General features: G+C 69.4%; 97 protein-coding genes. 54 read left to right on the forward strand and 43 right to left on the reverse strand.

Features of this window, described 5'->3' with window-relative positions; genetic code table 11:
* The first annotated feature begins 146 nt into the window (after positions 1-146).
* The 8 genes from AC07NS_RS25120 (at position 147) to AC07NS_RS25155 (ending at position 9,219) form a co-directional block, all read left to right on the forward strand.
* Positions 147-605: a MaoC family dehydratase gene (locus AC07NS_RS25120; protein ID WP_494607766.1), complete on the forward strand. Its 459-nt coding sequence runs from the start codon at positions 147-149 to the stop codon at positions 603-605.
* 63 nt (positions 606-668) lie between these two features.
* Positions 669-2,057 carry a serine hydrolase domain-containing protein gene (locus AC07NS_RS25125; protein ID WP_494607768.1) on the forward strand — a complete coding sequence of 463 codons (1,389 nt, stop codon included), beginning with the start codon at positions 669-671 and terminating at the stop codon, positions 2,055-2,057.
* A 17-nt stretch (positions 2,058-2,074) separates the two neighbouring features.
* The gene (locus tag AC07NS_RS25130) at positions 2,075-2,872 is read left to right on the forward strand and encodes a dienelactone hydrolase family protein (protein ID WP_494607770.1); all 798 of its coding nucleotides are present in this window, start codon (positions 2,075-2,077) and stop codon (positions 2,870-2,872) included.
* Positions 2,873-3,121: 249 nt separating this feature from the next.
* Positions 3,122-3,586: a 30S ribosome-binding factor RbfA gene (gene rbfA, locus AC07NS_RS25135; RefSeq protein WP_494607771.1), complete on the forward strand. Its 465-nt coding sequence runs from the start codon at positions 3,122-3,124 to the stop codon at positions 3,584-3,586.
* Between the two features lie 3 nt (positions 3,587-3,589).
* Entirely contained in the window at positions 3,590-4,522 is a 933-nt protein-coding gene (gene truB, locus AC07NS_RS25140) for a tRNA pseudouridine(55) synthase TruB (protein ID WP_494607773.1), read from the forward strand.
* 14 nt (positions 4,523-4,536) lie between these two features.
* A complete protein-coding gene (gene rpsO, locus AC07NS_RS25145; protein WP_058348691.1) occupies positions 4,537-4,806 on the forward strand; it encodes a 30S ribosomal protein S15 in 270 nt (89 codons plus the stop codon).
* Between the two features lie 250 nt (positions 4,807-5,056).
* On the forward strand, positions 5,057-7,207 hold the full coding sequence (pnp, locus tag AC07NS_RS25150; protein WP_494607775.1) for a polyribonucleotide nucleotidyltransferase: 2,151 nt from the start codon (positions 5,057-5,059) through the stop codon (positions 7,205-7,207).
* Positions 7,208-7,359: 152 nt separating this feature from the next.
* Positions 7,360-9,219, forward strand: coding sequence for an alpha/beta fold hydrolase (locus AC07NS_RS25155; RefSeq protein ID WP_494607777.1), 1,860 nt, complete (start codon positions 7,360-7,362; stop codon positions 9,217-9,219).
* On the opposite strand, the gene AC07NS_RS25160 is transcribed toward AC07NS_RS25155, so the two are convergent.
* Complete coding sequence (locus AC07NS_RS25160) at positions 9,159-9,830, reverse strand: TorF family putative porin (protein WP_494607779.1); 672 nt, start codon at positions 9,828-9,830, stop codon at positions 9,159-9,161. The genes AC07NS_RS25155 and AC07NS_RS25160 overlap by 61 nt on opposite strands.
* Positions 9,831-9,966: 136 nt before the next feature.
* Between AC07NS_RS25160 and AC07NS_RS25165 the strand changes: the two genes are divergently transcribed.
* Entirely contained in the window at positions 9,967-11,595 is a 1,629-nt protein-coding gene (locus tag AC07NS_RS25165) for a sensor histidine kinase (RefSeq protein ID WP_494607781.1), read from the forward strand.
* Here the strand turns inward: AC07NS_RS25165 and AC07NS_RS25170 are convergent.
* The gene (locus AC07NS_RS25170) at positions 11,592-12,188 is read right to left on the reverse strand and encodes a YqgE/AlgH family protein (RefSeq protein ID WP_110120152.1); all 597 of its coding nucleotides are present in this window, start codon (positions 12,186-12,188) and stop codon (positions 11,592-11,594) included. The two genes, AC07NS_RS25165 and AC07NS_RS25170, sit on opposite strands and share 4 nt — an antisense overlap.
* A gap of 108 nt (positions 12,189-12,296) precedes the next feature.
* Between AC07NS_RS25170 and AC07NS_RS25175 the strand changes: the two genes are divergently transcribed.
* The gene (locus tag AC07NS_RS25175; protein WP_494607783.1) at positions 12,297-12,779 is read left to right on the forward strand and encodes a peroxiredoxin; all 483 of its coding nucleotides are present in this window, start codon (positions 12,297-12,299) and stop codon (positions 12,777-12,779) included.
* 47 nt (positions 12,780-12,826) lie between these two features.
* Here the strand turns inward: AC07NS_RS25175 and AC07NS_RS25180 are convergent, their stop codons facing one another.
* Positions 12,827-13,564: a YgjP family zinc-dependent metalloprotease gene (locus AC07NS_RS25180; RefSeq protein ID WP_494607785.1), complete on the reverse strand. Its 738-nt coding sequence runs from the start codon at positions 13,562-13,564 to the stop codon at positions 12,827-12,829.
* Positions 13,565-13,676: 112 nt separating this feature from the next.
* On the opposite strand from AC07NS_RS25180, the gene AC07NS_RS25185 reads away from it, so the two are divergent.
* On the forward strand, positions 13,677-14,621 hold the full coding sequence (locus AC07NS_RS25185) for a Tle-like phospholipase domain-containing protein (RefSeq protein ID WP_494607787.1): 945 nt from the start codon (positions 13,677-13,679) through the stop codon (positions 14,619-14,621).
* Between the two features lie 206 nt (positions 14,622-14,827).
* Here the strand turns inward: AC07NS_RS25185 and AC07NS_RS25190 are convergent, their stop codons facing one another.
* Both AC07NS_RS25190 and AC07NS_RS25195 read right to left on the reverse strand, forming a co-directional pair.
* Positions 14,828-16,093 carry a polyhydroxyalkanoate depolymerase gene (locus tag AC07NS_RS25190; RefSeq protein ID WP_494607789.1) on the reverse strand — a complete coding sequence of 422 codons (1,266 nt, stop codon included), beginning with the start codon at positions 16,091-16,093 and terminating at the stop codon, positions 14,828-14,830.
* A gap of 223 nt (positions 16,094-16,316) precedes the next feature.
* Positions 16,317-16,910 carry an SCO family protein gene (locus tag AC07NS_RS25195; protein ID WP_494607791.1) on the reverse strand — a complete coding sequence of 198 codons (594 nt, stop codon included), beginning with the start codon at positions 16,908-16,910 and terminating at the stop codon, positions 16,317-16,319.
* Between the two features lie 57 nt (positions 16,911-16,967).
* Here AC07NS_RS25195 and AC07NS_RS25200 point away from each other — a divergent pair, with 57 nt between their 5' ends.
* Positions 16,968-18,371 (forward strand): ActS/PrrB/RegB family redox-sensitive histidine kinase, encoded by a 1,404-nt coding sequence (locus AC07NS_RS25200; protein WP_494607793.1) that lies wholly within the window; start codon positions 16,968-16,970, stop codon positions 18,369-18,371.
* Between the two features lie 88 nt (positions 18,372-18,459).
* Positions 18,460-19,017: a stationary phase response regulator transcription factor SpdR gene (gene spdR, locus AC07NS_RS25205; RefSeq protein WP_110120159.1), complete on the forward strand. Its 558-nt coding sequence runs from the start codon at positions 18,460-18,462 to the stop codon at positions 19,015-19,017.
* Positions 19,018-19,192: 175 nt separating this feature from the next.
* On the opposite strand, the gene AC07NS_RS25210 is transcribed toward spdR, so the two are convergent.
* The 3 genes from AC07NS_RS25210 to AC07NS_RS25220 form a co-directional block, all read right to left on the reverse strand.
* The gene (locus tag AC07NS_RS25210; RefSeq protein ID WP_494607795.1) at positions 19,193-19,978 is read right to left on the reverse strand and encodes an SDR family oxidoreductase; all 786 of its coding nucleotides are present in this window, start codon (positions 19,976-19,978) and stop codon (positions 19,193-19,195) included.
* A 239-nt stretch (positions 19,979-20,217) separates the two neighbouring features.
* The gene (locus AC07NS_RS25215) at positions 20,218-20,505 is read right to left on the reverse strand and encodes a 4a-hydroxytetrahydrobiopterin dehydratase (RefSeq protein WP_494607797.1); all 288 of its coding nucleotides are present in this window, start codon (positions 20,503-20,505) and stop codon (positions 20,218-20,220) included.
* 29 nt (positions 20,506-20,534) lie between these two features.
* Positions 20,535-21,179 carry an HAD-IA family hydrolase gene (locus tag AC07NS_RS25220; protein ID WP_494607799.1) on the reverse strand — a complete coding sequence of 215 codons (645 nt, stop codon included), beginning with the start codon at positions 21,177-21,179 and terminating at the stop codon, positions 20,535-20,537.
* A 181-nt stretch (positions 21,180-21,360) separates the two neighbouring features.
* Here AC07NS_RS25220 and AC07NS_RS25225 point away from each other — a divergent pair, with 181 nt between their 5' ends.
* Both AC07NS_RS25225 and AC07NS_RS25230 read left to right on the forward strand, forming a co-directional pair.
* A complete protein-coding gene (locus tag AC07NS_RS25225) occupies positions 21,361-21,996 on the forward strand; it encodes a hypothetical protein (RefSeq protein ID WP_494607801.1) in 636 nt (211 codons plus the stop codon).
* Between the two features lie 40 nt (positions 21,997-22,036).
* The gene (locus AC07NS_RS25230; protein WP_494607803.1) at positions 22,037-22,519 is read left to right on the forward strand and encodes a hypothetical protein; all 483 of its coding nucleotides are present in this window, start codon (positions 22,037-22,039) and stop codon (positions 22,517-22,519) included.
* A gap of 4 nt (positions 22,520-22,523) precedes the next feature.
* Here the strand turns inward: AC07NS_RS25230 and rsmD are convergent, their stop codons facing one another.
* Both rsmD and AC07NS_RS25240 read right to left on the reverse strand, forming a co-directional pair.
* Entirely contained in the window at positions 22,524-23,087 is a 564-nt protein-coding gene (gene rsmD, locus AC07NS_RS25235) for a 16S rRNA (guanine(966)-N(2))-methyltransferase RsmD (RefSeq protein WP_494607805.1), read from the reverse strand.
* Complete coding sequence (locus AC07NS_RS25240; RefSeq protein WP_494607807.1) at positions 23,087-23,743, reverse strand: TMEM175 family protein; 657 nt, start codon at positions 23,741-23,743, stop codon at positions 23,087-23,089. Before AC07NS_RS25240 ends, rsmD begins: the two co-directional genes overlap by 1 nt.
* A gap of 155 nt (positions 23,744-23,898) precedes the next feature.
* Between AC07NS_RS25240 and AC07NS_RS25245 the strand changes: the two genes are divergently transcribed.
* A complete protein-coding gene (locus AC07NS_RS25245; RefSeq protein ID WP_494607809.1) occupies positions 23,899-24,843 on the forward strand; it encodes a CPBP family intramembrane glutamic endopeptidase in 945 nt (314 codons plus the stop codon).
* Here AC07NS_RS25245 and AC07NS_RS25250 read toward each other — a convergent pair.
* Together AC07NS_RS25250 and AC07NS_RS25255 are read right to left on the reverse strand one after the other, a co-directional pair.
* Entirely contained in the window at positions 24,840-25,493 is a 654-nt protein-coding gene (locus AC07NS_RS25250) for a lysophospholipid acyltransferase family protein (RefSeq protein WP_494607811.1), read from the reverse strand. The genes AC07NS_RS25245 and AC07NS_RS25250 overlap by 4 nt on opposite strands.
* 7 nt (positions 25,494-25,500) lie before the next feature.
* Positions 25,501-26,484, reverse strand: coding sequence for a phosphatidate cytidylyltransferase (locus AC07NS_RS25255; protein ID WP_494607813.1), 984 nt, complete (start codon positions 26,482-26,484; stop codon positions 25,501-25,503).
* 108 nt (positions 26,485-26,592) lie between these two features.
* On the opposite strand from AC07NS_RS25255, the gene AC07NS_RS25260 reads away from it, so the two are divergent.
* On the forward strand, positions 26,593-27,264 hold the full coding sequence (locus AC07NS_RS25260; RefSeq protein WP_494607815.1) for a CDP-alcohol phosphatidyltransferase family protein: 672 nt from the start codon (positions 26,593-26,595) through the stop codon (positions 27,262-27,264).
* Positions 27,265-27,423: 159 nt separating this feature from the next.
* Here AC07NS_RS25260 and AC07NS_RS25265 read toward each other — a convergent pair whose 3' ends face one another.
* Positions 27,424-28,728: a pseudouridine synthase gene (locus tag AC07NS_RS25265; protein ID WP_494607817.1), complete on the reverse strand. Its 1,305-nt coding sequence runs from the start codon at positions 28,726-28,728 to the stop codon at positions 27,424-27,426.
* A 143-nt stretch (positions 28,729-28,871) separates the two neighbouring features.
* Here AC07NS_RS25265 and AC07NS_RS25270 point away from each other — a divergent pair, with 143 nt between their 5' ends.
* From AC07NS_RS25270 to AC07NS_RS25280, 3 genes are read left to right on the forward strand one after another with little or no spacing between them, the layout of a single operon-like run.
* A complete protein-coding gene (locus AC07NS_RS25270) occupies positions 28,872-29,384 on the forward strand; it encodes a DUF7662 domain-containing protein (RefSeq protein ID WP_494607819.1) in 513 nt (170 codons plus the stop codon).
* Positions 29,374-29,805 carry a type II toxin-antitoxin system VapC family toxin gene (locus AC07NS_RS25275; protein ID WP_494607821.1) on the forward strand — a complete coding sequence of 144 codons (432 nt, stop codon included), beginning with the start codon at positions 29,374-29,376 and terminating at the stop codon, positions 29,803-29,805. Before AC07NS_RS25270 ends, AC07NS_RS25275 begins: the two co-directional genes overlap by 11 nt.
* The gene (locus tag AC07NS_RS25280) at positions 29,802-30,281 is read left to right on the forward strand and encodes a nucleoside deaminase (protein ID WP_494607823.1); all 480 of its coding nucleotides are present in this window, start codon (positions 29,802-29,804) and stop codon (positions 30,279-30,281) included. Before AC07NS_RS25275 ends, AC07NS_RS25280 begins: the two co-directional genes overlap by 4 nt.
* On the opposite strand, the gene AC07NS_RS25285 is transcribed toward AC07NS_RS25280, so the two are convergent.
* Positions 30,278-30,682, reverse strand: a complete 405-nt coding sequence (locus AC07NS_RS25285) for a hypothetical protein (protein WP_110120174.1) — start codon at positions 30,680-30,682, stop codon at positions 30,278-30,280. The two genes, AC07NS_RS25280 and AC07NS_RS25285, sit on opposite strands and share 4 nt — an antisense overlap.
* Positions 30,683-30,800: 118 nt before the next feature.
* Here AC07NS_RS25285 and pseB point away from each other — a divergent pair, with 118 nt between their 5' ends.
* Positions 30,801-31,838 (forward strand): UDP-N-acetylglucosamine 4,6-dehydratase (inverting), encoded by a 1,038-nt coding sequence (pseB, locus tag AC07NS_RS25290; protein WP_487290188.1) that lies wholly within the window; start codon positions 30,801-30,803, stop codon positions 31,836-31,838.
* Entirely contained in the window at positions 31,838-33,001 is a 1,164-nt protein-coding gene (gene pseC, locus AC07NS_RS25295) for a UDP-4-amino-4,6-dideoxy-N-acetyl-beta-L-altrosamine transaminase (RefSeq protein WP_494607826.1), read from the forward strand. Before pseB ends, pseC begins: the two co-directional genes overlap by 1 nt.
* Positions 33,002-33,199: 198 nt before the next feature.
* Here the strand turns inward: pseC and AC07NS_RS25300 are convergent, their stop codons facing one another.
* Both AC07NS_RS25300 and AC07NS_RS25305 read right to left on the reverse strand, forming a co-directional pair.
* Positions 33,200-33,511: an EthD family reductase gene (locus AC07NS_RS25300; RefSeq protein ID WP_494607828.1), complete on the reverse strand. Its 312-nt coding sequence runs from the start codon at positions 33,509-33,511 to the stop codon at positions 33,200-33,202.
* A gap of 230 nt (positions 33,512-33,741) precedes the next feature.
* A complete protein-coding gene (locus AC07NS_RS25305; protein WP_494607830.1) occupies positions 33,742-35,448 on the reverse strand; it encodes a hypothetical protein in 1,707 nt (568 codons plus the stop codon).
* A gap of 265 nt (positions 35,449-35,713) precedes the next feature.
* Here AC07NS_RS25305 and chvI point away from each other — a divergent pair, with 265 nt between their 5' ends.
* The 5 genes from chvI (at position 35,714) to AC07NS_RS25330 (ending at position 39,240) form a co-directional block, all read left to right on the forward strand.
* Positions 35,714-36,424 (forward strand): two-component response regulator ChvI, encoded by a 711-nt coding sequence (gene chvI, locus AC07NS_RS25310; protein ID WP_110119894.1) that lies wholly within the window; start codon positions 35,714-35,716, stop codon positions 36,422-36,424.
* Positions 36,393-38,054 (forward strand): two-component sensor histidine kinase ChvG, encoded by a 1,662-nt coding sequence (gene chvG, locus AC07NS_RS25315; RefSeq protein WP_494607832.1) that lies wholly within the window; start codon positions 36,393-36,395, stop codon positions 38,052-38,054. Before chvI ends, chvG begins: the two co-directional genes overlap by 32 nt.
* Positions 38,051-38,485, forward strand: a complete 435-nt coding sequence (locus AC07NS_RS25320) for an HPr kinase/phosphorylase (protein WP_494607834.1) — start codon at positions 38,051-38,053, stop codon at positions 38,483-38,485. Before chvG ends, AC07NS_RS25320 begins: the two co-directional genes overlap by 4 nt.
* Positions 38,486-38,560: 75 nt before the next feature.
* Positions 38,561-38,965, forward strand: coding sequence for a PTS sugar transporter subunit IIA (locus tag AC07NS_RS25325; RefSeq protein WP_058348726.1), 405 nt, complete (start codon positions 38,561-38,563; stop codon positions 38,963-38,965).
* Positions 38,962-39,240: an HPr family phosphocarrier protein gene (locus AC07NS_RS25330; protein ID WP_058348727.1), complete on the forward strand. Its 279-nt coding sequence runs from the start codon at positions 38,962-38,964 to the stop codon at positions 39,238-39,240. The genes AC07NS_RS25325 and AC07NS_RS25330 overlap by 4 nt, the downstream gene beginning before the upstream one ends.
* Positions 39,241-39,461: 221 nt before the next feature.
* Here the strand turns inward: AC07NS_RS25330 and AC07NS_RS25335 are convergent, their stop codons facing one another.
* On the reverse strand, positions 39,462-42,215 hold the full coding sequence (locus AC07NS_RS25335; RefSeq protein ID WP_494607836.1) for a M16 family metallopeptidase: 2,754 nt from the start codon (positions 42,213-42,215) through the stop codon (positions 39,462-39,464).
* A 309-nt stretch (positions 42,216-42,524) separates the two neighbouring features.
* Positions 42,525-43,553: a biotin synthase BioB gene (gene bioB, locus AC07NS_RS25340; RefSeq protein ID WP_494607838.1), complete on the reverse strand. Its 1,029-nt coding sequence runs from the start codon at positions 43,551-43,553 to the stop codon at positions 42,525-42,527.
* A 108-nt stretch (positions 43,554-43,661) separates the two neighbouring features.
* On the opposite strand from bioB, the gene AC07NS_RS25345 reads away from it, so the two are divergent.
* Positions 43,662-45,155, forward strand: a complete 1,494-nt coding sequence (locus AC07NS_RS25345; protein ID WP_494607839.1) for a CYTH and CHAD domain-containing protein — start codon at positions 43,662-43,664, stop codon at positions 45,153-45,155.
* Positions 45,156-45,168: 13 nt separating this feature from the next.
* On the opposite strand, the gene AC07NS_RS25350 is transcribed toward AC07NS_RS25345, so the two are convergent.
* The gene (locus AC07NS_RS25350) at positions 45,169-47,184 is read right to left on the reverse strand and encodes an AsmA family protein (RefSeq protein WP_494607841.1); all 2,016 of its coding nucleotides are present in this window, start codon (positions 47,182-47,184) and stop codon (positions 45,169-45,171) included.
* A gap of 444 nt (positions 47,185-47,628) precedes the next feature.
* On the opposite strand from AC07NS_RS25350, the gene ahcY reads away from it, so the two are divergent.
* Positions 47,629-49,020 carry an adenosylhomocysteinase gene (gene ahcY / locus AC07NS_RS25355; RefSeq protein ID WP_494607843.1) on the forward strand — a complete coding sequence of 464 codons (1,392 nt, stop codon included), beginning with the start codon at positions 47,629-47,631 and terminating at the stop codon, positions 49,018-49,020.
* 63 nt (positions 49,021-49,083) lie between these two features.
* Here ahcY and AC07NS_RS25360 read toward each other — a convergent pair whose 3' ends face one another.
* Positions 49,084-50,247: a site-2 protease family protein gene (locus tag AC07NS_RS25360; RefSeq protein WP_494607845.1), complete on the reverse strand. Its 1,164-nt coding sequence runs from the start codon at positions 50,245-50,247 to the stop codon at positions 49,084-49,086.
* A 259-nt stretch (positions 50,248-50,506) separates the two neighbouring features.
* Here AC07NS_RS25360 and AC07NS_RS25365 point away from each other — a divergent pair, with 259 nt between their 5' ends.
* Entirely contained in the window at positions 50,507-51,355 is an 849-nt protein-coding gene (locus AC07NS_RS25365; RefSeq protein WP_494607847.1) for a PfkB family carbohydrate kinase, read from the forward strand.
* Between the two features lie 140 nt (positions 51,356-51,495).
* On the opposite strand, the gene AC07NS_RS25370 is transcribed toward AC07NS_RS25365, so the two are convergent.
* A complete protein-coding gene (locus AC07NS_RS25370; protein WP_494607849.1) occupies positions 51,496-52,428 on the reverse strand; it encodes a 2-hydroxyacid dehydrogenase in 933 nt (310 codons plus the stop codon).
* A 72-nt stretch (positions 52,429-52,500) separates the two neighbouring features.
* On the opposite strand from AC07NS_RS25370, the gene AC07NS_RS25375 reads away from it, so the two are divergent.
* Positions 52,501-53,640, forward strand: coding sequence for a serine hydrolase domain-containing protein (locus AC07NS_RS25375; RefSeq protein ID WP_494607851.1), 1,140 nt, complete (start codon positions 52,501-52,503; stop codon positions 53,638-53,640).
* A gap of 176 nt (positions 53,641-53,816) precedes the next feature.
* Here the strand turns inward: AC07NS_RS25375 and AC07NS_RS25380 are convergent, their stop codons facing one another.
* The 3 genes from AC07NS_RS25380 to AC07NS_RS25390 form a co-directional block, all read right to left on the reverse strand.
* The gene (locus AC07NS_RS25380) at positions 53,817-54,146 is read right to left on the reverse strand and encodes a DUF8776 family protein (protein WP_110119882.1); all 330 of its coding nucleotides are present in this window, start codon (positions 54,144-54,146) and stop codon (positions 53,817-53,819) included.
* A gap of 113 nt (positions 54,147-54,259) precedes the next feature.
* Positions 54,260-55,177, reverse strand: coding sequence for an EamA family transporter RarD (gene rarD / locus AC07NS_RS25385; protein ID WP_494607854.1), 918 nt, complete (start codon positions 55,175-55,177; stop codon positions 54,260-54,262).
* Between the two features lie 136 nt (positions 55,178-55,313).
* A complete protein-coding gene (locus tag AC07NS_RS25390; protein WP_494607856.1) occupies positions 55,314-56,342 on the reverse strand; it encodes an aspartate-semialdehyde dehydrogenase in 1,029 nt (342 codons plus the stop codon).
* A gap of 387 nt (positions 56,343-56,729) precedes the next feature.
* Here AC07NS_RS25390 and AC07NS_RS25395 point away from each other — a divergent pair, with 387 nt between their 5' ends.
* Positions 56,730-57,980 carry a UbiH/UbiF/VisC/COQ6 family ubiquinone biosynthesis hydroxylase gene (locus AC07NS_RS25395; RefSeq protein WP_494607858.1) on the forward strand — a complete coding sequence of 417 codons (1,251 nt, stop codon included), beginning with the start codon at positions 56,730-56,732 and terminating at the stop codon, positions 57,978-57,980.
* Positions 57,981-58,093: 113 nt separating this feature from the next.
* Here the strand turns inward: AC07NS_RS25395 and AC07NS_RS25400 are convergent, their stop codons facing one another.
* A complete protein-coding gene (locus AC07NS_RS25400) occupies positions 58,094-58,300 on the reverse strand; it encodes a Trm112 family protein (protein ID WP_110119879.1) in 207 nt (68 codons plus the stop codon).
* A gap of 108 nt (positions 58,301-58,408) precedes the next feature.
* Between AC07NS_RS25400 and AC07NS_RS25405 the strand changes: the two genes are divergently transcribed.
* The gene (locus AC07NS_RS25405; protein ID WP_494607860.1) at positions 58,409-58,801 is read left to right on the forward strand and encodes a hypothetical protein; all 393 of its coding nucleotides are present in this window, start codon (positions 58,409-58,411) and stop codon (positions 58,799-58,801) included.
* A gap of 75 nt (positions 58,802-58,876) precedes the next feature.
* Here AC07NS_RS25405 and AC07NS_RS25410 read toward each other — a convergent pair whose 3' ends face one another.
* The 6 genes from AC07NS_RS25410 to AC07NS_RS25435 form a co-directional block, all read right to left on the reverse strand.
* Positions 58,877-59,533, reverse strand: coding sequence for an LON peptidase substrate-binding domain-containing protein (locus AC07NS_RS25410; protein ID WP_494607862.1), 657 nt, complete (start codon positions 59,531-59,533; stop codon positions 58,877-58,879).
* Between the two features lie 50 nt (positions 59,534-59,583).
* Positions 59,584-60,495 carry a thioredoxin gene (gene trxA / locus AC07NS_RS25415; protein WP_494607864.1) on the reverse strand — a complete coding sequence of 304 codons (912 nt, stop codon included), beginning with the start codon at positions 60,493-60,495 and terminating at the stop codon, positions 59,584-59,586.
* 74 nt (positions 60,496-60,569) lie between these two features.
* Positions 60,570-60,962 carry an MAPEG family protein gene (locus tag AC07NS_RS25420; RefSeq protein ID WP_494607866.1) on the reverse strand — a complete coding sequence of 131 codons (393 nt, stop codon included), beginning with the start codon at positions 60,960-60,962 and terminating at the stop codon, positions 60,570-60,572.
* Between the two features lie 61 nt (positions 60,963-61,023).
* Positions 61,024-62,190: a hypothetical protein gene (locus AC07NS_RS25425; RefSeq protein ID WP_494607868.1), complete on the reverse strand. Its 1,167-nt coding sequence runs from the start codon at positions 62,188-62,190 to the stop codon at positions 61,024-61,026.
* 104 nt (positions 62,191-62,294) lie between these two features.
* Entirely contained in the window at positions 62,295-62,801 is a 507-nt protein-coding gene (locus AC07NS_RS25430; protein ID WP_494607870.1) for a prolyl-tRNA synthetase associated domain-containing protein, read from the reverse strand.
* Between the two features lie 74 nt (positions 62,802-62,875).
* The gene (locus tag AC07NS_RS25435; RefSeq protein ID WP_494607872.1) at positions 62,876-63,565 is read right to left on the reverse strand and encodes a YiaD family glycine zipper/OmpA-like lipoprotein; all 690 of its coding nucleotides are present in this window, start codon (positions 63,563-63,565) and stop codon (positions 62,876-62,878) included.
* 153 nt (positions 63,566-63,718) lie between these two features.
* Between AC07NS_RS25435 and AC07NS_RS25440 the strand changes: the two genes are divergently transcribed.
* Entirely contained in the window at positions 63,719-64,654 is a 936-nt protein-coding gene (locus AC07NS_RS25440) for an isopenicillin N synthase family dioxygenase (RefSeq protein WP_494607874.1), read from the forward strand.
* Positions 64,655-64,744: 90 nt separating this feature from the next.
* On the opposite strand, the gene AC07NS_RS25445 is transcribed toward AC07NS_RS25440, so the two are convergent.
* Positions 64,745-66,619, reverse strand: a complete 1,875-nt coding sequence (locus tag AC07NS_RS25445) for a ubiquitin-activating E1 FCCH domain-containing protein (protein WP_494607876.1) — start codon at positions 66,617-66,619, stop codon at positions 64,745-64,747.
* A 76-nt stretch (positions 66,620-66,695) separates the two neighbouring features.
* A complete protein-coding gene (locus AC07NS_RS25450; protein WP_494607878.1) occupies positions 66,696-67,607 on the reverse strand; it encodes a LysR family transcriptional regulator in 912 nt (303 codons plus the stop codon).
* 133 nt (positions 67,608-67,740) lie between these two features.
* Here AC07NS_RS25450 and AC07NS_RS25455 point away from each other — a divergent pair, with 133 nt between their 5' ends.
* Together AC07NS_RS25455 and AC07NS_RS25460 are read left to right on the forward strand one after the other, a co-directional pair.
* Positions 67,741-68,736, forward strand: a complete 996-nt coding sequence (locus AC07NS_RS25455; protein WP_494607880.1) for an aldo/keto reductase — start codon at positions 67,741-67,743, stop codon at positions 68,734-68,736.
* A gap of 251 nt (positions 68,737-68,987) precedes the next feature.
* Positions 68,988-70,334, forward strand: a complete 1,347-nt coding sequence (locus AC07NS_RS25460) for a metallophosphoesterase (RefSeq protein ID WP_494607882.1) — start codon at positions 68,988-68,990, stop codon at positions 70,332-70,334.
* Between the two features lie 155 nt (positions 70,335-70,489).
* Here AC07NS_RS25460 and glmS read toward each other — a convergent pair whose 3' ends face one another.
* A complete protein-coding gene (gene glmS / locus AC07NS_RS25465; RefSeq protein WP_494607884.1) occupies positions 70,490-72,310 on the reverse strand; it encodes a glutamine--fructose-6-phosphate transaminase (isomerizing) in 1,821 nt (606 codons plus the stop codon).
* A 194-nt stretch (positions 72,311-72,504) separates the two neighbouring features.
* On the opposite strand from glmS, the gene glmM reads away from it, so the two are divergent.
* Positions 72,505-73,851, forward strand: a complete 1,347-nt coding sequence (glmM, locus tag AC07NS_RS25470; protein WP_494607886.1) for a phosphoglucosamine mutase — start codon at positions 72,505-72,507, stop codon at positions 73,849-73,851.
* Between the two features lie 160 nt (positions 73,852-74,011).
* A complete protein-coding gene (locus tag AC07NS_RS25475) occupies positions 74,012-74,164 on the forward strand; it encodes a hypothetical protein (RefSeq protein WP_494607888.1) in 153 nt (50 codons plus the stop codon).
* 4 nt (positions 74,165-74,168) lie between these two features.
* On the opposite strand, the gene AC07NS_RS25480 is transcribed toward AC07NS_RS25475, so the two are convergent.
* Entirely contained in the window at positions 74,169-75,203 is a 1,035-nt protein-coding gene (locus AC07NS_RS25480; protein WP_494607890.1) for a LacI family DNA-binding transcriptional regulator, read from the reverse strand.
* A gap of 90 nt (positions 75,204-75,293) precedes the next feature.
* On the opposite strand from AC07NS_RS25480, the gene AC07NS_RS25485 reads away from it, so the two are divergent.
* A complete protein-coding gene (locus AC07NS_RS25485) occupies positions 75,294-76,430 on the forward strand; it encodes an acyltransferase family protein (RefSeq protein ID WP_494607892.1) in 1,137 nt (378 codons plus the stop codon).
* Between the two features lie 178 nt (positions 76,431-76,608).
* On the opposite strand, the gene AC07NS_RS25490 is transcribed toward AC07NS_RS25485, so the two are convergent.
* From AC07NS_RS25490 to kefF, 3 genes are read right to left on the reverse strand one after another with little or no spacing between them, the layout of a single operon-like run.
* On the reverse strand, positions 76,609-77,355 hold the full coding sequence (locus AC07NS_RS25490) for a DUF6065 family protein (RefSeq protein ID WP_494607894.1): 747 nt from the start codon (positions 77,353-77,355) through the stop codon (positions 76,609-76,611).
* 41 nt (positions 77,356-77,396) lie between these two features.
* Positions 77,397-79,358, reverse strand: coding sequence for a monovalent cation:proton antiporter-2 (CPA2) family protein (locus AC07NS_RS25495; protein ID WP_494607896.1), 1,962 nt, complete (start codon positions 79,356-79,358; stop codon positions 77,397-77,399).
* A gap of 3 nt (positions 79,359-79,361) precedes the next feature.
* Positions 79,362-79,955 carry a glutathione-regulated potassium-efflux system oxidoreductase KefF gene (gene kefF, locus AC07NS_RS25500; RefSeq protein WP_199228449.1) on the reverse strand — a complete coding sequence of 198 codons (594 nt, stop codon included), beginning with the start codon at positions 79,953-79,955 and terminating at the stop codon, positions 79,362-79,364.
* 108 nt (positions 79,956-80,063) lie between these two features.
* On the opposite strand from kefF, the gene AC07NS_RS25505 reads away from it, so the two are divergent.
* From AC07NS_RS25505 to AC07NS_RS25550, 10 genes are all read left to right on the forward strand, one after another.
* Entirely contained in the window at positions 80,064-80,774 is a 711-nt protein-coding gene (locus AC07NS_RS25505; RefSeq protein ID WP_494607898.1) for a CoA transferase subunit A, read from the forward strand.
* Positions 80,774-81,415, forward strand: coding sequence for a 3-oxoacid CoA-transferase subunit B (locus tag AC07NS_RS25510; protein ID WP_494607900.1), 642 nt, complete (start codon positions 80,774-80,776; stop codon positions 81,413-81,415). The genes AC07NS_RS25505 and AC07NS_RS25510 overlap by 1 nt, the downstream gene beginning before the upstream one ends.
* 296 nt (positions 81,416-81,711) lie before the next feature.
* Positions 81,712-82,212, forward strand: a complete 501-nt coding sequence (locus AC07NS_RS25515; protein WP_494607902.1) for a DinB family protein — start codon at positions 81,712-81,714, stop codon at positions 82,210-82,212.
* A 49-nt stretch (positions 82,213-82,261) separates the two neighbouring features.
* A complete protein-coding gene (locus AC07NS_RS25520) occupies positions 82,262-82,861 on the forward strand; it encodes a hypothetical protein (RefSeq protein ID WP_494607904.1) in 600 nt (199 codons plus the stop codon).
* A 158-nt stretch (positions 82,862-83,019) separates the two neighbouring features.
* Entirely contained in the window at positions 83,020-83,490 is a 471-nt protein-coding gene (locus AC07NS_RS25525; protein WP_494607906.1) for an SRPBCC family protein, read from the forward strand.
* The gene (locus tag AC07NS_RS25530) at positions 83,487-83,948 is read left to right on the forward strand and encodes an iron-sulfur cluster assembly scaffold protein (protein WP_494607908.1); all 462 of its coding nucleotides are present in this window, start codon (positions 83,487-83,489) and stop codon (positions 83,946-83,948) included. Before AC07NS_RS25525 ends, AC07NS_RS25530 begins: the two co-directional genes overlap by 4 nt.
* A gap of 55 nt (positions 83,949-84,003) precedes the next feature.
* On the forward strand, positions 84,004-84,258 hold the full coding sequence (gene yidD / locus AC07NS_RS25535) for a membrane protein insertion efficiency factor YidD (RefSeq protein ID WP_110119853.1): 255 nt from the start codon (positions 84,004-84,006) through the stop codon (positions 84,256-84,258).
* The gene (gene thrS, locus AC07NS_RS25540) at positions 84,255-86,231 is read left to right on the forward strand and encodes a threonine--tRNA ligase (protein WP_494607910.1); all 1,977 of its coding nucleotides are present in this window, start codon (positions 84,255-84,257) and stop codon (positions 86,229-86,231) included. Before yidD ends, thrS begins: the two co-directional genes overlap by 4 nt.
* Positions 86,231-87,154: a glycosyltransferase family 2 protein gene (locus tag AC07NS_RS25545; protein WP_494607912.1), complete on the forward strand. Its 924-nt coding sequence runs from the start codon at positions 86,231-86,233 to the stop codon at positions 87,152-87,154. Before thrS ends, AC07NS_RS25545 begins: the two co-directional genes overlap by 1 nt.
* Complete coding sequence (locus AC07NS_RS25550; protein WP_494607914.1) at positions 87,151-87,927, forward strand: class I SAM-dependent methyltransferase; 777 nt, start codon at positions 87,151-87,153, stop codon at positions 87,925-87,927. Before AC07NS_RS25545 ends, AC07NS_RS25550 begins: the two co-directional genes overlap by 4 nt.
* A gap of 106 nt (positions 87,928-88,033) precedes the next feature.
* Here AC07NS_RS25550 and AC07NS_RS25555 read toward each other — a convergent pair whose 3' ends face one another.
* The 4 genes from AC07NS_RS25555 to AC07NS_RS25570 form a co-directional block, all read right to left on the reverse strand.
* Positions 88,034-89,707 carry a DUF4166 domain-containing protein gene (locus tag AC07NS_RS25555; protein WP_494607916.1) on the reverse strand — a complete coding sequence of 558 codons (1,674 nt, stop codon included), beginning with the start codon at positions 89,705-89,707 and terminating at the stop codon, positions 88,034-88,036.
* Entirely contained in the window at positions 89,704-90,147 is a 444-nt protein-coding gene (locus tag AC07NS_RS25560; protein ID WP_494607918.1) for a thiol-disulfide oxidoreductase DCC family protein, read from the reverse strand. The genes AC07NS_RS25555 and AC07NS_RS25560 overlap by 4 nt, the downstream gene beginning before the upstream one ends.
* A complete protein-coding gene (locus AC07NS_RS25565) occupies positions 90,144-90,749 on the reverse strand; it encodes an SRPBCC family protein (protein WP_494607920.1) in 606 nt (201 codons plus the stop codon). The genes AC07NS_RS25560 and AC07NS_RS25565 overlap by 4 nt, the downstream gene beginning before the upstream one ends.
* Before the next feature lie 239 nt (positions 90,750-90,988).
* Positions 90,989-91,867: an isoaspartyl peptidase/L-asparaginase family protein gene (locus AC07NS_RS25570; RefSeq protein ID WP_494607922.1), complete on the reverse strand. Its 879-nt coding sequence runs from the start codon at positions 91,865-91,867 to the stop codon at positions 90,989-90,991.
* Positions 91,868-91,936: 69 nt separating this feature from the next.
* On the opposite strand from AC07NS_RS25570, the gene AC07NS_RS25575 reads away from it, so the two are divergent.
* The 5 genes from AC07NS_RS25575 to AC07NS_RS25595 all read left to right on the forward strand — a co-directional run bounded on the left by AC07NS_RS25575 (position 91,937) and on the right by AC07NS_RS25595 (position 96,019).
* On the forward strand, positions 91,937-92,935 hold the full coding sequence (locus AC07NS_RS25575) for an NADPH:quinone oxidoreductase family protein (protein WP_494607924.1): 999 nt from the start codon (positions 91,937-91,939) through the stop codon (positions 92,933-92,935).
* A gap of 94 nt (positions 92,936-93,029) precedes the next feature.
* Positions 93,030-93,764, forward strand: a complete 735-nt coding sequence (locus AC07NS_RS25580; RefSeq protein WP_494607926.1) for a hypothetical protein — start codon at positions 93,030-93,032, stop codon at positions 93,762-93,764.
* A gap of 133 nt (positions 93,765-93,897) precedes the next feature.
* Entirely contained in the window at positions 93,898-94,797 is a 900-nt protein-coding gene (locus AC07NS_RS25585; protein ID WP_494607928.1) for a WecB/TagA/CpsF family glycosyltransferase, read from the forward strand.
* A 21-nt stretch (positions 94,798-94,818) separates the two neighbouring features.
* The gene (locus tag AC07NS_RS25590) at positions 94,819-95,034 is read left to right on the forward strand and encodes a hypothetical protein (RefSeq protein WP_110119843.1); all 216 of its coding nucleotides are present in this window, start codon (positions 94,819-94,821) and stop codon (positions 95,032-95,034) included.
* Between the two features lie 97 nt (positions 95,035-95,131).
* Positions 95,132-96,019, forward strand: coding sequence for an SDR family NAD(P)-dependent oxidoreductase (locus tag AC07NS_RS25595; protein WP_494607930.1), 888 nt, complete (start codon positions 95,132-95,134; stop codon positions 96,017-96,019).
* A gap of 163 nt (positions 96,020-96,182) precedes the next feature.
* On the opposite strand, the gene AC07NS_RS25600 is transcribed toward AC07NS_RS25595, so the two are convergent.
* Positions 96,183-96,268: hypothetical protein (locus AC07NS_RS25600; RefSeq protein WP_494607932.1), on the reverse strand; the 86-nt coding region annotated here is incomplete at its 5' end.

The following is a 96,268-nucleotide window of genomic DNA, read 5'->3' on the forward strand; positions in this document are numbered from 1 at the left end:
CGGGGTGGAGCAGCCCGGTAGCTCGTCAGGCTCATAACCTGAAGGTCACAGGTTCAAATCCTGTCCCCGCACCCAAATTTTCTACGAAGCCCCCAGCACCTCGCCGGGGGCTTTCGTCGTTTTCGGCGCCGTTTCGGAATTCGCGCATGACCGACCGCTATCTGGACGACCTGACCGTCGGCGAGACCTGGACCGGACAGCCCTTCACGCTCACCGAAGCCGAGATCCTCGACTTCGCCCGCGCCTATGACCCGCAGCCGATGCATGTCGATCCCGAGGCGGCGGCCGGCGGCCGGTTCGGCGGCATCATCGCCAGCGGCTGGCACGTGGCCTCGCGGGTGATGCGCGAATATGTCGACACCGCCCCGTTCGGCGCGACGCCGATGCTGGGCATCCGCATCGACGAGCTGACCTGGCAAAAGCCCGTCCGTCCCGGCGACACGCTGACCGTCCGCCGCGAGGTCGTCGAGGTCGCGCCCTCGCGCTCCAAGCCCGATCGCGGCGTGATCCGCACCTTCACGACGGTGACCAACCAGCACGATGAGACGGTGTTGACCTTCTTCAACCTGATCCAGATGCCGGCCCATGCAGGGGTGACCCTCTAGCCGCTCTTGCCTCCGCAGCCGACGCGGCCCCACTGTGCCGTCTCCAGTGCAAGGGGGCTTTCGATGCGGCGACGGACGGTTCTGGCGGGCGGCTGCGCCCTGGCCCTCATGCTGGCCGCGCCGGTCCTGGCCGCGCCCCTATCACCCGACAAGACCCGGCAGATCGACGCCATCGCCAGCGAGGTGCTGGCCGCCACCGGCGCGCCCTCGGCCTCGGTGGCCATCGTCGAGGACGGCGAGCTGGCCTACGCCCGGGCCTACGGCAAGGCGCGGCTGTCGCCCGTAGTCCCCGCCACCACGACCACGCGCTATGGGATCGCCTCGGTCAGCAAGCAGTTCACCGCCGCGGCCGTGCTGCTGCTGGTGGAGGACGGCAAGGTCTCGCTCGACGATCCGGTCGGCAAGTACATCCCCGGCCTGACCGAGGGCGACAAGATCACTCTGCGCCAGGTGCTGTCGCACACCGCCGGCTATCGCGACTACTGGCCCCAGGACTTCGTGTTCGAGGCCATGCGTTCGCCCACGACCTCGCAGATGATCCTCGACGGCTGGGCGCGCATCCCGCTGGACTATCCGCCCGGAGAGCAGTGGCGCTATTCCAACACCGGTTTCGTCATCGCCGGCCTGGTCGTGGAGAAGGTGTCCGGCCAGCCGCTGGTCGCGTTCCTGAAGCGCCGGATCTTCGATCCGCTGGGCATGACCGGGGTCACCGAGGACGACACGAAGGCTCTGTCGCCGCCCGACGCCGGGCACTACACGCGCTATGGCCTGGGTCCCGTGGTCCTGGCCGACAAGGAGGCGCCGGGCTGGCTGTTCGGCGCGGCCGAGCTGGCGATGTCGCCGTCGGACCTGGCGCGCTGGAACCGGGCGATGATCCGCCGCGAGCTGCTGAAGCCCGCTTCGTGGGAGGCGATGACTGCGTCGGTCGATCTCTCCAGCGGCGTGCCGGCCGGCTATGGCCTGGGGGTCTCGGTCAAGGTGCGCGACGGGGATGTCTCGATCAGCCACGGCGGCATGCTGTCGGGCGTGCTGACCAGCAACACCGTCTGGCCGGCCGAGAAGCGGGCGGTGACCGTGATCGCCAACGCCGATTTCGGCGACCCGCAGACGGCCATCTCGCAGCGCGTCGCCTTCCTGCTGCGGCCCTCGACCGGCGCGACCGCGACGGCGCGGAGCCTGGTCGCCCAGCTGCAGGCCAGGCGGATCGACCCGGCCTTGCTGACCGACAACGGCCGGGCCTGGTTCACGCCCGCGCGGCTGGCCGACTTTGGTCGGAGTCTCGCGCCGCTGGGTCCGCTGCGCATGCTCGAGGGCCAGGGCGTCCAAGTCCGGGGCGGCATGACCTGGTACGGTTTCGACGCGGCGTTCGGGGCGCGGACCCTGGCGGTGTCGATGCGGCTGACGCCCGACGGCAAGGTCGAGCAGTTCCTGATCGGACCCAAGGCGGGCTGAGCACGAAGGGGGAAGCGATGGCGGACGCGTTGGACGAGGCGGCGCTCGAAGGTTTTTCCCGGTTCGATTTCACCCATGAGGGCCACACCCGCCCGGTCTGGCGCATGGGGACGGGGCCGGCGGTGATCGTCATCCACGAGATCCCCGGCCTGCATCCCGGCGTGCTGGACTTCGCCCGCGACGTCGCCGCCGGCGGCATGACCGTCTTCTGCCCCAGCCTGTTCGGCCAGCCGGGCAAGGGCGTGACCAAGCGCTATATCGACGCCACCACCTTTCGTCTGGCCTGCGTGCGGCGCGAGTTCGCGATCTGGCGCGGCGGACGGTCCAGCCCGGTGGTCGACTGGCTGAAGGCCCTGGCTCGTCAGGCTCACGCCGAGTGCGGCGGCAAGGGCGTCGGAGCGGTGGGCATGTGCTTCACCGGCGGCTTCGCCCTGGCGATGATGACCGAGCCGGTCGTGGTCGCGCCGGTGCTGGCCGAGCCGTCGCTGCCGGTGCTCGACAAGGGCGGGCTCGACGCCTCGCCGGCCGAGATCGCCTGCGCGAAGGCGCGGTTCGAGGCCGAGGACCTGTCGCTGATCGCCCTGCGCTACAAGTCCGACCGCCACGTGCGCGACGCCCGGTTCGAGCGGTTGAAGGCCGAGTTCGGCGAGCGGGCTGAGCTGATCGAACTGGAGGACGCCGACGCCAACGACTACCGCGTGATCCCGCCGCACTCGGTGTTGACCCTGCACCTGGATCGTGACCGGCCGGACGGCAAGGGCATGCAGGCGGCGCGGCGGGTGGTCGCGTTCTTTCGGGAGCGGACGGGGGCATGAACCTGATCCTCCCCCCGAAGGGGGAGGTGGCCCGAAGGGCCGGAGGGGGAAGTCTCTGCTGAACTCGTGGCCGCCGCCAAGGTGGGAAACCACATCCCCCTCCGTCGGCTTCGCCGACACCTCCCCCTTCAGGGGGAGGGTCTCGGTACTGGACTTCCGTCCACAAGACGCCTAGACACCGCGCCTTCGATTTTCCCCCGCGTTCCCGGCGTTCGATCCGCCGGCCGGGCTGCAAAGGCTATCCGCGCCATGAAGCGCCATTCCGAAAAATCCAAGAGCGGGCCCGTGGGTCCCTCGCAACGCCAGCTCCGCGCCGGCGAACTGATCCGCCACGCCCTGGTCGACATTCTCCGCGAGGAGGAACTGCAGGACGAGGCCCTGACCGGCGTCTCGGTCACGGTTTCCGAAGTGCGGATGAGCCCCGACCTCAGGCACGCCGTCTGCTTCGTCGAGCCGCTGGGCGCGGGCCTTGCCGATCAGGGCGCGGCCAAGAACGTCGACGAGATCATCAAGGGGCTGAACCGGGTGGCCAAGTTCCTGCGCGGGCGCCTGGGCCGGTCGATCGACATGAAGTTCACGCCCGACCTGAAGTTCATCCACGACGAGAGCTTCGGTACGGCCGCCCATATGGACAAGCTGTTCCTCGATCCGCGCGTGCGCCAGGACACCGAGCGCCGCCTCACCGACGTGCTCGACGACGAAGACGAGGGCTGATCCATGGCGCGCCGCAAGAAGGGCGACGCCGTCTCCGGCTGGGTGTGCCTGGACAAGCCCTACGACCTGACCTCGACCAGCGCGGTGTCCCGCGTGCGCCGGGCGTTCAACGCCCAGAAGGCCGGTCACGCCGGCACGCTGGATCCGCTGGCCACGGGCATCCTGCCGCTGGCCCTGGGCGAGGCGACCAAGACCGTCCCGTTCCTGATGGACGCCGACAAGGCCTATCGCTTCACCATCGAGTGGGGCCGCAACACCACCACCCTCGACCGCGAGGGCGAGACCACGGCCTCGTCCGACGTGCGGCCCTCGGTGGAGGCCGTCGAGGCGGCGCTTCCGGCCTTCGTCGGCGAGGTCGACCAGGTGCCGCCGAACTATTCGGCCATCAAGGTCGACGGCGAGCGCGCCTATGACCTGGCCCGCGACGGGGTGGAGTTCGAGCTCCAGACCCGCAAGGTGACCATCCACGCCCTGCGCCTGCTGTCGGTTCCCGACGCCGACCATGTCGAGCTGGAGATGGAATGCGGCAAGGGCACCTATGTGCGCGCCGTGGTCCGGGATCTGGCGGCCGCGCTCGGCGCCTGTGGACATGTCAGCCAGCTTCGCCGAACGCGGGTGGGCCAGTTCGCCGAGGATTCGGCGATAAGCCTGGAAAGTCTCGAGAATTTGAGCTATGAGGCGCGCCTGTCGGAGGCATTGCTTCCGGTCGAGACCGCGCTGGACGACATCCCGGCGTTGGCCGTGACCGACGAAGACGCCTTCCGGCTTGCGCAAGGACGCGCCATCGTTCTGCTACCCAGGCAGGTGGAACAGCTGAAAGCCGAGCTCACGCCCGGCGATCGCACCGTTTCCGCCATGTCCGGAGAGCGCCTGGTGGCCTTGTGCGAGATGCGCGCCGGAAAGCTCAATCCGGTGCGGGTCTTCCAACTCACCTGAGCGGAGACAACCCGATGTCGATCACTGCCGAGCGCAAGAGCGCTCTCATCGCCGAACACGCTCGCACCGAGGGTGACACCGGCAGCGCTGAAGTCCAGGTCGCGATCCTCTCGGAGCGCATCTCGAACCTGACCGAGCACTTCAAGACCCACAAGAAGGACAACCACAGCCGTCGTGGCCTGCTGAAGCTGGTTTCCCAGCGTCGCCGTCTCCTCGACCACCTGAAGAAGTCCGATGAAGGCCGTTACGCGGCTCTCATCGAGAAGCTGGGTCTGCGCCGCTAAGGCGCATTTCCGCCGCCTTACCCCGGTAAGGCGGCGGAACGCTATTTGGGGTCAGCCATCTCGAGACAGGCCGAGGTGGAGGGTCCGAGGGTTTTGCTCCTCACGGGGCGGCGCCCAGTACGTGCGAGGGTTCACGTCCTCAAACCCCCGCCTGTCGCATTAGGATGAGGATCATCGGGCCGGCTCCATTGGCCGTCCGCCCCTGTCCACGCCCGACGGGAATCCGCCCGCGGGAACCGAAAGAAGATAAATGTTCGATATCAAGCGCAAGACGATCGAGTGGGGCGGCAAGACGCTCGTCCTCGAAACCGGTCGCATCGCCCGTCAAGCCGACGGCGCCGTTCTGGCCACCATGGGCGAAACCGTCGTCCTGGCCACCGCCGTGTTCGCCAAGAAGGCGAAGCCCGGCCAAGATTTCTTCCCGCTGACGGTCAACTACCAAGAAAAGACCTTCGCGGCCGGCAAGATCCCCGGCGGCTTCTTCAAGCGCGAAGGCCGTCCGTCGGAAAAGGAAACCCTGGTTTCCCGCCTGATCGACCGTCCGATCCGTCCGCTGTTCGTCAAGGGCTTCAAGAACGAAGTCCAGGTCGTCGTGACCGTGCTGCAGCACGACCTCGAGAACGATCCCGACATCCTGGGCATGGTCGCCGCCTCGGCCGCCCTGGTCCTGTCGGGCGCCCCGTTCATGGGCCCGATCGGCGCCGCCCGCGTCGGTTACGTTGACGGCGCGTACGTGCTGAACCCGACGCTCGACGAGCTGAAGGAAAGCAAGATGGACCTCGTCGTGGCCGGCACCGCCGAAGCCGTGATGATGGTCGAGTCGGAAATCCAGGAACTCTCGGAAGAGATCGTCCTGGGCGGCGTCAACTTCGCCCACAAGGAAATGCAGACGGTGATCGACGCGATCATCGAGCTGGCCGAACACGCCGCCAAGGAGCCGTTCGACTTCCAACCGGAAGACACCGACGCCCTGAAGGCCGAAGTGAAGAAGGCCGTGGGTCAGGATCTGGCCGACGCCTACAAGATCCAGGCCAAGGGCGACCGCGTCGCCGCCCTGGGCGCGGCCAAGACCAAGGCCATCGAGACCTTCGCCAAGAGCGATACGAACCCGGCCGGCATCGACCCGCTGAAGCTGGTCTCGGTGTTCAAGGAACTGGAAGCGGACATCGTCCGTCGCTCGATCCTCGACACCGGCATCCGCATCGACGGCCGCACCGTCGACAAGGTCCGTCCGATCCTGGGCGAAGTCGGCATCCTGCCGCGCACCCACGGTTCGGCGCTGTTCACCCGCGGCGAAACCCAGGCGATCGTGGTCGCCACCCTGGGCACCGGCGACGACGAGCAGTTCATCGACGCCCTGGAAGGCATCTACAAGGAATCCTTCCTGCTGCACTACAACTTCCCTCCCTACAGCGTCGGTGAAACCGGCCGTATGGGCAGCCCGGGCCGCCGCGAAATCGGCCACGGCAAGCTGGCTTGGCGCGCTCTGCGCCCGATGCTGCCGAGCAAGGAAGACTTCCCCTACACCATCCGCCTGGTCTCCGAGATCACCGAGTCGAACGGCTCGTCCTCGATGGCCACGGTCTGCGGTTCGTCGCTGGCCATGATGGACGCCGGCGTTCCGCTGGTCCGTCCGGTCTCGGGCATCGCCATGGGCCTGATCCTCGAAAAGGACGGCTTCGCCGTTCTGTCCGACATCCTCGGCGACGAAGATCACCTGGGCGACATGGACTTCAAGGTGGCCGGCACCAGCGAGGGCCTGACCTCGCTGCAGATGGACATCAAGATCGCCGGCATCACGCCCGCGATCATGGAGCAGGCCCTGGCGCAAGCTAAGGGCGGCCGCGAGCACATCCTCGGCGAAATGAACAAGGCCATGGACGCGCCGCGCGAGGAAGTCGGCGACTTCGCTCCGAAGATCGAGACCATCACCATCCCGACCGACAAGATCCGCGAAGTGATCGGCACCGGCGGCAAGGTGATCCGCGAGATCGTCGCCACCACCGGCGCCAAGGTCGACATCAACGACGAAGGCACCGTGAAGGTCTCGGCCTCGGACGGCGCCAAGATCAAGGCCGCCATCGACTGGATCAAGTCGATCACGCAGGAAGCTGAAGTCGGCGCGATCTATGACGGCAAGGTCGTCAAGGTCGTCGATTTCGGCGCCTTCGTGAACTTCTTCGGCGCCAAGGACGGCCTCGTCCACGTCAGCCAGATCAGCAACGAACGCGTCGCCAAGCCGTCGGACGTGCTGAAGGAAGGCCAGATCGTGAAGGTGAAGCTCCTGGGCTTCGACGATCGCGGCAAGACCAAGCTGTCGATGAAGGTCGTCGATCAGGTGACGGGTGAAGACCTGTCCAAGAAGGCCGAAGTGACCCCGGAGGAAGCCGTCAACACCTGATGATGGCTTTCAGGGCGACCTGAAAAAGCAGCGGGCGGCTCCGAAAGGGGCCGCCCGTTTTGCGTTTGGGGGCCAGGCGCGGCAAGGGGCGGGGCGCTTGTCGCAGTCCGCGCCATGGCGCAGCCTTGGGCTGATAGTCAGTTGGGTGGGCCTTGTTCTCTCCGTACCTCGCCGCCTGGGCGGTCGCTTTCGCGTTTGCGTTCCTGTTCGTATCGCCGGTCCAGGCCGAGGAACCGCCGCTGCTGTACGCCCGCGCCGGCGCGCCCTTCGAAGAGATCTGTGACGCCAATCACTATCTCGTCTCGCCGAAGGGCGGCCTGGCGGCGGCGTTCGGGGCCGGGATCGTCGGCGTGCGCGGCCCGTTCGCCGGATCGGTCTACGAGGCCGCCTTCGCGCCGAGCGATTGCCTCTCGGGGCCCTGCGCCGGCTGGGTGAAGGTGTCGGCCATGGCGCCGATCACCGGGGTCAGCCTCGACGAGACCTCGATGACCGTCCGCCTTCACGGCGGGGGCGTGTTCCGTGTCGGCCTGGACGGCAAGGTCGCCCAGATCGCCACGGTCGCCGACGATCCGTGCCGGGCGGCCGGCTACTATGTCGGCGGATGCGCGCGGTTGATGGTCAACGACGGGGCGCCGGAGGCGGCGTTGCAGTCGACCTTCGAGGGGCCGTCGCGACGGGTGTTCGGCTATGCCGAGGCGGCGGCAGGACCGGCGGCGCCGCGTCGGATCCATTGTGACGCGCCAGAACTCTGCGGCCTCTGGCCCACGCCGATCGAGGTGGCGCTGATCGCTTCGGCCGGAACGACCCTGCCGCTCGCCAAGGGCCGTCTGCTGCTCACGCGGGCCGAGCGCGAGCAGGCCTGCCGCGACCAGGGGCCTGACTACACGACCGGCGAGTTCATCCCGCTGCTGGACGGCCGGACGTCGGCCTATATCGCGCCGATGTCCGCCGAGATGCTGAAGACCGGCCGTCACGCCGATGTCGCCAGCTTCGCCTTCCGGGTTCCTGGCGGCGTGCTGCTGGGCGTGGGCGACAGCGTGGATACCCGACGGGTGGTGCTGACCTCGGCCGCTGGCCAGGTCTCGCGCGCCTGCCCGCTCCGGCTGGGGGCGCTGCCGCCCGGCTGGAACGTCAAGGCCTTCACGCCGCCGTCCGCGCGCGCCGAGCGGCGGCGGGTCATGGCCGGTTCGGCCGACCGTCCCCTAAGCCTGTTCATCGATCGGCCGCAGGTCCCGCCCCGGGGGACCCTGGTCTATTTCGACGGCGGCCCGGGCGGGGCGCCCGAGTTCGGCCATGGCGCCGTCGACGTCACGGCGGTCAACCTGGGCGCCGTCGTGGTGCGGGCGGGCGTGGCGGGGCAGGACGGCCTGAGCGACGGCGCCTGGCGACGCCTGGCCGTCGATGGACGGAACGCGCTCGACGTCGACCTGGCCGCGCTGGAAGACGAACTGGCCGATCAGGCCCGGTATCCCCGCCCCTTGATCCTGGCGGGCGACAGTTTCGGCGCCCTGCCCATCCGCGTGGCGCTCGAACGCGGGCGTCTCAAGCCCGATCACGTGATCCTCAGCGTGCCGATGACCGCCTATCGCTCGCCCGCCGACATGGTGAAGGCGGACGAGGCGCGGATGGGCCGGCCCTATCCCGACGGCCTGCGCCCCCGCATCGAGGCTTCGGTCGCGCGCAGTCAGCTGACGCACGAGCGGGTCTTTGGCCCAGGCTTCGCGGCGGGCCGGCCGTTCCGGACATGGATGGACGCCTTCGACGCCTGCCTGCTTCCGCCGGGGTCACGCGTCTACCTCGCGCAGGCGGACGACAGGGTCGCCTGGACGCCGCCGACGGCCTGCGCCGGCCCGACCGTCGTCACCCTGCCCGGTTCGCACGACATGGCCCTGGGTGGCTCGGCCTATTGGGCGGAGATCGAAAAGGTCCTGTCGGCGATGTTTCAGGAGCCTCAGAACCCTGCCGTCACCGAGGCCACCACGGTGTCGGGCGCGCGGTCGCTGCCGATGTAGGCCAGGCCCAGGTCCACGGCCTTGATCTTGTGGTTCACGCCCAGCGACCAGTCCCACTTGCCGTCGGGGGCGAAGGCGCCGTCCTCGTAGCCGAGCTGGGCGGCGATGGTCACGGGGACCTTGGGCGAGGTCCAGGCGGCGCGGACATAGCCATAGCGATTGTCCATCCCGCCCAGGGCGTCCTGCTCGGGCGACCAGGCGAAGCCGAGGCCATAAGTCCAGTCGCCGAAGGCGCGGCTGGCCGAGACCGGCAGCTCCCAGTAGTCGACGTCCTGGCCGCCGGGATAGCCGTAGCGGGCGGCCGATACGTCGAAGGTCGTGCCGGCGGCGGTGAAGGTGTAGCCCAGGGCGACGTCCAGCTCGGTGGTCGCGCCGCCGTAGTCGTCGATGGTCGAGCCCCAGACCCAGCCGTAGAGGCCGTTGGCGGCCGTGGCGGTCAGGCCGCCCTGCAGGGCCGGCTGCTCGTCGGAGAAGGTCGCGCCCCGGAACCGGTAGTCCGACACCACGCCGATCTTGCCAGTGATCGTCACCGCGGGCTCGGCCGCGGTCTGGGCGAGAACGGGCGAGACGAGGGCGGCGGCCAGGGCGGCCCCGGCGAGGAAGGTGCGCATCAAGAACTCCGGATCTTGCCGATCCAGTGGACCGCCATTCGTGACCAGGGTCCTTACGGCTTTGGGAAAACGGCGTCTTGCGGCCATCGGTCGCAGTTAACGAAGCGCTAGCGACGCGGCCTTTAGGCGAAGAGGCGTGTTGCACGCTCCGACCTCTTTCGAAGCCCGCCGATTGCAGGCGATCCACTGGATCGTTGGGTCGGCCGTCGTGCTGGTGGCGGCCTCGATCCTCGGCGGTCTGGCCCTGATGCTGCTCGCCGCGCGGTCGCTCGATCATATGGAGACCCTGGACGAACGGGCGCTGGTCGAGCGCACTGTCCGCCGCACCCTCGACCGCATGACGCGGGAAGTAACCTCGGCCACCGTCTGGGACGAGGCCTATGAGCGCATGACCGGTGAGGTCGACGCCGCCTGGGCCGACGTCAATTACGGCGACTACTATCATCGCTACTTCAGCCACGACCTGAGTTTCGCCGTCCGCGACGGCGGAGTTGTCTACGCCTCCATCGCCGGCAAACGCGTCTCGCCCGACCGGGTCGAAGCGCTGCGGACCGACGCCGACGACATCGTCGAGACGGTGACCGCGAGCGCCCTCTCCGCCCGCAGGGCGGGGCGCGCCGACCTGGAGGGCGTCTCGACCGCGTCCGGTCTCGTGCGGTCGGGCGACCAGCTCTATCTGGTGGTCGCCAGCGACATTATCGCGGAGCATCCCGCCTTGATGGCCAGGCGGCCCGGTGCGCCGGTCGTGGTGATTTCCGCCCGGCGGATCGGTTCGGGTTTCGTCAAGGGCATGCGCGGCGACCTCGGCGTCGAGGGGCTGAGCCTGGTGACGGGCGGCGAGGCGGTGGAGCCCTATGTGGCGCTGCATGATCGCCAGGGACGCCGGATCGGCGCCCTGGCCTGGCCGGCCCGGGATCCGGGTATGTCGCTGCTGCTGCGGGCCGCGCCCTGGATGGGCCTGGTCTTCCTGCTGCTGGTCGGAGCCAGCGTCGTGCTCTTCGCCTGGCTGTCGCGGGTGCTGGCCAACCTCGCTCGCAAGCGGCAGGCGCTGGTCGAGGCCAAGGAGCAGGCTGAGGCCGCCAACCTCGCCAAGAGCCAGTTCCTGGCCAATATGAGCCACGAGATCCGCACGCCGCTGAACGGCGTGCTGGGCATGACCCAGATCATGGCCGCCGGCGAGCTGCCGCCGGTCCAGCGCGAACGCCTGGCGATCGCCGAGGAGTCCGCTCAGGCCCTGCTGGCCTTGCTGACCAACGTACTGGACATGACCCGTCTGGAGGCCGGCGCCGTCGGGCTGCGCGAGGAGGTCTTCGACCTCGAGGCCCTGGTGGAGGCTAGCTGCGCGGTCTTTTCGGGCGCGGCCGCCGCCCGCCGCATCGGCCTGTCGTGGTCGGTGGACAAGGACTGCCGCGGCGATTGGATCGGCGACCCGATGCGGTTGCGCCAGGTGCTGGGCAACCTGGTCGCCAACGCCGTGAAGTTCACCGAGATCGGATCGGTGCGCGTCACCGTCGCCGCCGCGCCGGGCGCTCTGGCCTTTTCCGTGGCCGACACCGGCGTCGGCGTGGCGGCCGAGCACCTGCCGCGCCTGTTCGAGACCTTCTCCCAGGTCGATGGCTCCTCCACCCGCTCGCACGGGGGCTCGGGCCTAGGGCTGTCGATCTGCCGCGAGCTGGTCGAGCTGATGGGCGGGACCATCACGGTCGACAGCACGCCCGGCGTCGGATCGACCTTCCGCTTCGAAATTCCGTTGCGACGGGCCTAGGCCCGGCCGGCCTGGGCCGACAGGTGGTCGGCGGTGACGCCGATCTTAGCCAGGGCCCGCGTCCACTTGCTGTCGTGGTCGTCGTCGAACAGCAGGCCCTCGTCGGCGTCGCAGATGAGCCAGACGTTGTCGCGCAGCTCCTGCTCCAGCTGGCCGGCGCCCCAGCCGGAATAGCCCAGGGCCAGGATCGCCCGGCGTGGGCGGTGGATGCGGCTGCCCAGGGCGTCGAGCGCGTCGCGGGTGACGGTCAGGGCCAGGCCGTCGGCGATCGGCGAGGTCGATTCCGGCGAGGCGTAGTCGTCGGTGTGCAGCACGAAGCCGCGCTCGCGCTCCACCGGTCCGCCCAGCATGACGAGGTCGCTGGGCGCGCGCACCTCGGGGTCGATGCCCAACTTGCCCAGCAGTTCGAAGACCGTCAGGCCCTCGACCGGGCGGTTCACCGCCAGGCCCATGGCCTGTTCGTCGTCGTGCGAGCAGAGATAGACCACGGCGCGTTCGAAGCGCGGGTCCTCGATGCCGGGCATGGCCACCAGGACCCGTCCGGTCAGGAATTGGCCCTCGCCGTCGAGGGGGTCGGTCTCGGGAGCGTCCATCTGTTGAGGATCGGCACACAACGCGTCGGTTTCAAGTCAAACCGCGTTATTGGCGGATCGATCCGGACGCTTTATCTCCGGAACGCTCTTTCAGCACAGGATGACACCATGGCGATCAAGGTTGGCGACACGCTTCCGGCGGCCACGTTCATGACCAGCTCGGCCGAAGGCCCCAAGCCGGTCACCTCCGACGACCTCTTCAAGGGCAAGACCGTCGCCCTGTTCGCCGTCCCCGGCGCGTTCACCCCGACCTGCTCGGCCAAGCACCTGCCGGGCTTCAAGGAGAAGGCCGCCGAGCTCAAAGCCAAGGGCGTGGATGCGATCGCCTGCGTCTCGGTCAACGACGTCTTCGTGATGAAGGCCTGGGGCGCCGACCAGGGCATCACCGACGAAGTCGTGCTGCTGGCCGACGGCAACGGCGACTTCACCAAGGCGCTGGGTCTGGACTTCGACGGTTCGAAGTTCGGCATGGGCGTGCGCTCGCAGCGCTACTCGCTGGTCGCCAAGGACGGCGTCGTCGAGACGCTGAACGTCGAGGAAGCCGGCGAATTCAAGGTCTCGTCGGCCGACTACCTGCTGGGCCAGCTGTAAGCTTGCCTGCTCTTGTCATCCCGGCGGCTTCGCCGGGATGACAAGGCCTAGGCCGAGATCGCGTGCAGCTGCGCCGCGTGGGCCCGCAGCCAGGCGCGGTGCGGCGCCGGATCGCCGATCAGGGTCTCGCACAGCGCCCAGAAGCGCGGGCCGTGATTGGCCTCGATCAGGTGGGCGCATTCGTGGGCGACGACGTAGTCGGCCACCGCCGCCGGCGCCAGGACGAGCCGCCAGCTGTAGCGGATCGCCGCCGGCGCGCCCGGCCGGGCCGGCCGGCAAGAGCCCCAGCGGGCTTTCGGATCGGCCACCGCCACCGACGGCATCGGCCGTCCCAGACGTCCGGCGTGATGGGCCGTCCGTTCGGTCAGCTTCTCCAGCGCCTCGCGCTTGACCAGCCGCAGGATCTTCAGCCCCCAGTTGGCGTCGTCGGGGGCGATCAGGGCGTCATCGGTGATCCGCGCCCGGCCGGGCGCGACCTCAAGCCGATAGGACTTGCCCCAGATCTTCAGCACCCCGCCGGGCTCGATCACCTGGCGGCCGGGCAGGGCCGCCAGCTGCAGGCTCATCCAGCCGGCCTTCTCGTGGGCGAAGGCCACGGCCTCGGTCAGGCGACGTGGGGTGGGCGCGATGGCGACGATCTCGGACTTGGCGCGATCAACCCGCAGCGACACGCGCCGGGCGCGGCCGTCCACCTTCAGCCGCAGGGCGCAGCCTTCCACCTCCAGCCGGTCGCCGTCGGCGAAGCGTTTCGGGGCGGCTTTCGGCTGCGGACGGAAAAGGTTCATCGCCCTCTAGATCGCGCTCGCCGCCGCCGGACGCAAGAGGCGCCGTTGACCGCGCGAGGGCGGAAATCTACCTTGGCGATAACGGCGTTATTTCTCTAGTCGGGGGTGTGGCGTGACGGTGTTGCTCAAGGTTCCCGCCCGGGCGGATCGCAGCGCCGCCCTGGCGGCCGCCATCCGGGACCACGTGAAGTCCGGCGCGCCCTTCGGCTCGGGCCATGCGGTGCTGGCCGCGCTCAGCGCCTGGGTCTACCGCGCCTTCCACAAGCCCTCGACCGAGGCCACCGCGCCGTCGTGGCTGGGCAAGCTGAACCTCGTCGCGCCGATCGGCCCGGCCAACGACAAGCCCAGCGGCTATGACGCCTTCTGCTTCTACGCCCCGGGGCCGGCCGAACTGGTGATCGTCAACCGCGGCACCGACAGCGAGCTGGACTGGCTGCTGAACTTCAAGTCGGCGGTGCTGCGGGACACCCGCACCGTCAACGCCGCTCTGGCCTACGCCCTGGCGGCCCATGCGGCCCTGGTCGCGCAAGGCCTGCCGGTGGCCCGGGCGACCTTCACCGGCCACTCGCTGGGCGGGGCCATGGCCGAGGCCCAGGCGGCGCTGTTTCGCCAGGCCGCGAACCTGCCGGCGAGCTTCCCCGTCACCGCCACCGGTTTCGCCTCCGCGCCCTTCGCCGACGCCATCCGGGCCGTGGCGCTGGCGCGCGGCGTTGCGGTCGACGCCCAGGCCATCGCCGCCAGCCGCCACTACATCCGGTCCAACGACCCGATCCGCCTGACCGATGTCGCCGGCACGCGCCTGGCGGCGGTGATCGGCGACGACCTGGATCTCTACGCCGTGGTCAAGCAGAGCAACGGGCCGCCCAAGACGTCGTTCGACACCTTCTCGCTGATCGGCATGCCGATCGCCCACGACTCATTCCTCTATCACCACTTCTGGGACCGCAACGGGCCGTTCCACATCGTCCGGCACATGAAGGGCGCCTTCCACCTGTGGGACGGCGAGACCCCCGAGCGTATCGCCCTGGGCCGCACCCTGCCGCCGGCCTTCGCCTGACGGCTTCACGCGGTTCTCGGCCTGGAGATCGAACCAGCTCTCTCCGACGCCTTCCTGGGCCTTGCGCCCAGAACCCATCGTTCAGCCGCCCAGATCTTTGGCGAACGGCGCAGGTTTGAGCGGACGCCGGCATGGGCCCTCGCCACAGGGGCGAGGGAGGCTGATTGGAGGGACGGGTTCAGCGGACCCGCTGGCCCTACCGGACCTCAGGCCTTCTTGCCGGCGAAGTTCGGGTCGGTGCGCAGGATGAAGTCGCGGACCTTGGGATAGATCTCCTCGCGGAACCGGCGACCGTTGAACACCCCGTAGTGGCCGACGCCCGGCTGGACGTAGTCTTCCTTCAGCTCGGCCGGGATATTGACGCACAGGTCGTGGGCGGCCTGGGTCTGGCCGATGCCGGAGATGTCGTCCTTCTCGCCCTCTACGGTCATTAGACCGATGTCGGTGATCGCCGCGGTGTTCACGTGGCGGCCGCGATGCATCAGCTCGCCCTTCGGCAGCAGGTGCCGCTGGAAGACGATGTCGATGGTCTGGAGATAGAACTCTTCGGTGAGGTCCAGCACCGACAGGTACTCGTCGTAGAACTCCAGGTGCTTGTCGGCGCTGTCGCCGTCGCCGTCGACCAGGCTGTGGAAGTAGCGCTGGTGGGCTTCCTGGTGCTTGTCGGCGTTCATGCTCATGAAGCTGGCCAGCTGCACGAAGCCCGGATAGACGCGCCGCCCCATGCCCGGATAGGGCGCGGGCACGGTGTAGATCATGTTCGACTGGAACCAGGTGAAGGGCTTTTCCTCCGCCAGGTTGTTGGTCACGGTCGGCGACAGGCGCGCGTCGATCGGCGAGCCCATGAAGGTCATGCTGGCCGGACGCGAAGGATCGTTGTCCTCGGCCATCATGGCGGCGGCGGCCAGCACCGGCGGTCCGGGCTGGCAGACGGCCAGCACGTTGGGGCGCGGCCCCAGCACCCGCAGCATGTCGCGGATGTGGTCGATATAGTCGTGGAAGTCGAAGCGGCCCTGCAGGACGGAAACCTCGCGGGCGTTCTGCCAGTCGACGATGAACACCGCGTGGTCGGGCAGGAAGGCCTCGACCGTGCCGCGCAGCAGCGTGGCGTAGTGACCCGAAAGCGGGGCGACGATCAGCACGGCGGGGTCCAGCTCGAAGCGGCCGGCGCGGCGCATGTCGGACATGTCGCGGTCGAACTGGATCAGCCGGGCCCACGGGCTCTGCCAGACGACGGTGGGGCGCACGCGCACGTCGACGTCGTTGATCTTGACGGTGTCGATCCGCCAGTCGGGCTTGCCGTAGCGGCGGGTGACGTTGGAGAACAGGTCGGCGCCGGCATAGAGCCGCCGGCCCAGCTCGGTGCTGGCGGCCGGGTTCAGGGGCGAGCCCCAGAAGTCCCGGGCCGCGCGGGCGGCCAGGCGCAGCGGGGTCGAGGCGTAGAAGCTCGCTTCGTGCAGGGCGTACAGCATGCCGTCTCCAGCGATTGTGCAATGCAGCATAGCACGCCGGCGGTTAAGAAGGTACAGCCCAGAGGTGACCTAGCGGCATTGCGCCGCAAAAATGGGCGAACCTCCCCCTGTGGGGGAGGAGGCCGAAGGCCGGAGGGGGGACGTTCTCAGCTTCCGAAGCGCCAGCGGGTTTCTTCCCCCACCGATCGCTGTCGCGATCGCCTCCCCCACAGGGGGAGGTTCCTTACCGCCCGTCCATCGCCGCCTTCAGCTGGCGGGCGATCTCTTCGGGCGGCAGGCTGTAGGCGATGACGCGGTCGAAGCGGCCCTTGGGGTCGATGACGTAGATCGCCGTCGAGTGGTCGACGCTGTAGTCGGGGCCGTCGCCGACCTTCTTGTAGTAGCCGCGATAGGTCTTCACCGCCGCGTCCACCTGGGCCGGGGTGCCGGTCAGGCCGATGATGTTCTTGGGCAGGTAGCCGGCGGTCAGGTAGGTCTTCATCACCGCCGGCGTGTCGCGCTGCGGATCGACCGAGACCATGACGATCTGCAGATCCTTGGCCTTGGGACCCAGCTGGTCGCTGGCGGTGGCCAGGGCCTGCAGCGTGCCGGGGCAGACGTCGGGGCAGTAGGTGAAGCCGAAGAACAGGGCGCTCCACTTGCCCTTGAGCACCGTTTCGTCGACCGGCTTGCCGTCATAATCGACCAGCTGGAACGGGCCGCCCACCGCCGAGGGCGGCGGCGGGGGCGAAAAGACCCCGCTGCGGAAGATCAGCGCGCCGGCCAGGATCACCCCCACCACGCACACGGCCAGGACGGTCAGGCGGTTGCGGTTCATGGGGTACGCGTCCTTTGGGGCTCGCCAGATCGAAATTTCTGGCCTTAATGTGGCGGCATGGCCGACGCTTCGTTCAGGGACGCGCCGAAGAAAACATCCCACGACGGGCTCGATAGGCCCGACGGCGGAGCGGCGCAAGACAGCGACGACTGGTCGTGGGCGGGCCCCGGGCTCCGCCGCGGCCGCCTGCGAGTGCGAACCTTGTTGGCCCAACGCTGGCTGACCGTCGCCGGGCAATCGATCACGGTGCTGTTCTGCGGCCTCGTCCTCGACGTCCAGGTGCCCTACGCGCTCTGCTTCTCGCTGATCGCGCTCTCGGCGTGGCTGAACGTGCTGATCGGACTGGCCTCGACCGGCCAGCGCATGGCCCGCGACGTCGAGGCCACCGCCCAGATCGCCTTCGACATCCTGCAACTGGCCGGCATGCTCTATCTGACCGGCGGGGTGTTCAATCCGTTCTCCCTGCTGCTGATCGCGCCCGTCACCCTGGCGGCGGCCACCCTGCCGGCGCGCTACGCCCTGGGGCTGGGCGTGCTGGCGGTCATCGTCAGCATCGTGCTGGCCTTCCTCTACATGCCGCTGCCCGTGGTGGCCGGCGCGCCGCCCTCCTATCGGCCCGAAGGCGCGCTGCTGGCCTCCATCGTCGCCGCCCGGGTGCTGGGGATCGTCGTCACCGGCCTCTATGCCTGGCAGGCGGCCACGGAGTCGGCCCGCATGGAACTGGCCCTCAACGTCACCGAGACCGTGCTGGCCCGCGAGCAGCGGCTGTCGGCCCTGGGCGCCCTGGCGGCCGCGGCGGCGCACGAACTGGGCACGCCCCTGGCCACCATCTCGGTCGTCGCCCGTGAGATGGCCCGCGGCGCCCCCGACGAGCAGACCCGCGAGGACGCCGAACTGCTGATCGGCCAGGCCGCCCGCTGCCGCGAGATCCTGCAGCGCCTGACCGAGATGCCCGAGGCCCAGGACGCCGTGCACGAGCGCATGAGCCTGACCCAGCTGGTGCACGAGATCATCGAGCCGCACATGATCCACGGCGTGCGGGTCGAGGCGGTGGTCAACGGCCCGTCCGGCGAATCCGCGCCCGACGTCTGGCGGCGGGCCGAGGTGATCCACGCCCTGACCTCGATCGTCGAGAACGCCGTCGACTTCGCCCGTTCGGAGGTGATCGTCGTGGCCCGCTTCGATCCCCGCTCGATCCTGATCGAGGTTCGCGACGACGGTCCGGGTTTTTCTCCGGAAGTACTGGCCAAACTAGGCGAACCTTACGTAACGTCACGTCCTGGGGCGGAAGGCTCTCGGACCGGCCACATCGGCATGGGCCTGGGCTTCTTCATCGCCAAGACCCTGTTGGAACGAACCGGGGCGGCGGTGGATTTCAGAAATGGACGACGAGGTGGCGCGGTGGTGGCCGCACGGTGGCCACGCCCGGCGATGGAGGCTCCAGGCTTCATCGGCGTTTGACGACGAAAGACTTGCGAAGTTTTGCAAGTCGTACACATGATGGTGCACGACACCCGGTTGAGTATTGGCGCGGGGAGGCGCTGAGTTCATGGCGGATATCGGTGAACTGGTCGCGGCGCTGCCGGACAAGTCCCTGCTTCTGCTCGACGACGATGCGCCGTTGCGCACGCGGCTCGGTCGAGCTTTGGAACAACGCGGTTTCGAGGTGACGCTTTGCGCCTCGGTGGCCGAGGCGATGAGCACGCTGAAGAGCAACGCCCCGGCCCATGCGGTGCTGGACATGCGGCTCGAGGACGGCTCGGGCCTCAAGGTGGTCGAGGCCGTGCGCGACGCCCGCGCCGACGCCAAGGTCATCATGCTGACCGGCTACGGCAACATCGCCACCGCGGTGGCGGCGGTGAAGGCCGGGGTGGTCGACTATCTTTCCAAGCCGGCCGACGCCGACGACGTGGCCCGCGCCCTGCTGGCCGCCAAGGACGCCGCGCCCGCTCCGCCGGAAAACCCGATGAGCGCCGACCGCGTGCGCTGGGAGCACATCCAGCGGGTCTACGAGATGTGCGGCCACAACGTTTCCGAGACGGCCCGCCGCCTCAACATGCACCGCCGCACGCTTCAGCGGATCCTCGCCAAACGAGCCCCGCGCTAAAGATCCTCCCCCTCTGGGGGAGGTGGCCCGAAGGGCCGGAGGGGGGCCGTTTTCAGCTTCCACGAAGCTGGACGGCCCTATCTCCTCCCCTCTCCGTCGGCGGAGTTTATCCTCGGGCCGGCCTTTGGCCGGACCCGGGGGCCGACACCTCTCCCACAGGGAGAGGATTTCAAGTTCACATCGCCGAGATCCCGCCGTCGAGCTTCAGCTCGGCGCCGGTCATGAACTTGCTCTCGTCGCTGGCCAGGTAGAGCACGGCGTTGGCGATGTCGTCGGGCTCGCCGATGTGGCCGAGCGGGATCTGCCGGCCGAGCTTGGCGTGGGCCTCTTCCTTGCCGATGCGCTGGCTCAGCGGATCCAGGATCGGGGTGTCGATGAAGGTCGGGTGGATCGAGTTCGAACGGATGTCGAGCCCGAGCTTGGCGCAGTAGAGGGCGATGTTCTTGGAAAGCAGCCAGACCCCCGCCTTGGAGGCGTTGTAGGCCGGCGAGTTGTGGTTGGCGATCAGGCCGGCGATCGAGCTGATGTTGACGATCGAGCCCGGCTGGTGGGCGCGCATGTGGGTCAGGGCGTGCTTGGCCCCCAGGAAGACGCTGTCGACATTGATCGACATGATCTTCTTCCAGAGGTCGAACTCCATCTGCTCCAGCGGCTTGTCGCCGGCCACCCCGGCGTTGTTGACCAGCACCGAGAGGCCGCCCAGGTCGTTCGCCGCCGCTTCCAGGGCCGCGATCCACTGGTCTTCCTGGGTGACGTCGAGCGCGTAGGCGAAGGCCGTGCCGACCCCGTGCGCCGCATTGATCTCGGCCGCCACGGCTTTCGCGCCATCGACATTGATGTCGGCCAGGGCGACCTTGGCGCCCTCCGAGGCCAGCTTGCGCGCCGCCGCCGCGCCCAGGCCCTGGGCCGCGCCGGTGATGAAGGCCTTCTTGCCGGCGACCCGGCCCGTGGTCTGCGCCATTCGGCGTCCTCCCTGTAATTCAAACGATAGTTTGAACTGGATGCGGGGGGAGGGGAAGGGGCAAGAATGCGGCTCCCCTTTCATCCCGTCATTCCCGCCCTTGTGGCGGGAACCCCTCTGTCAGCCGCAAGGGCGGATGGGGCGACGTGCTCAGCACGTCGCTTGCACTTCACTTGCGAGCGGCGCCAGGGCTTCCCGCCACAAGGGCGGGAACGACGGGAGTTGGGGTGACGCGCCCCTTACCCCGCGATCCCGTCCATGAACTTCGCCAGCCGCACGTCGCGTTCGCTGACGCCGTCGCAGTCGTGGGTAGTCAGGGTCACCTCGACGCGGTTGTAGACGTTGAACCACTCGGGGTGATGGTCGCGCTTGTCGGCCTCGATGGCCACGCGGGTCATGAAGCCGAAGGCGGCGTTGAAGTCGGCGAACCTGTAGGTCTTCTCGATGGCGTCCTTGCCGTCGGCGGCGGTCCAGCCTTGGAGCTGGGCGAGGGCGGCGGCGGCGCCGATCTTGGCGGGGGCGGTCATGCGGGCGGCTCCGATAACGTCAGGCTTCTTCAGAACGCCAATCCGGTCGCCGCGGCAAGCTCGGCAAGCGCCTGTTCCTCGCTCGTGACCTTGATGGCGGTCATGCCCAGGGCGGCCGCCGGCTTGCAGTTGACCCCCAGGTCGTCGAGGTAGACGCATCGCTCGGGGGCGACATCCAGCAGTTCGCACATCATCTGGTAGATGCGCGGGTCGGGCTTGCGCACCCCGGCCTTGGAGCTCTCGATCAGGACGTCGAACAGCGACAGGATCTCGGACACGGCCGCGGCCTTCTCGGGTGACGAGGCCATGCCCGTCCCGTGGCCGGCGCCGGGCACGTTGTTGGTGATGCAGCCGACCTTGAACCGGGCCTTGCAGGCCTTCAGCGCCGCCACCATCCCTGGCCGCACCTCGCCCGACAGCAGAGGCAGGACGTCGGCCCCCGGCACGGCGTGGCCCAGCCGCGTCGACTCCTCCAGGAACAGGGCGTCGAAGGCGGCCGCGTCGATCTCGGCCCGCTCGAAGCGCGCCCAGGCGTTGGTGTCGGGATCGACGGCGTTGACCCCGCGCAGGAAGTCGGTCGGCAGGTCGTTGCGCGCCTCATAGCGGCGGAAGGCCTCGAACGGCGAGGTGGTGAACACCCCGCCGAAATCCCAGATCACCGCTTCGATCGCCATGACGCCCGCCTTCGAACGATTGTTTGAATATGATCCTAGGCGAGGACGGGCGGCGGGAAAAGCCGCCTTCGATCCCGTCTTCGATCCCCCTTGCGATCAACGGCCAAGCTCGCGCCGAGCGCGAAAGGGCGCGCGCGCCTCGCCCGGGTCTGATTTATTAACGGGCCTGGAGTGTTCCCCCATGCGCCATGCTTTCCGCTTCGCCCCACTGCTGATCGTCGCCGGTCTCGCCTTGGCCGCTCCGGCCCTGGCCCATGACCGCGGCCTGGCCGGCGGTCCGCCCGATCGCGCCAGCCTGCCGGTCGATCCGGAGATCCTGCCGCCCGACACCCGGCCCGGCGAATGCGTCGCCCGCCGCGTCACCGGTCCCGGCGGGGCCTATCGCTGGGAGCGGGTGGAGTGCGACGACGGCGAGCGCGGCTGGAGCGACTTCGACCGCTGGAGCTACGGCCGCCCGCCGCTGCGGGTGGAAGACCACGCCGCCCTGCCGCCGCCGCCTCCGTCGCCGGAATACGCGCCCGACCGCTACAGCCGCCGCCATGACGACGCTGGCTATCAAGAGGGCGGGTATCGAGACGGGGGCTATCACGGCGACGTCGCTCGCCAGGAAACCTATCGCGGCGGCTCGGCCTATTCGCGGACCGAGGAGTCCTACGAGTCCAGTCGCGAGCGCTACGACAGCACCGCCAGCGGCTACGCAGAAGCCGGACCCGCTTCTGGCTACGGCTACGCGGCCGCCTACGGCCCTCAGGGCGAATACCAGTCGGCCGGCCGCGACGAATACGGCTACCTCGTCTGGCCGGGCAAGCGGCCCTAAGCCTTCGACAGTCGCGCGCTCACACGGCATGAATGGCGTCATGAAGCGTGACCTTAATCGCATGCGAGCGGCGCTCGTGGGGATCGGGCTGGCCCTGTCCGCCTGCGCGAGCGTTCCACCCTCGCCGCCGGGGATCGAGCGCATCACCTACCGCCCCTCTCCGCCGCCGTTCTGCGGCGGGCGGTGTGAGCAAACGACCTTCACCGTCGGCGAGGACGGCGTGTTGCGCGGCGAGACCGAGTATCAGGTCCGCTTCGGCGACTGGCGCCGACGGCGCTTTACGCGCCACGTGACCTCCGAACAGTTCGCGGCCTTCCGTCAGGCGCTGGAAGCCTACAGGCCGGCCGCCGACCGATCGGTCGGGGAAGAAAACTGCAAGGACCATGTCTTCGACTCGGCCGGCGTGATCATCGCGTGGTCGCGCGGCGACGAGCGTCGGACCCTCGTCGTGGATCTCGGTTGCCGGGACGATGGCGAAATGAACGCGGCGCTCGACCAGGCGCCGCGCGCTCTGGGCCTTTGAGGCGCTACAGCAGCCGCAGGAACAGCACCCGCGCCGCGCCGTAGTCGCGGGCGTCCAGGGTCTCGAACCCTTCCAGCACTGGGTCCGGCTCGCCCACCCCGCGCTCGAACACCACGATGGCGCCGGGCGCCAGCCAGCCGCCGGCGACCAGTTCGGTCAGGGCCTTCTCGCCCAGGCCCTTGGCGTAGGGCGGGTCCAGGAAGGCGATGTCGAAGGCCGCTCCCGCGCTGGCCGGGCGGGCGCCGAGGTCGGTGGCGTCGCGACGATGCACGCGGGTCTGGCCGAACAGGCCGAAGGCGTCGATGTTCTGGCGGATGGCCCCGCGCGCGGCTTCGTTCGTCTCGACGAACAGGCAGTTCACGGCCCCGCGCGAGATCGCCTCGAGGCCCAGGGCCCCCGAACCGGCGAAGACGTCGATCACCCGCGCCCCGTGCAGTTCCGGCGCCCAGGCGGCGTGCTCGAGGATGTTGAACACGGCCTGGCGGGCGCGGTCCGAGGTCGGACGGGTGGCGTCGCCCGGCGGGGTGGCGATGGCCTTGCCGCGGAACTGGCCGGAGACGATGCGCATCAGGCCGAGGCCTCTTCGGGCTGGTCGATCTGGACCTCGCCCTCGGCCTGCCGGCGCATGTAGCGGCCGCCGGCGATGAAGGCCGCCAGGGCCAGGGCCAGCAGGGCCAGGCCCCAGGTGTTGTTGAGGGTGAAGAAGATCAGCCCGCACATCAGGCCGGGCGCGACGGCCACCCGCGCCAGGGTGAACAGCGCCTCGCCGCGATGCACCTTGCCGGCCAGCTCGCCGGCGAAGGCCGCATAGCCCCAGAGGGCCGCCAGGGCGAAGCCGATCGCCGTCACCAGGCCCAGATAGACGATGGCGGCCGCGCCGCCGTGCTCCCACAGCAGTTCGGTGACCAGCGGCAGCAGGCCGATTAGGCCCAGGACGACCAGGTTGAGCACGTCGAGCACGCCGTTGGCCGTCCGCAGCCGGGCGAAGATCCGCCGGTGGCTGATCCAGTAGACGCCGATCACCGCGAAGCTGACGGCATAGGCCCACAGCTTGTGGCCCATCTGGCCGAACAGGTCGGGGATGCCGGTCCAGTGCTCGGGCGGGTGGATCTCGATGGCCAGCAGGGTGATGGCGATCGCGAAGACCGCGTCCGAGAACAGCACCAGTCGATGCAGGTGGGGGGCGCTACCCTCGTGTCCGCCCGCGCTCGCCGTCTTGCTCATGAAACCCCCGTGGATAAAACCACCCCCAAATACTGCGGGATGTGTGCCTTCATAGCCGCGCGGCGGCAAGTCGCGGGCCTCGATTGAGCGAAAACCCTTTTCCTTCGCCTCGCGCCGCTCTAGCGAGGAGCAGGGGTTGTACGAGGGGACGGCGCGTGTTCGAGGACGTGAGAGGATCGGCCTTCCTGGGCGACCTGACGCCGGCCGACCGCCGCATCGGCCGCGTGCTACTGAGCTTGCCCGTGGGCGTGATCGCCGCGGCCCTGGCGGCGATCATCGGGGCGGTCTTCGTCATGGCCCTGTTCGCCGGACTGGCGCCGGGCGGCTTCGAGACGGCCATGGCCTTGGTGGAATCGCTGCGCGATCCCAAGGCGGCCGCCGGCAGCCTGCAGACCCTGCTGTTCGTCCTGTGCCTGTTGGCCGCCACCAACGGCGGCATGGCCACGGCCTTCGCCGCCGTCGCCGCCATGCTGCACGAGCGCCGCCTGAAGTCCTACCTGACCAGCGCGCCGAGTTTCCGCTGGCGGCTGACCCTGCTGGGCCTTGCCCTGTTCGCCGTGACCCTGGGGCCGTTGCTGGCGGGCCTGGCCCAGCTCGATCCGCATCCGCCGGCCGCGCCGATCCTGACCCTGACGCCGGATCTCGACAGCCGGTTCGTGCATGCGGCGGGCGCGATCGGCCTGCTGCTGGTCGCCGCGGCGGCCGAGGAACTGGTGTTCCGCGGCTGGCTGCTGAAGCTTTCCGGCGCCTTCACCCACCGCACCTGGCTGGTTCTGGCGATCAACGGCCTGATGTTCTCGGCCATCCACTTCGACCCCAATCCCGACGCCTTCCTGGTGCGCATGGTGCTGGGCGTCGGCCTGGCCTGGGCGACGCTGCGCCTGGGCGGGATCGAGTTCTCGATCGGCGCCCACGCGGCCAACAACATCGTCATCCTGCTGTTCCTGCAGCCGATGACCCTGGCCCCCGAAGCGCCTCATCCCTTCCGCTGGGAGGTGGTTCCGATCGCCGCCGGCATGCTGGCGCTCTATGTCGGCCTGGCCGAACTGGTGGCGCGCACGCCCCGGCTGTCGCGCTGGGCGGGGGTGGCGACGGCCTAGGGCTCGTCCGACCACCTCAGCGGCGGGGCCTGGGCCTTCAGGGCCAGCATGGCCGCGCGCAGGGCGTCCATGAAGCCGCCGCGCCGGCCGGTCCAGACCACCGGCTCGCCCACCAGCACCGCGCAGTTCAGGGGCACCGGCACGCTGGCGCCCTTGGGCAGCACCCGGCCGGCGCCCTGGATCCAGACCGGGATCACCGGCGCCTGCGGGAAGGCCTCGGCCAGGCGGGCGACGCCGCTCTTCAGCTGGCCCATCTCGTCGCTCTCGCCGTCGCCGCGCGTGCCTTCGGGAAAGATCAGCACGATCTCGCCGGCCGCCAGGGCGGCGCGGGCCGGGGCCAGCACGTCCTCGCCGTCGGCCGCCTTGCCGCGCGCCACCGGCACGATGCCGATCACGTGGCGCGAGAACCAGCCGATCACCGGATCGCGCAGGAAATAGTCGGCCGCCGCCGCCGGCCGCAGCTTCGACACCGCCCGCGACGGGAAGACGGCCAGCATCAGCAGGGTGTCGACATGGCTGGCGTGGTTGGCGGCGATGATCGCCGGGCCCTTCAGCGGCAGGCGCTCGCGGCCGGTGACGTCGGCCCCCGTCATCAGCACCGCCAGCGGTCGGGCGATCAGAAGCAGCAGGAGAAAGCGAAGCAGGCGCACGGCTGGCTCAGAACTTCTGCAGGCCGAACAGGGCCAGCAGGTGGAAGTAGAGCGGGGCGGTGAAGGTCAGACTGTCGGCGCGGTCCAGCACCCCGCCGTGGCCGGGAATGGCGTGTGAGGTGTCCTTGACGCCGATGTCGCGCTTGATGGCGCTCATGGTCACGTCGCCGGCGAAGCCCGCCGCCGGCAGCACGAAGGCGACCAGGGCCAGACCGACGTCCGTCAGGGGCGTGAACACCGGGCCCAGGAACCAGATCAGGGCGGCGGTGGTGATCCAGCCCCCGAGGAACCCCTCCCAGGTCTTGTTGGGGCTGACCTTGGGCAGGATCTTGTGGCGGCCGAAAAGCTTGCCCCAGCAGTACTGGGCCACGTCGTTGAACTCGGTGGCCAGCAGCAGGAAGAACACCAGGCCCGCCGCGCCGGCCGGCAGCGGCTCGCTGTCGGGCACTCGCATCAGGAAGGCCACGACCCCCAGATTGTAGACGCAGGTGACCAGGCCCCAATGGAAGGTCGCGGCGCTGGCCAGGTAGCCGCGCGTCTGGCCGATCAGCGCCATCAGAGCGGGCAGCCCCAGAAACACCCAGACCGGGATGAACACGATGTAGAACATGTAGCGGTCGGCGACGATGAAGCCGTAGGCGGCGATCAGGCAGCCATAGGCCGCCAGGATGGCCGGCCGGTCCTCGCGTCGCCGCACCGCGAGAGACAGGAACTCGCGCAGGGCCAGGAACGAGATGAAGGCGAAGACAGCGGTGGTCGCCTGCCAGCCCAGCAGCAGCGCCCCGGCCAGCAGGGCCACCATCCCCCACCACGAGGCGATGCGCAGCCGCAGTTCCTCGAACGACTTGCCGGGCTTGAGCAGCGGCAGGACGGCGGCGATGGCGCTGGCGACGCCCAGCAGGATCACCACGCCGCTCAGGCCCGCCAGCAGGGCGGGCGGTTTGGCGGCCAGGAAGGCCTGCGCCCGTCCTATCCAATCGGCGAAATCCATCGACGCTCCCGCTGGCTCGACCTTCGGTATAGCCTAGTTGCGCAGAGGCGTGGAACTTCCCGCCGCCGTCTCCCTTCCGGGAACGACGCCCCGCCGGAAAGCCGCCCGATGACCGATGCGCCCGACCTCGACAACCGCCGCCCGCTGAGGAGCCGCCAGACCGCCTGGGCTAAGGGCCTGGCCAAGGCCCTGGCCGGCAAGGGGATCAAGGCCGACGTGATCTCGGGCCTGGGCCTGGCCTTCGCGGGCCTGGGCGGGGCGCTGCTGGCGGCCAGCGGCGGGGTGGACGGCTGGCCGCGCGGCGCGGCCCTGGTCGTGGCGGCGGCCTGCATCCAGCTGCGCCTGGTCTGCAACCTGCTCGACGGCCTGGTGGCGGTGGAGCATGGCCGCGGGAGCCCGTTCGGACCGATCTGGAACGAGCTGCCCGACCGTATCGCCGACGTGCTGCTGCTGGCCGGGGCCGGCTACGGTGCGATGACCGCCGGCTTCTCTGGCGGTCCGGCCCTGGGCTGGCTTTCCGCCGTGCTGGCGGTGCTGACGGCCTATGTGCGCGAGCTCGGCCGAGGCCTCGGCTTTCCCGCCGATTTTTCCGGCCCCCTGGCCAAGCCCCAGCGCATGGCGGTGCTGACGGCGGCCTGCGCCGTCGCCGCCTTCGAGCCGCTGTGGCGCGGACGCGGCGAGGTGCTGTCCCTGGGCCTGGCGGTGATCGCCATCGGGACCCTGGTCACCCTGGTGCGGCGGACGGGGAACCTCGCCACGCGGCTGGCGGGGAGGGGGTGAGACCTCCACCGTCCAACAACTTCGCCTCCCTTGCCCTTGTGGCGAGGGCCCATGGCGGCCGCTGCTCAGGTCGCGACCGAGGGCGAAAGGTTTGAGCAGGTTGAACGATGGGTCCCCGGCACAAGGCCGGGGAAAGCAGTTTTTAAGCGGGAGGGAAACCTACCGCTTCGGACCGCGCGGGGCCGGCTTGCCGCCGGTCGGGCGCGGACCCTTGAAGCCGGCGGGCTTGGCGGCGGGCTTGGCGGCGGGACGGGCCGGCGTCACGTTCCCGCGCGTCGCGCCCTGGGGCGCGGCCTTGCCCGCGCCGGCCTTGCTGACCGGACCCTTGCCCGCGGGACCCTTGCCCAAGGGACCCTTGGCCGCGCCGGGGCGCGCCGGCGGCTTGCCGCGCGGCGGGGCCTTGTCGACGAACTTGGTCTCGAGCGACTTGGGCTTGTGGGTCTTGGCCTTGTGGCCGTCGGTGCGGATCTTGGCCTTGGCCCAGCCGGCCTTGTAGACCTTCTTGGGCTCCTCGACCTTGGGCGTGGCGATCTGCGGGGCGCGGCCCGAGGGCGCACGGCGCTGCACCTCGCCGCCGCGCGGGCGCTCGCCGTCCTTGGCGACGCCCGGGGCGTAGAGCGGATCGGCGACGCCGACGAATTGCGGCCGGTCGCCGGTGGGCATGTTCTCTTCGGAGATCACGCCTTCGAGCAGCTCGCGGATCACCCGGGGGCCGACCTCCTCGACCTGGCCGGTCAGCAGCGTGCCCAGGGCGAACGGGCCGTAGGACAGGCGGATCAGGCGGTTGACCTTCAGGCCCACCGACTCCAGCACCTTGCGGACTTCGCGGTTCTTGCCTTCGGTCAGGGTGACCGTGATCCAGCAGTTGCGACCGCCGCCGGCCTTTTCCTGGGCCTTGTCGAGCTTGGCCTCGATCGGGCCGTAGCGGACGCCCTCGATGGTCGTGCCGTTCTTCAGCCGGTCCAGGGTCTCCTGGGTGGCGTGGCCGAAGGCGCGGGCGCGATAGCGGCGGGTCCAGGCGTTCTGCGGCATCTCCAGGGCGCGCGACAGCTCGCCGTCGTTGGTCAGCAGCAGCAGGCCCTCGGAGTTCAGGTCGAGGCGGCCGACCGAGATCAGTCGCGGCAGGCCGTGCGGCAAGGCGCCGAACACGGTGGGGCGGCCGCCCGGATCGTTGTGGGTGGTCACCAGGCCGGTGGGCTTGTGATAGCGGAACAGGCGGGTCGGCTGGCGGTCCTCGACCAGCTTGCCGTCGACGGTCAGCAGGTCGCCGGGGAACACCCGCACGGCCGGGGTGGTCAGCACCTGGCCGTTCAGCACCACCTTGCCGGCCTCGATCAGCCGTTCGACCTCGCGCCGCGAGGCCACGCCCGCGCGGGCCAGGGCCTTGGCGACGCGCTCGCCGCCCTCGGCGTCGGTGTCGTGCTCGACGGCGTCGTGCAGGGCGGGCTGATACTTGTCGGTCATGACCGGGGTTCCTTCGATGGGAGGGCGCATCTCACGATGGGCGTTGAAGAAATCTCATGGCGCCGAACGCCGGAGGGATCAAGGCGCGGACTTTTCGGATTGAAGGTGATATAACAGTATATAACTTATAGCTGGAGGCGGCGATGAAGTACGAACCGCTCAAGCGCCATCTCGAAGGCGCCTATGACCGTGACGAGCTGCGTCTGGCTTTCGGCGAGATCGAGGCCGTGCTGGGCTTCGCCCTGCCGCGCTCGGCGCGCGAGCATCAGGCCTGGTGGTCCAACACGCGCATCGGCCACACCCACGCCGCCGCCTGGCTCGACGCGGGCTGGAAGACCTCGGCGCTGGATCTCGCCGGTCGTCGGGTGACCTTCGTGCGGGAGGCCGCGCGTGGCATGGCCGAGGGCGCGACGCCGTTCCGCCATCGCGACGAGAACCTGTCCGTGCCGCTCGACCTGCTGAGCCCGGCCGCCGTGCAGCTGATCGATCGTCAGGCCGCCTCGGCCGGCGTTTCGCGCGAGGCCGCCGTCGCCTCGCTGCTCAACGCGCTGGCCGTCGAGCGCCGCCGGACCCTGCTGGCCGACCTGGCCCAGCCCCTGCCGGCCGGCGCGACCGACGCCGCCGTCCTGGTGCGCGAGGACCGCGATGGCCGCTGAGGTCGTGCTCGACGCCTCGGTGGCGGCCAAGCTGTTCTTCCTTGAGGCCGGCTCCGACGCCGCCAAGGCCCTGGTCCTGTCGGACGTGCGGCTGATCGCGCCCGACCTGCTGTGGATCGAGATGGCCAGCATCGCCGCTAGGCGCGTGCGGACCGACGGGCTGGACGAAACACTGGCCGGTCGCGCCGTCTCGGCCCTCGACGAGATCGTCGCCGAGTTTCACCCGATGGGCGGTCTGGCCGCCCGCGCCTTCGCTTTGGCGGCTCAGCATGGCATGAGCGCCTATGACGCGGCCTATGTCGCCCTCGCCGAGCAGCGCGGGGCGGTGGTGGTCACCGCCGACGCCCGCCTCGTCGCCAAGGCGCGGGGAGCGGGCCTCGGCGCGCTTGTTCGCCTGCTCGAAGACGGAGGCCGCCCATGACCGACGAAGACGCCATGGCCCTGGCCCTGGAAGAGGCCCGCGCGGCGGCCGCGCGCGGAGAGACGCCGGTGGGGGCGGTGATCCTCGATCCCCGAACCGGCGAGGTGATCGCCCGGGCCGGCAACGGTCCGATCGCCGCCCACGATCCCACGGCCCACGCCGAGATCGCGGCCATGCGGGCGGCGGCGGCTAAGCTGGAAAACTACCGGCTGACCGACCTGACCCTGGTGGTGACGCTGGAGCCCTGCGCCATGTGCGCTGGGGCGATCAGCCACGCGCGCATCGGCCGGGTGGTCTGGGGCGCCGACGATCCCAAGGGCGGGGCGGTGCTCCACGGCCCGAAGTTCTTCGCCCAGCCGACCTGTCACTGGCGGCCGGAAACGACGGGGGGAGTCATGGCGCAGGAAAGCGCCGACCTGCTGCGCGGGTTCTTCCGCGCGCGACGGAAGGCGAAGCCGGCGTCGTCGGAAGCCTAGTTCACCATCGCCGAGCCGAGCAGCACCTTCGCGCCCTTCTTGCCCAGCACCCGGTCGGCGGCCTTCTGCATCTCGGCGCCGATGTAGTCGAGGTCGGGCGGCACGCCGCGGCGCAGGCCGGCGGTGTAGGTCATCAGCACCTGGGCGAAGGCCGCGCGCAGGCGCGGGGTCGAGGCCACGGCGTATTCCATGACCTTGGGGTCCTTGGCCTCGATGCCGGTCTCCAGCGTCATCACGCCCTTGCGGCCGTCGCGGCGGATGGCCGTTGCGGTGATGGTCGGCAGGGCGAAATAGGTCGGCGGCGCCTCCTTCTTGGCCTCGTGGCCGCTGGCGAAAGCGGGCGAGGCGCAGAGACCGGCGAGCGTCAGGACGGCGGCGAGAAGGGCAAGGATGCGGCGCATGGACTTCCCATAACCCGTCGTGGTTGACGTCCTCTTTACGTCTGGTGCGTCACAAACGGCGTTAACCTGGATTGCCCGTGCGTCGTTTGCGCGCGCGGCGGGCGCGAGGAGGCTGATCTTGGGACGCTTTTCACCGCAAACCCTCGACCTCGACGGCAAGGTGATCCTGGTCACCGGCGGTACGGGATCGTTCGGTCGCCGGTTCATCGAGACCGTGCTCAGGCTGTCGGACCCGCGGAAGGTCATCATCTATTCCCGCGACGAGCTGAAGCAGAGCGACATGCAGCTGGAGCTGCGCGAGCAGTTCGACGAGGCCGCCTTCGCCAAGCTGCGCTTCTTCCTGGGCGACGTCCGCGACCGCGAGCGCCTGACCCTGGCCCTGCGCGGCGTTGACATCGTGATCCACGCCGCGGCCCTGAAGCAGGTGCCGGCCGCCGAGTACAATCCCTCGGAGTGCATCCACACCAACGTGCTGGGCGCCGAGAACGTGGTCTGGGCCAGCCTCAACAATGGCGTCAAGCAGGTGATCGCCCTGTCGACCGACAAGGCCTGCAACCCGACCAACCTCTATGGCGCGACCAAGCTGGCCTCGGACAAGACCTTCGTGGCGGCCAACAACCTGTCGGGCGACATCGGCACCCGCTTCGCGGTGGTCCGCTACGGCAATGTGGTGGGTTCGCGCGGCAGCGTCGTGCCGCTCTATCGCCGCCTGCTGGCCCAGGGCGCGACCGAGCTGCCGATCACCGATCCGCGCATGACCCGCTTCTGGATCACCCTGACCGAGGGCGTCGACTTCGTGCTGTCGTCGCTGAACCTGATGCGCGGCGGCGAGATCTTCGTGCCGAAGATCCCGTCCATGGCCATGCCCGATCTCGTGAAGGCCATGTCGCCGACGGCGGGGATCAAGGTCATCGGCATCCGCCCCGGCGAGAAGCTGCACGAGATCATGATCAGCGCCGACGACTCGCGCTCGACCGTCGAGTTCGACGACCGCTTCGCCATCGAGCCCAACTTCGCCGAGTTCGGCCGCGTCCCCTATTCGGCGGCCGATGGGGCCAAGCCCGTCGCCGAGGACTTCTCCTACAGCAGCGACAACAATCACGACTGGCTGAGCGCCGACGGCCTGCTGGCCATGCTGGAGGAGAAGGCGGGCTGATGGCCCAGCCGTTCCTCCCCTATGGGCGCCAGACCATCGAGGACGACGACGTCGCCGCCGTCGCCGCCGCCCTGCGGGCCGATTTCCTGACCACCGGTCCGACGGTCGAGGCCTTCGAGACGGCGTTCAAGCACAAGGTCGGGGCGCAGCACGCCATCGCCGTCTCCAACGGCACCGCCACCCTGCACCTGGCCATGCTGGCGCTCGGCGTGGGCGAGGGCGATGTCTGTATCGCCCCTTCCGTCACCTTCCTGGCGACGGCCAACTGCGCCCGCTACGTCGGGGCCGAGGTGGTGTTCGCCGACGTCGATCCGGCCAGCGGCCTGATGACCCCCGACACCCTGGCAGACGCGCTCTCCCGCGCGGGCGAGCGCCGCGTGCGGGCCGTGCTGCCTGTGCACCTGCGCGGCGACGTCTGCGACCTTCCGGCGCTGAAGGCCATGGCCAGCGCCGCCGGCGCGGTGCTGGTCGAGGACGCGCCGCACGCCCTGGGCTCGACGGCGACCTTCGGCAACGAAGAGCATCCCGTCGGCGACGGCGCCTATTCGGCCTTCGCCAGCTTCTCGTTCCATCCGGTCAAGACGCTGGCCACCGGCGAGGGCGGCATGCTGACCACCAACGACGACGCCCTGGCGGCCCGCGCCCGCTCCCTGCGCGGCCACGGCATGGTGCGTCCGGCCGGCGCCGAACCCTGGGTCTACGAGATGCCCGAACTGGGCTTCAACTACCGCATCCCCGACGTGCTGTGCGCCCTGGGCATCTCGCAGCTGGCCAAGCTGGATCGCTTCGTCGAGCGTCGGCGCACCCTGGCGGCCCGCTACGCGCAGCTTCTGGCCCCGCTGTCGCCGCTCGTGCAGCTTGCGGCCAGTCCGACCGGGTCGAACCCGGCCCTGCACCTGCTGACCGTGCTGATCGACTTCGAGGCGGCCATGACCACCCGCGCCGCGGTGGTCGAATCCCTGAAGGCGCAAGGGATCGGCAGCCAGGTCCACTACATTCCCGTGCACCGCCAGCCCTACTATGTGAACCGGTATGGCCTGGCCGATCTGCCCGGCGCCGACGCCTGGTATGACCGCTGCCTGACCCTGCCGCTCTATCCGACCATGGACGACGGCGACGTCGACCGCGTGGTCGAGGCGCTGGCGAGGGCGCTGGGGGTCTAAAACCTCTCCCCATAGGGAGAGGGAGGGGCCCAGGCGAAGCCTGGGAGGGTGAGGGGTTAGGGACGATGGCCGTTCGCGCGCTGTCGTTCTCGCGAGGATTTTCGGGATTATCCGGTGAGGGCGTACCCCCTCACCCTCCCACGCCTGCGGCGCGGGCCCCTCCCTCTTCCCATGGGAGAGGTTCCTAAAGGTTGGCCCTCAGCCCGCCGCGTAGATCTCGATCACCGGCGCGATGTCGGTGAAGTTGGCGACGTCGGCGTGCAGGCCGGGCGCGGCCGGGCTGTCCAGGCAGGCGCGCATGGCGGCCTCGTCGCGGAAGGTCAGGTGCGCCATCGCCACGAACGGCGCCGGACCGCCGTCCAGGGCCGACACCCCGCGATAGACCCTGGCGTCCAGCAGGCCGGTTTCGCTCAGGGCCTCGCGCACCATGACGATGTGGGTGCGGGCGTAATAGTCGTGGTCGAAACGCGCGCCGTCGCGGGCCGGATAGACGATGCTGATGAAGGCCATGGCAAGTTCCGGACCGATCGTGAGCGGGGCGGCAGATTGGCCGCCGGCGCGCGATGGTCAAGCTCGGAGGCAATCTCGGAACCCGGACAATCGCTTTCCTGGGCTTTGTGCCCAGGATCCATCGTTCAGCCGCTCAGACCTTCGCAGAACGGCCTAGGTCTGAGCAGTCGTCGACATGGATCCTCGCCACGAGGGCGAGGAAGGCGAACTTGTTGGCGAAAGAGGGTGCGCTAAGCCGCCTGTTGCTGCTGAACCAAGCCCTTGAGCAGGTCCAGCGTCTCGGGACTCGCCGCCAAGGCCTCGCGGGCTTCGGGGGCGCGGGCCAGTTTCAGGGCCTCGATGCGGGCGCGGTCGGCGACCGGGCCGGTGGGGCCGGCCTCGCCGCTGGCCAGGCGGGCCAGCAGGGCCAGGCGTTGGGGCAGGGGCGCGGGCGCGCGGACCAGCAGCGACAGCAGGCGCGCGTCGGCCTCGACCATGCCGCCCACCTCGCCAAGCTTGGCGCACAGCGGCTGGTAGTCCTCGGGCACCAGGCCCGAGCGGATCAGCGACTTCTGCAGCGCCGCCAGGGCGGCCAGCTTCACCGACGGAGTGTCGGGACCCTGGCGCATCTCCTTCTCGAAGCGCATCGCCTGGATGTTGGCCGACAGCCAGCGGGCGGCGTGGCGCTTGTTGACCGCGCCCATGACGTTCTCGGCCAGGCGGATCAGCATGACGATCTCTTCGCGCGCCGAGCGGTCGCGGCCCAGCAGGCTCTCGATGAAGTCGCCGTTGAGCAGGGTCTTGGAGCGGGTGGTGAAGGCCGCGGTGATGTCTTCGGCCGGCAAGATGCGGCCGGCGGCGGCCGTCAGGCTCATCGCAAGGGCGCGCAGGTGCTCGATCTCCGACTCCGCATCCGTCGGCTTCAGGCGGCGCACGCCGTTCAGCTCCTTGAGCACCCGGCGGGCGATCGAGGCGCGAACGCTGGGGAAATCGGAACCGGTCAGCCATTGGCCCAGGCGCTTGGCCGTGCCGGACAGCTCGGGCATGCAGGCGCGGACGCTGGCCTCGACCTTGATCAGCATCTCGACCTGCGCGCCGCCGGCCAGGCGGGTCATGGCGGCCAGGGTCGCGCCCAGGTCGTCGGCGGTGTTGAGCAGGTCGGCCATGCCGGCCTTGGAGCCGATGATCTCGGCCAGAGGGGTCTCGATGGCGGCCAGGGCGGCGGCGCGGGCCTTGGGCTCGGCCGGGGCGGCGTCGGCCAGGTCGAGCAGGCGGGCGATCTTCTCGCTCCAGTCCTTGGCCGGGGCGATCGAGGCGGCGACGCCGGCCCCCAGCAGGAAGGCGCGGTCCGGGTCGGCGGCCAGGCGCTCGGCGGCTTTGGCGAAGCCTTCCTTGTCGAGGTCCGGCAGCTGGCCCTTCTTGAAGGCCTTCATCAGGTTGGCGACCGAGCGTTCGACCAGGCCCTGGAAATTACGGATCAGCTCGTGGACCGACATGCCCCGGGCCTCGGCCTCGGGAATGGCGATCTTCTGCAGGGCGTGCTGCAGGTCGGTGCCGGAGGCTTCCAGCTTCTCGACCAGGTCGGGCCGGTGCAGCAGTTCGAAGGGGGTGGCCTTGTGGCGATGCAGCCAGCTTTCCAGCAGGCGGCCGATGCGGTCGCGGGCGTGGGCCGTGTAGAGGTCGGCCGGCTGCACGCACAGCGGCTCCATCTCCTCGACGGGCTTCTTCGGCTTGCCGCCGTCGACCATGCCCTTGGTGAAGATCGAGATGGAGCGATATTCGCGGGTTTCGGGGTCCAGGGTCTCTTTCGAGACCCGCACGGCGACGGCGCGCCCCGAATTCAGGACTTCCTCGGCCTGGGCCAGGGCGTGGCTGCGGATTTCCGTAGCCATGTCCAGAGTCCATTGCGCGCCGACCTTGCGGCGCACGAATAGCTCGTAATGGACCTGGTCGCTCATGGGCTGATGGGGCTCCTGAGCCTCGACTATGGCGTACGAGACCTTAAGGCGAGGTTGAGGGCCCAAGACCGGTGTTTTCCGCGTTCTTCGTATCGGGCTTCGTATCGGTGGGGCGGATCGACGCCTCATGTGTGTCCAAGCCCGCCACGCCCTGGCCGCAATAGGGTTCGAAAAGGCCGGATGGAAAGCTTGGCCGCTCCGTGCGTTGTAGCGGAGCGCCAGGGTCGATAGGATCGGCCCACGGATTTTCGGAGGATTATACGGCTTGGCCGAGATCACGCTCATCGACGACGACGAAAACATCGTTGCTTCGGTCTCTCTGGCCCTGGAGAGCCATGGCCACACGGTGAAGGCCTATTACGACGGCGTCTCCGGGCTCGAGGCGGTGGAAAGCAATCCGCCCGACCTCGTCATCCTGGACGTCAAGATGCCGCGCATGGATGGCATGGAAGTGCTGCGCCGCCTGCGCCAGTCGTCCGAGACGCCGGTCATCATGCTGACCTCGAAGGACGACGAGATCGACGAGATCCTCGGCTTCAACCTCGGCGCCGACGACTACATGCACAAGCCGTTCAGCCAGCGCCTGCTGCTCGAGCGGGTGAAGGCCGTGCTGCGTCGCGCCCGCCCCGAGGAGGAGGATCCCGCGGCCCCGGCCGCCGGCGCCGCCGGCTCGAAGATGATGAAGCGCGGCAAGCTGACGCTCGACCCGGCCCGCCACGACAGCCTGTGGGACGGCAAGCCGGTGCGCCTGACGGTCACCGAGTTCCTGCTGCTGCAATCGCTGGCCCAGCGTCCCGGCTTCGTGAAGAGCCGCGACAACCTGATGGACGCCGCCTACGACGATCAGGTCTATGTCGACGACCGCACCATCGACAGCCACATCAAGCGGATGCGCAAGAAGTTCCGCCAGGTGGACCCCGAGTTCGATTCCATCGAAACCCTGTATGGCGTCGGCTACCGCTACCGCGAGGCCTGAGCCGGGTCCTGAGCCTGCGCCGCGCGAGCGGCGCCGGCTGGCCTGGCCGCGCGCTTCGCGGCTGGGGCGGCTGATCATCGGCCTGAACCTGCTGGCCCTGGCCATCCTGGTGGTCGGGGCCCTGGTGCTCAACGAGCTGCGCAACGGCCTGATCAACGCGCGGATCGACAGCCTCAGCACCCAGGGCGAGCTGATCGCCAACATCATCGAACGGGCCGCCACCGTGGGCGAGCCCGAGCCGGCGCTCGACGTGGCGGCGGCCAACGACATCCTGCAATCGTTCTTCGCCGGCCATTCGCAGCGCGCCCGCCTCTATGACGGCCAGGGCCGGCTGCTAGCCGACTCCTACCTCGTCGAGGACCGCGTCGAGTGGAAGGTGCTGCCGCCCGCCCGCAAGGCCGGCGACAACGGCTTCCGCCTGTCGTTGCAGGACAAGGACGCCAAGCCGCGCGCCCTGGAGCGCGCCCGCGCCGAGTTCGAGCAGGAGATCGCCCGCGCCCGCATGGGCGAGACGGTCAAGCAGCAGCGCGTGGCCGAAAACGGCGAGCGGGTGGTGTCGGTGTCGATCCCGATCCAGCACGTCCGGGCGGTTCTGGGCGTGCTGACCGTCGAGGCCGGCGACGTCGACGAGATCATCAGCGCCGAGCGCAAGGCCCTGCTGCCCTTCGTGCTGGTGGCCGTGGGCGCGGTGCTGGTCTCGTCCGTCCTGCTGCACCGCCTGGTGGCCCAGCCGGTTCTGCGCATGGCGAGGGCCGCCGACCACGTGCGCCTGGAGGGCGCGCGGGCCATCAGCCTGCCCGACATCTCGCGCCGCAACGACGAGATCGGCGACCTTTCCAGATCCCTTGAAGAGATGACCGAGGCCCTGTCCGAGCGGATGGGGGCCATCGAGCGGTTCGCCGCCGACGTGGCCCACGAGATCAAGAACCCGCTGACCTCGATCCGCTCGGCCATCGAGACCCTGGACCTCGTCACCGAGCCCAAGGCCCGTCAGCGGCTGCTGGGCATCCTGCAGCAGGACGTCGGCCGCCTGGATCGCCTGGTCACCGACATCTCCAACGCCTCCAGGCTCGACGCCGAGCTGTCGCGCGAGGCCCCGCGGCCGATCGACCTGGCCCGCCTGTTGACCGAGGCCGTGACCATCTACCAGGGCCAGGTGCGCGGCGAGGAGCCGCCGTTCAGCGTCCGCGTGGCGCTGGCCGGCCTGCCGACCGGTCCGGTCCGGGTGCTGGCGCGGGAGATCCCCGTGGGTCAGGTGTTCCGCAACCTGATCGACAACGCCCGCTCGTTCAGCGCCGGCGACGGCGAGGTGCGGGTCGGGCTGGTCCGCCAGAACGGCCGGCTGACCACGACGGTCGAGGACGACGGCCCGGGCATCCCGGCCGACAATCTGGAGACCATCTTCGAGCGCTTCTACACCTCGCGTCCCAAGGGCCGGGCGTTTGGCGGCAATTCGGGCCTGGGCCTGTCGATCGCCCGCCAGATCGTCGAGGCGCATGGCGGGAAGATCCATGCCGAGAACCGCCAGGACGAGACCGGCAAGGTGATCGGCGCCCGCTTCGTGGTCGAGCTGCCCGAGCATCGCGACGGCCATCACAATCATGGTCACGGCCATGGAGGCCGCGAGTGATCCGCCACGCCGGGCTGGTGGCCCGCCGGGTCGGCGGCCGCTGGCGCGGGGCGCTGATCGAAGGCGCCTCGGGCGCGGGCAAGAGCGATCTGGCCCTGCGGACGCTGGAAACGGGCTTTCGCCTGGTGGCCGATGATAGGGTGGTGACCTTCGCCTCCGAGGGACGGCTCTACGGCCGCGCGCCCGATCCGCTGGCCGGTCTGGTCGAGATCCGGGGCTTCGGCGTGGTCTCCGAGCCGGCCTTGCGCCTCTCCGAGATCACGCTGCTGGTGCGCTGCGTCGAGGCCCCGGCACGCGTCGAACGCCTGCCCGAGCCTCGGTTTGAAGTGGTTTTGGGCGTTTCCGTACCCGTCTTCGACCTGTGGCCGCTCGAACCCGCCGCTCCGACGAAGATCGCCCGCATGCTGGAGCATCTTGGAGTCGGTCCCTAACAAGCGTATCAAGGCGGCCCGCGCGGCGCCTCCCTGCCGTTTCGGGCGAAGGGGATCCCGTTTGAGAGACCAGGCATGATCGGGCTCGTGATCGTCACGCACGGGCGATTGGCGGAGGAATTCGTTTCCGCCATGGAGCATGTGGTGGGGCCGCAGACCGCGGTGAAGGCCATCTGCATCGGGCCGGAAGACGACATGGAGCGTCGCCGGTCGGACATCCTGAAGGCCTGCGCCGCCGTCGATGACGGCGCGGGGGTCATCCTGCTGACCGACATGTTCGGCGGCACGCCCAGCAACCTGGCCATCTCGGTCATGGAGCAGACCAAGGCCGAGGTCATCGCCGGGCTGAACCTGCCGATGCTGATCAAGCTGGCCAGCGTGCGCACCCGTGACGACCTGGACGCCTGCGTCGCCCACGCCCAGGAGGCTGGACGGAAATACATCTCCGTGGCCTCCTACGTGCTGGCGGGAGAAAAATGAGTCGAACGGCGACAGCCACGGTCGAGATCATCAACGAGCGCGGGCTGCACGCCCGGGCCTCGGCCAAGTTCGTCAAGCTGGCCTCGGGCTTCGACGCCGAGGTCAAGGTCGCCCGCGAGGGCTCCAGCGTCGACGCCCGCTCGATCATGGGCCTGATGATGCTGGCCGCCGGCATCGGCTCGACCATCGACATCGCCGCCGAAGGCCCCGAGGCCGAGGCCGCCGTGGATGCGCTGGTTGAGCTGGTGGGAAACCGGTTCGACGAAGAGCGCTGAGGCGCTCTGCGTCCACCCCTACCTTCCGTCATTCTCGCCCTTGTGGCGAGAAACCCTCTGTCAGCCGCAGGCGCGGATGAGGCGGATCGCTGGCGATCCGCTGGCGCTTCACGTGCGGGCGGAACCAGGGGTTCCCGCCACAAGGGCGGGAATGACGGGAGAAAAGCAAAAGGGCGGCCCCCAGAGGCCGCCCTTCGCATGTCCAGGCTCCGAGGAAACCTTTACTTCACCGGCTTCCCATCCGCGTCGATCACCTGGATGTCGAGCTTCAAGGCCTTGAGCTTGGGCTCGATGACGGCGCGGTCGCCGACGATCACCCAGACCAGCTCGTCCGGCTTGATCGCCTTCTTGGCCGCCGCCGTGGCGCTGTCGACGGTCACCGCCCGCACGTCGGCCGGATAGTTGTCGAAATAGCTGTCGGGCAGGCCGTAATTGACCAGTTCGCCGATCGAGCCGGCCACGGCGTCGCCGGTCTCCCAGTTGCCGGGCATCGACAGGGTCAGGCTGTTCTGGGCCTTGGCGAGCTCGGCCGGGGTGATCGGCCGCGCGCCGATGATCTCGGTCAGCTCCTTACGGGCCTCGACGAAGGACTCGGCGGTCTTGTCTGTCTGCACCGGGGCGCGGATCAGGAACAGGCGCGAGCCGCGGGCGTCGCGCACGCCCGACGAGGCACCGTACGACCAGTGCTTGTCCTCGCGCAGGTTCATGTTCAGGCGCGAGACGAAGTCGCCGCCGAACACCGTGTTGAAGGTGTCCAGCGCGGCCTGTTCCGACGGATCGCGCGGCGGCAGCAGGTCGCCGGCGGCGATCACCGACTGCTGGGCGCCGGGCTTGTCGATCAGGTAGACGGCGGCCTTGCTGGGCGCGGCGACCACCGGCGGCTTGGACTTGGTCTGGGCGCCCTTCCAGGCGCCCAGCTGGGCCTCCAGCTTGGGCAGAAGTTCGGCCAGGGTGGTGTCGCCGACCACGACCAGGGTGGCGCCCTGCGGCTGCAGCCAGGTCTTCTGGAAGCGCACCAGATCGTCGCGGGTGATCGAGTCGATCGACTCCTCGGTGATCAGCTGGCCGTAGGGCGAGCCGGCGCCATAGACCACGACCGGCAGGACGCGGCCCGACATCGCCTGAGGGTTCTGCTTGGCCTGCTTGACGCCGGCGATGTTCTGCTTCTTGAGGCGGTCGAGGTCCTCGGGCTTGAAGGCCGGGTTCTGCAGCACGTCGGCATAGATCGCCAGGGCCGGATCGAGGGTGGTGGTCAGGGTGTTCAGCGTCACCTGGGTGAAGTCCAGGCCGCTGCCCGAGCCGACGCCCGCGCCCAGCTGGGCCAGTTCGCGGCTGATGGTCAGGCCGTCGCGGTGCGTCGTGCCCTCGGTCAGCATGCTGGTGGCCACGCCGGTCAGGCCGGCCTTGTCGCCGGCGCTGGCGGCGACGCCGGCGTCGAACACCATGTTCATCCGGATCTGCGGCGTCTCGTGGCGCTCGGCGAGGATCACCTTGATCCCGTTCGAGAGGGTGGCGCGCTCGAGCTTGACGAAGGCAGGGGCCTTGGTCGCGCCGACCTCGGGCATGGTCTTGCGGTCGACGCCCGGCGTGGTCGTGTAGGTCGGGAACGGCGTCACCGTCAGGGTGAAGTCGCCGTCGGTCAGCCAGGTCTTGCCGGCCGCCTGCAGCTGGGCCGCTGTCGCCCCCCGAACGCGCTCCAGGCTCTCCTTGTAGGCGTCCGGCGATCCGAGGAAGACTTGGCTTTCGGCCAGGATGTCGGACTTGCCGCCGAAGCCGCCGATCCGCTCGACGCCGCGCACGAAGTTCGACAGGTGCAGGGTGCGAACCTTGGCCACCTCCTCGGGGGTGGGACCGTCGCGCAGCAGGCGCTGGAACTCTTCGTCGAAGGCCTTCTCGACCGCGGCCGGGTCGCCGCCCGGCTTTACCGTCAGGATGACCAGGAACTGGCTGCCGATCTCGCTGGTCGAGACGGTGGCGCCGACATTGGTGGCGATCTGGTCGGTGTAGACGAGGCGCTTGTAGAGGCGCGAGGTCTTGTCGGAGACCAACACGTCGCTGAGCAGGTCCAGGTAGTCGATGTCGGCCGCGCCGTATTCCGGCACGTTCCAGACCTTGTAGATCCGGGCCTGGGGCACGCGGTCCTGCATCTCGGCGCGCTGGCTGCCGGTGCGCTTGGCCACCCAGGCCTTCTGGCGGGTGAGGGGCGGGCCCGAGGGGATGTCGCCGAAGTACTTCTCGACCTTCGCCTTGGCCTCGGCGGGCGTGATGTCGCCGGCCAGCACGAGGGTGGCGTTGGCCGGGCCGTAGTAGTTCTTGAACCAGTCCTTGACGTCGTCCAGAGAGGCCGCGTCGAGGTCTTCCATCTCGCCGATGACCGTATGGCCGTAGGGGTGGTCGGCGTCGTAGGTGCTGGCGGTGATCACGTCCCAGACCTGGCCGTAGGGCTGGTTCTGGCCTTGGCGCTTCTCGTTCTGGACGACGCCGCGCTGCTCGTCGAGGCGGGCCTTGTCGATGGCGCCGACGAGGTGGCCCATGCGGTCGCTTTCCAGCCACAGCACCTGGTCCAGGGCCGCGGTCGGCACGTTCTGGAAGTAGTTGGTGCGGTCGGTGTTGGTGGTGCCGTTCATGTCGGTGGCGCCCAGCTTCTCCAGCGCCTTGAACCAGTCGTCGTTGAAGTTCTCCGAGCCGTTGAACATCAGGTGCTCGAAGAGGTGCGCGAAGCCGGTGCGGCGCTTGGGCTCGTTCTTGGAGCCGACGTGGTACCAGACGTTCACCGCCACGATCGGGGCCTTGTGGTCCTCGTGGACGATCACCGTCAGGCCGTTGGGCAGCACGAACTTGCTGTAGGGGATGTCGACTTCGGGCAGCTGCGCCAGCTGGCCGGTGACCTTGGCCGCCGGCTTTGGCGCGGCTTGGGCCAGCACCGGATTGGCGAGGAGCAACGCCGCGACGGCGGCGGAGGCGAACAGCTTCATGAAGGGCCCCGAACAGGTTTCGCGCAAAAGCGAAGATGCCCCGCACCATAGGTTGCGGGGCCTCCGGGACAAGCGAGCGACGTGCGCCGCCGGATTAAATTTCGTCCAGAAATGGAGCGAGCTTCGGGGGGCTGGTCGCCTTCCCTCACCTACTCTCGCAAACCTCACCGCCTCCCTCGCCCTTGTGGCGAGGGTCCATGCCGGCCGCTGCTCAGACCCGAGCAGAACTGGAAAGGTCTGAGCAGGTTGATCCATGGATCCTCGCCACAAGGGCGAGGAAGACGGAATTTGGTGAAGAGAGTTGCAGGCCTACTCCGCAGGAATTGCTTCCGGAGCCGCGACCTCGGCCTTCACCATGACCATCGGCTTCAGATCGAGGTCGTGGAACAGGCGGCTGTCGTCGTCCATGTCCGGCAGGGGCGTGGTCAGCAGCTTGCCGCCGACGAAGATCGAGTTGGCGCCGGCCATGAAGCACAGGGCCTGCAGTTCGCGGTTCATGCCCTCGCGGCCGGCCGACAGGCGGACCATGGCTTTCGGGCACACGAGGCGGGCGACGGCGATGGTGCGCACGAACTCGATGGAGTCGATGGCCTTTTCGCCTTCCGCCAGGATCTGGTCGCCCAGCGGGGTGCCGCTGATGGGGACGAGGCCGTTGATCGGCAGGCTGTCGGGGTGCGAGGGCAGGGTGGCCAGCTGGTGCAGCAGGCCGGCGCGGTCGCGGCGGGTCTCGCCCATGCCGACGATGCCGCCGCAGCAGGTGCTCATGCCGGCGTCGCGCACATAGGCCAGGGTGTCGAGACGCTCCTGGTAGGTGCGGGTCGTCACCACGTCCTTGTAGTAGTCCGGGCCGGTGTCGAGGTTGTGGTTGTAGTAGTCCAGGCCCGCGTCCTTCAGCTGCTTGGCCTGTTCGGCGGTCAGCATGCCCAGGGTCGCGCAGGTCTCCATGCCCAGCGCCTTCACCCCGCCGATCATTTCGGCCAGCTTGGGCAGGTCGCGGTCCTTCAGCTCGCGCCAGGCCGCCCCCATGCAGAAGCGCTGGGCGCCGCCGTCGCGGGCGGCCTTGGCCTTGGCGATGACCACGGCCGGCTCCATCAGCTTCTCGGCCTTGAGGCCGGTCTTGAAGTGGGCGCTCTGGCTGCAGTAGCCGCAGTTCTCGGCGCAGCCGCCGGTCTTGACCGACAGCAGCTGCGACAGCTGCATCTCGGAGGGGTCGAACCAGGCGCGGTGAACGCGCGCGGCCTCGAACACCAGCTCCATGAACGGCAGGGCGAACAGGGCCTCGACCTCGGAAAGGGTCCAGTCGTGGCGGGGCTGTGCGGAGATGTTGATCGGCGTCATGGCGCGCAGGTTTGAACTTGGGCGATCCGAATGGCAAGACGGCCCGCGCATGCGCACCGATGTTGCGTTGCGGAAGCCAAACCCCGCCAGGCTGGTTATAGTCGGATCATGGACCGCGAAATCGAACTGAAGTTCCTGATCGCCCCGGAGGCTTCCGACGCGATCCTGGCCCGTCTGGACGGCCGCGAGGCGGTGCGCCGGCTCGACGCCACCTATTACGACACCGCCGATCACGCCCTGCGCCGGGCGGGCTTCGGCCTGCGGGTGCGCGATGGCGACGGCGGTCGCAAGCAGACCCTGAAATCGGCCTCGGCCGGCGGGGTGTTCGCGCGCGGTGAATGGGAGGCCCCGGTCACCGGGCCCGGTCCCGACCGCGACCTGCTGGACCAGACCCCGGCCGGCCGCATCGTCAACGGCGACGTTCTCGCACCGGTCTTCGCCGCCAAGGTCGAGCGCACCCTGCGTTTGGTCGAGCACGGCGGCGCGACTATCGAGGCGGCGCTGGACCGTGGCGAGCTGCAGGCCGGAACCGACCGCGCCGCCGTCAGCGAGCTGGAGCTCGAACTGAAGACCGGCGCGCCCGCCGCCCTGTTCGCCCTGGCCCGCGACCTGATGGCCCATGCACCGCTGCGCCTGTCTCTGGTCAGCAAGGCCGAGCGCGGCTACGCCCTGGCCCTGGGCGAGGCGCCCTCGGCCCGTCGCGAGGCGGCCGTGCTGCGCCCCGACATGACCGCCGCCGAGGCCTTCCAGGCCTTGGGCAACACCGCCCTGGGCCGCCTGTGCGTCGCCGCCGAGACCCTGGCCGACCTGCCTGGCCCCGAGGCGGTGCACGAACTGCGCGTCGCCGCCCGCCGGCTGCGCGCCCTGATCAAGCTCTTCCGCCCCCTGACCGGCAAGCTGGCCGCCACGCCGGCGCTCGATGCGCTGAAGGCCCTGGCCGACGCCCTGGGTCCGGCCCGCGACCTCGACGTCTATATCGCCGGCGTCTGGCGTCCCGCCGTCTCGGCCGACCCGCAGCCGGTCGAGGGCCTGGGCGCGCTGGGCAAGGCCCTGGTCGAGGCCCAGCAGGGCGCCTATGGCCGCGCGGTCGACGCCGCCCGGCCCGAGCGCTTCGGCCCGCTGGCGCTCGACATCGCCGCCTGGCTGGAGACCGGCGACTGGCTGGAGGACCCCGAGCGCGCCGAGGCCCGCCGTACGCCGGCCAAGGCCTTCGCGGCCAAGCAACTGAACAGGCTGGCCAAGGACGTGCTGAAGCGCGGCGAGGACTTCGAAGCCCTCGACGCCGAGGCCCGCCATCACCTGCGCATCCGCGGCAAGGGCCTGCGCTACGCCATCGACGCCCTGGCCCCGCTGTTCCCCGACCATCCCAAGCGGCTGGAGCGGTGGTCGGCGGCCACACGTCAGATGCAGGACGCGCTGGGCGGCCTCAACGACGCCACCCTGGGCGCGGATCTGGCCCGCGCCGCCGCCCTGGCCGACGGCGACCCCGAAGCCGCCTACGCCGCCGGTCGCCTGTCGGCCGCGCCGGAAGGAACGGAGAGCCTGACCCGCGAGGCCAAGGCGGCGCTGGACGAACTGGCCGACCTCAAGCCGTTCTGGTGAGAGCCGCCTAGGCCTACTTGCCCTTCTTCGGCTTGGCCTGGGTGGTCTGGGTCGTGCGCACCGCCACGCCGTCGCCGCGGGCCTCGGCGACCAGCGAGGCGCAGTCGGCGTCCTTTTCCAGGCCCGGCGTCACGAACGGCAGGATGGCGGCCAGCGGGTTGATCAGCGAACCCAGCGCCGCGGCGACCCCGCCCTGGGCGAAGGCCCCGCTGGTCTGCAGGCTGATACGGGGCGCGGCCAGAGGGCCCTTGATCTCGATCGGGATGAACAGCCGCACCAGGCGCGGCTTCTTGCTGTCGCCCTCGATCTGCAGGTCCAGGCGCTCGGTCTCCAGGTTGATCGTGCCCTCGCCCTTGGCCAGGACCACGCCGGTGTCGGCGATGATCTTGTCGGCGCGCATCACCCCGTTCCTGACGTCGAAGCTGGCCACGGCGCAGCGCAGGCTCGTCTCCTTGTTGTCCTTCGACAGCAGCATCAGCAGGCCCTTGGAGGCGTTGACGCCCAGCAGCTCGGCGAAGGCCTGGCGCACCTGACCCTTGGGAGCGACCAGGGTCACCGTGCCGTTCGACGAGGCCGCGGCGCGGTGCACCGAATTGCCGACGCCGCGCAGCTTGGCCCGGGCGACGATGCCGCCCTCGATGGCCGGCTTGCCGCCGCTCTTCAGCGGGATGAAGTCTTCCAGCTTGGCGTTGGTCAGGCGCAGGTCGAGGTCGGTGACCGGCACGTTCGGCCGGGCGTCCAGCCGCACCTTGCCCGCGAGATCGCCGCGCGAGAAGGTGAAGGCGATCGGGTCCATGTTCAGCACGCCCTTGTCGAGCGTCAGGTCCAGCCGGACCTTCTGCAGCGGCAGGTTGGGCGCGTTCACCGCCAGGGCGCGGTAGGTGACCTTGGCGTCCATGGCCCGCACGCGGTCGGTCTGCAGGGTGGCGTCGGGCAGCAGGCGGCCGGTGGCCTCGCGCTGGCCGGCCTCGACCTTCTGGCCGGCCGAGGCGGTCTCGCCCCGGCCCGTGGCCGGCGCGGCGCCGACCAGGCTGCCCAGGTCGTCGAAGTCCAAGCGCTTGGAGCGCAGATCGGCCTCCAGATACGGCCGCTCGCGGTCGACCAGCACGAAGAGGTCGCCGTTGACGTCGCTATCGCCGATGCGGCCCGAGAACTTCTCGAAGTCGAACCGCCCGCCCTTGCGCACCAGGTGGCCGCTGATCCTGTAGGGCGGCGTGTTGGGCAGGGTCAGGCCGGTCAGGCCGTAGAGCCGGTTCAGGTCGCTGCCGGCCACCGTCAGGTTGCTTTCGAAGCGGCCCAGGTCGAACGGCTTGGTGATCGAGCCCTCGGCCGTGACCTGGGTCGAGCCGGCGCTGACCCGGGCGTCGAACGGGTAGGGGCGGTTGGGCGAGATGTTCAGCAGGGGTCCGCCGGTCACCCGCGCCAGGAACGGCGAGCGGTTGTACTGGCCCTTGCCCTCCAGCACGAAGCGGCCCTTGCCGTCGCCGCTGGCATGTTCGTTCGAGCTGACCGTGCCGGTGAACAGGACGTCGCGCGAGCGGTCCTCGACCCGCAGCTGGCCGTCGTTGATCACGAAGTGCTGGATGGCCGGCAGCTTCAGCGGCTTGGTGCTCTTCTTGTTCGGGTCGCCGAAGGTCCAGTTGGCGCGGCCCGAAGCCTCGCGCAGCAGCCGCACGTCGGGCCGGTCCACGGCCACCAGCGGCAGGATGACGTCGCCCTTCAGCAGCGGCAGCAGCTTGATCTGCACCGCCACCCGGTCGATCCGGGCCATGTGCCCCGACTGCGGACCGGTCTTGGGCGCCCAGTCCGGCTGGCCGACGAACAGGCCGTAGGCCTCGGCCTTGGGCGAGAACGACCAGGGATGGACGCGCAGGTCGCCGTCGATCCGCACTTCGCGGTGCAGCTGGGCCGAGGCGAAGCGGCCGACCGGGCCGCGCAGCATGTTCCAGTCGAACCAGACGACGAAGGCGATGATCGCCGCCAGGATCAGCAGGGCCGCGCCGATCCCCCAGCGCGCGGCGCGCGGCAAGGCGCCCCACGAGCGGCGTCGCGGCGTGGCGGTGGCCTCGGGCGGAGGCGGCGGCGGGGGTGTAACGGAACCTTCCGGCATCCGCCTACAACGCGTGGGCGGCGCCGTTTCGTTCCAAGGCGGGCTGTTCGCCCGCGTTCAGGAGGCCCGTTTAGTAGACGAGCTTCAGGCTGCCCACGATGACGGCGGCCGCCACGAAGGCGACGATGGCCACGATTTCATAGGCCTTGAAGAAAGGCCGGCTCGGCGAGCGCATGTTCGGTAGTCCCCCAGATCCCACTTTGACACTTGAGCCGCCTTCGCCCGCAAGCGTCACGCCAGTTCGCTCGCGACGAGATTTCTTTCGCGCCCTGCGGACATAAGGAAATCTTTATGTGAATTTGCCACTGTCCGCCGTGCGCGCTATAAGGCGGGCAAGACAATCCCCCGATCCAGGAGCCGACCGTGGCCGACTACATCGTCAAGGACATCTCGCTCGCCGATTTCGGCCGCAAGGAACTCGCCATCGCCGAGACCGAAATGCCGGGCCTGATGGCCACCCGCGCCGAATACGGTCCGGCCCAGGTGCTGAAGGGCGCCCGCATCGCCGGCAGCCTGCACATGACCATCCAGACCGGCGTGCTGATCGAGACCCTGACGGCGCTGGGCGCCGAGGTCCGCTGGGCCTCCTGCAACATCTTCTCGACCCAGGACCACGCCGCGGCCGCCATCGCCGCCGCCGGCATCCCGGTCTTCGCCTTCAAGGGCGAGAACCTGGTCGAGTACTGGGAATACGCCCACAAGATCTTCGAGTGGCACGACGGCGGCTATCCGAACCTGATCCTCGACGACGGCGGCGACGCCACCCTGCTGTGCGTGCTGGGTCCCAAGGCCGAGAAGGATCCGTCGATCCTCAACAACCCGACCAACGAGGAAGAAGAAGCGCTCTACACCGTGATGAAGCGCTACCTGGCCGAAAAGCCGGGCTTCTACTCGGCCATCCGCGACGCCATCGGCGGCGTCTCGGAAGAGACCACCACGGGCGTCCACCGCCTGTACCAGATGGCCGCCAAGGGCGACCTGCCGTTCCCGGCCATCAACGTCAACGACAGCGTCACCAAGTCCAAGTTCGACAACCTCTATGGCTGCCGTGAAAGCCTGGTCGACGCCATCCGTCGCGGCACCGACGTCATGCTGTCGGGCAAGGTCGCGGTGGTCTGCGGCTACGGCGACGTGGGCAAGGGCTCGGCCGCCAGCCTGCGCCAAGGCGGCGCCCGCGTGATCGTCACCGAGATCGACCCGATCTGCGCCCTGCAGGCGGCCATGGAAGGCTACGAGGTCCAGACCCTCGACGACGTCGCCGGCAAGGCCGACATCTACGTCACCGCGACCGGCAACAAGGACGTCATCACCGTCGACCACATGCGGCAGATGAAGAACAACGCCATCGTCTGCAACATTGGCCACTTCGACAGCGAGATCCAGATCGCCGGCCTGCGCAACTTCAAGTGGGACGAGATCAAGCCGCAGGTGCACCACGTGGAATTCCCGGACGGCAAGAAGATCATCGTGCTGTCGGAAGGCCGCCTGGTGAACCTGGGCAACGCCACCGGCCACCCCTCGTTCGTGATGTCGGCCAGCTTCACCAACCAGACCCTGGCCCAGATCGAGCTGTGGACCAACAAGGCCGCGTACAAGAACGAGGTCTACACCCTGCCCAAGCACCTCGACGAAAAGGTCGCCTTCCTCCACCTGGAGAAGCTGGGCGCCAAGCTGTCGAAGCTGAACAAGGAACAGGCCGACTACATCGGCGTGCCGGAAGCCGGCCCGTTCAAGCCGGACCACTACCGCTACTAAGAGCGTCTCGGCGTTCGAACCGAAGAGCCCGCCGCGCACCGCGCGGCGGGCTTTTTCGTGGGGTCAGACCGGGACGGGATCGCCGCCGCGGGCCAGGATGTAAATGCGCAGGCGCTCGGCGTCGGCGGCGCCACGGGCGTCCTCCAGCATCCGCCGGGCCTCGGAGACATAGCGACAGAAGTCCGCTCGATCGGTCGAGGAGCTGACTTTCCGCATCGCCGCGAGCAGCAGTCGCTCGCCGTCCAGCACATCGCCGCGCGCCACTTTCAGCGCGCCGGCCGTGCCCTGCACCTCCGGCAGGTCCGGGTTCGCGGCCATGGCCTCGTCGGCCCTTGCTTCGGCGAAGTCGAGATCGCCGCCGATCTTGATCGTGGACCAGGACAGATTGGCTGCCAGAAGGCCCCAGGCGCTCTCGCGCAAGGTTGGCGGAGGCGGTGGGCCGGCCGGCGCGGCCAGGACGGCGGCGTCGTAGCGGGCCAGGGCGGCCCTGTCGCCGGCCGCGCGGGAGGCGCAGTGAATGAGCATGCTGAGCAGGTAGGGATCGTTCGGCCAGTCCTGGAGCTTGGCCTCCAGCCTGTCGGCCGCCTCGGCGAACCGGCCGGCCTCGGTCAGGAGATAGATCGACACCAGGAACGCCAGTTCGTCGTCCATCGTCGCGACGGCGTCGCCCGGTGCGCGGCCTCGCAGCAGGTCGAGGATCAGGGCGCCGTCTGAATCCAGTCCGCCGGGGTCGCGGGTCGGCCAGAGGTTTTCGGCGGCCGTCACCAGGTTCGACACGCTGAGCCCCATGAGCAGGGCCGTGAGCCAGAGCGGGCCGTCCAGGCGCTCGTCGAGCGTCATGGCCAGGGCGAAGGCGGCTCCGCCCAACACCAGATTGGCGACGGCGCCGGCCGCGTAGACCGCCAGCCGTCGGCCGCGAGGGGCGTCCGGCCCGGGGATGAAGTTGGTTTCTCCGCCGAGGCTCAAGTAACGGCGTAGGCTCCACCGCGCATGGCCGATGCGGAAACCGACCGTTTCGGGGCCCCGGCCGATCCGGACCGACAGCACGCGGAAGCCGGCCAGCGCGGCGACGGCCGCATGGGCGGCCTCGTGGACGATGGTGATCATTGGGCCGGCGGCCAGCAGCGTCAGCCAGAAGATCGCGCCGGCGTCCATCCGACCGTTCTGGAGGCCGTAGGAGCCGGCGATGAACGCCCATATCAGCAGGTGGGCCCAGCGTCGGCCCATGGCCCGCTCTTCCCGCACATCCAGCACATGGGGGGCGCACCCGAAGCAGACGCGGACGGGACGGCGACGACCCTTCCTGGCCTCCAGGCGAAAGCTCTCGGCATGCGCGGATCGGAAGCCGCAGGTACTGCAACGTTGGGTCACAAGCTCCGCCATAACGAGCGTTTTGCGTTTCGTCGACCACCGGGTGGCGAAGGTCGCGGTTTTGCCATCCTGACGCCCTGTTCAAGTTCCGCAGGCTCGGCTAACTGCTTTGCCCATGCCGCTCGCGCTTCTCATTTCCAGCCATGTCGCCGGCAGCCAGGTGGGCGCCACCGCCCAGGCCGCCGCCCTGACCCAGTTCCGCATCGACACCATGGTGGTTCCCACCGTGCTCTACGGCCGCCATCCCGGCTGGGGTGTGCCGGGCGGGGCGCCGGTGCCGATCGAGGTGGTCGAGGGCATGCTCGACGGGCTGGAGGCCAACGGCCTGTTCGGCTTGGCCGACCTCGTCATCACCGGCTATTTCGCCAGCGCCGCCCAGGTGCGCGCGGCCGCCCGGGCCATCGACGCCGTGCGCGCCGCGCCGCGCGACGGCGCCGCCGCCCGCAAGCCGACCATCATTGTCGATCCGACCATGGGCGATGCCGGCAAGGGCCTCTACGTGCCGGCCGAGGTGGCCGACGCCATCGCTTCCGACCTGATCCCGCGCGCCGACATCGTCGCCCCCAACGCCTGGGAGCTGCAGCGCCTGACCGGCGCCGAGGTGCGCGACCCGGCCGGGGCCGTGCGCGCAGCCCGCCTGCTGAACAAGCCGGTGCTGGTCTCGTCAGTGCAGCGCGGCGCCGAGATCGGCGTCGTCTACGCCGACCGCAAGGAGGCTTGGCTCGCCGCCCACGCCAAGGCCGAACGCTCGCCCAGCGGCACCGGCGACCTGCTGACCGCCCTGTTCGCGGCCTCGATCCTGGAAGGCCAGACCCTGTCCTACGGCCTGGCCCGCGCCGTCGGCGGCGTCGCCGAGACTGTCACCGCCGCCAACATCTGGAACGCCCCCGAACTGCCGATCGTGGCCATGGCCGCCCGCATCAAGCAGACCTCGCCGACCGTGCGGATAGAGCGGCTGGCCTAGGGGGCTGCCCCTCAGTTCGTCATCCCGGAAAGCGCGCAGCGCTTATCCGGGACCCAGGGGCCACCGCGAGGCGCAGACCAAGGCCCGGCGACAAACCTGTCCGTCGCGCCCAGTCTCCTGGGTCCCGGCTCTTCGCTTCGCTACGGCCGGGATGACGAATTTGGAGAGGCGAAATGCCGCTCCAAATTCTCCAGCACCAGCGCCGCCATCGCCTCCCGGGCCTCCTCCGTGGCGCTGCCCCGGTGCGGCTGGAGCACCACGTTGTCCATCGCCAGCAGCGCCTGCGGCACGTTCGGCTCGTCCTCGAACACGTCCAGGCCCGCCCCGGCGATGGTCCCGTCCGCCAGGGCCGCGACCAGGGCGGCCTCGTCCACCACCGAGCCGCGCGCGACGTTGATCAGCAGGCCGGCGGGGCCCAGCGCCTCCAGCACCGCCGCATCGACCAGCGGGCCGGCGTCGCCGGGCGTGACCAGGAACAGCACATCCACCGCCGCCGCCAGGTCCAGCGGGCTTGCGTTATACGCGTAAGGGACGCCGTCCACTGGCCGGCGGCTGTGATAGGCGATGCTGCCTGCGAACGGCGTCGCCATGGCCGCGATGGCCCGGCCGATCTGGCCAAGGCCCAGGATCCCCACCGTCCGCCCGGTGGCTCGCCGCGCCAGGGGCAGGCGCTCGGCCTTGGGCCAGCGACCCTCGCGCACATAGCGATCGGCGACGACCATCCGGCGTGACAGCGACAGCCACAGACCGATGGCCAGTTCGGCGACGTCTTCGGTCAGCACGCCCGGCGTCGTGGTCACGGCCACGCCCCGGGCGGCGGCGCGAGGCAGGTCCACCTTGTCGAGGCCGACGCCGTGCACGGCGACGATCTCCAGGGCCGGCAGCCGGTCCCATAAGGCGTCGGGCACGCCCAGGTCGCCGCCGGTGACCAGGCCTCGGATCTTGGGTGCAACTTCGCTGATCAGCGCGTCCGGGTCGTCGGCGCGATAGGGTCGGTGGACGACGTAAGCGCCCTCCAGCCCGGCTTCGAGCTGCGGCGACAGGGCCTTGAGCTGCAGGATCTCGGGCTTCATCGGCGGGCTCCGTTACGCGGGGGACTGTCCTTCGGATGACAAACCCGGGCGCGCCGGGCTAGAGCAAAAGCCATGAGCCTCGACATCACCGGCGTCTGCCCCGCCCCGTTCGCCCAGGTCTATGAGGCCTTCGAGGCCAATTTCGATCCGGCCTCGCCGGGCGGCGGCGAACTGGGCGCGCGCTTTTCCCTGGCCATCGACGGCGAGATCGTCGTCGACCTGATGGCTGGCTTCGCCGATCGCAAGCGCCAGGTGGCCTTCGGCCCCGACACCCTGACGCCGCTGTTCTCGACCACCAAGGCGATCGCCGCCCTGCTGGTCGCGCGCCTGGTGGACCAGGGCAAGCTGACCTACGACCAGACCGTCGCCTCGGTCTGGCCGGAGTTCGCGCAGAACGGCAAGGAAGCGATCACCGTCGGCCAGGTGATGTCGCACCAGGACGGGCTGTCGGGCTTCCTCGACGAGGTCGATCCGGCCATCTGGTTCGACTGGGAGGCGACGACGGCGAAACTGGCCGCCATGGCCCCGCTGTGGCCGGTCGGCACGGCCAGCGGCTATCACCCGGTGACCTTCGGCTACACGGCCGGCGAGATCTTCCGCCGGGTCGATGGGCGGACCATGGGCACGGCGTTGCGCGAGGATCTGGCCGTCCCGCTGGGCCTCGACATCTGGATCGGCCTGCCCGACAGCGAGCACGCGCGCTGCGCCGACCTGATGCGGCCGACCGCCTTCCCCAAGTTCGGCGAGATCAACGACGCCATCCGCGCGGCCTTCATGACCAAGTGGGCCGCGCCCGGCGGCCGCGGCACCGGCGAGTGGCGACGGGCCGAGATCCCCTCGGCCAACGGCCACGCCACCGCCCCGGCCCTGGCGCGCCTGATGGGCGCCCTGGCCAGCGGCGGCACGCTGGATGGGGTCAAGGTGCTGTCGCAGGAAGCGATGGAGCTGGCCCGGGCCGAGCGCGTCGCCGGCCAGGACCTGGTTCTGCCCTACGAGATCAGCTGGGGCGCGGGCTTCATGCGCAACACCCCCAACTTCTTCTACGGCCCGACGGCCGACGCCTTCGGCCACTCCGGCTGGGGCGGCTCGTGCGCCTTCGCCGATCCGAAGACTGGGGTCTCGGGCGCGTACGTCATGAACCGCCAGGGCAACGAACTGATCGGCGACCCGCGCGCGGTGAGTTTGATCAAGGCGGCTTACGCGAGCTTGTAGGGGTCGCCCAAACCCTATCCGCCCGTCATTCCCGCCCTTGTGGCGGGAACCCCTCTGTCAGCCGCAAGGGCGGATGAGGCGGACTGCTCAGCAGTCCGCTTGCGCTTCACTTGCGGGCGGAACCAGGGTTTCCCGCCACAAGGGCGGGAATGACGGGAGTAGCGGGGAAGGTCGCCCTACAGCCCCAGACGCCCCTTCAGCCGCTCGGCCACCGCGCCAAGGGTGATGGTCGCCAGGGCTTCCTGCACCTCCAGCGGCACGCCTTCGGGGGCGGCCTGCACCAGCTTGCTGGTGAAGTCGGTGATGGCGGTAATGTGCTGGGCCAGGTGGTCGACCGTGTGCAGTTCCTGCATCACGGCCAGGCGCGATTCCGCCGGCGTGTTCTCGAGGATCTTGCCCAGGGCGCTGTCCAGGTGACCGCAGGCCTCGGCGGCCAGCGACATCTCGACGGAAAGGGCCTCGAGCACGGCGGCGAGGTTGGGCGTGGCGCCAGCGTCGGTAGTCATGGTTTCCCCCTGCGAAAGACTGCGGGCATACCTGCAATCGCGTCCGTTGCCGCCGACTTAAGCGTCGGCGGCCATGCGACAAATTGACCAACGTTTTGTCACGCCTGAGGTTCTCAGGCCACTGCCGGCGCCGCCCTGAGCCTTTTCCAGGCGCCGTAGGCGAACACCGCCACCCCCAGCCAGATGAACACGAACGACAGCGCCCGCAGCGGCGTGAAGGCCTCGCCCAGGAACACGCCGAGCAGGAACTGCAAGGTCGGGGCGATGAACTGCAGGAAGCCCAGCGCGCTCAACGGCAGGCGGCGGGCCGACCAGGCGAACAGGGCCAGCGGGATCACCGTGGCCGGACCCGCGACCAGCAGCAGGATCGCCGTGCCGGCGCCTTGGGTGAAGTGCCCCGCGCCGCTGGCCTGCAGATGCCAGACGTACAGCAGGCCCGGAATGGCCAGGTAGGCGCACTCGATGAAGAGCCCGGTCTGGGCGTCGGCCTTCACCTGCTTTCGCACGATGCCGTAGACGCAGAAGGTCAAGGCGAGACCCAGCGACACCAGTGGCAGGTGGCCCAGGGCCACGGTCTGGATCGCCACGCCGACGGTCGCGAAGCCGATGGCCACCTTGCCCTCGGTGGTCATCCGCTCGCGGAACAGCAGGGCGCCGGCCGCCATGTTCATCAGCGGGTTGATGTAATAGCCGAGGCTGGCCTCGATCACCCGGCCGGCGTTCACCGCCAGCACATAGATCGTCCAGTTGCCGAAGATCGCCAGGGTCGACAGGGCCAGCAGGGCCAGGGTCTTGGGCTGGCGCATGACCGCCGCCACCTGGCCGCTCTGCCGGGCTAGAAGCACCAGCCCGCCGGCCCACAGCACCGACCACAGCGTCCGGTGGGCGATCATCTCGAACGAGGTGACGCCAAGCGTCGCCAGCGTGTGGAAATAGAGGGGCAGGAAGCCCCACATCACATAGCAGCCGACGCCGGCCAGATAGGCCGAACGCGCGTCGCTGGAAGCGCTGCTGGTGGAACTTGGAGGCATGGACCGCACCTTTCGCGGAGGGATCTGACAGGGAGTCGTCCCGGCGTCCGCCCGTTTTTTGCGGAGGGTGCGAATTGGCCCGAAGGCCGGTTCCGTCGTCCCTCCGCTGGCGGAAGGACGACGGGAAGGTCGTTCTTTAGGCCGGCGTCTTCTGCTTGATCAGGCCCTTGTCGTGCAGCAGCTGGGCGATCTGCACGGCGTTCAGGGCCGCGCCCTTTCGCAGGTTGTCGGCCACGCACCACAGGGCGATGCCGTGGTCGACGGTCGGGTCCTTGCGGATGCGCGACACGTAGACCGGGAACTCGCCCTGGCTTTCCTTCGGCGTGATGTAGCCGCCGTTTTCGCGCTTATCGACCACCACGATCCCTTCGGCGTCGCGCAGGATCTCGCGGGCGTCGTCCTCGTCCAGCGGGCCGGTGAACTCGATGTTGACCGACTCCGAGTGGCCCACCATCACCGGCACACGCACGCAGGTGGCGACCAGCTGGATGGCCGGATCCAGGATCTTCTGGGTCTCGACGGTCATCTTCCACTCTTCCTTGGTGAAGCCGTCGTCCATGAAGACGTCGATGTGGGGGATGACGTTGAAGGCGATCTGCTTGGTGAATTTCTTCGGCTCGGGCGCGCCCAGGACGAAGACGCCCTTGGTCTGGTCCCACAGCTCGTCCATGCCTTCCTTGCCCGCGCCGGAAACCGACTGGTAGGTCGACACGACCACGCGCTTGATCGGCACCTCGTCGTGCAGCGGCTTCAGGGCCACCACCAGCTGGGCGGTCGAGCAGTTGGGGTTGGCGATGATGTTCTTGGGGATGCTGTTGACGGCGTCCGGGTTCACTTCCGGCACCACCAGCGGCACGTCCGGGTCCATCCGGAAGTGGCTGGAGTTGTCGATGACGATGGCGCCGGCCGCGCCGATCTTCTCGCCCCAGGCGGCCGAGATCGACCCGCCGGCGCTCATCAGCACGATGTCGACCTTCGAGAAGTCGAACTGCTCCAGGTCCTCGCACTTGAGGATCTGGTTGCCGAACGAGACCTCGGTGCCGATGGATTTGCGCGAGGCGATGGCGTGCATCTTCTCCACGGGGAATTTCACTTCCTCGAGGATGTTGAACATCTCGCGGCCCACGTTGCCCGTGGCGCCGACCACGGCGACCCGGTAACCCATCGCAGTCTCCAATCTTTCAGCCCCGACAAGGGGAAATGCGCCGTCCCGTTACGCCTGGGAACGCCGGTAGGCAAGGGCAGGGTTTTTCAAACAGGGCGGCGTATGGCCGCGCTTGGGGGAATATTTTTGCGGATGGGTGTCGGGCCGATGCGCGACGCCCACCCAATTCCCGTCTTTCCCGCCCTTGTGGCGGGAACCCCTGGTTCCGCTTCTACGTGAGGCGCAAGCGGATCGCTGGCGATCCGCCCCTGCTGTCTCTGCGGCTGACAGAGGGGTTCCCGCCACAAGGGCGGGAATGACGGGAGTGAAAGGGAGGCCATCGCGTAAGGGTCCCAGGACGCTTCGTCCAACTGGACAGCCCGCCCGCTGCGAGCGCATACCCACGCCATGCGCAAGCACGACGCCGACGTCATCATCGCCGGGGCCGGCATGGCCGGAACCACCCTGGCGCTCGCCCTCGCCTCGGCCGGGGTCAAGCCGCTGCTGGTCGATCCGCAGCCCTTCGACGCCCAGCTGGCCCCGACCTTCGACGGCCGCTCGTCGGCGATCGCCTATTCGTCGTTCCGCCAGTGGCGGGCGATCGGCGCGGGCGAGGCCCTGGCGCCCCACGCTCAGCGCATCGAGCAGATCCTGGTCACTGACGGCAAGGCGCCCGGCGCGGCTTCCGGAAAGCCGTCGCCCTTCTTCCTGCGCTTCGACAGCGGCGAGATCGCCGACCGCTCGGAAGGCGAGCCCCTGGGCTATCTGATCGAGAACCGCCAGATCCGCGCGGCCCTGTCGAAGACGGCGCTCGACAAGGGCCTGACGGTGATCGCGCCCGCCGGCGCGGCGGGCCTGGAGGTCGACGCGTCCGAAGCCCGCGTGACGCTGACCGACGGCCGGGTGCTGAGCGCCCCGCTGGCGGTCAGCGCCGAGGGGCGCGGCTCGGCCCTGCGCAAGGCGGCCGGCATCGGCGACATCGGCTGGGGCTACGGCCAGAGCGGCGTCGTCGCCACCGTGAAGATGCAGCACCCGCACGAGGGCGTGGCGCACGAATATTTCCTGCCCAGCGGTCCGTTCGCCATCCTGCCGCTGACCGACAACCGCGCCAGCCTGGTCTGGACCGAGAGCACCGCGCGGGGCGAGGCCCTGCGCAACGCTTCGCCCGAAGCTTTCCACGCCCACCTGATGCGCCGGTTCGGCGACTTCCTGGGGCAGGTCGAGATGGCCGGGCCGGTGTTCGTCTATCCGCTGTCGCTGTCTCTGGCCGAGCGGATCACCGCCCCGCGCCTGGCCCTGATCGGCGACGCCGCCCACGGGGTGCACCCGATCGCCGGGCAGGGGCTGAACCTAGGCCTCAAGGACGCCGCGGCCCTGGCCGAGGTGGTGGTCGAGGCGATCCGCAACGGCGAGGACATCGGCGCCGAGGCGACGCTGGAGCGCTACGCCCGCTGGCGCAGGTTCGACAACGTCACCAACGCCCTGGCCTTCGACGGCTTCGTGCGATTGTTCTCGAACGACAACCCGCTGCTGCGCCTCGCGCGCGGCGTCGGCATGGCGGCGGTCAACCGCATCGCCCCGGCGCGGAAGTTCTTCATGCACGAGGCCGGCGGCGGCGTGGGCGACCTGCCGAAGCTGCTGCGGGGGACGGCGCTTTAAGAAGCCCCCTCAGTCGGCTTCGCCGACAGCTCCCCCAGAGGGGGAGCATCTGCGCGGCGCAATCCTCCCCCTTTGGGGGAGGTGGCCCGGAGGGCCGGAGGGGGTAGCGCCGTCTACTCCCCGTCCGCCAGGCTACGCGCCTCTTCCGGAAGCATGATCGGCACGCCGTCGCGGATCGGGTAGGCGAGCTTGGCCGTGTGGCTGACGAGTTCGCCGCGGGCGCGGTCGTAGAACAGCGGGGCGCGGGTCACCGGGCAGACCAGCACCTCCAGCAGGCGCGGATCGACATCGACGGGCGGGAGCGGAGGAGCGGCGGTCATGGCGCTGTTCTAGAGCCGGCCGGCGAAATGGGAAAGCCCCGCCGCTGGAACCTCCGGCGCAAGGTCGCGGTTGTCGCAGAAGCGATAACAACGATCTTGGATGCAGACATGACCGTCATCGAACGGACCTTCCTGGCCGCCGCCGCGGCAACCAGCGTCATGACCCTCGCCGCCTGCGGCTCCATGGGCGGAGGCGGCGGCTATTCCCCGCGCCTGGCGACCAACGCCGCCGACGAGAAGGCCTTCGCCAGCACTTTCGCCTCGTGCCGCGACGAGGTGCGGGGCGGCAAGACCACCGGCTTCAAGGTGCACCCGGCCAGCGCCACCGCCCGCGACCTGCCGCCCGGCCCGACCGGCCTGGTGCTCAAGGTTCCCTACGACAAGGCCAAGGGCAGCAAGAGCCAGCGCGCCGCCCTCGACGAGCGGCACAAGGCGGCCATGGGGCAATGCCTGTCGGAGAACGGCTACCAGGTGGCGTCGTGGGATGCGGTGAAGCCGTAGGCCTACCTGTACTCCCGTCATTCCCGCCACAAGGGCGGGAATGACGGGCGTTAGAGGGGATGCTGCGAAGGGCCCCTATTGCAACAACGGCGGTTCGTCGTCGTCCTGGGCGGCGTCGATTTCCAGCAGGGTGACCAGGGTGTTGCGGCGGTCGGCCAGGGTGCGGGCCTCCAGCAGGGCCTGCTTCTCCAGCGGATCGAACGGCAGGGCCATGGCCAGGCTGTTGATAAGGGCGTCCGACGGCGCGGCGTGGGCCTCGCCCCAGTCGATGGCCAGGCCGCGGTGGTCGAGATAGCGGCGCAGGGCGTTCAGCAGCGGCGCGCCGTCGCCGGCCGGCTCCTGCTGATCCTCGTGCAGGTCCAGGTCATAGGGCGCGAAGTCGGCCCGCACCTGGCGGTAGGGCGTGCGCACCGGCAGTTCCTCGCCGACCAGGAACCGCGCCACCCCGGTCAGGGTGATCAGGTAGCGGCCGTCGCTGGTCTCGGCGAAGCTGGTCACCCGCCCCGCGCAGCCGACCGGCGCCAGCGACGGCCTCTGCACGTCGCCTCCCGCTCGGGTCTGCACCATGCCGATGATCCGCTCGCCCGACATGGCGTCGTCCAGCATGTTGAGATAGCGCGGCTCGAAGATGTTGAGCGGCAGCTGGCCGCCCGGCAGCAACAAGGCGCCGTCCAGCGGGAACACGGGTATCACCAGCGGCAGGTCGAGGGTCTTCCGGTATACGCCCGGCATGGCGGCCTCCTTGACTGGATAGTGTGAACGCGCGGCCCCGCCAGGGTTTCCTAGCTGAACAGGATCGCCGACAGACGCTTGCGGCCCTGCTTGGCGATTTCCGAGGTCGGACCGGCCGCCTCGAACACCGTCAGCAGCTGCTTGCGGGCCGCTTCGTCGTTCCAGGTCCGGTCGCGCTGGATGATGGTCAGCAGGTGGTCGCTGGCCAGGTCCAGGCGGCCGCCGCCGGCCAGGGCCTTGGCCAGTTCGAAGCGAGCCTCGTGGTCGTCGGCGTCGGCGGCCAGGCGCTTTTCGAAGGCGGCCGTCTCGGACGGCGCGGCCTCGGCCAGCTTCAGGGCGGCGCGCACGCTTTCCAGGTCGGGATCCTTGGCGGTCTCGGGGGCCATGGCGGCGATCTCGGCCGCGCGCTCCAGGTCGCCGCCGGCCAGGTAGACGCGGGCGAGACCCCCCAGCGCCTTGATGTTGTCCGGCTCCATCTGCAGCACCTGGGCGAAGGCCTGGGCCGCGCCGCCCAGGTCCTCGACGTCCAGGCTCTCCTTGGCCATCGACAGCAGCTCGTCCACCGCGCCGGCGGCCGGCGGGCCCGAGATGCGCTCGACGAACTGCTGGATCTGGCTTTCCGGCAGGGCGCCTTGGAAGCCGTCCACCGGCTGGCCGTCGACGAAGGCGTAGACCGTGGGGATCGACTGCACGCGCAGCTGGCCGGCGAAGCCCGGGTTGGCGTCGACGTCGATCTTGACCAGCTTCACCGCTCCCTTGGCGGCGTTGACCACCTTTTCCAGGGCCGGGGTCAGCTGACGGCACGGACCGCACCAGGTGGCCCAGAAGTCGACGATGACCGGCTGGGTCTTCGAGGCCTCGATGACGTCGGCCATGAAGGTGGCGTCGGTCCCGTCCTTGATGTGCTCGCTCTTGCCGCCGCCGGCCTGGATGGGGGCGGGCTTTTCACCGATCAGGGACATGGGTCTTCTCTCACGCGCGGTCGCTCAGCGCCGCAAGATGGTCCTTGCCGGCCCGCTTCGCAATCTTCGCCGCGTCACGAGCGGATCATTGCTGTGAGGACCCCGCCCCCGGCGCCCAGCAGGCCCAGCCAGGTCAGGGTGATGCCGATGGCCCGCGGCGGGATCTTCGCCCCCGTCAGCATGCCGATCGCGTGGATCAGCCGGCCGAGGGCGAGCGCTATGGCGCTGGCCAGCACCAGGAGCGTCGGCGCGCCCTCCAGCTCGGCCAGGCCGATGGCGATCAGGCCGATCGGGACGTATTCGATGTAGTTGCCGTGGGCGCGGATGCGGGTGGTCAGCACCGGGTCGTCGCCCTTGCCCAGCGTGATCTGCGACTTCAGCCGATAGGTCGCCACCGGCACGCTCAGCGCCACCAGCCCCGCGACGCTCGCCACGCACAAAGCAGAAGTGATCGGCAGCCAGGTCATCGTCCCTCCCTCGGGCTTGTTTTGCGGGAAGGATGCGGCCTGTGGTTGTGCCGCGCAAGCCTTAGTCCTGGCCGCCCTCGGCCGCCGGCCGCAGCCCAAACCAGCCGCCGTCGGCGTCGAACAGCACCGCGTAGCGGCGCAGCACGTGGCGGCCGGTGTTCACGAAGGCGGTGGCCATCGGCGAGTTGACCAGCACCTGGCTGGGGGCCGCGTCGTCGGGCCGTCCCACCGTGAAGGCGAAGGTCGTGGCCGGCGTGGTCGGCACGGTCACGGTCACCGTCTCGCCGGCCGCCAGCACCTTGGCCGGGACCTTGTCGTTGTGGTTGGTCTGCGTGACCGTCCGCAGGGCGTCGGGCCTGGCCACCCCGAGATACATGGTCGGGATGCCGGTATCGATCAGCAGCGCGCCCGGCTGGGCGGGCAGGCGGCCGGCCGCGACCCGCATCGGCGCCTGCGGCCAGTCCAGCGGTCCGCCCGCGCCCGGCGGACCCAGCTTGGCGAACCGGAAGCCGGCGGCCAGGGCCGGGGTCAGGCCCGCGTGCACGCCGTCGCGCGTCACCACATAGCCCCGGCGAAAGGTCGCCGGCGCGATCGGCCGGCCGTCGATGGCGACGATGTTCAGCAGCGGGTTCTTGTCGGGCGTGCCCTGCGATTGGCCGTTGCCCTCGCGGCCGAAGCCGACGCCCATATAGGCGATGCCCTTGGGCAGATCGATCCGGGCCTTGGGCGCGGCGCAGGTTCCCGGCGCGGCCTTCACGTCGTAGCCGGGACAGTTCAGCTCGGTCTCGACCACCAGCACCGGAACCTGCGACCGGGCGACCTCGACGCCGGCCGTATCGAGGAAGGCGACGCTGGTCGGAACCCAGTGGCCGATCCACAGCCGCTTGCTGCTGCTCAGGAACTCCCAGCCGGGCGTGTATCCCGCCGTCTTGGCGGCGCTGTAGCCGGGCAGGTCCGCCGCCGAGATCACCAGGCCCGTCGAACCGGTGTCCATCACCACCGGCGGCGGCTTGAAGGCGCCCAGCGGTCCGTCGAGGCGCAGCGCCACGGTCGGCGCCGCCGTGAACGGCGCCTGCCCGGCGGGCCAGGGCGTGAACGGAATGAACCGGGCCTGGTCGAAGGCCCCGAGATCGGGACCCGAAGCGGGCTCCGATTGGGCGCAGGCCTGGGTCGTCAGCGCCGCGCAGGCCAGGACAGCGGTCAGGCCAGGCCGGAAAGCCGAATGCATGGAGAGCCTCCTCGGGGTGGAGTTCTTGCGCCTCTATGCAACTTAAAATGTAGAAAGGCCGTCCGGTTGCAAGCTGAACTGGAAAAAGCAGGCCCGACCCGGCCTTAGCCGACGACGGCCATGGCCTCGAAGTCGACGATCATCGGCTCGATTCCCAGGGCCGCCAGGAACCTGCGGAAGCCGGCCTGGCTGACGGCGGTGGTGGCGTCGTTCTTCAGCGGATGGAAGTTCACCGGATCGGCCTGGCCCAGCGCCTTGTCGAGCACGAAGCGGATGCGTCGCTCGCCGTCGTTGATCAGGCCGAAGGCGGTGACCGAGCCCGGCGTCACCCCCAGGGTTTCGACCATCATCGCCTCGGGGCCGAACGACAGCCGGCCCGAGCCGATCACGTGGTGCAGCTTCTTGAGGTCGATCACCGTCTCGCCCAGCGCCGAGATCAGCCACAGCTGGCCCTTGGCGTCCTTGAGGAACAGGTTCTTGGTGTGGCCGCCGGGCAGGGCCTTCTTGATCTCCAGCCCCTCCTCGACGCGGAACACCGGCGGGTGGTCGAGGGTGGAGTGATCGACGCCGTGGGCGTCGAAGAAGGCGAAGAGGTCGGCGCGGGTCTTCATGGCCCCTGTAAAGCGAAGGGCGGGGCGGCTGGTCAAGCCGCCCCGCCCCCCGATCAGGCGAAAGCGCTCGTCGCTTACTGGGTGAGCGGGCGCAGGATGATCTCGACCCGGCGGTTCTGGGCGCGGCCCTCGGCGGTGTCGTTGGTGGCGATCGGCTGGCGCTCGCCCTGGCCGGCCACGAACAGGCGGTCAGGCAGCACGCGGCCGGGACCGGTCAGATAGGCGGCCACCGAGCCGGCGCGGCGCTCCGACAGGGCCTGGTTGTAGTCGTCCGGGCCGCTGCTGTCGGCGTGGCCGACCACGTCGATCGTGGTCTGCGGATAGGCGTTCAGCGTGCGGGCCACGTCGTCGAGCACGCGGGTGAACTGCGGCTGCACGTCCGACTTGTCGACGGCGAAGGTCACGTCGCTGGGCATGACCAGCACGATCTGGTCGCCGTTGCGGCGGATGGCGACGCCCGAGCCTTCCAGGCTGCGGCGGAAGTCGGCCTGCTGGCGGTCCATGTAGGCGCCGGTCGCGCCGCCGGCCAGGGCGCCGATGCCCGCCCCGATCAGGGCGTTCTTGCGGCCCTGCTCGCCCTTGTTGGTGTTGGTCAGATAGCCCAGGGCCGCGCCGATGCCGGCCCCGGCCAGGGCGCCCGTGCCGGTGTTGTTGCGCACCGGCATGCCCGTGTACGGGTCGGTGGTGGTGCAGGCCGTCATGGCGCCGGCGCCGATCAGGAGGGCGCCCAGAGTGGCGGCGCGGAAGGCGGTCTTGTTGGTCATCTGCCGTCTGTCCCGTGAAGTGTTCGATCAGCGGGTGAAACGCACCCGTTATGGTCAAGTTCCGACAAACGACATGAGCGGAGGATGAACGGCCTTCGTTCCGCCGCCTCTTGGGTGTAGTAAGGCCCGTCTTACTAACTTCGAAGGCCAACCGTGTCCGCATCCGCCATCGAGCCCGTCTCGTTCACTCTCTATAGCAAGGACTTCGACCGCTTCTCCAAGGAGCTGGGCGCCTCGTTCGAGCGCTATGGCTTCGCGGTGCTCTCGGAATACGACCTGCCGCAGGACCGTATCGACGCGGCGGTGGACGACGCCAAGGCCTTCTTCGCCCTGCCGGTCGACACCAAGAAGCAGTACGCCGGGGTCAAGGGCGGCGCGCGCGGCTACATCCCGTTCGGGGTAGAGACCGCCAAGGGCGCCACGCACCACGACCTGAAGGAATTCTGGCACATGGGCCGCGACCTGCCGCCCGGCCACCGCTTCCGCGCCACCATGGCCGACAACGTCTGGCCGGCCGAGATCCCGGCCTTCAAGCATGACGTCAGCTGGCTCTACAACGCGCTCGACAGCATGGGCGGCAAGGTGCTGGAGGCGATCGCCACCTACCTGAAGCTGGACCGCGACTTCTTCAAGCCGACCGTCGAGAACGGCAACAGCGTGCTTCGCCTGCTGCACTATCCGCCGATCCCGCAGGACGCCACCGGCGTGCGCGCCGGCGCCCACGGCGACATCAACACCATCACGCTTCTCCTCGGCGCCGAAGAAGGCGGCCTGGAGCTGCTCGACCGCAACGGCGACTGGCTGCCGATCAACCCGCCACCGGGCTGCATCGTCGTCAACATCGGCGACATGCTTGAGCGCCTGACCAACCACGTCCTGCCCTCGACCGTCCACCGCGTGCAGAACCCGCCGCCCGAGCGCCGCGGCGTGCCGCGCTACTCGACGCCGTTCTTCCTGCACTTCGCGTCGGACTACGAGATCAAGACCCTGCCCAACACGATCACCGCGGAGAACCCGGACCGCTATCCGGAGTCGATCACCGCCGACGAGTTCCTCCAGCAGCGCCTGCGCGAGATTAAGCTGGCCTGATCCGGGCCGCCGAGGTCTCATGAACGACGAAGGCCCCGTCCTCGCGGACGGGGCCTTTTTCATGCGTGCTTTGGATGTGCTGCTGGTCCGCTACTGGGCGATCCGCAGCGCCGATATCTGCTGGGAGATGGCCTTGAAGGCGGTCTTCAGCTCGGTGGCGTTGGCCGGGAAGTAGGCGTAGTCGCTGCTGGTGGCGCAGGCGCTGAGCATCGACTTGGCGGTGGCGTCGCTGCCGACGTCGAAGCCCACCGTGTAGATGATGACGTTCTTGGCCTTCATCTTGGTGCACAGCGTCTGGGCCTGGGTGAAGGCGTCGCCGTTGGTGGCCGCGCAGTTGATGTGGTCGGCCGTGCCGCCCGAGCCGGAGCCCGCGTCCTTGGCGATCACGCCCTTGCAGTAGTTGGTGTTGAAGGCGCCGTCGGTCATCAGCACCACCACCTTCATCAGGTCCTCGGCGCCGTAGGCGGCCGGCTTCTGCGAGGTGTTGGGCCACAGGTACGAGAAGTTCGGCGAGACCATGTACCAGCCCCAGGCCAGGCCGATCTGGCCGGCCGTCGAGCCGCCCACCGCCAGGGCGTTGATCTGGGCCTTCAGGGCTGTCTTGTCGGTGCTCAGCGGGGTGATGACGCTGGTCGGGCAGGGGTTGGTCGAGCTGGCGCCATAGGTGGTCGAGGCCGGATAGTTGCGGCCGACCAGCGAGGTGCTGGGCGCGTCGTCGGTATAGGCGTAGGTGCCCGTACGCTCGGTGGCGCAGGTGCTGATCGGGAAGCTCTCGCTGGTGCTGCTGGCGCTGGTGAAGTTGAAGAAGGCGCAGCTGATGTCCGAGCGCGAGGTGCTGTAGCACGAGCCCGTGCCGCCGGTGCCGGCGGTGGTGTACGAGGTGCCGACGATGTTGGTGTCGAAGGTCGTCGTGGTCTTGTAGGTGATCGTCGGCTTCTGGCTGTTCAGCGCCGTCATGCCGCTGATCCCCGATAGCAGCACCTGGTCGCCGGTCTGGAAGTTGTGCGTCGAGGCCGTGGTGATCACCACCGAGCAGGTCGAGGTCAGGCACTTGTAGATCGTGCCGGCCGAACCGGCGCTGGAGATGCTGCTGCTGGGCGTGACCTTGAAGGTCGTCGTCGACGGCACGCTGGTCACGGCCAGGATCTTGGAGTTCAGATAGCTGGAGCCGGTGCCGGTGATGTAGACGTAGTCGCCCACCGCCAGGCCGTGGGCGGCCGAGGTGGTGATCGTCGTCGGCGAGCCCTTGGTGTAGGCCGAGATGGTCTTGGTGGCGCTGTACCAGGCCGCGCTGCTGAGCGTGCTGGACGGAATGGCCCCGCGCACGCTGTCGGCATAGGTGCTGACATTGACCCCGATCGAGTACGGCACGATCGCGGCCTTGGAATAGTACGGCGTCTGCACGTCCTGCACGACGGTGTCGATCAGGTCGGCGGCGGCGGTCTTCAAGGCGCCGATGCGGCTGGTGCCGTCCATCGAGCCGGTGATGTCGAGCACCAGGGCCACTTCCAGGTTCTTCGACGAGCGCACCACGTAGGACTTGGCGCTGGTCACCAGAGGCTGGTTGTTGTTGATCAGGCCCAGGATGATCGGCGAGATCGAGATCGAGGCTTCGCCGATGACCTCCTTCTTGGAGTCGACGTAGAACTTCGACGTGGCCGTGGTGGAGCCGAGCTCGGCCTTGAGGGCCGCGCTGCCGGTCGCCGTCAGGGTGCTCTCGTCGGTGGCGGTGGTCCGCGCGGCGATCAGGGTGGCGGCGTCCAGGGCGTCCTGCAGGCGGCGGCGCTCCAGGCTCATCCGGCTGACGTCGACCACGCCGAACACCAGGATCGACAGCGGCAGGATGCTGAGGGCCACCCAGACGGCGATGCCGCCGCGGGTGTTCGAACCGAGGCCGCGCAGGCGCGTGGCGACACGGGCGAGCGCCCCGCCCAGGCGGGCGGCGAAGCGGCTGTGGACGGTCATCGGCGGAGTGCCCCTCGTTCTATCGCCGGGCAGCATGACAGCCGACGGTGAACAGGCGGCAAACGCCGGAGAAGATTCAGTTTCCCGTTTGGCTCCCCGTCCGGCGGGCCCGCAGGAAGTCCACGAAGGCCCGCAGCGGGGCGGGCATGTGCCGCCGGCTGGGATAGTAGAGGAAGGGTCCGTCGAAGGGCGGGTTCCAGTCCTCCAGCACCGGGACCAGCCTGCCGGCGGCCACCGCCGGCGCCAGCAGGCCCTCGAAGCTCATCACCACGCCCAGCCCCTCCTCGGCCGCGCGGATCTCCAGTTCCGACGACGAGGTGACCAGCGGTCCCTCCGGCGAGACGCGGATGATCTCGCCGTCCTTCTCGAACTCCGGAACGATCATCGCCCCGCTGGGAAAGCGGTGGCGGATGCAGGGCATGGTCAGGAGATCGCGCGGATGGCGCGGAACGCCATGGCGGGCCAGGAAGTCCGGCGAGGCCGCGGCCTGATAGCGCTCGGGACCCGACAGCGGCACGGCGATCATGTCCTTCTCCAACCGCTCGCCGTAGCGCACGCCGGCGTCGGCCCCGGCCGCCAGCACGTCGACGAAGCTGTCCTCGACGATGATCTCCAGCGTGACGCCGGGATTGGCGCGCAGGAACGGGCCGATCAGTTCGCCCAGCGACAGCTTGGCCGCAGCCCCCGGCACGTTCAGCTTCAGGGTTCCGGTCGGGCTGTCGCGGAACTGGTTCACCGCGTCCAGCGCGCCGGTCACCTCGGCCAGGGCGGGCGCGAGGCGCTCCAGCAGGCGTTCGCCGGCCTCGGTGGCGGTGACGCTACGGGTGGTGCGGTTGAGCAGGCGCACGCCCAGCGCCGCCTCCAGCCGCCGCACCGCCTCGCTCAGCGACGAGGCCGACACCCCGCGGCCGACGGCGGCGCCGCGAAAGCTGCGGGCCCTCGCCACGGCGGCGAAGGCGTCGAGATCGGCGAGGTCGGGGCTGGCCATTGTGCGAATTTCCGAACGGCTCGTGCGTGAGTGAGCGGATTATCGCACAGGTCGCGCGACGGCATAGTCGCCTCGTCAAACACCGCGGCGCTCGGGTCTCCTGCCGAGCCCGCCCCGCACGAAGGAGATCGCCATGCGCACCCTCAAGCTCGGAACCACCGGTCCCGCCGTCTCCGCCCTCGGCCTCGGCTGCATGGGCATGTCCGACCTCTACGGCCCCGCCGACCGGGCCGAGAGCATCGCCACGATCCACGCCGCCCTGGAGGCGGGGATCACCCTGCTCGACACCGGCGACTTCTACGGCATGGGCCACAACGAGATGCTGATCGCCGAGGCCCTCAAGGGCCAGGACCGCGACAGGGCCCTGATCAGCGTCAAGTTCGGCGCCCTGCGCGGCCCCGACGGCGCCTTCCTCGGCTATGACAGCCGGCCCAAGGCGGTGAAGAACTTCCTGACCTATTCGCTGCGCCGGCTGCAGGTCGACCACATCGACGTCTACCGGCCCTCGCGCCTGGATCCCGACGTGCCGATCGAGGACACCATCGGCGCCCTCGTCGAGCTGCGCGACGCCGGCTACATCCGCCACATCGGCCTGTCGGAAGTGGGCGCCGACACCATCCGCCGCGCCGCCGCCGTCGCCCCGATCAGCGACCTGCAGATCGAATATTCGCTGCTGTCGCGCGGCGTCGAGGAGGCCATCCTGCCCACGACCCGCGAACTGGGCATTTCGATCACCGCCTACGGCGTGCTGTCGCGCGGCCTGATCAGCGGCCACTGGGACAAGACCGCCCAGCCCGCCGCCCGCGACTTCCGCGCCCACTCGCCGCGCTTCCAGGGCGAGAACCTCGACCGCAACCTGGCCCTGGTCGAGACCCTGCGCGGCGTGGCCGAACAGAAGGGCGTGTCGGTCGCCCAGATCGCCATCGCCTGGGTCGCCTCGCGCGGCGACGACATCGTCCCCCTGGTCGGCGCCCGCCGCCGCGATCGCCTGACCGAGGCCCTGGGCGCGCTGGACGTCGTGCTGACCGCCGAGGATCTCGCCGCCATCGAAGCGGCCGTGCCCAAGGGCGCGGCGGCCGGCGAACGCTACGCCCCGGCGATGATGGCGCACCTCGACAGCGAGAAGTGAGGGGTCTTCCTCCTCTCCTTTCCGTCATTCCCGCCCTTGTGGCGGGAACCCCTGGTTCCGCTCGCAAGGGCGGAGCAAGCGGATCGCAGGCGATCCGCCCCACTCGCACCTGCGGCTGACAGAGAGGTTCCCGCCACAAGGGCGGGAATGACGGGAGAGGGGAGGGCGAGGATTTTGATCCATCGTCTGCTCGACGGTTTCCTCCGCCGCCGACAAGTTCTAGGCAGGGCGCGCAATCGCGGAGGCTCGGCATGAACGGTTTCAACAGACGCACGGTGCTGGGCGGCGCGACGGCCGGCCTGATGTTGGCCCCCGCCGCCCTGGCCGCCACCGGTAAGGCCAGGGTGCTGATGCTGTCGGACCTGCACTCGGCCTACGGGATCATGCCCGCCCTGATGGAGGCCATGCGCCGCATCGTCCGCCGCGACGCGACGCCCAGCCTGATCCTGCTGAACGGCGACCTGTTCGAGGCCGGCAACGTCGTGGCCAAGCGCAGCGACGGCGAGCTCGACTGGGCCTTCCTGGAAGCCGTCTCCAAGCTGGCCCCCACGGTCATCAACATCGGCAACCACGACGCCGACCTGGTCGAGGACATCGCCGCCGCCGCCGACCGCGCGCGGGCCCTCGGCATCACCGTGGTCAGCAACATCGTCGACAAGCGCACCGGCTGGCCGATGGCCTCCTCGCGCGCCACGCTCGACCTCGGCTTTCCGGTGCATCTGGTCGGCTGGGCCACCAATTCGATCGACACCTATCCCAAGGCGATCCGGCCCGACCTGTCGATCCCCGCCCCGACGCCGTGGGCGCAGGCCAATCTGCCGTCCGCCCCGCCCGAAGACGGCCTTCTGGTGGTGATGAGCCACGCCGGCCTGCCCGCCGACCGGCCGCTGCTGGCCGGCCTGCCCGACCGCACCCTGTTCCTGGGCGGCCACAACCACCTGACCGTCGAGCATGCCCAGGGGCGCAGCCGCTACGTCCACACCGGCGCCTGGGGTCAGCCCCTCACCGTCGCCACGATCGACCGCGCCCGCAGGGCCGACCCGATCCGCATCGCCCGCGTCGTGGTCGACCCGAACGGCCCGGCCGACCCGGTCCTGAAACGTCACGTCAAGGAGGTGCTCGCCGCCCGCCTGCAGCCCGAGGAACGGGCGGTGGTCGCCCGCATCCCCAAGGCCCTGTCGCTGGGCGACAGCGGCCGCAAGGTCGCCGGCCTGATGGCCAAGGCGGCCGGCGCCGACGTCGGCTTCATGGGCCACACGACCATGGGCATGGGCCTGCCGGCCGGCGAGCTGACCCGCTACGCCTACGACTCCGTGGTCCGCTTCGACGGCGTGATCATGAAGGCGGAAATCGACGCGGCCACCCTGGCCGACATCCTGTCGCGCACCGACCAGGATCGCGGCTTCCCGTTCGACAGGCTGACCGGCGACTTCGCCTACGCCAGCGGCCCCACGCGCCCCGACAAGACCCACCTGACCATCGTCACCACCGACTGGTGCGCCGGCCGCCAGAAGGAATATTTCGGCCGCGAGGACCTGGTGTTCAGCAAGACCGACCTGAAGGTGAAGCCGTCGATCCTGGCTGGGTTGGCGGCTTGAATCCTTCTCCCATAGGGAGAAGGTGGCCTGCGAAGCAGGTCGGATGAGGGGTTAGGGACTGAAGACGGCGTGCCGGCACGACGGCCGACACTGTAACCCCTCACCCTCCCACGCTACGCGCGGGCCCCTCCCTCTCCCTCTGGGAGAGGGTCCAATCATTCCACCGTCACCGACTTGGCCAGGTTGCGCGGCTGGTCGACGTCCGCGCCCTTGATGACGGCGACGTGGTAGGCCAGCAGCTGGATCGGGGCCGACATCACCAGGGTCGAGACCAGCGGGTCGCTGGCCGGGGCGGTGACCACCACCTTGGCGCCTTCGGGCGCGTGCTTCACGCCTTCGGTGTCGGTGATGAAGATCACCTGGCCGCCGCGCGCCATGACCTCGCTCATGTTCGAGGCCGACTTTTCAAACCAGCTGTCGTGGGGCGCCAGGATGACGATCGGGGTCTTGTCGTCCACGAGGGCGATCGGGCCGTGCTTCAGTTCGCCGGCGGCGTAGCCCTCGGCGTGGATGTAGCTGATCTCCTTGAGCTTCAGCGCGCCTTCCAGGGCCAGGGCCGACATCGGGCCGCGGCCGAGATAGAGCACGTCGCGGGCCTTGGCGACGTCGGCGGCGATCTCCTTGATCGCGCCTTCCAGATGGATGGCCTCGGCGATCAGGCGCGGGGCCTCCAGCAGCACCTTCACCAGGCGCTGCTCCTCGGCCGCGTCGATGGTCCCGCGCGCCTTGGCGGCGGCCACGGCGATGGCGGTCAGCACGCTGACCTGGGCGGTGAAGGCCTTGGTCGAGGCCACGCCGATCTCCGGTCCGCAGTGGATCGGCCAGACCACGTCGACCTCGCGGGCCATGGTCGATTCCGTGGCGTTGACGACCACGGCGCTCTTCATGCCCTTGGCCTTGCAGTAGCGCAGGGCCGCGAGCGTGTCGGCGGTCTCGCCCGACTGCGACATGGCCACGACCAGGGCGCCCGGCCGCAGGGCCGGCTGGCGGTAGCGGAATTCCGAGGCGATCTCGACGTCCACCGGCAGGTCGGCCAGCTGCTCGATCAGGTACTTGCCGACGACGCCGGCGATGTAGGAGGTGCCGCAGGCCACGATCTGGATGCGCTCCAGCTTGGCCCAGTCGACGTCGCCCGGGATGGCGGTCTTGCTGGTCAGGGCGTCCACATAGGCCGCGATGGTGCGCTGGCACCCCTCGGGCTGGTCGTGGATCTCCTTTTCCATGAAGTGGCGGTAGTTGCCCTTCTCCATCATCACGGCGCTGGTCGGCACGACGCGCACCGGACGGGTCACCGCCGCGCCCGTGGCGTCGAAGATGCGGGCGCTGTCGTGGTCGAGGGCCACGTAGTCGCCCTCGTCGAGATAGATCACCCGGTTGGTGAACGGGCCGACGGCCAGGGCGTCGGAGCCCAGGAACATCTCGCCTTGGCCCTCGCCCACCACCAGCGGGCTGCCGCGACGGGCGCCCAACACCAGGTTCTCGGCCCCCTCGATCAGCACGGCGAGCGCATAGGCCCCGGTCAGGCGGTCGAGCGTGGCCTTGAAGGCGTCCAGCGGGGCCAGGCCGGTGGCCAGCTCGGCGTCGATCAGGTGGGCGATCACCTCGGTGTCGGTGTCGCTGGTGAAGGTGCGGCCGGCGGCGGCCAGCTCGGCCTTCAGCTCGGCGAAGTTCTCGATGATGCCGTTGTGCACCAGGGTCACCCGGCCGGCGCTGTGCGGGTGGGCGTTGGCGACGTTGGGGGCGCCGTGGGTGGCCCAGCGGGTGTGGCCGATGCCGGTGGTGGCGACCAGCGGCTCTGCGGCCAGCACCTCTTCCAGGGCCACGATCTTGCCCTTGGCTCGGCGGCGCTCGACGCCAGTTCCGACGACGCCCGCGATGCCGGCGGAGTCGTAACCCCGGTACTCGAGCCGCTTGAGGCTCTGGACCAGGCGCTCGGCGACGGAGGCCTTACCGACGATGCCGATGATGCCGCACATGGGACATGATCCTTTGTAGAACGCGCCGGGAGGATTATTGCTACCCGAACGGGATATTTCGAGCGCGGCCTTTAGCACTCGCGCAGGGACCGGCGACGTAAATCTGCATTTCGGATCGTTTCGCGGTCCAGACTCCGCCCCGGCGAGGCTCTATATGGGCCGCGCAAGTTCACTTGAGCGACATGAAGACCCCCATGAGCAAGCGCGCCTATTTCGGCACCGACGGCATCCGCGGCCAGGCCAACAAGCACCCGATGACCGCCGAAGTCGCCCTGCGCGTCGGCCTGGCGGCCGGCAAGCTGTTCCGCTCGCAGGACGACCGCCGCCACCTGGTGGTGATCGGCAAGGACACCCGCCTGTCGGGCTACATGATCGAGCCGGCCCTGGTCGCCGGCTTCACCAGCGTCGGCATGGATGTGCGCCTGTTCGGCCCGCTGCCCACCCCGGCCGTGGCGATGATGACCCGCTCGATGCGCGCCGACCTGGGCGTGATGATCTCGGCCAGCCACAACAACTTCGCCGACAACGGCATCAAGCTGTTCGGCCCCGACGGCTACAAGCTGTCGGACGAGCAGGAATTGAAGATCGAGGCCCTGATGGACGAGGGCCTGCAGGAAGGTCTCGCCGCCCCGCGCGACCTGGGCCGCGTCAAGCGCATCGACGACGCCCAGGCCCGCTATGTCGAAATCGTCAAGGCGACCTTCCCGCGTCACCTCTCCCTGTCTGGCCTGCGCATCGTCGTCGATTGCGCCAACGGCGCGGCCTACAAGGTCGCCCCCACGGCCCTCTACGAACTGGGCGCCGAGGTCATTTCGTTGGGGACGTCGCCGGACGGCGCCAACATCAACGAGGAATGCGGCTCGACCCATCCCGACGCGATGGCCAAGCTGGTGCGCGAGTACCGCGCCGACATCGGCATCGCGCTGGACGGCGACGCCGACCGCCTGGTGATCTGCGACGAGAAGGGCCTGATCGTCGACGGCGACCAGATCATGGCCATCATCGCCGGCGCCTTCGCCCGGGCCGGCAAGCTGAAGGCCGGCGGCGTCGTGGCCACCGTCATGTCGAACCTCGGCCTCGAGCGCTCGCTGAAGGACCTGGGCCTGACGCTGGAGCGCACCGCCGTGGGCGACCGCTACGTCATGGCCCGCATGCGCGAGGGCGGCTTCAATGTCGGCGGCGAGCAGTCGGGCCACCTGATCCTGTCGGACTTCTCGACCACGGGCGACGGCCTGATCGCCGCCCTGCAGGTGCTGGCGGTGATGATCGAGACCGGCAAGCCGATGAGCGCCCTGGCCCGCCAGTTCGAGCCGGTGCCGCAGCTACTGGAAAACGTCCGCTTCGCCGGCGGCAAGCCGCTGGAGGCCAAGTCGGTGAAGGAGGCCATCGCCGACGGCGAGGCCGCCCTCAACGGCAGCGGCCGCATCGTTGTGCGCGCCTCGGGCACCGAGCCGCTGATCCGCATCATGGCCGAGGGCGACGACCCGGCCCTGGTGCGCAAGGTGGTCGGCGACATCGCCTCGGCGGTGAAGGCCGTCTGAGCCCGCTTCACGTGCGTTCGCACTAAGTTGTCGAAAAATGGGCGAAAATTCGCCCACAAGGCGACGGCTCAGGTTGTGTTTCGTCAGTTTCGTGACATCGTCGAGTCCGTGGTTAACGGCGCGAGCCCCCACAGCGCCGGGCCACGGGAGGATGTTCCAGGTGTTCCACACGCAGGATACGCGGCCCGTCGCCGCGTCCGGACTTTTGCACAGCCGCGATTTCCGCCGCGCCCTGTTCTTCGGCGGCGTGCTCAGCAGCGCCTTCTGGCTGGCCACGGCGTGGGTGGCGGGACGGCTGTTCCTGAACCTCTGAGCGTCTAGTCCGAGGCCCGCCCGACCAGGGCGTAGTCTTCGAGGACGTCCGCCGGTTCGTCCGTTCGCCGCCGCAGGGCGTCCAGCAGCAGATCGAGCGCGCGGGCGGTCATCCGGTCGATCGGCTGGCGCACCGTGGTCAGCGGCGGCCACACGCGAGTGGCCAGCAAGGTGTCGTCGAACCCGGTGACGGCCAGATCGCGCGGCAGCGACAGGCCGCGCCGATGAGCCACCCACAGCGCGGCGGCCGCCATGTCGTCATTGGCCGCGACGATGGCGTCCGGCGGCTCGGCCAGGGCCAGCAGCCGTTCGGCGGCGACCAGGCCCGACTCGAAGGTGAAGCGGCCCTCGATCACCAGCTCTTCCTCCAGCGTCAGGCCATGCGCTTCCAGCGCCTCGCGGCAGCCCGTCAGACGCTCGACGCTGTCGGAATGGTCCTGCGGCCCGGCGATGATCGCGATCCGCCTGCGTCCCCGGGCGATCAGCCGCTCGGTCATGGCGCGCGAGGCGGCGCGGTTGTCGATGCGGACGGTGAACATGTCGGGCAGGGGCGCGGCCGTGGCGATCGAGGCGGCCGCCAGGCCGAGGGCCCGGAATTGGGCCGAACCGCTCAGCACCGTGTCGAACGGCGGCAGCAGCAGCAGGGCGTCGGCGCCCGATCGTTGCAGCGCCTGGGCGGCGTCCAGCGCCTCGCCCGGGGAGGCCGCCTTGCGGGCCATCAGTTGCAGGCCGCGCTCGGCGCTGGCCACGGCCGCGGCGGCCAGCACCGCGTCGATGAACATGCTGTCGACGCCGGCGTAGAGCAGGCCGATCCTGGCCGGGGTCGCGCCGACCAGCCGCCGCGCGGCCGAGTTGGGCACGTAGCCCAGGGCGTTGATGGCGGCCAGCACGCGCTCGCGGGTCTCGGCGCTGAACTTGCCGGTGTCGTTGAAGACGTTGGACACCGTCATGGCCGAGACGCCGGCCAGGGCGGCCACCTCCTTGATCGTGACCTTGCCGCCCTCGCGGGGGCGTCTTGAAGAGGAGGCGGGCCGTCGCATGACCGTCCGAACACCGTTCGAAAGAGGGTTGTGGTTTAACGATAAACCCAACAAGCCTGCGAGGCGACTCTTCAGCAGCGAAGCTTGTTCATGACCTCATCCGCCGTCCCGGCCGCCAGCCGCACCAAGAGCCACTACGTCATCCTCGACGGCCTGCGGGGCGTGGCCTCGCTGATGGTGGTCGTCTTCCACCTGTTCGAGGCCTATGCCGGCGGCAGCCCGCAAAAGCAGATCATCAACCACGGCTACCTGGCGGTGGACTTCTTCTTCCTGCTGTCGGGCTTCGTGATCGCCTACGCCTATGACGACCGCTGGGAAGGCGGCATGGGGCAGTGGGACTTCTGGAAGCGCCGTCTGGTGCGCCTGCAGCCGATGATCATCATCGGCGGCCTGGTCGGCGCCAGCCTGCTGGCCTTCCAGCACTGGTCGATCTTTCCCAAGCTCGGGACCGCGACGACCTGGCAGGTGATCGGCGTGCTGCTGCTGGGCTTCGTGATGATCCCGCTGCGGCCGTCGGCCGAGATCCGCGGCTGGGGCGAGATCTATCCGCTGAACGGCCCGCAATGGTCGCTGTTCTACGAGTACATCGCCAATTTCCTCTACGCCGTGGGCCTGAGGAAGCTTTCGAACCGCTGGCTGGGCGCTCTGGTCGCCCTCTCGGCCGTCGCGCTGGTCTGGTTGCTGGTGCGCGGACCGCGCGGCGACGTCATCGGCGGCTGGGCGCTGGACGCCAATGGCGTCCAGATCGGCCTGACGCGCGTGATGTTCCCGTTCTTCGCCGGCGTGCTGCTGATGCGCCTGGGCAAGCGGATCAAGGTCAACCATGGCTTCTGGGTGTGCAGCCTGCTGCTGGTCGCCGCCTTCTCCCTGCCGCGCTTCGGCGGGACGGAACGGCTGTGGCTGAACGGGCTCTACGAGGCCGCCTGCATCATCCTGCTGTTCCCGCTGATCGTCGCCATCGGCGCCGGCGAGAAGGACGCCAAGGGGTCCAGCGTCCGGATCGCCCGCGTCTTCGGCGACCTCTCCTACCCGCTCTACATCACCCACTATCCGCTGATCTACATCTACACCGGCTGGGTCATCGACCGGAAAATCCCCGCCGCCCAGGGCGCGCTGGTCGGCGTCGGGGTGTTCGTGGCGGCGGTGGCGATCGCCTGGGCCGCGCTCAAGCTCGTCGACGAGCCGGTGCGGCGGTGGCTGGCGGCCAGGGTGCTGGCGCGCGGCTGAGCCGCAACACCTCAAACTCCCGTCATTCCCGCCCTTGTGGCGGGAACCCCTCTGTCAGCCGCAGGTGCGGATGTGGCGGCGTGCTCAGCACGCCGCTGGCGCCTCACGTGTCAGCGGAACCAGGGTTTCCCGCCACAAGGGCGGGAATGACGGGAGTAAAAGTAGGGTCTTCGTCCGCTCAGAACCCGATCTTCGGGGCCTTCAGGCGGCGCTTGTTGACGTGGCCCTTCGGGGCCGGGGCCTCGATCTCCTCGGGCAGTTCGCCCTTGAAGTAGAAGCGCTGCCAGGCCTCCTTGGTGGCGGCCGGGTCGCGGGCGGCGATGCGGGCGTTGAACTCGCCGCGCTTCTCGGCCCAGACGTCGTACTGCTTGCGGATGTCGGGGTTGGAATTCATGTGCCGGATCACCGGCTGCACGTTTTCCAGCGGCTTGTCCTGGATCATGGTGATGAAGCAGAACGGTTCGCCCTTGGCGAACTTCACCGTGCCGGGCCGCGTGAACACCCAGTTCATCGTGAAGGGGAAGGGCAGCCAGTCGGTCTCGACCAGGCCGGCCAGCGGCTGGATGCCGTCCTTGATGTGGTTGGGCGGACCCATGGTCCAGATCAGCCAGTCCGGCGGCGTGCGGAACAGGTAGCCTGTGTGGAAGGTGATCGTACCGCGCGAGAAGTGCGATTTGACGAAGTCGTCGAAACCCGGGTGCGGGTGGTCCGACTTGAAGGTGATGTCGTTCTGGTGGATCCCGCCGTTCCAGGTGGCCTCGAACCCGACCGGGCACAGGATCTCCCAGCCGGTGGTGTTGGCCATGGTCAGGGGCAGGCAGCGATAGGGATGGCGGTCGGCGAAGTGGTCCATCCAGGCCCGCTGCGGACGCCCAGGCACGATCTCCGGCGGCCGGCTCTCGGTGGGATAGCACTCCAGATACATGCCGCTTCTTTCCCGTTTCTATTGACGACCTTCGTCCTGCCTTAGCCCTTCGGCGGCGCTCCCGTCCAGCCGTCCGCGTCGGCCGGTTCCACGGGCTCGCTGTCGCGGCCCTGGCGCTGGGCCAGCTTGCGCAGCTCCTCGTCGCGGGCGGCGGTGTCCCAGGCCCCGCCCATCTCGCCTGGACGCATCCTGGCAAGGTCGGCGGCCAGCAGGCGGTCCATGGTCTGGGCCGCGTCGCGCGAGGCCAGGATGTAGGCCTCTTCCTGGCCCCACATGGGTTTCAGGTCCTCGAAGGTCTTGCGGTCGTGGCGGCGGAAGAAGGACGTGGCCCGGAACGCCTTGTGGGCGCGGAAACCCAGCTTCTGCAGGGCCGTCGACCCCAGCGCCAGGGCCGCCTCGAAGGTCTCGCGCTCCACCGCGTCGGCGCCGTTGGCCAGCAGGTCGTAGGCGTGGCGGCGGTCCCAGGCGCGGGCCAGGATGATCAGGTGCGGGAAGGCGTTGCGGGCCGTCTCGACCAACTCGGCGGTCTTCTCGCGGTCGTCCAGGGCGACGATCAGCATCCGGGCGTGCTCGGCCCCGGCGGCGCGCAGCAAATCCAGGCGCGTGGCGTCGCCATAGTGCACCCGGCGGCCGAAGCGGCGCAGCAGCTCGATCTGCTCGATGTCGCTGTCCAGAACCGTCGACTTGAAGCCGTTGGCCTGCAGCAAGCGCCCGGTGATCTGACCAAACCGCCCGAAGCCGGCGATGATGATGTCGGGCTCGCCCTCGTCGAAGTTGGGCGCCTCGGGCTCGACGTCGGGGATGGCCGCGTTCATCAGCTCGGCGATGCGTTCGTAGAGGATCATCGCCACCGGGGTGAGGGCCATCGAGACGGCGACGGCGGCGGTCAGCAGGGCCGCCAGGTCCGCGCCGATCACGCCGGCCCCGACCGTGAAGCTCAGCAGCACGAAGGCGAACTCGCCCCCCTGGGCCAGGGCGGCGGCGACGGCCGCCGCGCCGCGCACCGGCGCCTTGAACAGCAAGGCCAGGCCGAACAGCACCAGGAACTTCAGCACCATCAGTCCCAGCACCAGGCCGATCAGCACCAGGGGCTGCCTGGCGATCAGCTGCAGGTCGATGCCGGCCCCGACGGTGATGAAGAAGAGGCCCAGCAGCAGGCCCCGGAAGGGCTCGATGTCGGTCTCCAGCTCGCGGCGGAACTCGCTCTCGGCCAGCACGACGCCGGCCAGGAACGCGCCGAGCGCGGGCGACAGGCCGACCATCTGCATCAGGCTGGCCACCGCCACCACGATCAGCAGGGCCGCGGCGGTGAAGATCTCGCGCAGGCGGGCCTCGGCGATGAAGCGGAAGATCGGCCGCACCACATAGCGGCCGCCGCCGACGACCGCGCCGACGGCGCCCAGCACGGCCAGGCCCTGGGCCCAGGGCGGCAGGTGGGCGATCATGTTGGCCCCGCCATGGCCTCCGGCCTCGGCGTGGATCGGCGGGGCGATGGTCGCCAAGGTCGGCAGCAGGGCGAACATCGGGATCACCGCCAGGTCCTGCAGCAGCAGGATGCCGAAGGCCGCGCGCCCTACCGGGCCTTGCCGCAGGCCCTTCTCGTCCAGGGTCTGCAACACGATGGCGGTGGAGGACATGGCCAGCACCATGCCGACCGCCAGGGCCGTCTGCCACGGCAGGCCCAGCAGCATCGAAGCGCCGGCGATGACGGCGGACGTGCCGACCACCTGCGCGCCGCCGAACCCGAAGATCGCCTTGCGCATCTCCCACAGGGTGGAGGGGCGCACCTCCAGCCCGATCAGGAACAGCAGGATGACGACGCCGAATTCGGCGAAGCGCATGATGTCGCCCTGCTCGCCGACCAGCGACAGCATGCCGGGGCCGATCAGCACCCCGGCGATCAGGTAGCCCAGCACCGAGCCGAGGCCCAGGCGCTTGGCGATCGGCACCGAGATCACGGCCGCGCCCAGATAGACCAGGGCCTGTTTCAGGAACGGTTCCATCGCTTACGCTCCCTCGGCCGCGTGGTCGGCGGTCAGCAGGGCCGACAGCCGCGCCTGGTAGCGCAGGGCCTCGGCCTTCAGCTGCTCGTCGTCCTTCATCGCCGCCCCGTGCACCACGAACGGCGTCTCCCAGACCATGCCGCACAGATAGGCCGTCTGCTCCAGCGGGCGCAGGAATTCGTCCAGGGTGAAGCGGTTGTAGCCCTTGGCGTGATAGGCCTGGGCCGCCCCGCCGGTGGTGCAGGCCACGAACAGGCGCTTGCCGGCCAAGGCGTCGCCGCCCAGGCCGTAGGCGAAGCCGTGCAGCCAGACCAGGTCCAGCCACTCCTTCATCAGGGCCGGCGGCGAGTACCAGAACAGCGGGAACTGCAGGGCGATGATGTCGTGCTGGAGCAGCTTCTGCTGCTCGGTCTCGATGTCGATCGCGAAGTCCGGATAGGTCTCGTACAGGTCGTGGAAAGTGACGCCGGAAAGGGCCTTGGCCGCCTTGGCCAGGGCGCGATTGGCGCGCGAGCGTTCAAGCGCCGGGTGCGCCAGGGTCAACAAGGCGCCGGCGGTGGCGGGCGTCACGAGCGCGGTGTTAGGCTCGCCCGTCACGCGCGCTCACCGATCGAAGTCGCGTGGCGGGAAAATTTATTCATCAAGGCTTGAATTTCTCCGGCCGGCGCTTCAGAGCAGTCGGCGAACGTCGCTCCGGGAGGAACCATGGTCGACAAGGTGAAGTCCGACGCCGCTGAAGCGTTGGCGGGTCTGCTGTTCGACGGCATGACCATCATGGCGGGGGGCTTTGGTCTCTGCGGCATTCCCGAAAACCTGATCGCGGCGATCCGCGAAACGGGGGTCAAGGACCTCACGGTCATCTCCAACAACTGCGGGGTCGACGGATTCGGCCTGGGCATCCTGCTGGAGAACCGTCAGATCAAGAAGATGGTCTCGTCCTATGTGGGCGAGAACAAGCTGTTCGAACAGCTATACCTGAGTGGAGAACTGCAATTGGAGTTCAACCCGCAGGGTACGCTGGCCGAACGCATCCGCGCCGGCGGCGCGGGCATCCCCGCCTTCTTCACGCGCACCGGCTACGGCACCCTGGTGGCCGAGGGCAAGGAGACCCGCGAGTTCGACGGCGAGATGTACGTGATGGAGCGCGGACTGGTGGCCGACCTGTCGATCGTCAAGGCCTGGAAGGCCGACGCCGAGGGCAACCTCGTCTACCGAAAGACCGCCCGTAACTTCAATCCGATGATGGCCACGGCCGGCAAGGCGACCGTCGTCGAGGTCGAGGAGCTGGTCGAGATCGGCGCGCTCGACAAGGACAACATCCACACCCCCGGCATCTTCGTCGACCGCATCATCAAGGGCGCGAAGTTCGAGAAGCGCATCGAGCGCGTGACCACCCGTCAGAAGGAACAAGCGTAATGGCCTGGACCCGCGACGAGATGGCGGCCCGCGCCGCCAAGGAGCTGCGTGACGGCTTCTACGTGAACCTGGGGATCGGCATCCCGACCCTGGTGGCCAACTACATCCCCGAGGGCATGCACGTGACGCTGCAAAGCGAGAACGGCATGCTGGGCATGGGTCCCTTCCCCTACGAGGGCGAGGAAGACGCCGACCTGATCAACGCCGGCAAGCAGACGATCACCGAGCTCGACAGCAGCTCCTATTTCTCGTCGGCCGACAGCTTCGCCATGATCCGCGGCGGCCATATCGCCCTGTCGATCCTCGGCGGCATGCAGGTCTCCGAAGGCGGCGACCTGGCCAACTGGATGGTGCCCGGCAAGATGGTCAAGGGCATGGGCGGGGCAATGGACCTGGTGGCCGGCGTCAAGCGCGTGGTCGTGGTGATGGACCACTGCGAGAAGTCCGGCGCCCCCAAGCTGCTCAAGGCCTGCTCCCTGCCGCTGACCGGCGCGGGCGTGGTGGATCTCCTGATCACCGAACTGGGCGTCTTCGAGATCGACCGCGGCAAGACCCCGGTGAAGCTGATCGAACTGGCCCCGGGCGTGAGCGTGGACGAGGTGAAGGTCAAGACCGAGGCGGCGTTCGAGGTGGCGCTATAATTCCCTCTCTCTCTGAGAGAGAGGGAGGGGCCCACGCCGCAAGGCGTGGGAGGGTGAGAGGTTTCACCCTTTGCTGGGAAATCCTGGTTCCCTTTGTCGGGACCGCCTGGCGGCGCCTCGTTCGGAGAGTTTGTCACCTCTCACCCTCCCACCGCTGCGCGGCGGGCCCCTCCCTCTCTCAAAGAGAGAGGGGCTCCGTGGAGGCGCTGGGCCAGTCCGAACCTTGCACCGCCCCCCAAGCTGCGCCATCTCCGCAGCGGGCGGTCCGCAACCCGCCCGCGTTCGGAGCCGACCCCATGCGCGACTATTTCATCCTGATGGCGGGCTACAACGCCTGGGCCAACGCCCGTCTGCACGCCGCCTGCGAGGCCCTGCCGCCGGGCGGCTTCACGGCCGAGCGCGGCGGTTTCTTCGGCTCGATCGCCGGGACCCTGAACCACCTGCTGGTCACCGACCGCATCTGGACCGCGCGCCTGGCCGCAACCCCGCTGCCGCCCTACGGCCTCGACACCCTGCTGTTCGAAGACCTCGCGTCCTTGCGCGCCGCCCGCGACGCCGAGGACGAAAATCTCATCGCCTATGTCGCCGGCCTCACCGACGAGGCCTGCGCGGCCCAGTTCCTCTGGGTGCGCAAGGCCGACGGCGTCGAGGTGGTCGGTCCGCTGTGGAAGACCCTGGCCCACCTCTTCAACCACCAGACCCATCACCGCGGCCAGGCCCACGACCTGCTGAGCCAGGCCGGGCTCGCCCCGCCGTCGCTGGATCTGCCCGTCTACCAGCGCGAAGCGGGGGTGTGAGGCTGCTCTACCCGTTGCGGAGTTTGTAGGACGGCTGCACCGTGATCGGATGAGCAAGATCGCACAAGCCATAGCCGAGTTTCGCCAAACCCAAGGGCTGAAGGCAGCCCAGGCGTTGGAGGTGTTGCTTGAGGACAGCTATCCCGACGACGCTGTGGTCTTGGATCTGGTCGATGCGCTGGCGCAATTTCGCCCGGGAGGAAGCGGAAGCGACCTTCTGCTGGACGAGGCGGCTATCCTAAGTCTGCTTGAACGCTCCGAGACCCATATCCTCCAGCTTCCTTTGCCTTGCGCGACGAGGGCGTCGTGGAAGGCTTTACCGTCGCCAACGAAGCGAGCGCCGCTTCGCATCGCCAAGCCATTTTCAGACTCTGAAGGCGATAGGATGAGGCGCGGCTTCGTGCCTCGCGAAATGGAGGACCGCTGGTTCATCTATTTCGAGAACGGTTGGCTGAACTTCCATCAAAGCTGGAGCGGCGCTCACATTTTCGCCGTTCGCCTGGATGGCGCGCCATTCGGCGTTCGCATCAGCGATGGGTGGGTTAGCAACGACCATGCCCAGTATCGCTCCCAGGGGAGCGAGCATGACACGGCTTTGGTGCTTGAACTGATCGAGACGTACTTTGGAGACGCCGCAAGCCATCGCTGACCACCCATGGCCGATATCAAATCCGTCTGTTTCCGTGCGAGTTGTCAGTAGCGGTGGAAGTCTCCAGCTCCAGGGCGGGAATGGCGGGAGAGAAGAGCGAGAAAAAGGGGGCGGTTGACGTCTGTAGCTCCACCCCCTGGATGTGCTAGATCGCTGCCATGAAACGCGCCGTCGAGCACCGTATCGGGGTCCAGGCCCCCGCCGAGATCGTCTGGGAAGTCGTGTCGGAGTTCGACCGCTGGCACGAGTGGAACCCGCTCTACGTCAAGGCCGCCGGCCAGCTGAAGATCGGCACCGCCCTGACGCTGGAAGAGGCGATCGGCGATCGTCCGGTCAAGGTCATCCAGCCCATCGTCCAGGACTGGGTGCCCTACGAGCAGCTGCACTGGCGTTCGCAGCGCCTGGGCGGCTTCGTCACGGCGATCCGCTACATCGAGGTCGAGAACATGGGGCCGACCAACGCCACCTTCTCGAACGGCGAGCTGTTCATGGGCCTGCTGGTCAAGTGGATCGGCAAGGACGAGCGCAAGGCGCTGAAGACGGCCTTCACGGCCATGGGCGAGGCGGTGCGCGACCGGGCCGAGGCCCTCTGGCGCGAGCGTGGCGCGGTCCCATCTGAAGTCGGATGATCGACGATCTCTACAGCGCCCGCATCCTGACGCTCGTGGCCAACATGCCGCGGGCCGGGCGGCTGGCCGCGCCGCAGGCCAGCGCCGAGAAGACGGCCAAGCTGTGCGGCAGCCGCATCGTCGTCGACGTGGTGGTCGAGAACGGCAAGGTCGCCGACTTCGCCCAGGACGTCTCGGCCTGCGCCCTGGGCCAGGCCAGCGCCGCGGTGCTGGGCGCGCAGATCATCGGTACGGATCTTTCCGAACTTGAGTTGGCCCGCGACGCCCTGGCCGCTATGCTCAAGTCGAACGGCCCGCCCCCCGTGGGCCGCTTTGCGGAGCTCGCCGTGCTGGAGCCGGTCAAGGACTATCCCGCCCGTCACGCCTCGACGCTTCTGGCGTTCGAGGCCGCGGTCGAGGCTGTCCGGAAGGCCACAGCTTCCGCCCAAACGCGAACTAGCAGCGCCGGCGCCGCTTGATCGGAGCTTTTCGCGGGTGCGATAAGTCCCCGACTCCGTTCGCGAAAGCGCCGGCATGAGCCTTTATGACCGCACTGTCGACCTGGGCCTGCGCGCCTACAAGTTGACGCTCTCGCCTCTCATCGGGCGCCAGTGCCGCTTTATGCCGACCTGTTCGGAATACGCGGCCCAGGCGCTCAAGGATCACGGACCCGCCAAGGGGTCCTGGCTGGCGCTGCGACGGATCTGCCGATGCAATCCGTTCGGCGGCTCGGGGTACGACCCGCCGCCGCCGCCGCGCGAGCCGCGTAAATGGATGTGTGAAGAATGATCGATCTGGTTTTCCCCGACGGCTCCTCCCGTCAGTACCCCGACGGTTCGACGGGGCGTGACGTCGCCGCGGCCATTTCCAAGTCGCTCGAGAAGAAGGCCCTGCTGATCAAGCTGGACGGCCAGGTGCTCGACCTCGACCGCGCCCTGACGCCCGACCTGCTGACCGGCGAGCGCAAGTTCGAGATCCTGACGCGCGAGGCCCCCGAGGCCCTCGACACCATCCGCCACGACACCGCCCACGTGCTGGCCGAGGCCGTGCAGGAGCTGTTCCCCGGCACCCAGGTGACGATCGGCCCGAACGTCGAGGACGGCTTCTATTACGACTTCGCCCGCGACGAGCCGTTCAGCCTGGACGACCTGGCGACGATCGAAAAGCGCATGAAGGAGATCGTCGACCGCGACGAGAAGATCACGCGCGAGGTCTGGGACCGCGACGAGGCCATCAAGCACTTCGACGAGATCGGCGAGCAGTACAAGGCCCAGATCATCCGCGACCTGCCGGGCACGGACACGATCACGGTCTATCGGCAGGGGAACTGGAAGGACCTCTGCCGCGGTCCGCACCTGCCGTCGACCAAGCACGTCGGCAAGGCCTTCAAGCTGACCAAGCTGGCCGGCGCCTACTGGCGCGGCGACCAGAACAACGCCCAGCTGCAGCGCATCTACGGCACGAGCTGGGCCTCGGAAGCCGACCTCGAAGCCTATCTGAAGCGCATCGAGGAAGCCGAGAAGCGCGATCACCGCAAGCTGGGCAAGGCGCTGGGGCTCTTCCACATGCAGGAAGAGGGCCGGGGCATGGTCTTCTGGCACCCCAAGGGCTGGAAGCTGTGGCAGACGCTGGAGGCCTATATGCGCCGCAGCCTCGACCGCGCCGGCTATATCGAGGTCAAGACGCCCCAGGTCCTGGACAAGACCTTCTGGGAGAACTCGGGCCACTGGGACAAGTACCGCGCCAACATGTTCGTCTGCGAGACGGTCGAAGGCGAGATCCTGTCCCTCAAGCCGATGAACTGCCCGGGCCACGTGCAGATCTGGAACGTCGGCCAGCGGTCTTACCGTGAACTGCCGATGCGCATGGCCGAGTTCGGCGCCTGCCACCGCTACGAGCCGTCGGGCGCCCTGCACGGGCTGATGCGGGTGCGCGCCTTCACCCAGGACGACGCCCACATCTTCTGCCGCGAGGACCAGATCGTCGAGGAGACCGAGCGCTTCATCCGCCTGACGCGGATGATCCACGCCGACCTCGGCATGACGACCAAGTACATCGCCCTGGCCACCCGTCCGGAGCTGCGCGCCGGTTCGGACGAGTTCTGGGACAAGGCCGAAGGCATGCTGGCTGAGGCCGCGCGCCTGGCCGGCGTCGAGCCGGTGATCGCCGAGGGCGACGGCGCCTTCTACGCGCCCAAGCTCGATTTCATCGTCCAGGACGCCATCGGCCGGGAGTGGACCTGCGGCACGCTGCAGCTTGATTACGTTTTGCCGGAACGTTTGGGCGCTGAATACGTTGCCGAGGATGGATCCAAGAAGCGGCCGGTGATGCTGCATCGCGCGATCCTGGGGTCGTTCGAGCGGTTCATCGGGATTCTTTTGGAAAACTACGCGGGCCACCTGCCGCTCTGGCTGGCGCCGACCCAGGTCGTCGTGGCCACGATCACGTCGGACGCGGACGATTATGCCCGCACGGTGGTCGACCGGTTGATCTCTATGGGATTGCGCGCGGAAGTCGATCTTCGTAACGAGAAGATCAACTACAAGATTCGTGAGCATAGCCTCGGCAAGGTTCCGGTGATCGCAGTGGTCGGGCGTAAGGAAGCGGAGACGGGGCAGGTCGCCCTGCGTCGCCTCGGCGGCGAAGGGCAGCAGATCCTGTCGCTCGACGACGCGCTCGTGGTGCTCGGCCAGGAGGCCACGCCGCCCGACCTCGTGCGCGCCAAGGCGCCGCAAGACGTTCGAGAGCCTGCGCAGGTCTGATGAACAGCATTCTCCCGTCCTTTACGGTCCTCGCCGCAGGCGCACGTCCCGCCAAGCCTTTGGTTTCGGTGGTGATGGTCGTCTACTGGACGGGAGAAGCGCTTATCGACAGCATTCGCCACGTGCTGGCCGAGCCGATGGTCGACGAGTTCGTCATCGTCGATAACGGCTCCTCGCCGTCGGACGCCGAGATGCTGCGGGCCCTGGGCCTGACGGAGCCGCGCGTGCAGCTGGCCCAGGGCCACGGCAATGTCGGCTTTGCCCGCGGCGCCAATCTGGGCGCCTCGATCGCCCAGGGCGAATACCTGATCTTCGTCAATCCGGACGCCAACCTGCAGTCGGACTGCGTGCCGGCCATGGTCGGGGCCTTCCGCGACCAGCCCGTTCCCACCGTGGTCGGCGCGCGGGTCATGAACATCGACGGCACGGAGCAGCGCGGCGGCCGCCGGGGCGAGGTGACGCCGGTCACCACCCTGATGAGCCTGTCGCAGCTCAGCCAGAAGGTGAAGCGCTTCGCCCGCTTCGAGATCCACCGCGAACACGAGCCCCTGCCGGCCGAGCCCGCGCCGGTGCCGACCATTTCCGGCGCCTGCTTCGCCCTGCGTCGGGGCGACTTCGTGGCCCTGGCCGGCTTCGACGAGGGCTATTTCCTGCACGTCGAGGACATCGACCTGTGCTGGCGCGCGCGCCAGGCCGGCGGCCAGGTGCTGTTCCATCCGCAGGCCCGCGTCATCCACCTGGGCCACACCAGCCTGGAGCACCCGGTCAAGGTCGAGTTCCACAAGGGGGTGGGCCTGTCGCGCTACTTCATCAAGCGGGCCGACACCTGGCAGCGCTATGTCGCGGCCGTCATGCTGGCGCCGCTTATCCTGCTGCTGTCGATCTGCCGCCCGGCCCTCAATCCCCGTCTGCGTAAGTCATGAGGCGCCGACTGATCGGCGTGCTCGACCGCCTGGGCCTGGCCGACGCCGCCTTCGCCATCTTCCAGCACCTGCAGGCCCTCAAGCCGGCGGCCGAGGACGTCGCCGTAGAGGACCTGCCCGTCCCGCCGGCCTATCTGCGGGTGATGACCGCCGGTCACGCCGACGCCGCGGCCTTCCTGGCCCAGGGACGCGCCGCCGCCGACCTCGTCGAGGCCGTCGCCGCCCGCCACGACCGGCCGCTTTCCGAGCACCCCGACGTGTTGGACTTCGGCTGCGGTTGCGGGCGGGTGTCGCGCTATCTCGGCGCCCGGGCCCGGCTGTCGGGCTGCGACATCAACGGCAAGCTGGTCGACTGGGCCGCGGCCAACCTGCCGGGCCGCTTCGTGCTGTCGCGCCAGACGCCGCCGCTGCCCTACGAGGCGGCCGCCTTCGATCTCGTCTACGCCACCTCGGTCTTCACCCACATGACCGAAGAGCCGCTGAAGGCCTGGCTGGCCGAACTGGCCCGGGTCGTGCGCCCCGGCGGCCTGGCCCTGCTGTCGTTCTTCGACGAAAAGATCCCGGCCGCCGCCGAGTTCGCCGACCGTCTGGCCGCCGACGGCTTCCTCATCCGCCAGCGTGGGGCCGAGGGCTCCAACCTGCTGTGCGGCTACATGACCGCCGACGGCTTCGCCCGCCGCGCCGCCCCGGCCTGGCGCCTGGTCGAGACCATCCCCAGCGACGTCTCCGGCGTCGGCCAGGCCATGGCGGTGTTCCGGCGGATCGACGCCTAGGTCCTGATCGGCATTCACCGGCCTGAGCTCATTTTTCACCGAGCATCCCCGCGAAGGCGGGGATGCTCGGATTTGAAAGTCGCGAATAGTTGAGTGTCGATACGCCTTAACGTTCGCCTCCCAGCCGACCGGCGTAGCCGAACACCACGCCCAGCCACGGATGGGCCACCAGCACCCGGAAGCGGTAGGTCCCCTCACGGGCGAAGGTGTAGGCCCGCACCCTCGGACCCCAGGCGGCCGGCAAGGGCAGGGGCCCCAGCCGCCAGCTTTCGAAGATCCACGAGAAACCCTCGCCGCGCGCCGCGGCGTGGAAGCGGAAGGTCAGCGGACCGACCGTCTCCTCGAAGGCGAACGGATCGTCGGCCGCCGCGGCGATCCGCGAGCGGAAGGTCCGCGCGCCGAAACGCCGGCTCCAGGTCTCGGCGCCGGCCTCCGGCGTGATCGTCACCGCCAGGGCGTGGTCGCCCGGCGCTGGCAGGCCTTGCAGGCGCCGGGCCAGAGTGGCCAGCCCTCGTCCGCCCCGGGCGCGCGCCCGGCCCTCCATCGTCACGGTCGCCGCGCCGTCGTGGGCGGCCCGCACCACCGGCGGCAGGGCGTCGAAGGCGGCTCCCAGCACGCGCGGAAAGAGTCCGGAGGCGGCCGGGGCGGCGCGGTCGATCCGCGTCTCGATCGGCAGGCCGGCCAGCGGCGCCAGCAGATCCTCCAGCGGGGCCAGGCCCACGCAAGCCGCCGCGCGCGGCTCGCCCAGACGCCCGCTTAGCCGTTCGTCCAGCAACGCCGCGACCATGGCCGCCGCCGGAGCGGCCGGCACGTTGGGTCCCGCGCCCTCCTCGGCCCACAGGCTCCAGCGCGCGACGACCGGCCTACCCGCCGCGTCCAACCCCTCGGCCCGCACGGTCATGCCGCCCCGGTCCGAGCCGAACGGCGCCAGCAGGCCCGCGCCGGCGTTCAGCAGCACGGCCAGCGGCTCCAGCGCCGGCAGCAGCTTCCAGCGACGCAGCAGGCTCAGGCCCCAGAGCCCCAGGTGCAGCGGCGCCAACTCCAGCCCGGCCCCGAACAGGGCGTCGCGCGTCGGGGCGTAGCGGGTTTTCAACTGGTCGAGGTCGGGGGTCTCGGCCAGGCTGACCCAGCGCCGTCCGAGGCCTGGGAAAACGAGGCGTCGCGGCGCGCTCCAGCCGGGCCGGGTGGTCTGTTCGCCGCCCGTGAAGACGCTCACCGGCGCGCCGGCCCAGCGCAGGATCGCCCGCACCACCGACAGGCCGCGCGGCGCCCGCGCGCCTGGCGAGATCGCCGCCTCGATGCGGTCGATCCGGGTCCAGCCCTCGGTCAGGCGATCGACCGCCGCGCAGGTCAGGGCCGGGGTCGAGCTCGCGCCGGTGATCGCCCAGCGGCCCGCCGCCTTGACCGGAACCGCCAGCCGCCCGGGAAAGGCGGCGACGAAGTCACGGGCGTCGGCCAGGTCGACATAGTGAGCCCCGGCCGCCAGCACGGCGGCGGGGAAGGCCGCGTCCTGGCCCTGGAACGGTCCGGCCGCGTCGATCACGACGAACGGCTTCAGGGTGGCCAGGGTCTTGGGCTGCTCGCGATCGACGATCGCGACCTCGATGCGGGCCTTGGGATGATCGCGCCGCAGTTCGGCCTGGAACGCCTCCAGCGGTCCCAGCCGCCGGGCGGCCAGCACCAGCTCGACATCGGGGCGGCGAGCCAGCATCCGCGCCAGGCGCGATCCGAAGACGCCGGTGGCCCCGACCAGGACGACGCGTTTACGGACAAGGGTCATGCGGCTGTTGGTCCTGAAGCTGGCGGCTCCAGCACGAAACGCGCTCTTTGCTCGGGCGTGGGGATCATGCAGCTGCTCCGCTTGCCCATCAGCCGGTAGCGGTTGGCCGCCAGCCAGTCATAGGCCGCGTCGCGCCAGCGCTCGGGAACCACGCCGATGACCGCCAGCCACGACCAGGGCGCGCCCAGGCGCCGCAGCAGCGCCAGCACCGCGGCGCTCTTCTCCAGCGCCCGGCCACCGTCGAGCAGCAGGAAGGTGGCCGGATCGTCCGGATCGATCCCGTGGGCCAGGGCCAGCTGCCGGCCGTAGTCCGACTGGATCGGCGTGAAGCGCACGATCCCCTTCTTGTCGATGGCCAGCACCGTCCGCACCGAGCCCGAGCAGAAGTTGCACACCCCGTCGAACAGCCAGAGGGGCTGGGGCGGCGGAGCAGGGGTCACGGGCGGGTCTCCAGGCATTCGCGCCTCAGGGCCAGCAGGGCGGCGGGCACGTCGCGGCGCATGGCCGAGGACACGACGCCCGAGGGCAGGCCGAACGGCGCGCTGGCGCGGTTCTCATAGATCACCCGCGTGCGGGCCCCGCCCGCCAGCGGGGTCAGCAGCCAGCGGCCCTGGCAGTCGCGGATGTCGCCGTCGATGCAGCGGAAGACGATGCTGCGATAGGGCGCCAGGGTCAGTTCCGACACCGACCGCAGCGGCGGCAGCAGCAGGCTCCACTTCACCCGGTGCTCACGGGTCTCGGCCCGGCCGTCGGCCGAGCGCGACAGCACCGTGCAGCGGCGCACGCCTGGGGTCATGCGGGCGGCGCGGTCGCAGTCCAGGATCGTGCGCCAGACCACCTGCGGCGGGGCGGCGATGTCGATGGCCGCCCGCACCTCGCCGCCGTGGGCGCGGGGATCGGCGCGGACGTCCAGCGCCACCTCGCCCGTCTCGATCCGGCGGATCCAGTCGGCGTCCAGCGCGACGTCGGCGCGCGCCGGAAGCGCTTGGGCCAAGGCCGCCAGGCACAGCAGGAAGGGAAGGGCGGCGACGCGACGCGACATGAAGCCAAGCTAACCCGCTCGCCTCCCGGTTGGCACGCCCTTTCGCGCCTCGCCCCAGGGCGGATCGACATTCGCCTCCCAGTTTCTCCCCAATCCGACTTTCCCCGCGAGGGCGGGGATCCAAGCTGACTTTCAGGAGAAGGCGCGGCCGTGGATCATCCGCAGACGCGGCTTGGATCCCCGCCTTCGCGGGGATGCTCGGTGAAAAAACGGCTCAAGCTCGCGAGCGCTGGCCCGCCTCAGAACGCCTCGGCGACGATGGTCCCGTCGGGCAGCAGGGCCGCGCGCTTGAGGCCGCTCGACGCGAAAGGCATGGCGACATTGCCCTCGCGATCGACCGACACCAGCCCGCCGTGGCCGCCCAGCTCGGCGACGCCTTCGATGGCGCCCTTGGCGGCCTCGTCCAGGCTCTGGCCGCCGAAGCGGATACGGTGGGCGATCTGGGCGGCGACGGCGGTGCGGATGAAATATTCGCCCTGGCCGGTGCACGAGACGGCGGCGAAGCCGTCGGCCCAGGCCCCGGCGCCGATGATCGGGCTGTCGCCCACCCGGCCCGGCAGCTTGCCGAACACGCCCGCCGTCGAGGTGGCGGCGGCCAGGCGGCCGTCCCGGTCCAGCGCCACGCAGCCCACCGTGCCCGTCGGCAGGACATCGGGGGCGGCGTTGTCCTCGAAGGCCCCGGCGCGGGTGTAGTAGCCTTCCGGATCCGCGATCGTCTCCAGGCCCTGGTCGCGGGCGAAGCTCATGGCCCCTTCGCCGGCCAGCATCACGTGCGGGGTCTTCTCCATCACCGCCCGGGCGGCCAGGATCGGGCTCTTGAAGCCCTGCAGCGCGGCCACCGAGCCGGCGCGGGTGGTGTCGCCGTCCATCAGGCTGGCGTCCAGCTCGTACTCGCCCGCGGCGTTGGGCGAGGCGCCCTTGCCGGCGATGTAGAGGCCGCTGGCCTCCAGCGCCGCCACCGTCTCGACCACCACGTCCAGCGCCGAGGCCCCGGCGGCCAGCCGCTCGCGCCCGGCCTCGATCAGGCCGCGCATGTGGGCGATCTCGACCGAATAGTCATGGCCGCGCTTGGCGCCGGCGCCGCCGTGCAGGGCGAGGGTAAAACGTTTGTTTGACATTTGGCTTTCTCGACCGTCCGGCCTGGGTTAGCGTCGCGCCTTCTAAAGAAAGAATGCGGGAGAAGCGAGATGAAGGCGGTGCTCAGCAAGGCGGTCGGCGGACCCGAGTCCCTGGTGCTGGAGGAACTGCCCGATCCCGTCCCCGCGCCCGGCCAGGTGCTGATCGACGTCAAGGCCTGCGGGGTCAACTATCCCGACCTGCTGATCATCCAGGACCTGTACCAGTTCAAGCCGACCCGCCCCTTCGCGCCGGGCGGCGAGGTCTCGGGCGTCGTGGCCGCGCTCGGCGAGGGCGTCACCGGCCTGCAGGTCGGCCAGCGGGTGCTGGCCTCCACCGGCTGGGGCGGTATGGCCGACAAGCTGGCGGTCGAGGCCGCGCGCTGCACGCCGATCCCCGACGCCATGCCCTTCGACGAGGCCTCGGCCTTCATCCTCACCTACGGCACCTCCTATTACGCCCTGAAGGACCGGGGCTTCCTCAAGCCGGGCCAGACCCTGCTGGTGCTCGGCGCGGCCGGCGGCGTGGGCCTGGCGGCCGTGGAGCTGGGCAAGGCCATGGGCGCGCGGGTCATCGCCGCCGCCTCCAGCCAGGAGAAGGTCGACCTGGCCATCTCGCGCGGCGCCGACGCCGGCGTCGTCTACGCCCGCGGCCCGTTCGACAAGGACGGCCAGAAGGCCCTGGCCGACCAGCTGAAGGCCGCCTGCGGTCCGAACGGCTGGGACGTGGCCTATGACGCGGTCGGCGGCGACTATTCCGAAGCCACCATCCGCGCCGCCGGCTGGGGCGGCCGCATGCTGGTGATCGGTTTCCCGTCGGGCATCCCGAAGATCCCGCTGAACCTCACCCTGCTCAAGTCGTGCGACATCGTCGGGGTGTTCTGGGGCGCGGCCGTGGCCCGCGATCCGGCCGGCCATGCGGCCAATGTGCGCGAGCTGATGGACCTCTACGCCGCCGGCAAGATCAAGCCCTACGTCTCCGAGCGCTTCCCCCTGGAAAAGGCCGGTGACGCCATCGCCCACCTGGCCAGCCGCAAGGCCATGGGCAAGGTCGTGGTGACCGTGGAGTAGGGCGCTCCGCCGGGCGGCGTCGTTCGTGCGGCGCCGCTGGCCCTGGGACGCGAATGCCCCTTAGACTACGACCTGGGATCGAGGGGGGCTTGCGATGCTGGGTATGTTCGTCGCCGCGGCGCTGGCCGTGGCCGGGCCGCCGCCGGGCGGGGTGCTGCCGGCCGAGCAGGCCGCCTATGACGCCATGGTCGTCGAGCAGGCGAAGGTCGCCGACGCCCGCTTCAACGGGTCGCGCTGCGACGACGCCCAGGTCGAGGTGGTGTCGGTCAGACCGTGGAAGATCGCCGACCACCCGGACATGATCGTCTGGCGCGTGAAGGCGCGGATCACCGGCTGCGGCCGGACCTCGGTCGAGAACCTGAACATCGGCCGCTTCGAGGCCAGCCCGCCCTGGCGGATGGCCGCCGGCCTGCCCGGCGACAGCCTCGCCGAGATGGATATGCAGGAAGACCTCTATCGGGCGGCTGTCGCCGAGGTCCGCAAGGGTCTCGACGCCGGTTGCGAGACCCGTCTGGCCGACGTCTATGTCGCGGCGAAACCGGGCGACCTGTCGGTGGCGCTTCCCGGCGCCAAGAGGCCGGAACCCAGCAAGGGGCGTCCGGGGATCGTGTTGCCGGAGAGCCTGCTGCCCTATGTCGACGAGCTCGACCTCCAGGGCGCCTGGGTGGAGGTCTGGCCGTTCCAGGTCTGCGGCAAGGATCGGACCCTGGGCATGACGTTGCTGCCGGCGAAGGACCGGCGCGGGGCGCTGCCGATGTTCATGCCGATCTGGATCGAGGTCGAGGCGCATGGACCCGGCGCCCGTCCGCCGCGCGTGCCGATCGATTGACGGGGCTTCCGCCGTCCCATAATGAAACAGCAGTAAAATCATACGGTTAAATATCGCTAAGGACGTCCTTTAGCGAACCGGTTAGGTCACCTGAGCTATTGCTGCTCTCCGAAATGTCGGAGGCGGCGTTCAGATGTTCCTTCCTGCCCGCGACGCGTATCCCCTGGAGGCGCGCCGCCCGTTCCGTATGAACCGGCGTCCCGAAGAGCGCGTGAAGGTGCTCGGGGGCGAGATGGATCTCGTGCGCCCCGAGGAGGTCTTCCACTTCGTGGCGGGCCGGATCTCGGGCGGCAAGGGCGCGATCGTCGCCAACCACAACCTGCACAGCCTCTACCTGATCCAGAAGGACCAGCAGGTCGTCGACTTCTTCAAGTCGGCCGACCTGATCGAGGTCGACAGCGTGCCGCTGATCTTCTGGGCCCGCATCGTGGGCCGGGCCAGCCGCCGCTTCCATCGCTGCACCTATCTCGACTGGCGCAACGACTTCTGGGCGCGCGCCACCAAGGAAAACTGGAAGGTGTTCTTCGTCGGCGGCGCCCCGGGCGTGGCCGAGGCGGCGCTGGACAATATCCGCCGCGACTGGCCGAGCGCCCAGGTCGAGAGCCATCAGGGCTATTTCGACGTCACCGACGGTTCGCCGGAGAACGAGGCGGTGGTCGCGAAGATCCGGGCCTACAAGCCCGACGTCCTGCTGGTCGGCATGGGCATGCCGCGTCAGGAGAAGTGGCTGCTGGAGAACCACAAGAAGCTCGACCCCTGCGTCGGTTTCACGGTCGGCGGCGCCTTCGACTACGAGGCCGGCGTCCAGCTGGCCGCGCCGCGCTGGATGGGCCAGGTGGGCATGGAGTGGCTGTTCCGGCTGATGGCCGACCCGCAGCGCCTGTTCACCCGCTACTGCGTCGAGCCGTGGCATCTGTTCGGCCCTGCGATGGTCGACGCCAAGAACGCCCTTGCGCGGCAGCTGAAGCCGGGCAAGAAGAAAAACGAAGTTTCGCCCGAGGCGTACCGTCGGGCGCCGGTTCTCAAGCCTTAAACCGACGTCCGTGGGGGACCTATGGGTTTGAACATCGAAAAGCCGCGCCGCCGCGCGATCGAACAGCCGAACGCCTGGCAGCGTGTCTGCGCCGCCTTCGGCCTGGCCGGACTCGTGCTGGCCTGGGTGGTGATGCTGGTTCCGTGCGCCCTGTGGCTGGTCTTCAGCCTGGTGACGCGACGGCCGGCCGTGGGGCGGCCGTTTCCGAACCGGGTCTTCGGTTCGCCCGCCAACTGACGTTGAGTAAGTCTGGCCCCGCGCGGCCGGCCATTCCATGATCCTCCCGCGCTGAGCGGCCCGCCTCCAGAGGCCGCGAGCCAAGGGAGGAAGCCGCATGGGCGGACGTCTGGACGGCAAGGTCGCCGTCATCACCGGGGCCAGCTCGGGCATCGGCCTGGGGGCCGTGGAACTGTTCGTGGCGCAGGGCGCCCGCGTCATCGCCGCCGACCTGCAGGTCGAGAAGGGCGAGATCCTCGAAAAGCGGTTCCCTGACGCCGTGCGCTTCGCGCGCTGCGACGTCACGGTCGAGGCCGAGATCGCCGGGGCGATCGATCTGGCGACGCAGGTCTTCGGCGGGCTCGACATCCTGTTCAACAACGCCGGCCACGGCGGCGCGCCGCACGGCGCGGCCGAGATCACCGGCGAGGCCTGGGACGCGACCTTCGCCGTGCTGCTGCGTGGTCCGGCGCTGGGCATGAAGCACGCCGTGCCGGCCATGCTGGCGCGCGGCGGCGGCTCGATCATCAACACCGCCTCGATCGCCGGCCTGCAGGCGGGCTTCGGGCCGCTGGCCTATTCCTCGGCCAAGGCCGCGGTGATCCACATGAGCCGTTGCGCGGCGGCCGAGCTGTCGCCGCTGGGCATCCGGGTCAACGCCCTGTGCCCCGGCCTGATCGCCACCTCGATCTTCGGGGCCTCGATCGGCCTGCCGCGCGATGTCGCCGACCAGATGGCCGCCCGCGTCGCCGAGATCGGCCCGAAGATCCAGCCGATCGCCAAGGCCGGCCTGCCCGACGACATCGCCCGCGCCGCCCTCTATCTGGCCAGCGACGACGCCGCCTTCGTCACCGGCACGCACCTGGTGGTCGACGGCGGCATCACCATCGGCCCGCGCAGCAGCTGGGATACGCGCACCCCCTCGCCGATCCTCGCCGCCATGGGCGTCTCGCCCGAGCAGGCGCAGGCGATGCGCGAGGCGCTGATCGCCGGCGAGGGCCGGTAGGCTTATCAACTCCCGTCATTCCCGCCCTTGTGGCGGGAACCCCTCTGTCAGCCGCAAGGGCGAGTGGGGCGGATCGCTGGCGATCCGCTTGTGCTTCACGTGCGAACGGAACCAGGGATTCTCGCCACAAGGGCGAGAATGACGGGCTGAAAGGGGAGCGAGCCTACTTTCCTCCCCGGCCGATGGAGGCGTAGGTGAAGCCGGCCCGCACCATCTCGGCGGGCTTGTAGACGTTGCGCAGGTCGACGA

This window comes from Caulobacter sp. GW821-FHT10A10 (genome assembly GCF_059415745.1).

Coding starts and splice junctions, on each gene's coding strand:
- rarD (WP_494607854.1), bottom strand. CDS start 55,177: ATGCCTCCAAGTTCCACCAGCAGCGCTTCCAGCGACGCGCGTTCGGCC.
- AC07NS_RS25190 (WP_494607789.1), bottom strand. CDS start 16,093: ATGCTGTACGCCCTGCACGAAGCGAGCTTCTACGCCTCGACCCCGCTG.
- AC07NS_RS25200 (WP_494607793.1), top strand. CDS start 16,968: ATGGCCGACGCTTCGTTCAGGGACGCGCCGAAGAAAACATCCCACGAC.
- AC07NS_RS25345 (WP_494607839.1), top strand. CDS start 43,662: ATGGACCGCGAAATCGAACTGAAGTTCCTGATCGCCCCGGAGGCTTCC.
- AC07NS_RS25125 (WP_494607768.1), top strand. CDS start 669: ATGCGGCGACGGACGGTTCTGGCGGGCGGCTGCGCCCTGGCCCTCATG.
- AC07NS_RS25375 (WP_494607851.1), top strand. CDS start 52,501: ATGAGCCTCGACATCACCGGCGTCTGCCCCGCCCCGTTCGCCCAGGTC.
- AC07NS_RS25395 (WP_494607858.1), top strand. CDS start 56,730: ATGCGCAAGCACGACGCCGACGTCATCATCGCCGGGGCCGGCATGGCC.
- AC07NS_RS25525 (WP_494607906.1), top strand. CDS start 83,020: ATGAAACGCGCCGTCGAGCACCGTATCGGGGTCCAGGCCCCCGCCGAG.
- AC07NS_RS25445 (WP_494607876.1), bottom strand. CDS start 66,619: ATGACCGTCCACAGCCGCTTCGCCGCCCGCCTGGGCGGGGCGCTCGCC.
- AC07NS_RS25330 (WP_058348727.1), top strand. CDS start 38,962: ATGAGTCGAACGGCGACAGCCACGGTCGAGATCATCAACGAGCGCGGG.
- AC07NS_RS25400 (WP_110119879.1), bottom strand. CDS start 58,300: ATGACCGCCGCTCCTCCGCTCCCGCCCGTCGATGTCGATCCGCGCCTG.
- AC07NS_RS25425 (WP_494607868.1), bottom strand. CDS start 62,190: ATGCATTCGGCTTTCCGGCCTGGCCTGACCGCTGTCCTGGCCTGCGCG.
- truB (WP_494607773.1), top strand. CDS start 3,590: ATGGCGCGCCGCAAGAAGGGCGACGCCGTCTCCGGCTGGGTGTGCCTG.
- AC07NS_RS25530 (WP_494607908.1), top strand. CDS start 83,487: ATGATCGACGATCTCTACAGCGCCCGCATCCTGACGCTCGTGGCCAAC.
- AC07NS_RS25390 (WP_494607856.1), bottom strand. CDS start 56,342: ATGGGTTACCGGGTCGCCGTGGTCGGCGCCACGGGCAACGTGGGCCGC.
- AC07NS_RS25225 (WP_494607801.1), top strand. CDS start 21,361: ATGCGCCATGCTTTCCGCTTCGCCCCACTGCTGATCGTCGCCGGTCTC.
- AC07NS_RS25255 (WP_494607813.1), bottom strand. CDS start 26,484: ATGGATTTCGCCGATTGGATAGGACGGGCGCAGGCCTTCCTGGCCGCC.
- AC07NS_RS25435 (WP_494607872.1), bottom strand. CDS start 63,565: ATGACCAACAAGACCGCCTTCCGCGCCGCCACTCTGGGCGCCCTCCTG.
- AC07NS_RS25505 (WP_494607898.1), top strand. CDS start 80,064: ATGGTCGACAAGGTGAAGTCCGACGCCGCTGAAGCGTTGGCGGGTCTG.
- AC07NS_RS25595 (WP_494607930.1), top strand. CDS start 95,132: ATGGGCGGACGTCTGGACGGCAAGGTCGCCGTCATCACCGGGGCCAGC.
- AC07NS_RS25515 (WP_494607902.1), top strand. CDS start 81,712: ATGCGCGACTATTTCATCCTGATGGCGGGCTACAACGCCTGGGCCAAC.
- AC07NS_RS25300 (WP_494607828.1), bottom strand. CDS start 33,511: ATGGCCTTCATCAGCATCGTCTATCCGGCCCGCGACGGCGCGCGTTTC.
- AC07NS_RS25570 (WP_494607922.1), bottom strand. CDS start 91,867: ATGTCAAACAAACGTTTTACCCTCGCCCTGCACGGCGGCGCCGGCGCC.
- AC07NS_RS25520 (WP_494607904.1), top strand. CDS start 82,262: ATGAGCAAGATCGCACAAGCCATAGCCGAGTTTCGCCAAACCCAAGGG.
- AC07NS_RS25120 (WP_494607766.1), top strand. CDS start 147: ATGACCGACCGCTATCTGGACGACCTGACCGTCGGCGAGACCTGGACC.
- AC07NS_RS25550 (WP_494607914.1), top strand. CDS start 87,151: ATGAGGCGCCGACTGATCGGCGTGCTCGACCGCCTGGGCCTGGCCGAC.
- AC07NS_RS25460 (WP_494607882.1), top strand. CDS start 68,988: ATGAACGGTTTCAACAGACGCACGGTGCTGGGCGGCGCGACGGCCGGC.
- glmM (WP_494607886.1), top strand. CDS start 72,505: ATGAGCAAGCGCGCCTATTTCGGCACCGACGGCATCCGCGGCCAGGCC.
- AC07NS_RS25430 (WP_494607870.1), bottom strand. CDS start 62,801: ATGAAGACCCGCGCCGACCTCTTCGCCTTCTTCGACGCCCACGGCGTC.
- AC07NS_RS25575 (WP_494607924.1), top strand. CDS start 91,937: ATGAAGGCGGTGCTCAGCAAGGCGGTCGGCGGACCCGAGTCCCTGGTG.
- AC07NS_RS25455 (WP_494607880.1), top strand. CDS start 67,741: ATGCGCACCCTCAAGCTCGGAACCACCGGTCCCGCCGTCTCCGCCCTC.
- AC07NS_RS25485 (WP_494607892.1), top strand. CDS start 75,294: ATGACCTCATCCGCCGTCCCGGCCGCCAGCCGCACCAAGAGCCACTAC.
- AC07NS_RS25490 (WP_494607894.1), bottom strand. CDS start 77,355: ATGTATCTGGAGTGCTATCCCACCGAGAGCCGGCCGCCGGAGATCGTG.
- AC07NS_RS25405 (WP_494607860.1), top strand. CDS start 58,409: ATGACCGTCATCGAACGGACCTTCCTGGCCGCCGCCGCGGCAACCAGC.
- chvG (WP_494607832.1), top strand. CDS start 36,393: ATGGCGTCGGCTACCGCTACCGCGAGGCCTGAGCCGGGTCCTGAGCCT.
- AC07NS_RS25195 (WP_494607791.1), bottom strand. CDS start 16,910: ATGAACCGCAACCGCCTGACCGTCCTGGCCGTGTGCGTGGTGGGGGTG.
- pnp (WP_494607775.1), top strand. CDS start 5,057: ATGTTCGATATCAAGCGCAAGACGATCGAGTGGGGCGGCAAGACGCTC.
- AC07NS_RS25285 (WP_110120174.1), bottom strand. CDS start 30,682: ATGCGCCGCATCCTTGCCCTTCTCGCCGCCGTCCTGACGCTCGCCGGT.
- AC07NS_RS25280 (WP_494607823.1), top strand. CDS start 29,802: ATGACCGACGAAGACGCCATGGCCCTGGCCCTGGAAGAGGCCCGCGCG.
- AC07NS_RS25590 (WP_110119843.1), top strand. CDS start 94,819: ATGGGTTTGAACATCGAAAAGCCGCGCCGCCGCGCGATCGAACAGCCG.
- AC07NS_RS25480 (WP_494607890.1), bottom strand. CDS start 75,203: ATGCGACGGCCCGCCTCCTCTTCAAGACGCCCCCGCGAGGGCGGCAAG.
- AC07NS_RS25215 (WP_494607797.1), bottom strand. CDS start 20,505: ATGACCGCCCCCGCCAAGATCGGCGCCGCCGCCGCCCTCGCCCAGCTC.
- AC07NS_RS25130 (WP_494607770.1), top strand. CDS start 2,075: ATGGCGGACGCGTTGGACGAGGCGGCGCTCGAAGGTTTTTCCCGGTTC.
- AC07NS_RS25510 (WP_494607900.1), top strand. CDS start 80,774: ATGGCCTGGACCCGCGACGAGATGGCGGCCCGCGCCGCCAAGGAGCTG.
- AC07NS_RS25270 (WP_494607819.1), top strand. CDS start 28,872: ATGAAGTACGAACCGCTCAAGCGCCATCTCGAAGGCGCCTATGACCGT.
- AC07NS_RS25365 (WP_494607847.1), top strand. CDS start 50,507: ATGCCGCTCGCGCTTCTCATTTCCAGCCATGTCGCCGGCAGCCAGGTG.
- AC07NS_RS25545 (WP_494607912.1), top strand. CDS start 86,231: ATGAACAGCATTCTCCCGTCCTTTACGGTCCTCGCCGCAGGCGCACGT.
- AC07NS_RS25495 (WP_494607896.1), bottom strand. CDS start 79,358: ATGGAACCGTTCCTGAAACAGGCCCTGGTCTATCTGGGCGCGGCCGTG.
- pseC (WP_494607826.1), top strand. CDS start 31,838: ATGGCCCAGCCGTTCCTCCCCTATGGGCGCCAGACCATCGAGGACGAC.
- yidD (WP_110119853.1), top strand. CDS start 84,004: ATGAGCCTTTATGACCGCACTGTCGACCTGGGCCTGCGCGCCTACAAG.
- rpsO (WP_058348691.1), top strand. CDS start 4,537: ATGTCGATCACTGCCGAGCGCAAGAGCGCTCTCATCGCCGAACACGCT.
- AC07NS_RS25210 (WP_494607795.1), bottom strand. CDS start 19,978: ATGGCGCAGACCACGGGCCGGGTCGCCGGCAAGAAGGCCTTCATCACC.
- AC07NS_RS25450 (WP_494607878.1), bottom strand. CDS start 67,607: ATGGCCAGCCCCGACCTCGCCGATCTCGACGCCTTCGCCGCCGTGGCG.
- AC07NS_RS25565 (WP_494607920.1), bottom strand. CDS start 90,749: ATGTCGCGTCGCGTCGCCGCCCTTCCCTTCCTGCTGTGCCTGGCGGCC.
- rsmD (WP_494607805.1), bottom strand. CDS start 23,087: ATGCGCATCGTCTCCGGCCAGTTCCGCGGCAAGGCCATCGCCACCCCG.
- AC07NS_RS25335 (WP_494607836.1), bottom strand. CDS start 42,215: ATGAAGCTGTTCGCCTCCGCCGCCGTCGCGGCGTTGCTCCTCGCCAAT.
- thrS (WP_494607910.1), top strand. CDS start 84,255: ATGATCGATCTGGTTTTCCCCGACGGCTCCTCCCGTCAGTACCCCGAC.
- AC07NS_RS25175 (WP_494607783.1), top strand. CDS start 12,297: ATGGCGATCAAGGTTGGCGACACGCTTCCGGCGGCCACGTTCATGACC.
- spdR (WP_110120159.1), top strand. CDS start 18,460: ATGGCGGATATCGGTGAACTGGTCGCGGCGCTGCCGGACAAGTCCCTG.
- AC07NS_RS25360 (WP_494607845.1), bottom strand. CDS start 50,247: ATGGGCCGACGCTGGGCCCACCTGCTGATATGGGCGTTCATCGCCGGC.
- AC07NS_RS25325 (WP_058348726.1), top strand. CDS start 38,561: ATGATCGGGCTCGTGATCGTCACGCACGGGCGATTGGCGGAGGAATTC.
- AC07NS_RS25580 (WP_494607926.1), top strand. CDS start 93,030: ATGCTGGGTATGTTCGTCGCCGCGGCGCTGGCCGTGGCCGGGCCGCCG.
- AC07NS_RS25265 (WP_494607817.1), bottom strand. CDS start 28,728: ATGACCGACAAGTATCAGCCCGCCCTGCACGACGCCGTCGAGCACGAC.
- AC07NS_RS25240 (WP_494607807.1), bottom strand. CDS start 23,743: ATGAGCAAGACGGCGAGCGCGGGCGGACACGAGGGTAGCGCCCCCCAC.
- AC07NS_RS25275 (WP_494607821.1), top strand. CDS start 29,374: ATGGCCGCTGAGGTCGTGCTCGACGCCTCGGTGGCGGCCAAGCTGTTC.
- AC07NS_RS25230 (WP_494607803.1), top strand. CDS start 22,037: ATGAAGCGTGACCTTAATCGCATGCGAGCGGCGCTCGTGGGGATCGGG.
- glmS (WP_494607884.1), bottom strand. CDS start 72,310: ATGTGCGGCATCATCGGCATCGTCGGTAAGGCCTCCGTCGCCGAGCGC.
- trxA (WP_494607864.1), bottom strand. CDS start 60,495: ATGTCCCTGATCGGTGAAAAGCCCGCCCCCATCCAGGCCGGCGGCGGC.
- AC07NS_RS25305 (WP_494607830.1), bottom strand. CDS start 35,448: ATGAGCGACCAGGTCCATTACGAGCTATTCGTGCGCCGCAAGGTCGGC.
- AC07NS_RS25180 (WP_494607785.1), bottom strand. CDS start 13,564: ATGAACCTTTTCCGTCCGCAGCCGAAAGCCGCCCCGAAACGCTTCGCC.
- AC07NS_RS25260 (WP_494607815.1), top strand. CDS start 26,593: ATGACCGATGCGCCCGACCTCGACAACCGCCGCCCGCTGAGGAGCCGC.
- AC07NS_RS25420 (WP_494607866.1), bottom strand. CDS start 60,962: ATGACCTGGCTGCCGATCACTTCTGCTTTGTGCGTGGCGAGCGTCGCG.
- rbfA (WP_494607771.1), top strand. CDS start 3,122: ATGAAGCGCCATTCCGAAAAATCCAAGAGCGGGCCCGTGGGTCCCTCG.
- AC07NS_RS25160 (WP_494607779.1), bottom strand. CDS start 9,830: ATGCGCACCTTCCTCGCCGGGGCCGCCCTGGCCGCCGCCCTCGTCTCG.
- AC07NS_RS25585 (WP_494607928.1), top strand. CDS start 93,898: ATGTTCCTTCCTGCCCGCGACGCGTATCCCCTGGAGGCGCGCCGCCCG.
- AC07NS_RS25370 (WP_494607849.1), bottom strand. CDS start 52,428: ATGAAGCCCGAGATCCTGCAGCTCAAGGCCCTGTCGCCGCAGCTCGAA.
- AC07NS_RS25555 (WP_494607916.1), bottom strand. CDS start 89,707: ATGACCCTTGTCCGTAAACGCGTCGTCCTGGTCGGGGCCACCGGCGTC.
- AC07NS_RS25410 (WP_494607862.1), bottom strand. CDS start 59,533: ATGCCGGGCGTATACCGGAAGACCCTCGACCTGCCGCTGGTGATACCC.
- AC07NS_RS25380 (WP_110119882.1), bottom strand. CDS start 54,146: ATGACTACCGACGCTGGCGCCACGCCCAACCTCGCCGCCGTGCTCGAG.
- AC07NS_RS25170 (WP_110120152.1), bottom strand. CDS start 12,188: ATGGACGCTCCCGAGACCGACCCCCTCGACGGCGAGGGCCAATTCCTG.
- bioB (WP_494607838.1), bottom strand. CDS start 43,553: ATGACGCCGATCAACATCTCCGCACAGCCCCGCCACGACTGGACCCTT.
- AC07NS_RS25220 (WP_494607799.1), bottom strand. CDS start 21,179: ATGGCGATCGAAGCGGTGATCTGGGATTTCGGCGGGGTGTTCACCACC.